At 53.8% G+C, this 106660-nt stretch carries 138 protein-coding genes, 1 tRNA gene, 3 pseudogenes and 1 other annotated feature (2 of these 143 cut by a window edge); of the genes and pseudogenes, 52 read left to right on the top strand and 90 right to left on the bottom strand.

Features of this window, described 5'->3' with window-relative positions; genetic code table 11:
* The 9 genes from ACWKX3_RS11660 to ACWKX3_RS11620 all read right to left on the bottom strand — a co-directional run.
* On the bottom strand, positions 1-185 hold the start of the coding sequence (locus tag ACWKX3_RS11660) for a hypothetical protein (RefSeq protein ID WP_454541820.1). The gene continues 199 nt to the left of window position 1, outside the view; the window shows 185 of its 384 coding nt (coding positions 1-185); it begins with the start codon at positions 183-185; the stop codon falls past the left edge of the window.
* 89 nt (positions 186-274) lie between these two features.
* Positions 275-580 (bottom strand): hypothetical protein, encoded by a 306-nt coding sequence (locus tag ACWKX3_RS11655; RefSeq protein WP_454541819.1) that lies wholly within the window; start codon positions 578-580, stop codon positions 275-277.
* Positions 577-1317, bottom strand: a complete 741-nt coding sequence (locus ACWKX3_RS11650; protein ID WP_454541818.1) for a hypothetical protein — start codon at positions 1315-1317, stop codon at positions 577-579. Before ACWKX3_RS11650 ends, ACWKX3_RS11655 begins: the two co-directional genes overlap by 4 nt.
* A complete protein-coding gene (locus ACWKX3_RS11645) occupies positions 1310-1663 on the bottom strand; it encodes a hypothetical protein (RefSeq protein WP_454541817.1) in 354 nt (117 codons plus the stop codon). The genes ACWKX3_RS11650 and ACWKX3_RS11645 overlap by 8 nt, the downstream gene beginning before the upstream one ends.
* Positions 1656-1883 carry a hypothetical protein gene (locus tag ACWKX3_RS11640; protein WP_454541816.1) on the bottom strand — a complete coding sequence of 76 codons (228 nt, stop codon included), beginning with the start codon at positions 1881-1883 and terminating at the stop codon, positions 1656-1658. Before ACWKX3_RS11640 ends, ACWKX3_RS11645 begins: the two co-directional genes overlap by 8 nt.
* Positions 1876-2046: a hypothetical protein gene (locus tag ACWKX3_RS11635; protein ID WP_454541815.1), complete on the bottom strand. Its 171-nt coding sequence runs from the start codon at positions 2044-2046 to the stop codon at positions 1876-1878. The genes ACWKX3_RS11640 and ACWKX3_RS11635 overlap by 8 nt, the downstream gene beginning before the upstream one ends.
* A gap of 1 nt (position 2047) precedes the next feature.
* Positions 2048-2437 (bottom strand): CHC2 zinc finger domain-containing protein, encoded by a 390-nt coding sequence (locus ACWKX3_RS11630; protein WP_454541814.1) that lies wholly within the window; start codon positions 2435-2437, stop codon positions 2048-2050.
* Positions 2430-2591, bottom strand: coding sequence for a hypothetical protein (locus tag ACWKX3_RS11625; protein ID WP_288887123.1), 162 nt, complete (start codon positions 2589-2591; stop codon positions 2430-2432). Before ACWKX3_RS11625 ends, ACWKX3_RS11630 begins: the two co-directional genes overlap by 8 nt.
* On the bottom strand, positions 2584-2871 hold the full coding sequence (locus tag ACWKX3_RS11620; RefSeq protein ID WP_454541813.1) for a host cell division inhibitor Icd-like protein: 288 nt from the start codon (positions 2869-2871) through the stop codon (positions 2584-2586). Before ACWKX3_RS11620 ends, ACWKX3_RS11625 begins: the two co-directional genes overlap by 8 nt.
* A 187-nt stretch (positions 2872-3058) precedes the next feature.
* Here ACWKX3_RS11620 and ACWKX3_RS11615 point away from each other — a divergent pair, with 187 nt between their 5' ends.
* Entirely contained in the window at positions 3059-3244 is a 186-nt protein-coding gene (locus ACWKX3_RS11615; RefSeq protein WP_454541812.1) for a YlcI/YnfO family protein, read from the top strand.
* Between the two features lie 79 nt (positions 3245-3323).
* Here ACWKX3_RS11615 and ACWKX3_RS11610 read toward each other — a convergent pair whose 3' ends face one another.
* From ACWKX3_RS11610 to ACWKX3_RS11585, 6 genes are all read right to left on the bottom strand, one after another.
* Positions 3324-3941: a BRO-N domain-containing protein gene (locus ACWKX3_RS11610; RefSeq protein WP_454541811.1), complete on the bottom strand. Its 618-nt coding sequence runs from the start codon at positions 3939-3941 to the stop codon at positions 3324-3326.
* Between the two features lie 105 nt (positions 3942-4046).
* Positions 4047-4244 carry a helix-turn-helix transcriptional regulator gene (locus ACWKX3_RS11605; RefSeq protein ID WP_454541810.1) on the bottom strand — a complete coding sequence of 66 codons (198 nt, stop codon included), beginning with the start codon at positions 4242-4244 and terminating at the stop codon, positions 4047-4049.
* Positions 4245-4461: 217 nt separating this feature from the next.
* Positions 4462-4917 carry a hypothetical protein gene (locus ACWKX3_RS11600; protein ID WP_454541809.1) on the bottom strand — a complete coding sequence of 152 codons (456 nt, stop codon included), beginning with the start codon at positions 4915-4917 and terminating at the stop codon, positions 4462-4464.
* Positions 4918-4938: 21 nt separating this feature from the next.
* Positions 4939-5292 carry a hypothetical protein gene (locus ACWKX3_RS11595; RefSeq protein WP_454541808.1) on the bottom strand — a complete coding sequence of 118 codons (354 nt, stop codon included), beginning with the start codon at positions 5290-5292 and terminating at the stop codon, positions 4939-4941.
* A gap of 341 nt (positions 5293-5633) precedes the next feature.
* Positions 5634-6821 (bottom strand): tyrosine-type recombinase/integrase, encoded by a 1188-nt coding sequence (locus ACWKX3_RS11590; protein ID WP_454541807.1) that lies wholly within the window; start codon positions 6819-6821, stop codon positions 5634-5636.
* Positions 6822-7155: 334 nt separating this feature from the next.
* Positions 7156-7545: a HumD family translesion DNA polymerase gene (locus tag ACWKX3_RS11585; RefSeq protein ID WP_454541806.1), complete on the bottom strand. Its 390-nt coding sequence runs from the start codon at positions 7543-7545 to the stop codon at positions 7156-7158.
* A gap of 113 nt (positions 7546-7658) precedes the next feature.
* On the opposite strand from ACWKX3_RS11585, the gene ACWKX3_RS11580 reads away from it, so the two are divergent.
* Genes ACWKX3_RS11580 through ACWKX3_RS11570 form a run of 3 tightly spaced genes read left to right on the top strand, consistent with a single transcriptional unit; the run spans position 7659 to position 10370 of the window.
* The gene (locus ACWKX3_RS11580; protein WP_454541805.1) at positions 7659-8021 is read left to right on the top strand and encodes a GtrA family protein; all 363 of its coding nucleotides are present in this window, start codon (positions 7659-7661) and stop codon (positions 8019-8021) included.
* Positions 8018-8944, top strand: a complete 927-nt coding sequence (locus ACWKX3_RS11575) for a glycosyltransferase family 2 protein (RefSeq protein WP_454541804.1) — start codon at positions 8018-8020, stop codon at positions 8942-8944. Before ACWKX3_RS11580 ends, ACWKX3_RS11575 begins: the two co-directional genes overlap by 4 nt.
* Positions 8937-10370 (top strand): glucosyltransferase domain-containing protein, encoded by a 1434-nt coding sequence (locus tag ACWKX3_RS11570; protein WP_454541803.1) that lies wholly within the window; start codon positions 8937-8939, stop codon positions 10368-10370. The genes ACWKX3_RS11575 and ACWKX3_RS11570 overlap by 8 nt, the downstream gene beginning before the upstream one ends.
* A gap of 10 nt (positions 10371-10380) precedes the next feature.
* On the opposite strand, the gene ACWKX3_RS11565 is transcribed toward ACWKX3_RS11570, so the two are convergent.
* From ACWKX3_RS11565 to ACWKX3_RS11330, 48 genes are all read right to left on the bottom strand, one after another.
* Positions 10381-12372, bottom strand: a complete 1992-nt coding sequence (locus tag ACWKX3_RS11565; protein WP_454541802.1) for a tail fiber/spike domain-containing protein — start codon at positions 12370-12372, stop codon at positions 10381-10383.
* Positions 12373-12430: 58 nt separating this feature from the next.
* The gene (locus ACWKX3_RS11560) at positions 12431-14908 is read right to left on the bottom strand and encodes a host specificity factor TipJ family phage tail protein (RefSeq protein WP_454541801.1); all 2478 of its coding nucleotides are present in this window, start codon (positions 14906-14908) and stop codon (positions 12431-12433) included.
* Positions 14895-15311 (bottom strand): NlpC/P60 family protein, encoded by a 417-nt coding sequence (locus ACWKX3_RS11555; protein WP_454541800.1) that lies wholly within the window; start codon positions 15309-15311, stop codon positions 14895-14897. The genes ACWKX3_RS11560 and ACWKX3_RS11555 overlap by 14 nt, the downstream gene beginning before the upstream one ends.
* Positions 15274-15744 (bottom strand): hypothetical protein, encoded by a 471-nt coding sequence (locus ACWKX3_RS11550; RefSeq protein WP_063924353.1) that lies wholly within the window; start codon positions 15742-15744, stop codon positions 15274-15276. The genes ACWKX3_RS11555 and ACWKX3_RS11550 overlap by 38 nt, the downstream gene beginning before the upstream one ends.
* Positions 15744-16241, bottom strand: coding sequence for a hypothetical protein (locus ACWKX3_RS11545; protein WP_454541799.1), 498 nt, complete (start codon positions 16239-16241; stop codon positions 15744-15746). The genes ACWKX3_RS11550 and ACWKX3_RS11545 overlap by 1 nt, the downstream gene beginning before the upstream one ends.
* A gap of 41 nt (positions 16242-16282) precedes the next feature.
* The gene (locus ACWKX3_RS11540; RefSeq protein WP_454541798.1) at positions 16283-16510 is read right to left on the bottom strand and encodes a hypothetical protein; all 228 of its coding nucleotides are present in this window, start codon (positions 16508-16510) and stop codon (positions 16283-16285) included.
* A 10-nt stretch (positions 16511-16520) separates the two neighbouring features.
* On the bottom strand, positions 16521-18833 hold the full coding sequence (locus tag ACWKX3_RS11535) for a tape measure protein (protein WP_454541865.1): 2313 nt from the start codon (positions 18831-18833) through the stop codon (positions 16521-16523).
* Between the two features lie 789 nt (positions 18834-19622).
* A complete protein-coding gene (locus ACWKX3_RS11530; RefSeq protein WP_454541797.1) occupies positions 19623-20312 on the bottom strand; it encodes a DUF6246 family protein in 690 nt (229 codons plus the stop codon).
* 55 nt (positions 20313-20367) lie between these two features.
* On the bottom strand, positions 20368-21132 hold the full coding sequence (locus ACWKX3_RS11525; RefSeq protein WP_454541796.1) for an immunoglobulin domain-containing protein: 765 nt from the start codon (positions 21130-21132) through the stop codon (positions 20368-20370).
* Positions 21133-21188: 56 nt separating this feature from the next.
* A complete protein-coding gene (locus ACWKX3_RS11520; protein ID WP_454541795.1) occupies positions 21189-21569 on the bottom strand; it encodes a phage tail termination protein in 381 nt (126 codons plus the stop codon).
* Positions 21566-22006 (bottom strand): HK97 gp10 family phage protein, encoded by a 441-nt coding sequence (locus ACWKX3_RS11515; protein ID WP_454541794.1) that lies wholly within the window; start codon positions 22004-22006, stop codon positions 21566-21568. The genes ACWKX3_RS11520 and ACWKX3_RS11515 overlap by 4 nt, the downstream gene beginning before the upstream one ends.
* 2 nt (positions 22007-22008) lie before the next feature.
* Complete coding sequence (locus tag ACWKX3_RS11510; RefSeq protein WP_454541793.1) at positions 22009-22365, bottom strand: hypothetical protein; 357 nt, start codon at positions 22363-22365, stop codon at positions 22009-22011.
* A 3-nt stretch (positions 22366-22368) separates the two neighbouring features.
* A complete protein-coding gene (locus ACWKX3_RS11505) occupies positions 22369-22605 on the bottom strand; it encodes a hypothetical protein (RefSeq protein ID WP_454541792.1) in 237 nt (78 codons plus the stop codon).
* A gap of 3 nt (positions 22606-22608) precedes the next feature.
* Entirely contained in the window at positions 22609-22779 is a 171-nt protein-coding gene (locus tag ACWKX3_RS11500; protein WP_013097716.1) for a hypothetical protein, read from the bottom strand.
* Positions 22779-23159: a DUF7370 family protein gene (locus ACWKX3_RS11495; protein WP_057072451.1), complete on the bottom strand. Its 381-nt coding sequence runs from the start codon at positions 23157-23159 to the stop codon at positions 22779-22781. The genes ACWKX3_RS11500 and ACWKX3_RS11495 overlap by 1 nt, the downstream gene beginning before the upstream one ends.
* Before the next feature lie 2 nt (positions 23160-23161).
* A complete protein-coding gene (locus ACWKX3_RS11490) occupies positions 23162-23527 on the bottom strand; it encodes a hypothetical protein (protein WP_454541791.1) in 366 nt (121 codons plus the stop codon).
* Positions 23528-23538: 11 nt separating this feature from the next.
* Complete coding sequence (locus tag ACWKX3_RS11485) at positions 23539-24621, bottom strand: major capsid protein (protein ID WP_217073526.1); 1083 nt, start codon at positions 24619-24621, stop codon at positions 23539-23541.
* 11 nt (positions 24622-24632) lie between these two features.
* Positions 24633-25064 carry a hypothetical protein gene (locus ACWKX3_RS11480; protein WP_436879547.1) on the bottom strand — a complete coding sequence of 144 codons (432 nt, stop codon included), beginning with the start codon at positions 25062-25064 and terminating at the stop codon, positions 24633-24635.
* Positions 25065-25067: 3 nt separating this feature from the next.
* Positions 25068-26408 (bottom strand): DUF2213 domain-containing protein, encoded by a 1341-nt coding sequence (locus ACWKX3_RS11475; protein ID WP_454541790.1) that lies wholly within the window; start codon positions 26406-26408, stop codon positions 25068-25070.
* 12 nt (positions 26409-26420) lie between these two features.
* Entirely contained in the window at positions 26421-26621 is a 201-nt protein-coding gene (locus ACWKX3_RS11470; protein ID WP_454541789.1) for a hypothetical protein, read from the bottom strand.
* Complete coding sequence (locus ACWKX3_RS11465; RefSeq protein ID WP_454541788.1) at positions 26618-27604, bottom strand: phage minor head protein; 987 nt, start codon at positions 27602-27604, stop codon at positions 26618-26620. The genes ACWKX3_RS11470 and ACWKX3_RS11465 overlap by 4 nt, the downstream gene beginning before the upstream one ends.
* Complete coding sequence (locus tag ACWKX3_RS11460; RefSeq protein ID WP_454541864.1) at positions 27558-28949, bottom strand: DUF1073 domain-containing protein; 1392 nt, start codon at positions 28947-28949, stop codon at positions 27558-27560. Before ACWKX3_RS11460 ends, ACWKX3_RS11465 begins: the two co-directional genes overlap by 47 nt.
* 80 nt (positions 28950-29029) lie before the next feature.
* The gene (locus tag ACWKX3_RS11455; protein WP_454541787.1) at positions 29030-30502 is read right to left on the bottom strand and encodes a terminase; all 1473 of its coding nucleotides are present in this window, start codon (positions 30500-30502) and stop codon (positions 29030-29032) included.
* A complete protein-coding gene (locus ACWKX3_RS11450; protein ID WP_454541786.1) occupies positions 30502-31104 on the bottom strand; it encodes a hypothetical protein in 603 nt (200 codons plus the stop codon). Before ACWKX3_RS11450 ends, ACWKX3_RS11455 begins: the two co-directional genes overlap by 1 nt.
* A gap of 3 nt (positions 31105-31107) precedes the next feature.
* Positions 31108-31326, bottom strand: a complete 219-nt coding sequence (locus tag ACWKX3_RS11445) for a hypothetical protein (protein WP_454541785.1) — start codon at positions 31324-31326, stop codon at positions 31108-31110.
* Positions 31327-31691: 365 nt separating this feature from the next.
* Entirely contained in the window at positions 31692-32216 is a 525-nt protein-coding gene (locus tag ACWKX3_RS11440; RefSeq protein ID WP_454541784.1) for a Rha family transcriptional regulator, read from the bottom strand.
* A gap of 204 nt (positions 32217-32420) precedes the next feature.
* Entirely contained in the window at positions 32421-32600 is a 180-nt protein-coding gene (gene lysC / locus ACWKX3_RS11435; RefSeq protein ID WP_454541783.1) for an Rz1-like lysis system protein LysC, read from the bottom strand.
* A complete protein-coding gene (locus tag ACWKX3_RS11430; protein ID WP_454541782.1) occupies positions 32584-32961 on the bottom strand; it encodes a DUF2570 domain-containing protein in 378 nt (125 codons plus the stop codon). Before ACWKX3_RS11430 ends, lysC begins: the two co-directional genes overlap by 17 nt.
* Complete coding sequence (locus ACWKX3_RS11425; RefSeq protein WP_454541781.1) at positions 32958-33446, bottom strand: lysozyme; 489 nt, start codon at positions 33444-33446, stop codon at positions 32958-32960. The genes ACWKX3_RS11430 and ACWKX3_RS11425 overlap by 4 nt, the downstream gene beginning before the upstream one ends.
* Positions 33446-33661: a class II holin family protein gene (locus tag ACWKX3_RS11420; RefSeq protein ID WP_454541780.1), complete on the bottom strand. Its 216-nt coding sequence runs from the start codon at positions 33659-33661 to the stop codon at positions 33446-33448. The genes ACWKX3_RS11425 and ACWKX3_RS11420 overlap by 1 nt, the downstream gene beginning before the upstream one ends.
* A 233-nt stretch (positions 33662-33894) precedes the next feature.
* Positions 33895-34260: a Gp49 family protein gene (locus tag ACWKX3_RS11415; protein WP_454541779.1), complete on the bottom strand. Its 366-nt coding sequence runs from the start codon at positions 34258-34260 to the stop codon at positions 33895-33897.
* Positions 34261-34518: 258 nt separating this feature from the next.
* Positions 34519-35130: a hypothetical protein gene (locus ACWKX3_RS11410; protein WP_454541778.1), complete on the bottom strand. Its 612-nt coding sequence runs from the start codon at positions 35128-35130 to the stop codon at positions 34519-34521.
* Positions 35127-35309 carry a hypothetical protein gene (locus ACWKX3_RS11405; RefSeq protein WP_454541777.1) on the bottom strand — a complete coding sequence of 61 codons (183 nt, stop codon included), beginning with the start codon at positions 35307-35309 and terminating at the stop codon, positions 35127-35129. The genes ACWKX3_RS11410 and ACWKX3_RS11405 overlap by 4 nt, the downstream gene beginning before the upstream one ends.
* Positions 35293-35493, bottom strand: coding sequence for a protein ninH (locus tag ACWKX3_RS11400; RefSeq protein WP_400406177.1), 201 nt, complete (start codon positions 35491-35493; stop codon positions 35293-35295). Before ACWKX3_RS11400 ends, ACWKX3_RS11405 begins: the two co-directional genes overlap by 17 nt.
* On the bottom strand, positions 35490-36119 hold the full coding sequence (locus ACWKX3_RS11395; protein WP_454541776.1) for a recombination protein NinG: 630 nt from the start codon (positions 36117-36119) through the stop codon (positions 35490-35492). Before ACWKX3_RS11395 ends, ACWKX3_RS11400 begins: the two co-directional genes overlap by 4 nt.
* Positions 36112-36402 (bottom strand): hypothetical protein, encoded by a 291-nt coding sequence (locus tag ACWKX3_RS11390; RefSeq protein WP_454541775.1) that lies wholly within the window; start codon positions 36400-36402, stop codon positions 36112-36114. Before ACWKX3_RS11390 ends, ACWKX3_RS11395 begins: the two co-directional genes overlap by 8 nt.
* Positions 36395-36571 (bottom strand): protein NinF, encoded by a 177-nt coding sequence (locus tag ACWKX3_RS11385; protein ID WP_454541774.1) that lies wholly within the window; start codon positions 36569-36571, stop codon positions 36395-36397. Before ACWKX3_RS11385 ends, ACWKX3_RS11390 begins: the two co-directional genes overlap by 8 nt.
* Complete coding sequence (locus tag ACWKX3_RS11380) at positions 36564-36878, bottom strand: phage protein NinX family protein (protein WP_454541773.1); 315 nt, start codon at positions 36876-36878, stop codon at positions 36564-36566. Before ACWKX3_RS11380 ends, ACWKX3_RS11385 begins: the two co-directional genes overlap by 8 nt.
* A 204-nt stretch (positions 36879-37082) precedes the next feature.
* Positions 37083-37520 carry a recombination protein NinB gene (locus ACWKX3_RS11375; RefSeq protein ID WP_454541772.1) on the bottom strand — a complete coding sequence of 146 codons (438 nt, stop codon included), beginning with the start codon at positions 37518-37520 and terminating at the stop codon, positions 37083-37085.
* The gene (locus tag ACWKX3_RS11370) at positions 37501-37686 is read right to left on the bottom strand and encodes a Lar family restriction alleviation protein (RefSeq protein WP_454541771.1); all 186 of its coding nucleotides are present in this window, start codon (positions 37684-37686) and stop codon (positions 37501-37503) included. The genes ACWKX3_RS11375 and ACWKX3_RS11370 overlap by 20 nt, the downstream gene beginning before the upstream one ends.
* Positions 37687-37688: 2 nt before the next feature.
* On the bottom strand, positions 37689-37955 hold the full coding sequence (locus ACWKX3_RS11365) for a hypothetical protein (RefSeq protein ID WP_454541770.1): 267 nt from the start codon (positions 37953-37955) through the stop codon (positions 37689-37691).
* 11 nt (positions 37956-37966) lie between these two features.
* Positions 37967-38161: a hypothetical protein gene (locus ACWKX3_RS11360; protein WP_454541769.1), complete on the bottom strand. Its 195-nt coding sequence runs from the start codon at positions 38159-38161 to the stop codon at positions 37967-37969.
* Positions 38158-38370 carry a DUF7301 family protein gene (locus ACWKX3_RS11355; protein ID WP_454541768.1) on the bottom strand — a complete coding sequence of 71 codons (213 nt, stop codon included), beginning with the start codon at positions 38368-38370 and terminating at the stop codon, positions 38158-38160. Before ACWKX3_RS11355 ends, ACWKX3_RS11360 begins: the two co-directional genes overlap by 4 nt.
* Positions 38371-39010: 640 nt before the next feature.
* Complete coding sequence (locus tag ACWKX3_RS11350) at positions 39011-39703, bottom strand: replication protein P (RefSeq protein ID WP_454541767.1); 693 nt, start codon at positions 39701-39703, stop codon at positions 39011-39013.
* Complete coding sequence (locus ACWKX3_RS11345; RefSeq protein WP_454541766.1) at positions 39700-40485, bottom strand: helix-turn-helix domain-containing protein; 786 nt, start codon at positions 40483-40485, stop codon at positions 39700-39702. Before ACWKX3_RS11345 ends, ACWKX3_RS11350 begins: the two co-directional genes overlap by 4 nt.
* The gene (locus ACWKX3_RS11340) at positions 40469-41284 is read right to left on the bottom strand and encodes a ParB/RepB/Spo0J family partition protein (RefSeq protein WP_454541765.1); all 816 of its coding nucleotides are present in this window, start codon (positions 41282-41284) and stop codon (positions 40469-40471) included. The genes ACWKX3_RS11345 and ACWKX3_RS11340 overlap by 17 nt, the downstream gene beginning before the upstream one ends.
* A gap of 36 nt (positions 41285-41320) precedes the next feature.
* On the bottom strand, positions 41321-41611 hold the full coding sequence (locus ACWKX3_RS11335; RefSeq protein ID WP_311000979.1) for a CII family transcriptional regulator: 291 nt from the start codon (positions 41609-41611) through the stop codon (positions 41321-41323).
* Between the two features lie 101 nt (positions 41612-41712).
* Complete coding sequence (locus ACWKX3_RS11330; protein ID WP_454541764.1) at positions 41713-41940, bottom strand: YdaS family helix-turn-helix protein; 228 nt, start codon at positions 41938-41940, stop codon at positions 41713-41715.
* A gap of 109 nt (positions 41941-42049) precedes the next feature.
* On the opposite strand from ACWKX3_RS11330, the gene ACWKX3_RS11325 reads away from it, so the two are divergent.
* Together ACWKX3_RS11325 and ACWKX3_RS11320 are read left to right on the top strand one after the other, a co-directional pair.
* Positions 42050-42736, top strand: coding sequence for an XRE family transcriptional regulator (locus tag ACWKX3_RS11325; RefSeq protein WP_454541763.1), 687 nt, complete (start codon positions 42050-42052; stop codon positions 42734-42736).
* 43 nt (positions 42737-42779) lie between these two features.
* Entirely contained in the window at positions 42780-43646 is an 867-nt protein-coding gene (locus ACWKX3_RS11320) for a DUF7946 domain-containing protein (RefSeq protein ID WP_454541762.1), read from the top strand.
* Between the two features lie 41 nt (positions 43647-43687).
* On the opposite strand, the gene fumD is transcribed toward ACWKX3_RS11320, so the two are convergent.
* Both fumD and ACWKX3_RS11310 read right to left on the bottom strand, forming a co-directional pair.
* A complete protein-coding gene (fumD, locus tag ACWKX3_RS11315) occupies positions 43688-43897 on the bottom strand; it encodes a fumarate hydratase FumD (protein ID WP_454541761.1) in 210 nt (69 codons plus the stop codon).
* 549 nt (positions 43898-44446) lie between these two features.
* Positions 44447-44689, bottom strand: a complete 243-nt coding sequence (locus ACWKX3_RS11310) for a hypothetical protein (protein ID WP_454541760.1) — start codon at positions 44687-44689, stop codon at positions 44447-44449.
* A gap of 113 nt (positions 44690-44802) precedes the next feature.
* On the opposite strand from ACWKX3_RS11310, the gene ACWKX3_RS11305 reads away from it, so the two are divergent.
* From ACWKX3_RS11305 to ACWKX3_RS11215, 19 genes and pseudogenes are all read left to right on the top strand, one after another.
* Positions 44803-45060: a transcriptional antitermination N peptide gene (locus ACWKX3_RS11305; RefSeq protein ID WP_454541759.1), complete on the top strand. Its 258-nt coding sequence runs from the start codon at positions 44803-44805 to the stop codon at positions 45058-45060.
* A gap of 3 nt (positions 45061-45063) precedes the next feature.
* The gene (locus ACWKX3_RS11300; RefSeq protein WP_454541758.1) at positions 45064-45291 is read left to right on the top strand and encodes a hypothetical protein; all 228 of its coding nucleotides are present in this window, start codon (positions 45064-45066) and stop codon (positions 45289-45291) included.
* Between the two features lie 46 nt (positions 45292-45337).
* Positions 45338-45586 (top strand): hypothetical protein, encoded by a 249-nt coding sequence (locus ACWKX3_RS11295; protein WP_454541757.1) that lies wholly within the window; start codon positions 45338-45340, stop codon positions 45584-45586.
* A gap of 1 nt (position 45587) precedes the next feature.
* The gene (locus ACWKX3_RS11290) at positions 45588-45836 is read left to right on the top strand and encodes a hypothetical protein (RefSeq protein WP_454541863.1); all 249 of its coding nucleotides are present in this window, start codon (positions 45588-45590) and stop codon (positions 45834-45836) included.
* Positions 45788-46045, top strand: a complete 258-nt coding sequence (locus ACWKX3_RS11285) for a DUF551 domain-containing protein (protein WP_454541756.1) — start codon at positions 45788-45790, stop codon at positions 46043-46045. The genes ACWKX3_RS11290 and ACWKX3_RS11285 overlap by 49 nt, the downstream gene beginning before the upstream one ends.
* 150 nt (positions 46046-46195) lie before the next feature.
* Positions 46196-46444, top strand: coding sequence for a hypothetical protein (locus tag ACWKX3_RS11280; RefSeq protein WP_454541755.1), 249 nt, complete (start codon positions 46196-46198; stop codon positions 46442-46444).
* Between the two features lie 93 nt (positions 46445-46537).
* Complete coding sequence (locus tag ACWKX3_RS11275; protein ID WP_164474124.1) at positions 46538-46708, top strand: hypothetical protein; 171 nt, start codon at positions 46538-46540, stop codon at positions 46706-46708.
* A gap of 84 nt (positions 46709-46792) precedes the next feature.
* Positions 46793-47101, top strand: a complete 309-nt coding sequence (locus ACWKX3_RS11270) for a hypothetical protein (protein WP_454541754.1) — start codon at positions 46793-46795, stop codon at positions 47099-47101.
* On the top strand, positions 47098-48165 hold the full coding sequence (locus ACWKX3_RS11265) for an AAA family ATPase (RefSeq protein WP_454541753.1): 1068 nt from the start codon (positions 47098-47100) through the stop codon (positions 48163-48165). Before ACWKX3_RS11270 ends, ACWKX3_RS11265 begins: the two co-directional genes overlap by 4 nt.
* Positions 48166-48170: 5 nt before the next feature.
* Positions 48171-48479 carry a sigma factor-like helix-turn-helix DNA-binding protein gene (locus tag ACWKX3_RS11260; RefSeq protein WP_454541752.1) on the top strand — a complete coding sequence of 103 codons (309 nt, stop codon included), beginning with the start codon at positions 48171-48173 and terminating at the stop codon, positions 48477-48479.
* Positions 48476-48649, top strand: a complete 174-nt coding sequence (locus tag ACWKX3_RS11255) for a DUF2737 family protein (protein ID WP_454541751.1) — start codon at positions 48476-48478, stop codon at positions 48647-48649. The genes ACWKX3_RS11260 and ACWKX3_RS11255 overlap by 4 nt, the downstream gene beginning before the upstream one ends.
* Complete coding sequence (locus ACWKX3_RS11250; protein WP_454541750.1) at positions 48646-49125, top strand: hypothetical protein; 480 nt, start codon at positions 48646-48648, stop codon at positions 49123-49125. Before ACWKX3_RS11255 ends, ACWKX3_RS11250 begins: the two co-directional genes overlap by 4 nt.
* Positions 49126-49148: 23 nt before the next feature.
* Positions 49149-49380 (top strand): annotated as a pseudogene (locus ACWKX3_RS11245) (ead/Ea22-like family protein); the annotation flags it as partial.
* A gap of 118 nt (positions 49381-49498) precedes the next feature.
* Positions 49499-49879, top strand: coding sequence for an HNH endonuclease (locus ACWKX3_RS11240; RefSeq protein ID WP_454541749.1), 381 nt, complete (start codon positions 49499-49501; stop codon positions 49877-49879).
* Complete coding sequence (locus ACWKX3_RS11235) at positions 49876-50181, top strand: hypothetical protein (RefSeq protein WP_454541748.1); 306 nt, start codon at positions 49876-49878, stop codon at positions 50179-50181. The genes ACWKX3_RS11240 and ACWKX3_RS11235 overlap by 4 nt, the downstream gene beginning before the upstream one ends.
* 3 nt (positions 50182-50184) lie before the next feature.
* Positions 50185-50412, top strand: a complete 228-nt coding sequence (locus ACWKX3_RS11230) for a hypothetical protein (protein ID WP_454541747.1) — start codon at positions 50185-50187, stop codon at positions 50410-50412.
* A 36-nt stretch (positions 50413-50448) separates the two neighbouring features.
* Positions 50449-50694, top strand: coding sequence for a hypothetical protein (locus tag ACWKX3_RS11225; protein WP_454541746.1), 246 nt, complete (start codon positions 50449-50451; stop codon positions 50692-50694).
* Positions 50695-50704: 10 nt separating this feature from the next.
* Positions 50705-50800 (top strand): annotated as a pseudogene (locus ACWKX3_RS11220) (helix-turn-helix domain-containing protein); the annotation flags it as partial.
* A gap of 131 nt (positions 50801-50931) precedes the next feature.
* The gene (locus tag ACWKX3_RS11215; protein WP_454541745.1) at positions 50932-52095 is read left to right on the top strand and encodes a tyrosine-type recombinase/integrase; all 1164 of its coding nucleotides are present in this window, start codon (positions 50932-50934) and stop codon (positions 52093-52095) included.
* 15 nt (positions 52096-52110) lie between these two features.
* Here the strand turns inward: ACWKX3_RS11215 and ACWKX3_RS11210 are convergent.
* A tRNA-Arg gene (locus ACWKX3_RS11210) sits at positions 52111-52187 on the bottom strand.
* A 277-nt stretch (positions 52188-52464) separates the two neighbouring features.
* Here ACWKX3_RS11210 and ACWKX3_RS11205 point away from each other — a divergent pair.
* From ACWKX3_RS11205 to fimZ, 3 genes are all read left to right on the top strand, one after another.
* Positions 52465-53163 (top strand): EAL domain-containing protein, encoded by a 699-nt coding sequence (locus ACWKX3_RS11205; protein ID WP_454541744.1) that lies wholly within the window; start codon positions 52465-52467, stop codon positions 53161-53163.
* Between the two features lie 24 nt (positions 53164-53187).
* On the top strand, positions 53188-53907 hold the full coding sequence (locus tag ACWKX3_RS11200) for a DNA-binding response regulator (protein WP_454541743.1): 720 nt from the start codon (positions 53188-53190) through the stop codon (positions 53905-53907).
* A gap of 807 nt (positions 53908-54714) precedes the next feature.
* Complete coding sequence (gene fimZ / locus ACWKX3_RS11195; RefSeq protein WP_058609967.1) at positions 54715-55347, top strand: fimbria biosynthesis transcriptional regulator FimZ; 633 nt, start codon at positions 54715-54717, stop codon at positions 55345-55347.
* A gap of 51 nt (positions 55348-55398) precedes the next feature.
* Here fimZ and sfmF read toward each other — a convergent pair whose 3' ends face one another.
* The 6 genes from sfmF to fimA form a co-directional block, all read right to left on the bottom strand.
* Positions 55399-55923 (bottom strand): fimbria assembly protein, encoded by a 525-nt coding sequence (gene sfmF, locus ACWKX3_RS11190; protein WP_454541742.1) that lies wholly within the window; start codon positions 55921-55923, stop codon positions 55399-55401.
* A 9-nt stretch (positions 55924-55932) separates the two neighbouring features.
* The gene (gene fimH / locus ACWKX3_RS11185) at positions 55933-56943 is read right to left on the bottom strand and encodes a type 1 fimbria D-mannose specific adhesin FimH (protein ID WP_454541862.1); all 1011 of its coding nucleotides are present in this window, start codon (positions 56941-56943) and stop codon (positions 55933-55935) included.
* A 7-nt stretch (positions 56944-56950) separates the two neighbouring features.
* Positions 56951-59512 carry a fimbrial biogenesis usher protein gene (locus ACWKX3_RS11180; RefSeq protein ID WP_454541741.1) on the bottom strand — a complete coding sequence of 854 codons (2562 nt, stop codon included), beginning with the start codon at positions 59510-59512 and terminating at the stop codon, positions 56951-56953.
* 14 nt (positions 59513-59526) lie between these two features.
* A complete protein-coding gene (gene fimC / locus ACWKX3_RS11175) occupies positions 59527-60219 on the bottom strand; it encodes a type 1 fimbria chaperone FimC (protein WP_006176989.1) in 693 nt (230 codons plus the stop codon).
* Between the two features lie 34 nt (positions 60220-60253).
* Entirely contained in the window at positions 60254-60796 is a 543-nt protein-coding gene (gene fimI, locus ACWKX3_RS11170) for a type 1 fimbrial protein subunit FimI (RefSeq protein WP_006176988.1), read from the bottom strand.
* Between the two features lie 68 nt (positions 60797-60864).
* Complete coding sequence (fimA, locus tag ACWKX3_RS11165; protein WP_006176987.1) at positions 60865-61428, bottom strand: type 1 fimbrial major subunit FimA; 564 nt, start codon at positions 61426-61428, stop codon at positions 60865-60867.
* Positions 61429-61736: 308 nt separating this feature from the next.
* Here fimA and folD point away from each other — a divergent pair, with 308 nt between their 5' ends.
* The 5 genes from folD (at position 61737) to ACWKX3_RS11140 (ending at position 66324) form a co-directional block, all read left to right on the top strand.
* Positions 61737-62603 (top strand): bifunctional methylenetetrahydrofolate dehydrogenase/methenyltetrahydrofolate cyclohydrolase FolD, encoded by an 867-nt coding sequence (gene folD / locus ACWKX3_RS11160; protein ID WP_058609965.1) that lies wholly within the window; start codon positions 61737-61739, stop codon positions 62601-62603.
* A 1-nt stretch (position 62604) separates the two neighbouring features.
* Positions 62605-62817: a ribosome-associated protein YbcJ gene (ybcJ, locus tag ACWKX3_RS11155; RefSeq protein WP_006176985.1), complete on the top strand. Its 213-nt coding sequence runs from the start codon at positions 62605-62607 to the stop codon at positions 62815-62817.
* A gap of 312 nt (positions 62818-63129) precedes the next feature.
* Positions 63130-64629: a PTS transporter subunit EIIC gene (locus tag ACWKX3_RS11150; protein WP_042320878.1), complete on the top strand. Its 1500-nt coding sequence runs from the start codon at positions 63130-63132 to the stop codon at positions 64627-64629.
* 83 nt (positions 64630-64712) lie between these two features.
* Entirely contained in the window at positions 64713-65729 is a 1017-nt protein-coding gene (gene malI / locus ACWKX3_RS11145; protein WP_088207805.1) for a Mal regulon transcriptional regulator MalI, read from the top strand.
* Between the two features lie 73 nt (positions 65730-65802).
* Positions 65803-66324, top strand: a complete 522-nt coding sequence (locus ACWKX3_RS11140) for a metal-dependent hydrolase (RefSeq protein ID WP_006176982.1) — start codon at positions 65803-65805, stop codon at positions 66322-66324.
* Between the two features lie 90 nt (positions 66325-66414).
* Here ACWKX3_RS11140 and cysS read toward each other — a convergent pair whose 3' ends face one another.
* Positions 66415-67800, bottom strand: coding sequence for a cysteine--tRNA ligase (gene cysS, locus ACWKX3_RS11135; RefSeq protein WP_042320872.1), 1386 nt, complete (start codon positions 67798-67800; stop codon positions 66415-66417).
* Positions 67801-67974: 174 nt separating this feature from the next.
* On the opposite strand from cysS, the gene ppiB reads away from it, so the two are divergent.
* The 5 genes from ppiB (at position 67975) to mnmH (ending at position 72043) form a co-directional block, all read left to right on the top strand.
* Entirely contained in the window at positions 67975-68469 is a 495-nt protein-coding gene (ppiB, locus tag ACWKX3_RS11130; protein WP_006176980.1) for a peptidylprolyl isomerase B, read from the top strand.
* Positions 68470-68472: 3 nt separating this feature from the next.
* Positions 68473-69195, top strand: coding sequence for a UDP-2,3-diacylglucosamine diphosphatase (gene lpxH, locus ACWKX3_RS11125; RefSeq protein ID WP_058609960.1), 723 nt, complete (start codon positions 68473-68475; stop codon positions 69193-69195).
* Between the two features lie 119 nt (positions 69196-69314).
* Complete coding sequence (gene purE, locus ACWKX3_RS11120) at positions 69315-69824, top strand: 5-(carboxyamino)imidazole ribonucleotide mutase (protein WP_006176978.1); 510 nt, start codon at positions 69315-69317, stop codon at positions 69822-69824.
* Positions 69821-70888 (top strand): 5-(carboxyamino)imidazole ribonucleotide synthase, encoded by a 1068-nt coding sequence (gene purK / locus ACWKX3_RS11115; RefSeq protein ID WP_006176977.1) that lies wholly within the window; start codon positions 69821-69823, stop codon positions 70886-70888. Before purE ends, purK begins: the two co-directional genes overlap by 4 nt.
* An 84-nt stretch (positions 70889-70972) precedes the next feature.
* Positions 70973-72043 (top strand): tRNA 2-selenouridine(34) synthase MnmH, encoded by a 1071-nt coding sequence (mnmH, locus tag ACWKX3_RS11110; protein ID WP_153688838.1) that lies wholly within the window; start codon positions 70973-70975, stop codon positions 72041-72043.
* Between the two features lie 87 nt (positions 72044-72130).
* Here the strand turns inward: mnmH and ACWKX3_RS11105 are convergent, their stop codons facing one another.
* The 3 genes from ACWKX3_RS11105 to ybbA all read right to left on the bottom strand — a co-directional run bounded on the left by ACWKX3_RS11105 (position 72131) and on the right by ybbA (position 76556).
* Positions 72131-73276, bottom strand: a complete 1146-nt coding sequence (locus tag ACWKX3_RS11105) for a porin (protein ID WP_088207810.1) — start codon at positions 73274-73276, stop codon at positions 72131-72133.
* Positions 73277-73458: 182 nt separating this feature from the next.
* Positions 73459-75873 (bottom strand): putative ABC transporter permease subunit YbbP, encoded by a 2415-nt coding sequence (gene ybbP / locus ACWKX3_RS11100; RefSeq protein ID WP_400402006.1) that lies wholly within the window; start codon positions 75871-75873, stop codon positions 73459-73461.
* Entirely contained in the window at positions 75870-76556 is a 687-nt protein-coding gene (gene ybbA / locus ACWKX3_RS11095) for a putative ABC transporter ATP-binding protein YbbA (RefSeq protein ID WP_101738127.1), read from the bottom strand. Before ybbA ends, ybbP begins: the two co-directional genes overlap by 4 nt.
* Between ybbA and tesA the strand changes: the two genes are divergently transcribed.
* Genes tesA through ACWKX3_RS11080 form a run of 3 tightly spaced genes read left to right on the top strand, consistent with a single transcriptional unit; the run spans position 76527 to position 78862 of the window.
* Positions 76527-77150, top strand: a complete 624-nt coding sequence (gene tesA / locus ACWKX3_RS11090; protein WP_042320869.1) for a multifunctional acyl-CoA thioesterase I/protease I/lysophospholipase L1 — start codon at positions 76527-76529, stop codon at positions 77148-77150. The two genes, ybbA and tesA, sit on opposite strands and share 30 nt — an antisense overlap.
* Positions 77140-77949: an SDR family oxidoreductase gene (locus ACWKX3_RS11085; RefSeq protein ID WP_006176971.1), complete on the top strand. Its 810-nt coding sequence runs from the start codon at positions 77140-77142 to the stop codon at positions 77947-77949. Before tesA ends, ACWKX3_RS11085 begins: the two co-directional genes overlap by 11 nt.
* Positions 77950-78007: 58 nt before the next feature.
* Complete coding sequence (locus ACWKX3_RS11080) at positions 78008-78862, top strand: co-chaperone YbbN (RefSeq protein ID WP_236347325.1); 855 nt, start codon at positions 78008-78010, stop codon at positions 78860-78862.
* Positions 78863-78908: 46 nt separating this feature from the next.
* Here ACWKX3_RS11080 and fetB read toward each other — a convergent pair whose 3' ends face one another.
* Entirely contained in the window at positions 78909-79691 is a 783-nt protein-coding gene (gene fetB, locus ACWKX3_RS11075; protein WP_058609956.1) for an iron efflux ABC transporter permease subunit FetB, read from the bottom strand.
* Positions 79678-80355 carry an iron efflux ABC transporter ATP-binding subunit FetA gene (fetA, locus tag ACWKX3_RS11070; RefSeq protein WP_153689588.1) on the bottom strand — a complete coding sequence of 226 codons (678 nt, stop codon included), beginning with the start codon at positions 80353-80355 and terminating at the stop codon, positions 79678-79680. Before fetA ends, fetB begins: the two co-directional genes overlap by 14 nt.
* A gap of 387 nt (positions 80356-80742) precedes the next feature.
* On the opposite strand from fetA, the gene ACWKX3_RS11065 reads away from it, so the two are divergent.
* The 4 genes from ACWKX3_RS11065 (at position 80743) to ACWKX3_RS11050 (ending at position 85109) form a co-directional block, all read left to right on the top strand.
* Complete coding sequence (locus ACWKX3_RS11065) at positions 80743-82287, top strand: hypothetical protein (protein ID WP_454541740.1); 1545 nt, start codon at positions 80743-80745, stop codon at positions 82285-82287.
* A 450-nt stretch (positions 82288-82737) separates the two neighbouring features.
* On the top strand, positions 82738-83592 hold the full coding sequence (locus ACWKX3_RS11060) for a hypothetical protein (RefSeq protein ID WP_454541739.1): 855 nt from the start codon (positions 82738-82740) through the stop codon (positions 83590-83592).
* A gap of 153 nt (positions 83593-83745) precedes the next feature.
* Positions 83746-84660: an SPFH domain-containing protein gene (locus ACWKX3_RS11055; protein ID WP_006176963.1), complete on the top strand. Its 915-nt coding sequence runs from the start codon at positions 83746-83748 to the stop codon at positions 84658-84660.
* Positions 84657-85109: an NfeD family protein gene (locus ACWKX3_RS11050; RefSeq protein ID WP_101738133.1), complete on the top strand. Its 453-nt coding sequence runs from the start codon at positions 84657-84659 to the stop codon at positions 85107-85109. The genes ACWKX3_RS11055 and ACWKX3_RS11050 overlap by 4 nt, the downstream gene beginning before the upstream one ends.
* Here ACWKX3_RS11050 and cueR read toward each other — a convergent pair.
* The gene (cueR, locus tag ACWKX3_RS11045; RefSeq protein WP_006176961.1) at positions 85106-85516 is read right to left on the bottom strand and encodes a Cu(I)-responsive transcriptional regulator; all 411 of its coding nucleotides are present in this window, start codon (positions 85514-85516) and stop codon (positions 85106-85108) included. The two genes, ACWKX3_RS11050 and cueR, sit on opposite strands and share 4 nt — an antisense overlap.
* 108 nt (positions 85517-85624) lie before the next feature.
* Here cueR and copA point away from each other — a divergent pair, with 108 nt between their 5' ends.
* The 3 genes from copA (at position 85625) to ybaK (ending at position 89648) form a co-directional block, all read left to right on the top strand.
* Positions 85625-88123 (top strand): copper-exporting P-type ATPase CopA, encoded by a 2499-nt coding sequence (copA, locus tag ACWKX3_RS11040; protein WP_137271701.1) that lies wholly within the window; start codon positions 85625-85627, stop codon positions 88121-88123.
* A gap of 50 nt (positions 88124-88173) precedes the next feature.
* The gene (locus tag ACWKX3_RS11035) at positions 88174-88968 is read left to right on the top strand and encodes a TraB/GumN family protein (protein WP_088207821.1); all 795 of its coding nucleotides are present in this window, start codon (positions 88174-88176) and stop codon (positions 88966-88968) included.
* 200 nt (positions 88969-89168) lie between these two features.
* Positions 89169-89648: a Cys-tRNA(Pro)/Cys-tRNA(Cys) deacylase YbaK gene (ybaK, locus tag ACWKX3_RS11030; protein WP_058609274.1), complete on the top strand. Its 480-nt coding sequence runs from the start codon at positions 89169-89171 to the stop codon at positions 89646-89648.
* Between the two features lie 119 nt (positions 89649-89767).
* Here the strand turns inward: ybaK and ushA are convergent, their stop codons facing one another.
* Positions 89768-91420 (bottom strand): bifunctional UDP-sugar hydrolase/5'-nucleotidase UshA, encoded by a 1653-nt coding sequence (gene ushA / locus ACWKX3_RS11025; RefSeq protein ID WP_454541738.1) that lies wholly within the window; start codon positions 91418-91420, stop codon positions 89768-89770.
* Positions 91421-91584: 164 nt separating this feature from the next.
* Between ushA and ACWKX3_RS11020 the strand changes: the two genes are divergently transcribed.
* Together ACWKX3_RS11020 and ybaL are read left to right on the top strand one after the other, a co-directional pair.
* On the top strand, positions 91585-92805 hold the full coding sequence (locus tag ACWKX3_RS11020) for an MFS transporter (RefSeq protein WP_006176956.1): 1221 nt from the start codon (positions 91585-91587) through the stop codon (positions 92803-92805).
* Positions 92806-93036: 231 nt separating this feature from the next.
* The gene (gene ybaL, locus ACWKX3_RS11015) at positions 93037-94713 is read left to right on the top strand and encodes a YbaL family putative K(+) efflux transporter (RefSeq protein WP_006176955.1); all 1677 of its coding nucleotides are present in this window, start codon (positions 93037-93039) and stop codon (positions 94711-94713) included.
* Positions 94714-94794: 81 nt separating this feature from the next.
* On the opposite strand, the gene ACWKX3_RS11010 is transcribed toward ybaL, so the two are convergent.
* The 9 genes from ACWKX3_RS11010 to ACWKX3_RS10970 all read right to left on the bottom strand — a co-directional run bounded on the left by ACWKX3_RS11010 (position 94795) and on the right by ACWKX3_RS10970 (position 104182).
* Positions 94795-96099, bottom strand: a complete 1305-nt coding sequence (locus ACWKX3_RS11010; protein WP_006176954.1) for an inosine/guanosine kinase — start codon at positions 96097-96099, stop codon at positions 94795-94797.
* A gap of 62 nt (positions 96100-96161) precedes the next feature.
* Positions 96162-97124, bottom strand: coding sequence for a ferrochelatase (gene hemH, locus ACWKX3_RS11005; protein WP_006176953.1), 963 nt, complete (start codon positions 97122-97124; stop codon positions 96162-96164).
* A gap of 124 nt (positions 97125-97248) precedes the next feature.
* Complete coding sequence (gene adk, locus ACWKX3_RS11000) at positions 97249-97893, bottom strand: adenylate kinase (RefSeq protein ID WP_006176952.1); 645 nt, start codon at positions 97891-97893, stop codon at positions 97249-97251.
* 217 nt (positions 97894-98110) lie between these two features.
* Entirely contained in the window at positions 98111-99985 is a 1875-nt protein-coding gene (gene htpG / locus ACWKX3_RS10995) for a molecular chaperone HtpG (RefSeq protein WP_137271698.1), read from the bottom strand.
* Positions 99986-100096: 111 nt separating this feature from the next.
* Positions 100097-100702: a recombination mediator RecR gene (gene recR / locus ACWKX3_RS10990; protein ID WP_006176950.1), complete on the bottom strand. Its 606-nt coding sequence runs from the start codon at positions 100700-100702 to the stop codon at positions 100097-100099.
* Positions 100702-101034 carry a YbaB/EbfC family nucleoid-associated protein gene (locus ACWKX3_RS10985; protein WP_003858972.1) on the bottom strand — a complete coding sequence of 111 codons (333 nt, stop codon included), beginning with the start codon at positions 101032-101034 and terminating at the stop codon, positions 100702-100704. Before ACWKX3_RS10985 ends, recR begins: the two co-directional genes overlap by 1 nt.
* Before the next feature lie 53 nt (positions 101035-101087).
* Positions 101088-103013, bottom strand: coding sequence for a DNA polymerase III subunit gamma/tau (gene dnaX, locus ACWKX3_RS10980; protein ID WP_454541737.1), 1926 nt, complete (start codon positions 103011-103013; stop codon positions 101088-101090).
* Positions 101694-101758, bottom strand: a sequence feature (DnaX frameshifting element). It overlaps the preceding gene by 65 nt.
* 88 nt (positions 103014-103101) lie before the next feature.
* Positions 103102-103653 (bottom strand): adenine phosphoribosyltransferase, encoded by a 552-nt coding sequence (gene apt, locus ACWKX3_RS10975; protein ID WP_006176947.1) that lies wholly within the window; start codon positions 103651-103653, stop codon positions 103102-103104.
* Between the two features lie 151 nt (positions 103654-103804).
* Complete coding sequence (locus ACWKX3_RS10970) at positions 103805-104182, bottom strand: DUF454 family protein (RefSeq protein WP_006176946.1); 378 nt, start codon at positions 104180-104182, stop codon at positions 103805-103807.
* A gap of 50 nt (positions 104183-104232) precedes the next feature.
* On the opposite strand from ACWKX3_RS10970, the gene priC reads away from it, so the two are divergent.
* Both priC and rsmS read left to right on the top strand, forming a co-directional pair.
* Positions 104233-104760 (top strand): primosomal replication protein N'', encoded by a 528-nt coding sequence (gene priC / locus ACWKX3_RS10965; RefSeq protein ID WP_006176945.1) that lies wholly within the window; start codon positions 104233-104235, stop codon positions 104758-104760.
* Positions 104761-104772: 12 nt separating this feature from the next.
* A pseudogene (gene rsmS / locus ACWKX3_RS10960) lies at positions 104773-104962 on the top strand (pleiotropic regulatory protein RsmS).
* Here rsmS and mscK read toward each other — a convergent pair.
* On the bottom strand, positions 104959-106660 hold the 3' portion of the coding sequence (gene mscK / locus ACWKX3_RS10955) for a mechanosensitive channel MscK (RefSeq protein WP_454541861.1). It continues 1646 nt past the right edge of the window; the window shows 1702 of its 3348 coding nt (coding positions 1647-3348); the start codon falls outside the window, past its right edge; it ends in the stop codon at positions 104959-104961. The pseudogene rsmS and the gene mscK sit on opposite strands and share 4 nt — an antisense overlap.

Genomic DNA, 106660 nt, shown 5'->3' with positions numbered 1-106660 from the left:
AGCTCCATGCTGTTGATAAGGCATCTGGCAACAGCCTCCTCAGTAAGGTTATCCAGCGCCACTACTTGTTTTTTCACCATGAGATTAAGAACTGCGGAACCGCTGTTACGCAGGCGGCAATAATGGATAAAAGCATCAGCAATATGCTTTCGGTTTAATTCAAGAGTTTTATTTGACTGGCTCATAATTACTGCTTCTCCCGTCATCAGGCCGAGCGTTTCCCCGGCCTGATGACCGTTAATTTCTGTAAGGAATTTATTCTGGTATTACGCGTTTATTTTGAAGACTTCCGCCTGCGTTCACCGATATTAAAATCCGCTTCATCAGCGTTAAATTTCAACGCTGAGGCAATGCCGGGCAAAGACATCAACATTTCACCCAGATTATGCAAATCCTCCCGAGCCATATCATCGGTGTAGTTTTTGTTATCGCAGGCCCAGAACACAATATTACCTACAGACCCCAGACCGGACATGATGCCATCGTACGCCGCCTCGGAATGCATGCGGATCTCTGTAAGAGTGTCATCATCTTCTTTGCTCAAATCGCAGCGTGAAAGTAATTGTTCAATCCTGCTCATACCTGTGCTCCCCAGTAATCAGTAAGATCCACGTCGTACACAGCAAGCCAGGCTTCTCGCGGCCAGGATCTGACGAAGCCAAACTGAGCATCCGCCACCTTACGAGGTTCAAGCCCGTTTGCCTGACACCATTTTTTGAGCGGACGCCAGTCATATTCAATATCGGTGACCTGCTTCACCGCTTTCACCGTGGCATGCTTCTCTGATTCACCCAGCCGCTCGGCCAGTTGTTTCGATTTACGCACGGCAGCGGATGCGGTTGCCATTGCAGTTGCTTCCCGACGGCTGCCAATTTCGGCTTTGGTACGCTCAGCTTCGTCAGCACGGGCTTTCTCTGCCAGGCGGCCCTGCTCTGAGGCCATCGCAATCTGGAGGATTTCCATCGTGGACAGTTCACGTTGAACAGGTGCTGGCTGAAAGCGAGCCTCCAGCTTATCGACCAGGCTGCGGCGTACTGACTTTGACTCGCGGGCAGCAACGCGGAGCGCCTGCTTCATCAGCATGATGATACCTTCAGATGGCCGTCCAGCCCTTGTGCCATGGGATTTTACAAAAGTTTTGTAAAATTCCCCGACCAGTTCATCCTTAATACGATCGATGAAAACATTGTTGCGAATTGGTTTTTCTCCGCACTCTTTGCGGGTCTCGTTCACCATTTCCAGCAGCGTATCGGAGTCAATCTCGCCGGAATTTCCCACGACGTGAAAACCCATCATCAGTTCAGTTGTATCAGCCATTGTTCTTCTCCTGAGCCAAAAAGTTCGCCACACCATCGCTAAAGATACTGTTCATCACATCCAGTCCTTCGCTGCTGATATTGTCGCCGCTAAAGCAGACATTCAGCATGTGCAACGCAAAAGCCTTTCCGGTTTGACCCGGATATTCTTTCTCTGCCGGAATGACCAGTCCCTTACGAATGCATTCCGCCGTGGAGGTTTCTTCGAGCATGATCGTTACGCGCTGGCCATTATCAGCATCAACAAAAGCGACAGGCCTGCCGCTGTCTTTCATCACATGGCTGATGTATGCCTTTGCCAGCTTCAGACACAGACGTCCAGTGTGCTTTTCATATTGTTCAGTCATTGCACACCTCGTGTTCATTTTCTGTTAGCTCACCTAGATCCAGGGCATTTGTGGACTGCTGCGTAAGTTCGGCGGCAATATCGACAAGCGACATCACGTACATCTGTAAATTCTTATCACCAGAACCGAGAATGTGGGTTGCGCAGTTCATCAGATCCAGCGACCGCTGAAGGTTGAGCAACACATCACCTTCTGTGCGGTAAACATATGACTTATTCATTCTCAGCCTCCGCAGCTTTCCGGGCGATCTCTTCAATCAGATCAACCAGCCTGAAGCACATTTCCTCTTCTTCCTCGCTGGAAGTAAGAAATCCAGCTGCTGCAGCGAGCGCCTGAATTTTATTCAGAGCATTGAAAGCATCGAGTACCTTAACGTTGCGCATTTCATACCCCCTGTTCAGGTTTGACAGACCATCCGGCCCTACGCGCCACTTCGAGAAACGCTGGCAGCGTTGCTACATATTCCCCATTGACCAGCGGGTAATCGCAAACATGGCGCCCATTCTTCAGATGTACGATCACGGTTCCGGTAAAGCCCGGTGCCACATGCAGGTTTACGTTAATTAAAGTGTTGAGGCCTTTCTCCAGCATCAGCTTCGCAAAATCAGCAGCATCGCCGTGCACGCCACAGCCAAAACAGCGGAAGGTTTGAGCTTCGGGATCAACAGTGAAGGACGGTGTTTTCTCGCTATGTAATGGACAGAACCCGACGTAGTTCTTTCCCTGGCGATCAAGATGAACACACGATCCGATGATTTTCAGAATGTCACTCATTCCCGGCCTCCTGCGCTTTTTTAGCGACCTCTTCAATCTGCGACATCAGGATCCCCGCCAGTTCAATGCGGGCTGGCGTATCGGTAAGGAACTGAGCTGCGCGCGCCAGTGCCTCAATTTCGATCAGGGCGTCAGTTTTGGTGAGTTCAGCCATGCACCACCTCCTGAACACCGGAGGTGCAGGTATCGAATCGTTGCTCATAAAGCCAGGAGAAGTAATCGCCATCGTCCATCAACTGAAGGCGGCATGGGGCTTTGGTGCGGATCTGCGCGGCGAATACGAGATTCCAGTTCAGAAAATGTGAGCGTGCTTGCTGCTCAGTATTAGCCTCAGCGCGCAAAACAACCGGGGTAGTGTCAGGTTTATCTGACGGAGTGCCCAGGAACAGGTATGTAAATTCCGGGCGAGTTTGGGTATCATGTGAACATGCCATAATGTTACTCCAACTAACGTTGTGGTTAGAGGCCCAACCGGATTGCCGTCCGTGTTGGGCTTCGAATAATTCGAGGTGTATTTCACCTTCGAAATAAAGGCTACTCCATGGTGAAATACACCGCAAGCCTTTTTTTAATCTTTTTTTTGCGTATACTGACATACACCAAGTCAAAGGAGTGTCAGTAATGGCAACAGGTGCAAAGAACGCCAAGTCACAAATGACCACAGTACGAATCCCCCATGAAGTGATGGAGGATATCGAATCCCTCAAGGAGGAAGGCGAAAGTACAGCTGGTTTTTTAGTTACGGCAGCTAAAGGCGAAATCAAGCGTCGGCAGCGCAAGAAGTCAAAAGACGATCCTGACCAGTGATCGGTGTGGTTCTCAAAGGCAACGTTCGCAGCGTTGCCTTTTTCTTTGTGCGCATGGGGTGTGCTGCCAGTAAAGCCGCTCATACTGATACCTCGACTTTCCCGCCACCAATCAACTCAAATGGAATCTGACCAATTTCATCTACCAGCTTTTGCGCCTTAACCAGTTCAGGCAAATCATCCTGGCGCTTACGAAGACGGCGGCCGGCATCGGAAGAATCCTCGTCTGAAGCCTTCCAGGCTGCTGCAACAATCTTCCGCATCTGTTCAATCGTGTGATGAACGCCAAGCTGAGGATCCGAATTCTCTTTCTCAATGAGATCAAGAGCCCACTTTCTGACCTCTTTGGCAACCTGAGTATCAGCAAGGAACCCCAGCAAATGGAGTCCGCGTGGAGAGAAAACTCGCACCTTTTTTCTACGTAAGTTATTGTTTATTCCATTGGTCATCACATTGATGACCTTTGACATTCCTTCGGTAAACTCGTCATTGTTCCTGTTGTACAAGTTGGTGATGGCCTTAACTTGTGCATACCCCAAAAGCCCCGCAGCCTGTTTTGCCGTGAACCAAATATTCCCGTCGCCATTGTCATACGGAATAACCACCTGGTCATGAAACTTCAGTTCGCGGCAATTAACGCTCTGACCGATTTCAGAGTGATCGAGCCCCTGCCCGGAGAGGGCATTTAATTTATTCATGGCTATTTACCTGAGGTTAATTAGCTTGATGACTGTCGCGACAACCAAATCTTAATCAGATGTGAATGCAACGACCCGCAACAAATGAACATAGGGGGTTCTTTATCAGGCTACCTCCTTGCGAGACTCTTCGATGCGCTTGCTAATCCAGCCATCAACTTCACTTTCGACAAAGGCGATCGCACGGGAACCAATTTTGACAGACGAAGGGAATTTCCCCTGACTCATAAGGCGATAAATCCAGGCTTTGCTGTAACCAGTACGGCGCTGGACTTCGGAAAGACGAATAAATGATTGCGACATATTTACCTCGTAACGTCTATTGCGATTTACGAGATAGATGATGACATGAAAAACATGTTTTTTTTCATACCCTCAAGCATGATGGGTATTAATGAATAAATTACCCTGAGGGTTTGGAGTACTTTTTCAGTTTAAAGCTCAGTTACCCTGAGGGCCCCAACAAAAGTACCCTCAGGGTGGGAGCAAATAAGCTCAAATAACCCTGAGGGTAGGGCTCTCACCCTCTTTTTATAGGGCAAGCGACTAGTTCAATAGATTCGGCCTGACGACTGGTGAATCCCATCCCCTCCAGTTCTTGCTTGATGGAAGCTTGATTTGCACGTGTAGCCCTATCGTTTTCATGGTCATATTTTGACCACTCTTTATTTCTTATTTGTATGGCCAGATAAAGCGGATCGTCCTCCCTGTATTTTTTTATGAGAATTGGGCGTTCGCTTTCAAGTTTACGAACCTGCCTTTTAAGCGAATCAATTTCCATACGCAACATTTCAACATCAGCATCGCTCAAAGGTTTGCTATCCATAGTTTCTGGAATGCTTGGCTTTATTTTATCTAATGGAATAGACAAATCCATGCTTAGCTTTTCTGCTAATGCCTCTAAATCTGAGCGCCTAAAACCATAAACATCAAAGTGTGGCGCTGACCAATGATCCGTGCTTCCCCAACCAGCCATCATTCTCTCCTTAATTCTTCATTAAAATGGAATGTCATCGTCAAAATCCATAGAAGGTTGGCTCACAGCAGGCGGAGCCGCCTGGAGCGTAGGTTTCACTTCAGGCATATATCCTTCTTCACGTATGGCTTTGAGAAGGGATATTAAAGAGGGATCGCCATCATAATTGTTGTCAGTATCTGTAGGCTCAATTGTGCCAGCTATGCCTTGTTTAACCCATTCGGGGAGATCACCGTTGGACTCTTGAATATAAAGAAAATCTGCAATTTGGGTCTCACTGACATGTGGTTGATGTAAACGAATACGCGTTACTAACTCTCTCAGACTAACAAATTCACTCTCGCGCGCTTTGAGCACTTCAGCGATGTCTAACATAACGTCACCTCGCGTCCCCTGATTTCGGTGGCTATGCCCGCCCGCAGAGGTGAACGGGTTTTCGCAGATAAGCCTAGACATAGCCCTTTTCGTTGGGGGAATTATCGTCTAGTGAAGTATACATGTCTAGAGTGGGCTGTATGCATACCCAGTAAAGTAACAGCTAAAACAAAAAATAAATCTTAAGCAGTTGTTCCAAAATAGCAAAAAGTTGTTCCGGAGTTGTTCCAGCCTGAAAGCATACATATAAATAAAAACAATAAGTTATCTTTATAGATATACATATGGAACAACTGGAACGACTGGAACAACTATCTTTCATCGCACATGAAGAAAATTGGTTAGCCCACAACTTTTCCAGCCAACTCATCCAGGTAGTCCGCATACCACTGGAGCATTTCGCGCCGCCCATCAAGGTACTGAGCATGGTTGTAAGTCCCGCGAATGGTATTTCGGTCAGCATGCGCCAGTTGAGCCTCAATCCATGCAGAACTGAACCCTTTCTCGTGTAGCACAGTGCTCATTGTGTGCCTGAACCCATGCCCTGTTGCCTTCCCAGCATAACCTATGCGCTTGATCACCTGGTTTATGCTGGCCTCACTCATTGGCTTGTGTGCATCGTTACGCCCAGGGAAAACATATTTCCCCCAACCAGTGATCGATTTCAGTTCCAAAAGAAGCGATTTAACCTGCATAGAAAGCGGTACAAGGTGTGGTCGGCGCATCTTCATGCGTTCTTTGGGGATCTGCCACAAATCCTCCTTTAAATCGAACTCAGCCCATTCTGAGGCGCGTAGTTCAATGGTCCTGACACTGGTGTACATAAGCAGCAATGTCGCAATACGAGTCACTTTACTACCACTATAGGCGTTCACTGCGAGAATAAATGGACCAAGTTCGGAAGGGGATAGGTGCGGGAAGTGATTTTGCTTGGGTGATTTTAATGCGCCGGCCAGATCGGTTACGGGGTTCACCTCTGCCCTGCCAGTAATGATCGCATAAGTGAAAATCTGCCGACATGCCTGACGGGTTTTCTTGAGCTTATCTAGTACACCACGCTCTTCCATTTTGCGTAAGACTGATAGCATGTCCATTGGCTTGATATCAGTAATGGCCCGCTTGCCGACATACGGGAATATATCCTTTCTTAAATATTCAAGTATGTCCTCAGCATACCCGGAAGACCAGTTCGGCCTCTTATGTTCATGCCATTCAAGCGCCATAAGCTCAAAGCTATTGTTAATTGCTAGATTCTTTGCCTCTCTTGCAGACTGTTTAACAGCAGAGGGGTCGTTACCCGCAGCAAGTATACGCTTGGCTTCCGTTCGTTTGTCTCTGGCCTCAGCAAGCGTCACATCAGGATAAACGCCTATGGATAGCAGCTTTTCTTTACCGGCATAGCGGTACTTCATGCGCCAGTATCTGGAACCGCTCGGGTTAACAAGCAGATACAAGCCACCACCATCTGACAGCTTATAGGGTTTATCGGTTGGTTTCGAAGAACTGATCTGGCGGGCTGTTAACTTCATATTGGGGGTATCTCACTTCATTGATCCTGCATATACCCCCGAATGTACCCCCAGATGAGCGTAGATTTCAATAGATGATAGTAGACGTTGAAATAATGATATTACGCCTCGAACCTTGATATATCTGGGTTTTGTAGACTTTAAGAGAGGTTAGTAGAAGTGAAGATGGTACGCCCTGTAGGATTCGAACCTACGACCTACGGCTTAGAAGTTCCTGGAACTACCTGAGCTAACAACAACTTACCCCATCACTACGGCGCTCACACGTCCCATCTTCGAAAAACATGCAAAGCCTTGCAAACCGATGCAAAGCTTTGTGTGTCCCATTTCTGTCTCACATCACCGGGCAATCATCAAACTCACCAGAACGCGCATCGTTGATGATGTAGGTTATCACTCCGAACACTGGGCCGGGTCCGGTTGCGTTCTCATCGTGACCAGGTAACTTTTCCTTTCTTCCGTTCGTCACGTTCTCCAGATGCGGGTGCGGGTAAACTCTATAGCGCCTCACAGCAAACTCTCCTCCGCAGTCACAGACGAGCAATGAGCCGTCACACGGGTTAAGCGATGAGTCTATGACCAGTAGCGCATCCTTCATGATGCCGCATCTGTATATAGTCTCTGACGCTCTCATGAAGTAGGTGGCTGCTGGTTTGTGGATGAAGCGATCATCAAGTGATATGCGCTGCTCAACGTAATCTGCTGCCGGGCTCGGGAATCCCATAACTCACCTCCGATAGATACTGTATATTAATACAGTAGTACCGATCGGCGGTGTCGATCAATAGTGTTTGTAGTGCTACACTTCAGACCTTTCCGAATTCACTGATTTCTATAATGTTAAAGTTATTCGCCAGGTACACATCGATAGGTGTCATTAACACGCTCATACACTGGGTAGTGTTCGCTATATGTATTTACGTATTCCACACAGGCCAGGCCCTGGCTAACTTCGCAGGGTTTGTGGTGGCGGTATCGTTCAGCTTCTTCGCCAATGCCAGATTCACGTTCAAGGCATCCACAACAACGATGCGCTACATGCTTTATGTGGGCTTTATGGGGACCCTAAGTGCGGCTGTAGGTTGGTGTGCTGATAAATCAGGCATGGCTCCTGTCATCACGTTAATCGTGTTCTCCGCCATCAGTCTGGTGTGCGGGTTTATTTATTCAAAGTTCATTGTCTTTAGGGATGCGAAATGAAAATTTCTCTGGTCGTTCCGGTATTTAATGAAGAAGAAGCAATTCCAATCTTCTATAAAACCGTGCGGGAATTTGAGGGTTTGCTGCAGCATGAAGTCGAGATAGTATTCATCAATGACGGCAGCAAAGACGCTACAGAATCAATTATTAATGCGCTAGCTGTTGCCGACCCGCTTGTGGTTCCCCTGTCATTTACGCGTAACTTCGGGAAAGAGCCCGCTCTGTTTGCCGGACTTGACCACGCCACTGGTGATGCGGTTATTCCGATTGACGTTGACCTGCAGGACCCGATTGAAGTCATTCCGCATCTGATTGAGAAGTGGCAGGCCGGTGCGGATATGGTTCTTGCAAAGCGCTCTGACCGTTCAACTGACAGCAGACTTAAACGTAAATCTGCCGAGTGGTTCTACAAACTCCACAATAAAATCAGCAATCCGAAGATTGAGGAAAATGTTGGCGACTTCCGACTAATGTCTCGTGAAGTTGTGGAAAACATCAAGCTCATGCCTGAGCGCAACCTGTTCATGAAAGGCATTCTGAGCTGGGTTGGCGGACGTACTGATGTTGTCGAATATGCCCGCGCAGAACGTGTGGCAGGCAATACAAAGTTCAACGGATGGAAGCTGTGGAACCTTGCTCTTGAAGGTATAACAAGCTTCTCAACCTTCCCGCTTCGAGTGTGGACTTACATCGGACTTATCGTTGCCGGAATAGCATTTATCTACGGCGCATGGATGATCGTCGATACGCTAGCATTCGGTAATGCCGTGCGTGGATATCCTTCTCTGCTTGTTTCTATCCTGTTCCTTGGTGGGGTTCAGCTGATTGGGATTGGCGTTCTTGGTGAGTATATTGGCAGGATTTATGTTGAGTCCAAGCAGCGCCCAAGATTTATTCTGAAGAAAAGGAATAAAGATGTTTAAGTTGAATAGATTTGATAGTGGGTGCTGGGTAATTGTTTGCGTTACCGCTCTCTTTGTATTGCCTATCCTGCTTTCAGGTGTTTTGTATCAGGACGACATACTAAGAGCGGCAAATGGTGAGGCGTATTGGGGCGTACTTGGTCGCCCTCTTTCTGACGTTGCTGTTATGGCGCTTGGGTTTGGTTCAGGATTCGTTGTAGATTCTTTTCCATTATCTCTAATACTGGCTGGCTCATTACTTGGCGCTTCTTCAATGATGCTTTATTGTCGGTTCGCAATCAGTCGCGACATTGCATCAGGCTTGGTTTTTTCTTTATTTTCACTAAGCCCGTTCTTCCTTCAAAACCTTTCTTATCACTTTGACTCCTTCCCCATGATGCTTGGCGTTTTCCTTGCTACACTGCCTTACTCTAAAATGGCAGCATCATATAAGTTGGCAGTTAGGGTGCTATTTGGGGCTGTATGCCTTGTGCTTGCCTTGAGTCTCTATCAGGCAACAATAAATGTATTTCTTTCATTGTGCGCCATAGAAATAGCTTATGCGCTTTACAATAGGGGGTGCGGAACATATGCACTTCGAATGTCTGCCGAAAGAGCGGCAAGCGCAATTGTTGGGATGATAATCTACATGAAGGGTGTGACTCCCTTCTTCTTGTCAAAGAATGTCCACTCGGATCTTGTTGTAAAAGCTGACGACCCACTAAAAAGCCTGTCTTACAATTTTGAAAGATTCTGGAGCATTGCTTCAAGCCTGCTAAATGAATCGCTTTACATGGCATGGTTTCTGGCGCTTGCGCTTTCGATTGTTGGATTGATAATGCTTGCTATCAGGCTGATAAAATCTGATTTTTCTTCATTATCAAAAATAATAGGTTTTACAGTTTTGGTGCTCAGTATTGCTGTGGCAGCATTCTCCATTGTTGGGCCATTTATCTTTGTCGATAAGACAGTGGTTGCCCCTCGGGTAATGATGGGCTTGCCTGGGTTTATGCTGCTGATTGGCTATCTGGCGTCCATGCTTTCTTCAAAGAGAATCACTACAATCGCATGCATTATCCCTGTAATGTTCTCCTTGTCTTACTCTTCTGCATATGGGAATGCGAGCAAGCATCAGCGCTCGCTCGAAGATAAGGTGTTTTATGATATAGCATCTTATTTGCCCTCTAAGCTGGATGGCAAAAATGTGTATATCTCAGGCCAGATATCTACAGCTATAGCTACTGATATGGAATTTAAGAGATTCCCTTCCCTTAAGTGGATGGTTATGCCGCTATACAACTGGTCAGGAATGATAATGCTGAAACATTATGGGATAAATGCGGAGATGGGAAGCACCACCAACACCGAAAACAGTGGCGTCCCTTTACACTCAAGCAGGTATTTCAACATCATATCCGGAAATGAGATATACGTAACTTTAAAATAGCCCGCGAGGGCTATTTGGTAATCTTTAGCCTCAGCTTGTAGTTGATGCTATATGTACTTGCTACGTTTACGGGGGTCTGTAAGGTTACAACTGTATCGCTATAGCTTACGATACCCATTGGTGCTACAGATGTCGCCTGCCCCTGCGTACCAATGATTACCCATGCCTCGACATTAATTATTTTCCATCCCGTAGGTGGAGTTACTTGTACCCTACCATCGCCACCATTTATCAGCTGTGTTGAATACGCAGAGGCGTATGAAACCCCTCTTCCTTCATACTCATATCCGTTCGGGGCTAAATATACAGGCATAAATCTGTCATTGATACAGTCTATATTTACCCAGTTTGATGGGGCTATAAGCCTGCTAGAGCCAAAATAAATGCCTGTGTTTTGCATATAGAACTTAGATGTTGAGTCAGGCGTTACCAGGAAGGTGTTTGTGAATTCTGATGTGGACATATCACCAGTCATGTTCATCAGGGTCACAAGCGATCCGCCAAGGCTATAATAATAACTATTATTAGTAGCTGGCAGAGTGTAAAGCTCAGATCCCCCCATCAGAATAGACATTGCCTGGTATGGTCCATGTTTCCCTGTTGTGTTGAGGAGCTTATAGTCTTGTGTCCAGCTATTGGCAAAAATACCCGTCGATGCATATGAGTAGTCGTGCACACCCTGCCATGCCTCAATGCCGATATTTTCTATATCAACGCTGTCACATTGATATCTACTTACAGCTATCGCCGTTTCATTGGCGAAGTCATAGTTTGCATAGGTTGTTAATGCCCCTTCGATAAACCCATGGAACTTGCAATACTTACATCTGCGAAGAACCAGCCCGAAAGGAGATGCGTCAATTTCAACCCTGAGATCGACACTCGTGATTGTCGATCCTGCTGCCGGGGCATACTCGGGGGTTGCTGTTGCGGAATCAAGATATACAGCCTTATGGCATGAATCAGCCCTGACTACTCCTGTTAACCCCCAGCAACCATATCCAAGAAAACCATACTCAGCACCGCTTACAGAGATGTTAACTTTTGCTTTCATTGCCGTATTCGCATGATAGCAAATATCACCGACATTCTTTGTTATGGTCCTGCGCGGTACACCTCTGGAGCAATGAATTCCATCGAATACGATACCGCGTACGAATTCATCAGAACTGCCAGCTGCTGAGGCATCCATTACCCTTACGACCGCATCCTTTCCAAAACTTGGCTTAACAGACGTTTTTGAGCGAATCATAGTAGTTCCGAACTGATTTGACAGTGGCGTGCTTGCCACCCCGTACCACTTGCTATGATTCCCCTGCTGAAGCATGCCATCTACACCAAAATGGTAAATTGCATATGGGCAGCGCACCGGGACCTTGCCACGCGCATAGTTCTCAGCCGCCTGGCATGCAGCCCAGTCGATGGTTTGTGTCAGTGAGGTCACGAATGGGTATACAGCCTGTGCTGCAGCTAGGGTCGGATATCTCTCGGAAAGAGGGTGTACGGTGCCATCACCAATAGCGCCAAATTGCTCTGGGGTTACCCAGGTGATCGCCTGCTGAAGATTTCCACCTGGCTGCAGGCCGATCGAAGCCGCACCTGCCACAGTTGCCAGATAAGCCCGAAGTGAAGCATCCCCAACCCCAATCCATGCGCCGACCCCAACTCCGCCTGATGACGCGGGCGTGGACCCAGCATCAACATGCTTTGGAAGTGGGCCATCCCAGCGATAATATTCTCCGCTCGCTTCATCACGCAGTGCCTGGTTAGGCAGAGTTATGTCGGCCCCGTCCTGGAATGAGTCGATAAGCACCCATCCCATAGATGAAATAGCCTGCTGAATAAGCCAGCGAAGCCCTTCTATCGTGTAATGCTGACCACCGAAACGATCGATGTATTTTCGCTCAAGCGAGGTAACAAACTCGTCAATTTTTCCTGCGTTGAATTTCAGGTCGCGCGGCGATTCACTTGGTACTGGCAGGTTTGTTGGTTGCGTAGCCATATTGATTCCATAAAAAAACCCGGCACGGTGGCCGGGTCTGGTTGGTCGGGGAAGGTTCTTATTGGTAGATGGCGTCGCTGTACTCCGCGACGGTCAGAGATACCGTGTTATCTGTGTTCGGCTTGATGCTGTTGACCGTCCATAGTTGGCTGTCCAACTCCTGCACCGTTGCTATGAGGTAACGCGACGGTAGCTGGACAGTGTCTCCGTTCCATATGTTGAGCTGAATGTCGGGTATTAGTGCGGTGAAGCCGTACTTCGTATCGGATCGGGCTGTTGCCGGGTATCTCAATGTCGGGTTACCCAGACTGTCGGTCACCAGCACATACATCGAACCGGCAAACGTGATCGGTTCGCTTGTATCAAAGTTATTCCCGGCGCGGCCGGTTATGTAACCCTGTTGTTGGTTGCTATCATAGATATCAGGCATCTGAATGACGCTGCCGACCTGGATGATTCCGTCTTCGAACACTTTGGCGTTCATCTTTACCCGGGAGTAAATCAGACGTTTGGTTTCGCGCAGCGCGCGTTCCCGGGCCTGAAACTCGTTACGGAAGCCGACGATCTCCAGTTTGTTCGGGTTCTCCGCTTCCTGTTCGACAATAGAGCCGTTCAGGACCCGGTAGTTGATATAGGTCTTGTTATTCGTTGTCGGGTGAACGTAGGACACCTGCACGCCGTCATAACCGCCCGGAAGAGTGGCTTCGTACGTCATTTTGTACTCATCAGTCTTCATGTTGGCCCGGTTGAATACTGCAGCCGGATAATCAACCTTCTGATCGCGGGTAAATGTCAGCACGCCGTCATCCCAGTACGCAATAACGCTGGCTGCGTTGCAGATCGCCTGAACCCGATCGCCCAGCGAGTCGTTTTCGTCGTCAAACGTGTAGTCAAAGTAGCCCAGGCGCTCATCAGGCAGACTCTCGGCGATCGAATACAGCCCGTACAGGTCAATGCTGCTGACCGGCTGCTCACCCATAATTAGCCAGGTGTGCGTCACTGCATCGGCAAACGAACGCGACGGCCGAAGCGTGTAATCCACCGTCTGCGTGTCCATGTTGTACGTGATGGTATGGCGTGTCACCAGAGCGTTATATTTGCGCTCGCGGCTGCCCAGCGCGTTTTCTGTCGCCCGGACCTTTACGCGCACAAGCGTGTCTGTCGGGTGAACGACATTGGTCCGGATGTTAATGCTGTGGATTTCTTCGACCTTCAGCAGACTGGCATCGCTGGAGTTATCGGTGCGCTGGAAGCTGACGGCGTATTTCCCGAAACCGCCGGACGGCGTTAATTTGTCTGTGCGGTAGAACACTTCGCTGGTCGACTGGTGCGGCGTCGTCTGCCGGTACGTAAACGTCTGCTGCGTTCCCGGCACCTGGTTGTAGTCATCGTCAATTTTCCAGATGACAACCTTCCAGTTGGTCTCTTTCTTCCCGCCCAGGCTAGATTGGGTGTGCAACCACAGTTGCGTAGACTCGACCGGCGAGAAGAACGGCCCAACCACCAGCGCCTCATTGTCGTTGAGGATGAATTTCGTGGTGTTAATAGTAGCGTTGGCCGGGATGTCCTGCGGACCCTCCAGTTGGTTCATCGTAAACGTGTACCAGCGCACCGGGTTAACAACCGCGCCATCGTTTGTTTCAACGGCGGAGATCAGCGTGCCGGAGAATGTAGCATCGGTAGTAACGGTTCCGGAGGCCGTGCTGTACGTCACGTTGATGGTGAAGGTTACAGCGTGCGGCAGAACCAGCCCCATGAAATAGTCGAACTCAGCCTGCTTAACGATTTTCATCGCTATCTGGCCGCCGGAATACGTTCCGCTGACCACCGTGTTTGCCGTTGCTGTTTCGATCGGGAAGTCGCTGGCTTCGTTCTGCCCGGGAACCTCCTGCCCGTCGACGTCATCGAACCCGTATCCCTCGACGATTTGCGGGATGACTTCTCCCGGCTGGAAGAACTGGAATTCAGCGCCTGCCAGAGAGCCCAGGCTGGATTCTGAGTAGCGCACGGACTCATAATCGTATTTACCGATTCCGATGCACATCCACTCTGTAACGTACTTCAGGCCGCCGTCGGTAGCCGTCTGATGAACGTATTCGAATACTGATTCCTGAATCAGATCGGGAAACGAACGTATCTGGCCGTAGATGTCTGGCTTGGCCTTGTAAACACGCGCGGTGTTTGTCTGACCGGTCAGGCTATTGTTCGGTGAGTCGACAGAATTTCCGCCGTTGTTAGCAATGGCCGGCTTCGGCGCGAGGAACGAAAACACCTGCCCAACGACTTTGAAAATCGGACTCAGGATGTCGCCGACAATGCCTTTCGGCTGGTCGAATATCTGGATATGGTCCAGCTCGCTCAACTCAAAAGCCAACTCGTCATCATCGCCCAGCTTCACGCCGTTTCGGACGATCAGCAGGTCACGGTGAAATGTAGCGTCATTGGCCGCCAGCCAGTCATAAAAAAGGGTGCCGTTTGGCACCCTGCAACGCAGCTTAGGCGTTCCTGGAAAATTCGATATCTCAACCAGCGCCATATTCGAAAAACTCCACTTTGGTGAATGCCCGCTGAATGACCAGCAACGAATCCATGCGCACGCTTCCATTCTCGCCGCGGGAGTGCAGCGCCTGCCTGTTAAGCACCAGTCCAACGTGCGCTGGTTGCGCGCCGCAGTACCCGACGAATATCCCGCCGTCGACCGGCTTATCGACCTGGCGCCAGAAAACGACGTCACCCTGATAGCAGGTAAAGAAGTCGGACCCGGCTTCGTAGTCCGGCGTCTGGTGCAGCTCAATGCCGAGAACGTGCCGGTAATACAGCACGCACAGGCCCCAGCAATCCACCCTCTCGAATGAGCACGCCCGGTTAGCCCAGGGCACGCCGATCACCTTCCGAATAAAATCAGAGGTACTGCAGGCCGGTATATTCCGTTGGGTCATAGAGCCTTCCGATGTTGTTATTCAGAGGGTTGGTAACAGAAAGGGTTACCGACGCTGAGTCGGCATCGATATCCACCGTCTTGACGTAAAGCTGCCACGACTTAATTGGTACCGACACATCGCCGCTGTCGAATATCTGCCGCGTGGCCGTGATGGCTGTCAGCCGGGCAGCGCCCTTCCACTTCTTCATCAGCGATTTGATGTCAGACGACAGCCGCCCTAACTTCACCGTCGCGTCGATCACCGGCGTACCGCTCTGCTGGCTCTCTTCGATTTCAAAGCGCGCTGGCGTGTACGTCTGGCTGGCGAGCGTTTTAGGGAAGAACTGCTTGTCGACCAGGCGGACATAGCCAAAGGATGGATGGTAGAAAGTGATTGTGTCGTACAGGCCGCGCGTCGGGCGCTGCTGCTTATATTCCCTGAAGCTAGGCATTACGGCACCCTCGGCAGTGATTCTGGGTCTCTATTGTCCGGATAACCCGTAACCACGATATCCAGCCACGAATCCCACGGTGGCGGCAGCTCAACAATGATGTCGTCGAACTCGTCGTCGGCGTTGTAGAGGTGGTTCGCAATAACTGTCCCTGTCCAGGTCACCACCCCGCCGTCGATACTGGTTTGCACCGGCATCTGCGTGAAGTGAAGCTCCTGCAGCTGCAGGCCACTGCCGCCCAGGTTGATATTCACCCGGAACCAGTTCAGACCACGGTTGAGATAGTTCGGGCTGCGCAGCCACTGCTTGAATGCGCGCTCCTGGTCCAGAGTGAAGATCCACGTCAGTGACCAGGTCACTTTCAGGTCGTCAGTAAGGTTCTGGAAGATAGCCGGGCCTACCGCTGGCTGATCGGTCTGGAACCCGGTATCGAGCGTCATGTTTTTGCTGGCCTTCTGCGCCAGCGGCAGCCAGTCAGGATAGTCGATGATTGGCATCTAAACTCCAGGCAATAAAAAACCCGCCGGAGCGGGTTTGCTTAATCAACAAGCCGGGGCCCGGTTGGTGCCTCGTAGATATTGATTTTTATGTCAACGATTTCGCCATTATTGGTAAATTCCTGCTCTTCCCCAGCAGGCGTTATGCCCTTGATTGTTGATCCATCACTTAGAGTAAACACAAACTCGACCGCCCTGTTCGGGCGTATCCTATGTGGCTTACCTATCTCAGTTGGTATTGACTGCACTTCGCCCGGCTCAATTACCACGTAAGTCTCCTTATCCCTGACCGTTCGGGGTTCTTTTTACGTTGAAATTACTGGTTATACCCTGACTTATCGGGCCACCATTATTTAAATCAGCGATAATCGTCGTGAGGGTAATACTACCATCTGAGTTCACAGTTCCCTGAGAATCAACAGTAGAAGAGGTGTAATTCTGCACGATATTGTTGATTATTACACCACTCCCGCCTTGCATATCCTTATTGCTGATTACCTTGCCGTTGTCGCCCGGGATCATGTACTGCTTACCGGTGCTGGCCTGGTAAATTTCAGGCATCCCGCCTTCGCCGACCTGATACATTCCGCCAGCACTAACCGGTCCGCCGTTCTTGCGTTTGCCAGCCACTCCCATAGCCAGCGCACCGAGAACAGCGCCAATGCCTATGGCAGCAGCGCCGCCAAGAGTACTGATAGACGCCAGCATTGCCGCAGGTGTCCAGGCCGCCGTTTGTGTCGCCGCTGCCGCGGTACTTGCTGCCGTAGTGGTAGCTATACCTGCGGTTTGAGCGGCTGTCGAAACTGCCACTGCTGACGTAGTTGCGGCCTGGCCCATAATCGCCGACTTAACCCACTCGAGGCCCATCTGCACGAAAGAGTTAACCAAGCTGTTCAGGACCGTCATGCCAATGCTTCTCATCGCATCGCTGGCTGACATGCTGCCGGTGACAATGCCGGTTAGCGCGTTACTGGCGACAGACCCGAGAGAGTCGAAAGCCGCCGCCGCTGCCTGCGTGGCCGCGTTCTGTTGCGCCCATTCCTCCCACATCGCTGCGTTGCGCTGATCCCGGTATTGCTGTTCGATAGCAGCGCGTGCTGCCTCCGCCTCGCCTATCTTCTGCGGATAAAGTTGGGCGTACTGCTGGATGTCAGCGATATCTTTCTGATACTGGTTATCCAGGCCTGCGGTTTTGCTGGTCTTTCCCTGAATCGATGTGAATTTGTTGGCAGCGTCAGTACGTTCTTTTTCTGCCTTAGCTTGGGCGCGTAACGCGTTGGCATTATCCCAAGCCTTACCAGCCAGTTGCCCGGCAAGCAGAATCTGATCTTCTGTAGCGCTATTCCCGAGAGACTGCTGGGCATTGAGCACGGCCTGCGCGCGCGACAATTCGCCTACACTTCCAGCAGACAGCTCTGCCTTTTGCCGCAGTTCATCCAACTTTTCGTTAACCGCCTCCTGAGCCTTGGCGTATTTTTCAGCGTCCTTTTCGGCTTGCGTCTTTTTCTGCTTGCCTGTTCCCGCCACCGCCTTTATCTCGATGGGCTTGGTATTAGCCGCGGTCTGTGATGCTTTGGAAACAGCAGCCAGATCACCAACCAGCATGGCGGCTTTGTTGCTCAATCCGGCTAGCGCTTTGTTTTGTGCCTCCCAGCCGTCCAGACCCAACCATGACCAGGTGCGCGCCCGGCGTGTGAACATTTCTGCTGTGCTGTTCAGATCTGAAATTTGCGAATCCGCTGAGATTGCCTTCCCCACCAGCCTGTCCAGTGCCGCCGTCATCGAGTCGATAACCGCAACCAGGCCATTGCTGGCTCCTGTTGCCTGGTTAACTGAATCGATCATCGACAGGAATGAGTTTGTCAGCGCGGTATTAGCCTGTGAAAGCGTGCGCGGGAGTTTCTCGAACTCTGCATTAACTGAACCGGTTTGCTTCTGAATTGCGTTGAGGGCATCTTCTGCCGTGAGCTTTCCGTCCAGCATGAGTTGCCGCAACTCGCCGATGCTAACGCCCATCCCAGCGGCAATCTGACGCGCCAGTTCAGGCATTTGTTCAAGGATGGAGTTGAATTCCTCAGCCCGGATAGTGCCAGAGGAGATCGACTGGCCGAACTGACGAAGAGCATTAGCCATTTCCTCGGTTGAGGATCCGCCGATGCGCCCTATTTTCTGAAGTGTCTCGGTGAGCTGAATGATCTGGCCGTTCGTCGCGCCGGTATCGCGCAACGCTGTGCTGAGGGTTTCCCACAGCTTCGCGGTGTCCTGCAGTGAGCCGCCCGTTGCCGAGCTTATGCGCATCAAACCCTGCATTGTCTGGGTGGCGGCCGCGGCGCTGCCGGTCAACCTCTCGATCCTGGCCTGCATTTGAGACATGGCGTCAGCCGCTTCAAGGAAGCGCTTACCATAATCAACTACCTGAGATACGGCGATCGCGGAAGCTATTGCAGAAAGCCCTGTTTTTAATCCAACAGAAGATTTTGCTGTCTGATTTTGCGCTTGCTTGAGGTCGTATAATTTCCCTGCAAGCTCGCCAATTTCTTTTCGTTGAGCCGCAGTAGCAGATGATCCAGCCTGGAGCCTGGCCGATAGCATTGCCGCACTTCTCGCGCCATTTTTCTGCTCTTCATTGAGAACAGCGATCTGCTGCGTAAGGCTCAAAGAAATTGAGCGCAATCTTGCCGCGTCATTGGCCTGCTGCGCCGCCTGCTTCGCTGCTTCAGACGATGCTTTTGCTGACGCATTTTGAGCAGATTTGAGGTCATAGAGCTGGCCGGCAAGCTGAGAAATGCGCGCCTTTTGCTCGTCAGTTGCCCCATTCCCCGCTTTCATTTGGGCAGACAGGATAGCAGCGCTGCGAGATCCCTCAATCATCTCAGCATTAAGGACGGACAACTCACCTTCAAGGGATGAGATTGCCGATTCTGATGCTCTGAAAGCAGCGGCACTATCACTATTCGCCTTGGCTGCATCGATCGCAGCCTGCTTCACGTCAAAAAGCTTTACCGCAAGGTTTCCAATCTCCCTACTCTGCGCCTCTGACGCATCACCTGACGCTGCAATTTGAGCTGCGAGGGCGGCAGCGCTGCGGGCACCATTTTTATTTGCCTCTTCAAGAACTGCTATTTCGTTACCAAGCCGCTCCATGATTTTGGCTGCATTGCTCGCGTCATCAGCAGCCCTTGCGATCGACTTTCCAGATTTATTCGCTGCAGCATCGAGGCCGTCTAACCCTTGCCCTGCCTTATTTGATGAGCTATCTATCTGGCTCAGCGCGTTCTGCACATCCTTGGCACCGTCAAGAAGTTGAGCGGTATCCAATGCGATGGTGATATCAATACCACCTAAATTTTCCGACATTGCTGTTCTCCATGGATACGTTAGCTACTGCTTCATTGACCGTTCTTGCTGTTCGCGCATCATTTTTTCCTGCCAACGACGCTCGTCATCATCCATTACTGCGTCGTATTCCTCTCTGGTCAGCCCTTTCTGGTCTGGGTATTTCGCGTTCAGAAGCAGCGCAAACTCTGTCATCGTCAGGTGCGCGGCATCTTCACGTGTCATTTCAAAATGAGTGCGGGCAGCATTGATATACTCAATGGCGTTGAATGCTGTTGTGGTCGAGTTGGTTTCATGCCGCTGCAACTTCCTGACTTTGGCTTTACCTATAACGCCATGGGTCATTAGGTGTTGGGCGATGACAATAATGTCGTTACGGCTTAGCGCGCCGGGCCGATAAACTATGTATCTTGACCACCCTTTCCACTCTCCTATCATAGGGGTCAAATCATCTTCACAGCACGCCTGAACCACCTGCATGGAAACAGAAAGGACCTTTTCAGCCATGCGATAAAGTTGTGGTGAAAGCCATTCAGGAAGTCGTCCAAGATTAGAAGAACATGCTGCAATCAGATTTTGCAGATCACTGCCATGGATGATTGCGTATGCGGAAACGATCTCTTCTGGCGATCCGATTCTGGTCATTGCAGCGAATGATGGCCTTAGAAGGTACTCTTTATCGCCATCCTTTCTACTCGAAAGCACAGCCTCGCCAATGTCTGTTAAAGGGATCATGCTCTTGCCTTAATGATTATTATCAAGGGCAGCAAGCCGCCCTTTGGAATAGCCATTAGCTGACAGTGACAGCGCAGGCGTTTGAAGTGATTTTTACTGGCGTGCCGGCAGAGTCGGTAACTTCACAGGTATATGAACCAGCATCACCCGAGACTGCGCTCGCCTTATTGAACGTCGCTGTAGTCTGACCGCTCACTGTTGAGCCATCTTTTTTCCAGACATACGTATACGGAGCTGTACCGCCTGTAACAGCTACGCTCATGTTGAGCGCTGAGCCAGTCGCAACGGTTTTCGTTGAAGGAAGGTTGGTTGTGAAGGCAAGTGCATCGCCAGCGATCTCAAACACAACCGTGTCGGCATCATAGACTTTCCACTCACCTGAGAAAGTTGAAATATCACTGGTGCCGAAGTCACCTGACCAAGAGGTGGTGTTGAAATACCCCATGATGTAGGTGCCAGCGTCTTCCCCGGCGAAATCAAAACGAACCCAGACGGTTGGCTGACGTCCAGCCTGAACTTCATCGAAAATGTATTTCGACATGTGGATCGCGCCAATCTCTACAGACTTATCGTTCTTGCGGAACTCGCCGTCACCAGAGATTGTGAAATCCATGTTGTTGACCAGGTTTTCAACCAGACCCTTTGAATCATCAGCCTCAGAGCTGACCGTATTCATTGAGTAATCGAAACCTTTCGTGGTCATTGCGCCCAGTCGCTTCCACTCGGAAAGCGCTGGCACTGCGTCGGGGCAGCCAAAGGCCATGCGTAGCACAGCTACTTTCCCGATCAGCTTGCCAAAATCATTAGCACAGCCTTGCATGTGTACCTCTCAAATAAAAAGGCCACCGGATGGCAGCCTGATGGTTGTGGATAGGGTTATTCGCCGTATACGCAGCGGAAGCGGAGCGAAAATACCGCCCGCCCCTCTGCTGTTAGCATTGGTTGAGGCATACCGTAGGACTCGATGTATCCGATGCAGGGGTCCGCAATAGGATTAGCCTGTACGTAATCAATAATGCTCATAGCTGCGGTATTCGCTTTGCGATCTTCATTGATGGCACCGATCACATCCAACTGAACAAAATAGGTTCCACCTTCATCCTGCCGGAGTATTCCCCCTCCGGCAGGCTTAAAGATCATGAATGCCTCAGACTTATTGCCACTGTCATCCCAGAAAAAACTCTGACAGGTAAAGGCCGTCGTAAGTCCGGCAGAAACCAGCATTGAACGCACTCGGTCGGCCATTGGTGGGGTCATTTCTTCATGCCTTTTGCAATAATTTCAGGGATTCGTGGCTTAACCTTTTCAAAAGCTTTTTTCAGGAATTGCGGCTCGCCCCCAGGCCCCCAATAAACGCCTTGCTCTGTCCCACCACCAAACTGCTTGCCTGATCTGGTGGTGCCAAAGTGCGCCCTTGGTTGGCCCTTCAACTTGCCTGGTGCATCATGAACATAGGCTGCATACGAGGCTGAAAACCCAACCTTTGCCGTAATTCGATTGCCGCTTGAATCAAAATCGATAAACCGAGAGTTAACGAGGGTTGATGTGTCTATTGGCGTTATCACAGCAGCTGACTCAATAACCTGTTCTGATGCCAGGTACAAAGCCCGAATGATGCGTACGCTTTTAACGTCACCAATCATACGGTTCAACTTAGCAATGGTCTGATCGATACCTTTAACTTTGATACCCATGGCTAGACACCTGTCAAAATTGCATAGTCATCCGCCAGTCGCTCGAACGTGTCGGCGTAGCGTATAACCTGCCGTACTTCGTCGGCACCGGCCACAACCGGGTCTGGCTCTGTCGACGCGCCAATCAGCAGGTAATCACCTGCGGCCGCCAGCGCAAACTCCGTCCACACGGTATTTTTCACGACGATTTCTGCGCCCAGGCTGCCGATGCGCTTTGACAGCCCGCCTTCGTAATCGCACATGATTACTTCCGGTGCGGCGTACCCATTGATTGGATCGCCGTATTCATCGGTGCCACCGTTCTGTTTTCGCCAGATAGTCGCCGTGGCGGTATATGACCAGTTTGCAACACTCGACACGCGTTACTCCTTCGGCGCCGGAATGCGCTCAATCTCAAACCACTCGATATTCAGCGCATTGACCTGCTGGCCTTTACCAACCGGCACGAAAAGACCTATGACATCACCGCATTCCAGCTGCAAATAACGCTCAATGATGATTGGTGAAACCACTGTCTCGCTGAAGGTTTTAACCTCTCCAGCAACGCGAAAAATGGCCGTCACATTCAACGCGCTAACCATGTTTTTTACAGTCGCCATATTTCACTCCTTCCAGCGCAGCACCTTCGCGCCAGTCGCCCGGATTCGCGGGCAGTTGATGAACCACTCGCCGTCCGATTTCACGTAGCCGGTAGTCTCCCGCCCGGTGTCGGTCATCACCCAGACGCGGGTAAATGAGCGCGGTAGCCCGTGCTTAACTGATTTGTACGTCATCAGCAGCCACCGACCACATCAAAGAACCCGACACTGTTACCAGCGCTGATTGGTAACTCACCCGTGCAACCGCTGGTATCGAGCCTGGCCAGCGAGTCGCGCAACCAGGTAATGCTGTCGTCGCCATATTCAAACGAGCGGGACGCGCCGGACGGCGCACCCTGGGATTTGATGCGGCGCGCGCCGGACGACGTAGCCATAAGCGCTGCGGCGTACATCAGGATCAGCTTCGCGGTGCACTCGTCATAACCTGCCCCGTCGAGGCAGGGGATAATCTTGTTCACCACGCAGAGAATCGGCTCCAGCAGCGCGCCCGGGATGGAGTAACCCAATTCACCGAGGAACGCCTGCACGTCTGCCGCTGTGATTGGGTCAGCCATGGTTACTTATCCTTTTTACTTGCTGCTGCCAGCGCTGCCACTGCGTCGTCGGCGCGTTTGGTTTCTGCTGCCAGCGCGTCGGCATGAGCCTTGTCTTTTTCTTCACCATCGGCGATCAGCTTTTTGTTCTGCTCCAGCGCGTCGGCGAGTTGCTTTTGCAGGCCAGAAAGATCTGCCGTCGGCGCGGAAGGGGTAGCCACTTCGAAGGAAAGTTTTTCGCCCTTCTTCTTGTCAGTCTCCTTCGCCTTGCCTGTTTCCAACCAGCGCTTAGCCGTTGCATCGTCCACTTCTACGATCGCACCAACCTCCAGTTTTCGGAGGTTGGCACCGGAGAAGACGTTACCTGCTGTGATTTCTACCAGTGCCATTCTTTTTCTCCTTAGCTGCTCGCGAAGAGCACGCCGTGTTTCAGGTTGATATCCTGCTTAACCATCAGTCCAGCAGCCCCCCAGGTGCGCCAGATATAGTCGCTGTTGTAGAACTGACGCGGGTCAGCAACAGTTCCCACTGCCTGACCAACCACCGGCGCGATAACACCTGCAGCCAGTGGTACAACCAATACCTGGTTTCCGGTCAGCTCGGCATCTTCTTTCACGGCGGCAATACCAGACAGCTTCAGAATCTCTTCCAGCACCGTGCGGGTTTTGTTCTGGGTATCATAGTACTGCTCCCAGTTGGACATGATTTCACTGGAGACGTACCAGGTCTGTTGGCCGTACTGGTTGTTCTGGAGTTTCAGCGTATCGCGTAGCTTAATCGCTCCGTTACGCATTGCTTCTGGGTCAGTGCTGGTTGCGAAGTTGATATTTAGGCCGGACGCACCGAGATCGACCAGGCCTACACGGTCATCAGCCTTGAGACCCTTCCAGGTCTTGCCATCGAAGGTAACGAAGTTGCCTTCCGAGTCGCGGAAACCGTTGAACATGTAGTCCACGATTTTACGGCGCACATCATCAACAGAGCCGCGCTGCGCATCGGCAAGTGATGCCAATGCTGACCCTTTGTTGAAGATTGGATCACGCCAGTGGAACTTGAAGCCGCTGTCGTGTACCGGAACCATGGTGCCGTCAAAGCTGTACGCGCGAGCATCCAGCGCCGCACCGATCTGTCCGGACATGGAAGTGTGTGCCCAGCCACGACCGCCGGTACGTGCATATTCATACACTGACTCTTCCAGGCGGACAGAGCGTGACAATGGCATCAGGTCGTTGAACAGGGTGAATTCGGTGTTCGGCTCGAACTGTGCCAGCACTGTCTGGTCGTACGCACGGTACATGCGGCGGATGTCATCAACCGCGTTCACCGCGTCCAGGTGTCCGTTTTCACCGAAGCGAGCACGGGCAATGAAGTCAGCGACAGATTGCGCACTCATGTTGCGCGCCATCTCCAGCTCGCGGAACTGCGCCTGGTTGACTTCGAGGTTACCGGTGCGTTCACCGATAGAGCGAGAAAATACAAGCATTCAGGTGCTCCTTACTTGATAACGACGCGCAGCAGATCGCCTGCAGCAACGGTGTACGCCGTGTCTTCTTCGACATATGCGCGGATGGACTCGCCAGAAGCGTGGGCTTTCACCTGGCCGTTTACGATGGATAACGGCTGGCCTTTTTTGTACGTGCCGGCGGCTGCTCGCACGTTCAGAAACATGCCCTGCATCGGGTGGATGGCGACTACCAGCTCGTTGATTGGGATTGAATCATCAACCGTCTGGCAGCGCAGATAATCGAAATCAGCGACATACAGGATCGCTTCTTCGTTACCATCCACGGAGGCAGTGAATTTTCCTGCTGAGAAGAAGCCAACGGTACCCGGCTTGGTGGCTGCCGCAGCTGCGCCTTCACGGTTGAGCAGCGGATTAGGGAATACGCCACCGGCGTGAATTACGTGTTTTCCGTCTTTAGCCATTTTTTACTCCGGCATTTCGCTGACTGATTGGGTGTTGGTTGCCTGGCGGAATGCACCGTTCAGGCCGAAAGAGGTTTGGCACTTGGCGTACATGGCATCGAGCGCCTTGCCGTCCAGATCTGCGACTTCTTCATCGCTCATGTTCATCGCCAACTTCACAGCCGCGCGCTTTTCGCCTTTCTCTTTGTCGGCGTTAGCGTTCAGGCTGTTGAAAACGACGTCCACGCGATCGGCGAGTGTTTTCGCCCACGCTGGCATCTCTTCGTTATTGGTGGCCTGCTCTTTTTTCTTGGCGGTGGCTTCTTCAGCCTTCATCTGGTTGTATGCGTCCATCAGCTCGGCATCGGACTTGCCTTCAGTCGGCTTACCAGCGGCTTGCAGCGCATTGATAATCAGTTCTTTCATCGGATCGTTCTCTCCGTTGGTTTTAATCTCGTACTCAGTGGGTTTGCGCACGACTTCTACAGGTTCGCCGACGAACACGGCCTTGCCGCCCTCATCGATGAGGTACTTCTGTTTCAGGTACTTGTTGTCATCCCGATAGATGAAGCTGTCTGGCCACACCGTTTCCGGCCAGAGCCACTTATCTTCTGACGAACCCTCACGCAGCCTGTCGCTGATGGCGCGCTGGATATCGTCAAAGGAGAAGTTGGAGGCATTGGTGAAGAAGAATTTGGTCTTGTTGAGCATCCCTTCGCGGGTGCAGTCGATACCATCGGCAAGGCGGGCAACTTCGATCTGCTGCTCATCACCTTCTGAGTTAACGAAGATGCCCACGCCCTCCTCAGGCGTTCCGGCACCTGGCTCATCAAGCAGCACCGCCACATGGTCAAACATCATGTTGGTGGCGATCTCGTTGTACTTCTTGCCTTTCGACTCGCCATTGGCAGCGATGCCGGAATACAGCAGGCCGGTGGAGATGTGGATCGGGTCAGAGTTGGTGCCGGCCAGCATTTCATCCAGGCGGTTAATCAGGCGTTTGCCCTTCTCGCTCGACTCGGCGTACTGGCGGTTAACGTACATGTCGCCAGTCACCTTCCCGTCTTTGTGGCTGACGTTCTGCAGCCAGGCCCCGACGTGGTACTCGTTCACCGCCCGGACATCGCGCGCCGAGACATGCTTGCCGTCCACTTTCGGGTGGCCCAGCGGCATCGGGTTACGCTCAAGCGTGTTGTAGGCCTTTTCGATTTCTGCTGCCGGGTACAACTTCCGATTCATCACAATATCGTCCACGACAGGCGTGATGCCGCGAACCACGATATGTGGCTTGCCGTCGATGGTTTCAGTGGTGATGTTTGAAGCGGAGTTGACGACGGTCAGCACGTTAACGCGGTTGCGCTTCATGCTTGTTCCTCGCTAGTAGGGGTTTTCGGTCATCACCTGAATCAGGTAATCAGCACAAGCTGATCCGTCGGTGGAGTCGCCATCCTGATAAGCATCAGGGTTGTGCTTATAATCTTCGCGCCACTTAATGAAAGCGGCTCTGATTTGCGATTCAGTGAACAGGCGGCCATGATTGATATCTCTCGGCGCTTCTCTCGGAATAGGCGTGCTCATGCAGCCTCCTTGGTGGTCCACTGTTGACGCTCTTTCTTCAACTTATCCGCCAGCCCCTCGTTGAAGATGCTGCCGTCATCGTTGAGCAGCACCGGAATCTGGCTGCAGTAGCAGTTGTACCGGTTGCCGTTCTCTGCGTAGAAGTCTCGCACTTCTTCGGTCGTGTAGACCTTGCCGTGACGGCTGGCGTGCCAGGTGCGCGTCGTTGGCTTGAGTGCTGACAGCCACATCAGGCCGGTATTCAGTCCCAGCCTGTCAGCAGCCCAGTCCGTTTCATTCCATTGTGCCTGCCGCAACGCGCCGACCTGCTCAGTCTGAGCGATGGTCTTGGCCTTCGACATCGACACATCGAGACGCTTGCTGATGACGCTGGCCGTCTCACGAGGATTCGCTCCGCGCGCTAACGCATCGGTGATGATGTTGGTCAGGTCGCCGCGGGCTGTGTCGCTGATGACTTTCCAGTCGCTGTACGTTGTCAGCCTGGCCGCGGCTATCTGGTTCAGATAACCAGGGCTGCTTAAAAGCTGCTGCAGCGTGGTCTGGCTGGCGTAAACCTGCGACTGCACCGACAGGTTGGTGAAGGCGTTTAGCGTGCCGCGGTCATACTCCGCAATGACGTAGTCCATCGCCCATAGGTTCTGGCTGCCTCCATCGAGAAGCTCATCATCCAGAATCGACTGCACAACCTGCAGCAGGTCGGCCAGCTCGGCAGATGTCATGTCGTAGATGAACTTACCGACATTTACCTGATACAGTGAAGGCTCAGCGCCCTCGTTGTTGCACATCATCCAGGACCGCTTGGCGTTAACCTCACGCTGCTGCCCTGTCAGCCTTTGGTCAAATAGTGCCTTTAGCCTGCGTTTGATGTTCAGATACCGATCTTCGATATCATTGAACATCCGGCTGACCTGTCGCGATGACTGCGTGGGGTCAGCTTTATTGCGCGGTACGATTGGCGTCCCGATCCTGGTTTGCGCTGTCATCATCATCTGTCAGCGGATCCTTATCGGTTTGCTTTACATCAGGGTTAGGTGGCTGAACGACCTTGCGAGGCTCCAGCTCGCCGACTGCGCGGATTTCGTTTTCATCCACCGCCGGTGTGCCGTATGCCTGCTGGGTATCTTTCGCCACGACAGCCATTGCCTGCATGTTGGCAATTTTCTCCTTTTCGCTCGGCGCGAGCAGATCAGACCATGCCAGCGTTACCTCTCCGGATGATGGCGGGTCAATGACACCAACAGTCCAGAAGCGCTCAAGGACGCTCTCGACCACCATCGACTGGAATCCCCAGCGGCGACCGTTACAGCGCTTCGCCCAGTCTGTCTTGTCCTCATCGGAGGCAAGTCGCCCCGTCTGCTGACCAAACAGAATGGTGAACGGGCATTGAATCGAAGATGCAAACTCGTTGGCGGCCACTGTCCATGTAGGGGATGGATCTGCAGCTGCAACGGAGAGTACCGAAGGCGTACCGGCCTGCATTACCAGGGCGGCATCAGTGCCACGGTTCATCTTGGAGACTTTGTCGTTAAGCGCTTCTCCAAGGTCTTTGTAGCCAGCGTCTGTGGCTGACTTTGTCAGGTTCGCGATATTGGTTTCTTTATCGAACGCAATCCCGAGTTGGCGACTGGCATTCTTCAGGAAACCTTCGGCACTACCACCCGATACCTTTTCAAGGTCGAGAAGTTTGTTGTAGCCCGCGCGCAGGAATGGCACGCCAGATAGCATGTTTTCGTCTTCAGAGCCTTCACAGAGAATGATGATTCGCTCGGGGTGTACGGTAACACCGCGCACCGGGCCATACGTACCATCATCACCAACGGGCTGCTCGTTGAAGTTGTACGAAACTGGCTGGCCGTACGTTTCTGAAAGCGTGTCGGTATCGAAGTTTCCTGGCTTGATCTGCGATTCCCACGCGGGGATCAGCTTAACAATGGGTCCATTACCGATATTCCTTAGGGTTTTAACCTTCGCGCGGTCGACTGGCTCGTGCCATTCCCTTCCGTCCCGGAACTGAATGAGCAATGCCGAGTACCGGCCAACCAGGTTGCGGCGATCCGCATCCTTAATTTTCGGCCAGTGCTTCTTCAGTAGCTTAGTGGCTGACTTCTCCCAGTCCGTTGTCTCGGTTGACTCCTTGCCGTCGTCGCCATCGATGATCGTCGGGTTATCAACCCAGCACGAATCAAGAAGCTTATGTACGGCGGCAAACGCCACCGCGTTGCGCTCGTAGGCTCGATAGTAGCGATCGAATTCGAGACTGTTGGGATATCCGAACTCATCCCACAACTTCGTACGCTTGGTGTTTCCTGGCTGGCCTGCGTAAAGCATGCGCTGCCGCCCTAAAGCATCAGCAAGGGCATTAACGAGGAACTGCTCCCCGGTGCTTAATTCACTCACTGATGAGCTCCTTAGAAGAATACTGCGCCGACCTGCTTGTGGTTGTTCTTCGCTACTGCAAAGTAGCGAAAGCTGTCAGCACCGTGTGATGTGAAGTCATGAAGCGGTTTGTCTTTCCAGCAGCCGCGCTTGTCGTCCCACTCCTTGCGATAACCTTCGAGGTGAGATATGCCCTCGGCACACTTCTCTTCATCGAAAACGCAGGACGGGAGAATTTCACGCACCGACTCAATGCCGGTATCGACACCAGTTTTCGGCACAACGTTGAATGTCATCGAGTACACCTGACCGTCGATTTCATATCCTTCCTGAGCCAGCTCTTTGCGTGACTTTGCATCAGCGCCGAATTCGCGGTTCTCAATGTCGTGCGGACCCCAGTGCTCGCCGTACTCGTAGCCGCGGTCTTTCAGCACCTTCATGTAGTGCCTCAGGCCCTCTCCAGAGTTTTCGTAGTAGTCGATGACATGGAACTCAGTACCAACCTCACGAACGAACCATATCGCCGTGGAGTCACCCACGCCGATATCCCAGAACGTATGAACTGGCAGGTGTGAGTTATCCGGGATTTGGCCGATCCGCTTATTGGTGTAGAGCCAGCGGAACTGTTTGGCGTAGTACGCACCCTCGACCGACTGCTGGAACGCCTCGGCGGGAATGGTCGGGTATTCCCGCTTCATGTCGTCGCCGAGCGTCTTCTCTTTGGCGTAGTACCAGGCTTTCTGGCGGTCGTTAACGACTACACCGTGCTTCGCCTCCATTTCAGCGAAGTACTCAAGCAGGCGCACAGGCAACGATTCGACCGGGTCGATTGCGTACTGCGGGTTCTTCCACCAGGAGAAGAAGAAAAACTTCCAGTCCAGGGCGGATAATGGCTTGCCCTGCAGTAACGCTTTCTCTGCCGTCTGGCAGTAATCGAAGAAGTAACCCGCCCGGCCCTCGGCTGTGCTCTCAATAGTAGCGAAGCATCCGGTCGATACCGCCTCAAACGCACCAGTGACGATCTCACGGGCCTTGTCTGGATACTTGGCGCATATCTTCCCGAACTCAGAAACGTGCAGGTAGCGCAGCGTACCGCCACGAAATGATGTGCTCACGTAGAGCGAGCCGCCCTTCTTGAATACGAGCTCACAGGAAGAGTCATTGCTCGCCGGGTTGGCCGCCTTTATCTCTGCTGGCAGCTTGTCGTATGCGTACTTCACCTTTTCTCGGAACAGGCGCTTTGCGTCATTCAGCGTGTGGGCAATCAGGGCGCACTTCGCCGACTCAAACAGGGCCGCGTCGAGCTGGATGATGCACACCTCTGTGGTGAAACCGAGCTGGCGAGCTTTCAGAATGATGTTGCGGGTGTGGATCCCCTCAAAGTATTCCCGTTGCTCAGGCGTCATCCTGAACCGCGTCGGCTTTCCCTCTTTGTCAGTGATCCAGTAGAGATTGTTCAGCCGCCAGTCTTTGTCGGACAGCAGCTTGAGGTGCTCAGGTTTCATTACGCCCCCTGAGACAGTGAATCCATCAGGTCAGAAAGTTGCTTAACAGAGTTGTCGCCTTCCGGCCCGTCGATATCGTATGCCTGGCGCTCAAGCCCGATCAGATTCTTCAGCGCGTCGCTCAGTGCCTTAACCGACTTAACGCGCTCCGGCATGCTGATGACCTTTTGGTAAATCTCATTGAGCTTGTCCTGGCCCTTATCGTCAGGGTTGAACATCAACTCTCCGAGCTTCTCCAGTGCGGCCACGTCTGCGCACTCCGCGCCCAACTCATCAAACAGGGCGTTGGTTATCTGCCGGGCGCGCTTAATGTCGCCGCGATGCTCCATGCGGACGTTGGCAATTACCTCAGCCGTCGCCTCGATGAGTACGCGTTCGTTAAAAGTGACTTCACTGCGTACCTGTTTGCGTACCTCTGCTTTGCGTACCAGATCGTCAGCGCGTTCTTTCACCTTCGCATTCAGATCACGCGACCAGTCGTCACGCTTTGCACGCTTACGGATAGCACCTTCGCTGATACCGTGTTGTGATGCTATTTCTCGGAGGGACATCACTCCGGCCCGGTACGCCGTCTCGATGGCCTCCCAGTCCGGTTTGCTCATTCGTTACTCCGTTGTTTGTTCTTCTGGCTGTTCGGCCTGCTCTTCCGTCACTGGCGTGAACTGCACGCGCTTCACATCGTCAGGAGCAAAGTACAGCCACTCGCCCGTCTCGGTCGCCAGCGGCACAAAGCCGTTAACCAGTTCAGGCTGACGTCGTGACATCTTGCCCGTGAAGGTTTCGCCTGTTTGGGTTGTCAGGGTGATTTGGTAGATGTCGGACATTGAGAGCCTCTTTATCCGCTTGTGGGGATATTTGGTTGATTATCCGCTGTAGGGGATAATTCAAGACCACTATAGACAGAACGTGGCTGTCCAACATTGTTGGACACAGTTTTTTTCTACATCAATGACCACTAATGAAGGAGCCGCAGAAAAATAATTAGAGACCTCTATAGAAGCAGAACTCGTCTGCCTCGTTTTTCTATAGGAGGTATCATGTCCACAAACTTATTAATTTCATTTGTAATTGCCATCTCGCCATCAATCAACGAGATCGTCAAAACAGTTTGCCTATCGAAAAGGCTTCAACTTTTAGAGCGCTACGGCATTATCAAGCCCACCCGCAGATAGGCTTTGTAATGGCCTGTTTAGTTAATCAGCAACTCAGGCTGAGTTACCTGCATGATGTGTTCATGCTCGACCGCCAGAACGCGCTTCTCTTTCTTCCGTTCGTTCATTAACCGGCTGCCTATCGTGCCTTTTAACTTCGAGCGTGTTTCTTTGATGGCGTAGCGGTGCTGCATTTCTTCGCCCATCGCCATGCGGCGGCTAAGTTGTTCGGCCATCCAGTTAAAGGCAGCAATGTATTGCTCCTTGATCGCGGTCGCCGTCTTTCCGGTGAACCCCATCACAAGCATCATCCAACCATCTTTCGTGATGTTGTACATCAGGCGCATCTCGCCTTTTTTATCAAGGTATTCAACGGGCTCAAAATTGAGCCGGTTAAAGTCAGGCGAGCAATCTGACTCCAGCCGCTTGATAGTGCGAAGAACGTTTTTATGCGCCTTGCCGAAATAGCGGGCGATCTTCATGGACGTTGTGATGACTTTTCCGTTAGATGGCATAACCATTTCGCGGAAGTCGAAGGCCGGAATAACTGACGGATTATTCATAGCGTATTTACCTTTTAGAAAGTGAGCCTGTCTCACAGAAAAGCCGCCCGAGAGAGGTCGCCACCTATAACGGCTTTTCTCAGGCTCGCTTACTGAAAGGCTCTCGTTGAGATGCGCGTGAGATGCACATAAAAAAGCCCCGCGGATGCGAGGCTGTGAGAATTTGCTACGTTTAAAGTCCAGAGGAGAGACTGTGTCAGAGGCTCAGGGATGAGCTTCTAATTTTCTGGATGATTCAATCTTCCGTATTGCCGCTTTATCAAGGTTGCATTGACCAAGCGCCGTATAGAGTTGAGTGTTCAACTCCAGACTTGCCTGCCACGTGAACGGCGCTGCCATTCCGGGGATCGGTGTGTCTGTTGTCAGGTCAGCGCTTATCGGCACCACTGGTGCCGGAACGTAAACTTTCTGCGTATTCCCGCAGGCTGACAGTAGCGGCAGAAGGAACAAGCTGGTTAGCGCAAGGATCGCCTTCAAGCGCCTGCCTGATGTAGACAATGCGTGTCTCGCCCTTTTGAGCCAGTTCGTTCTTTCCATTCTGGGTAGCCTGTGAAATGTCACGGATGAGGTTCATTGTGGTGATTACGTTGTTGGAGATCGCCTCAGATGTCTCTGCTCTGACCGTCGCTTGATCACGCTGGTCTTTGAAGGAAATAGCGTTATTGCGATAATGATTGGCGACCAATGCCAGAGAAACGATGATGCAGGAGACCACTGCGACGATGATTGCCGTTACCCTGCTCATTTCTGACTCCAGGTGCAAACCTCATACTCAACGTCGCGTCGGTTCATCAGCCCTTTCCACTTCTGACCACCGGCATATACCCAGCGTTTAAGCTCTGAACATGCGCCTGTATAATCACGAGCGTTCAGTTTTTTCAGTAGAGTGGAATTGATAGTGGCTGATGCACCAACGTTGTAAGCGAAAGAGTAGATTGCTGCGCGTTGAGTTTCAGTGGTTGGCACTTTGATGTGCGGATCTACCTGTGAAGCTATGCGCTGCATATCTTTACGGGTCAGGGCATCACACTCTTTGTCTGAGTAATATTTACCCCAGACAATGTCTCTGCCTGTGTGCCCGTCGCAAACGGTGATAACACCAACTACATCTTTATAGGGGTAGTGTTCGCGGCCTTCTAACCCGGTCTTGCCAGATACCATTACCGTTGCGATACCAATTGCACCAGTACCAAGTGCAGCGGCAATGATCTTTCTAAGTTCCGGTGACATTATTCACCTCGGTCTTCTTTTCTTCTGTCTTCTCTGAATTTGAAGTAGAGGTTTGTTAGATACGTAAGAAGCATGAACCCAAGGCTTCCTAAGACACCTATCGCCGCCCACTGCTCTGGTGTGTAGCCATCCAATAGCCGTTTAAACCAAAATGCGGCACTTCCTCCTGAAGTACCGTATGCAATGCCGGTAGTTAATTTATCCATACGGTACATGCTCGCCCCTCAATACCAGGGGATTTGTTCAAATTAAGAAAGGGATGATGGTGATCAGAACAAATCCAGGATACATTTTGCGGTAACGTGGTTTGTTCGTGACTAAAGGCATGAGCAAATCAGGCAAGAGGCTGTTAGCGCAGTCTCTTGCCACCCATCTTCACGAAGCCCGCCATTGAGCGGGTTTTCTTTGGTCATTATCAAAGCCACTCAGAGAATGGCTTTTGTGATGACTACAGTTCGCTGAGTTTTTCTTTCAGCAGATAACCTTCGAGCATCCAGATTTTGTTCACAGCATTCTGGCGAGCAATCTTTCGCCCAATTTCTTCATCGAAGTTTTCCGGACTGGCGCAGGCGCTTTCACCGGTAACGGTGAATCCATTTTTAAGCACCAGAACACAGAATGTAAGAAGCTTTAGCTCGCCGTGGTAGCCGGTAAGGCGCGTTAAGTCATCCTGCTTATGGATATTTCCATTAACACCATTTTCAGCAGAGAAGTAATATTCCCCAGTGATGAGTGACTGGATATGATCCGGTGTAACGCGAGGAGCAGTCTTTCCTTTATCTACGATTTCTTTTTCGATTTGCTGGTCGTTCATAATTTTCACCAGTTGATTGTTGGTAGGGGTGAAAGCGCATAGCACCGTAGCCACAGCGGATAAGGTGAGGGTATTGTCTGTCTGGTATTTGGTGGGATGCGCTTTCAGAAAGGTCGTGCTTAAAACGCAAAAAGCCCCAAGGCGTGAACCTCAGGGCTAATTTGTTTGGCTGCTCTGTTCGCTTTTGCTCCGAGCATACACAAAATGTACTACTTCCATTTCGCGATAGCAAGTTATTTAGGACAATTTACCTAAATATTATGCTGCCTGTGGAAATTCCTTCTCAATTTCGCGCCTCATTGCATAAAAGATTTCTGAATCGAGCACATTCTCGCACCAGACAACCCTGCGTCTGCATGACTGGATATCCACTCCGGTTACTGCATTCATCAGCCTGGCGATATCTTGCGTGCAATTGCGATTGCAATATCGCTTAATAGCTACATCGCGGACGGGGCTTTCACGGTGAAACGTCTTGATCATCACACGTTCAACAAAAGCAGCATCATCGGATTCTTTGGCGAGAGCGATGATGTTGCTGAACGATGATTGAGGTATGACCAGTTCGCGAGCTTTCTGATATAGCGCATCTCCACGTAACCCATCTTCTTCGTAGAGGCGCATGACGACAGACTCAATCTGTTTGGCCTTGTCATCACTCCACTGGCTACGAATCATCAGGCGACCGATAACGTTGATTGCACCACCAGGTGAATCATCACCGGCGTTAACCCTTCCCCATACCTGAAGCATGTAATGAACCCATGCTTTCTGGCGTGGATTGATGGTTTTCTTTGGGTGCTTCCATACGCGGCGGAAATGAGCATCGTCGATGAAGTTGACCATGCCGAACACAGGTGTGTGTCTCATGCGGCCTCCGGACCATCTGGCTTATTTGTGCCAAGCCGATTACGCACTTCCCGCAATTGCTCTCGCACATACTCAAGACTGCGCTCAAGCTCATGCTTTTTGCCAATCAGCACCTGCTCGGTATGCATATCGCGCTGACGCTGCCACTTCACTTCCTGGATGTTAGTTACGACGCTCATAGATACCTCTTCCGCCTTGATGAATCATCAAAACGCCGTTAACAATGGCGTGGTGTTTGGCTTCTTTGTCGTACGCGTATCGATTAACCGTGTTTCGATGGCACGATAAACGCCTGGCTACTTCTGTCTGGTTCCCGTATGTCTCAATCAGCATTTCCGGGATGGTTTTGATAGAGGGTGTCATGCTGCCTCGCTATATCTCTTACGGAGTTTTTCGTAATGACGGGCCCGGCGCGTGAAAATTGATTTCACTCGCTTCAGGTAGTCGATGTCGAATTTTCGTGGCTCGTTGTCAGCTTCAAGACGCTCAACCCTTTCAAGACCTATGCGCTCTATAAGCCGGATGCGATACTCGACAGCATTACCGCTAAGCTGCCTGTTGCATCGAGTGCATGCCGCATGGACGTTGAATACGTTGAATCTGAGGTGTGATGCAGCACCACGCGAACGATAGTGGCTGGCATCAACTGCGCTACCGGTGAGGTAGTTAGAATTGCTGATAAGTTTTCCAGGGTGGCTAATGCACTCCTGGTACATATCACGCATCCTGATGTATCTGTTGAATGCTGCCTGAGCCTCTCTTTCCCATTCTGCTCGTGTTTTTAAAGCCTCTCTCCTCTGCTTCAAGTCAGCGCTTTGCTCACGTTCACGCTTACGCTGTTCACGCGCAGCAATTTCAGCATCGCGTTGCTTATTGAACGCAATTGCGCATTTGTAGTTGTGGCAGACTTTCTGGAGAGAACTTCGGGGTATGTATTCGGTAGAGCAGATTGGGCAGGTACGAGGCTTCGGCGTTTTGCCTTTAGCCATTGGTCAACTCCTTATGTCGCTCATCTTCGTGAGAGAAGTCTTCTCCATCGATTGGCATGAGCCACTCTCCCGGACATCGAGCGATTCTGTCAGTCTTAATTATTCCGTTATGGCCAACAAGAGACGAGGTATATGGCTGAATTCTCCAGATATCTTTTCTATTTCGATGAGGCCCTTTATCTATGCATCCAATGAATTCTACTAGTTCGACAACCTTGCCGATATTTTCTGGGCTAAGGCTCATGATAATCATCGCCAAACCACCCGCTCGCAATTCACTCATCATCATCCTCCGTCATAAATCCGTTAGGGTCGCGATACGCTATTGCCATGGCAGCGCACTCCTCGCAAACGTGAGTCTCATCGTCGGTCAACTCCTTCGTGCAGCCTGCGCACAACGTTCGACGTATGCTCTGCTGCTCGTATGATTGGGCTTCGTGGGGGCTAAGCATGTTTGTCGTCCGTCATGAGAAAGACAATCATTGCGGCCCGGAGTGGGTTGGACTGATACTGAATACGGCAATCATCGAACTGGTCAAATGCATTCCACCAATCAGAACTTCCATCCTCTGCACAATCCCAAACTAAACTGATGCAGTTTTTCAAAATAATCGGCCATGCGTCTGCCGGGTTGGTCGTGTATTTAAAACCACCACGCAGCCAAGCTCGCATGATGTCCTTGTCTTTGGCCTGATTGCCGTAAATATCCTGCAATACCAGGGCATCAATATCCCTGTCGCTTAACTGTGAATAGTCCATATTTAGCTCCACATTCTGGATTGATACTGACTCCTACCCTTTGGCTCGCTGGCGTACTCTGGCAACAAGGCAGAAACCACCCATAATCGAGGGTCTGCGCTTAGCGTTCGTTGAGTTTTTACGTTGCGGGATTGGTAGGCGGTGATTAACTGAGTTGCTTCTTCGTTTGTAAGGTCGTGATGGTGAAACCATGTCTTCTTCATATCATGCCGCATCTCCGAATCTGGCTTTCCACTCCAGTGCTAACCTGGCTTCGTCAGACCACTTCACATCCTTCTCTGCACCGAATGCCTGGATAAGCTCAAGAAGCTCAGCGAATTCTCCAACCCTCATCTTGCTGGTTGACTGGCCTATCACAACGAATCCGTTGCCGGAAAGATTAGGCACAACGTCCTGCTGCTTTAACGCTGCTGTGAATATGCACTTCCAGCTTTCGGCATCCAGCCATCTACCATGCCATTCGACCTGACGAGAGACATCACCAAGGCAAGCCCAGAGTTTGCGATTCTGGTCTATGCTGCGGTTACGCTCTTGTATTGTGACGATGATTGGTTTAGTTGGGTCTGGGAAGATTTGCTGTATGGCTTGAATGGCGTTCTGCTGATGGATGGGGCTTCTTAGTTCAAACGTTAGTTTCTTCATCTCCTGCTCTCCGGTTCCAGGCTAATGCAGCTTCAGTTTGTGTTTTTTCCTCAGGCCCATTCGCTCCGCAGTTGTAGCAGTAAGCATGGAACCACTCCTGATCGCAGTAACTCAACACAGCATTGTCTTTACTGCAGCAAAACGGGCACGGCTTTAACTCGCTCATACTCACTCCTTCACTTTGATTCCAGCGGCGCGGATGGCTTCGATTACCTCTTTCTTATCGAGTAATTCACAAAGGTTAAATGCGCATACTTTAGGCAACTTCACCTCCAATGCTTCTCGACTGGCCTGCCATGCCCCGAGAGCTAATTGTCTTCTTAGAAGATAAGCATTCCATTCTGGTGATTTGTAGGCAGGTAATTCCCATTTATCATCATCACCGGTCTCAATGGATCTAAACCATTGTTCAAATTTCTTTTCTGATACGTCCATATGTCTCTCCATCAATGAACCTGCTCGCCGTCGCTAACCTTCAACCGCATAGTGCCGTCTTCCCACTCATGCAGATATTCGGTCTTTTTCTCTGCTGCCATGCATCCACGAGCAAACGAAAGGCAGTAGTTCAGCGGACTCTCTCCAACTTCAGCCAGAGCATCCATCGCGTCACAAAATAATTTTTCAGCTTGTTTCTTTCTCATGCTTTTTCTCCATTGCAAAACTTCCAAGGTATGACGCCAAGATTCATTCTTAAAATCTTGAGTAAAACACGGTCGCGAGGTGATTTTTTAGGAAGTGGTCTTGCTGCAACCTTTTCGAGAAGCGGAAGGTTGCTGGAACTCATATATCTTTTCTTGCGGTGCGCGGCCTCTTTGATATCCGCATTCAATAATTGCTCTGCTGTACTCATCATTCCTCTCCATCAGCGTGCTGGGGTGTTAGGTTTGGGCTGGTAATTGTTGCCGATTAGTCTGAAGCGGTCATATTCGATAAACATGGTCTCTGAGAACCAGCGCTTAGGGGTTAATGGCGTCGCCTTCGCATATTCCGGCCCAGCCTTCACAACTACGTAATGATCGCCGTACTTAATCGACTGCACTAGCTGGCCTTTCTTAAACACTTCGCACCTCTCTCAATCTCTGGTTGATAAATGCAGTCAGTGGGTTGGGCATGTCGTGGTCAACGATTGGCTCACCGTGGCTGTTAAATTTCTGATTGCGATCATACTTGTAATACCGGTAGCTACCCCTCTGGCCTTCTCGTCTCAGTATCTTCTCGCCTACCATGTGACGAAGGACAGAAGCTACTGAGCTGGGGTGAATGCCTGTGTTTTTGATAATTTCTGGGGATTTAGCGCCGGGGTGTTCTGATACGTATCTTTCTAGGGTGTCGCTCTGAACCTTTTGTCTCATGGTTTTCCCTCCTGCCAGAAGAAAAAGCAGCTGTTAACGAATGGGTGTTGATAGCCAAGCTCAGTCCTCTTGAGGCAAAACTTATCGCGGAATACGCTGATAAACAGGCCTTCAAACGTTACGCGTTCCATGTCCATGTCAGTGCCTCCCCAGGCGATGCTTTGCACGAAGCTCTGCGATTTTAGCCAGGCCTTTATCGTTGCTAAGTGGGATGTGAAGCTTAGGAATTTGAACAACCGGCGCGGGAATTTCTTCTCCAGACTCGATACGATGAGCCATTTTTCGCAACTCTTCAGTGCATCGCTTTCGCAGTTCTGAGTCAGTAAGATTGAGCGATCGCATCAGGTCGTATAGCTTCGTCACCATCCAGTAGCACGCATTGCTCTTCCATGGGTAGCGTTCCGGTGTTTCGTACTCAATTTTGTGGGCGCAGTATTCCATGACCATGTCGTAAAGTTCGTTTGTATCAGGGAGGCCGCTAGCTTTGAACTCTGCGTCTTTGCACCAGGCGATGAATTGCCCAGGGGAAGGCCAGAATGGTGATGCGCTTGCACGGGCGTGCTGCATTCCGGATTTAAGCTGCTCTCTGCTGCGGATGTTGTTCTCTGCAAATGCCGCAATCCACTGGCGCTTTGCAGCTGCTTCGTCACGCGGGTCTTTCAGGGCGGTACTGACTGATGCCGGGAAAAGCTGCTTGAGGTTGTCGAACAGGATGTCTACCAGCCTCTCTGCCTCGTTGTTGACTCCGCGATCTGGCTCTTTGTTTTCTCCAGCAAGGCGAGCCAGTGCGTTGCTGTCGCGATTGTGAATCGCCTGGACAAGGTTTTTCATAGGAAGTTTTTCTCCCACTCGTCTTTGTCGTTCCAGTGTGATTGGTTAACAGCCGTTTTCTGAATTGGCCGGCCGGCAGATTGTTTGTTCTGATAGCTAAGCTTCTGGCTTGCAGTGATGAACCAGTTTTTTGGCTTTTCAGCGGTGAACTCGATATCAAGGCGATTCAGTTCATAAACCAGGTCGATGTTTCGATAGAGGGCTTTCCATTTCTGGAAGTGCTCGTGGTTAAGTCGAATGACATTTCCTGCAAAGGCATACTTCGAAGAAACGTCATGCACTTCACATGGAGCGTTAGCGACCTGCTGTATAGGTTCATTGATAGGTTCAAAAGAGTTACTGGTTCTGGGTGCAGCTCCTGCACTACCCCCTAGTGAATCTCCTGCACCACCTGGTGAATTTGCTGCACTACCCCCTAGTGAATCTCCTGCACCACCTGGTGAATTTGCTGCACTACCCCCTAGTGAATCTCCTGCACCACCTGGTGAATTTGCTGCACTACCCCCTAGTGAATCTCCTGCACCATGTAGGTTGAGGTGATATACATTGCTGGAGTTGCCTTTTGGTCCAGGCCGATACTCTTTTCTGACCAGGCCGGCATCGCATAGTGCGTCGATGTGGTTCATCACTGAGCGCTTACTTATCTCGCACTGGTCAGCGATATGTTGATAACTAGGCCAGCACTCGCCCAAATCGCTGGCATTGTCTGCCAGCTTCAGGAGTACCAGCTTTCTCAGGGGATTTCCTACTTTCATCGTCATGGCTTTAGCCATTAGAAGCATGCTCACTCTTTTCCTCCCAGCCAGCATCTTTCAGGAACTGGCGATACTCATTCAGGATGGTTAATGCTTTTTCTGGAATGGGGATTGACTGGTGATCGGCAATCAACTGGATGAACTCTCGCGCCTTCGCTGCGCTGAATTGCGGCAGGGCGGCGCTACGAGTTAGTTTTGACTTGCCTGCGGCTTTGGCCTTGCCCATCTGTTCGACGGCTACAGATGACGCCTGAGGGCCATGCTCGCGAGATAATGCAACTGCTGTGGTGGCAGCAACTTCTCCGGAACGAACCATGCCAATCAGCTCATCACCGCAGGACAGCAACTGAAGGTGGTGATCAACGTCAGCAACTGAGCGTTTAACCTTCTTGGCAATCTCTGAAGGCTCCCAGCCCTGGTTAACCAAGCGCTGGTAGGCAGCTGCACGTTCAAGCGGTGTCAGGGGTTTTCCCTGAGAGCTGGTGACCATGAAGGCGATGCGATCGGCATCAGAACCAACAAAGTCTTTGCATTCCAGGCGTGGGATTTCGGTACCGGATTCCTGCGCGGCTATTGCTCCATAATACCGGTGATGACCATCAATAATTTTCACACCCTGCTCTGTAACCTGAACCGCCAAAGGCGGTACGTACTCACCGGCAATAAACGCATCACGAAACTCTTCAACGTGAATCTGGTCGATTTCACGAACGTTAAAGCCAGGCTCCACATAGATTTCTGACAGCGGAACCAGGAAGGTTTTCTTCACTGTGGTTTCGGTGCCGTTTTTATCCTTGGACTTGTAAAGCTGAGATAGAGAACTCATAATTACTCCTGTTGTTATTGACGTAACACAGTGTGTTTAGAAGTCGATAGTTAGTTGCTCAGAGCGTCCGGCCACCACCGGTCGCTTTTTGCTTTCTGGCATCACAGCTGCAATAGCCTGTCTTGCCACTTCACGAATCAGGCTTGTCTCCCAGACTTTCTCCAGAAGAACGAACGTCACCGCCATATCGTGGATGTTTAATCGACTCACCTTTGAATCAGCCCATCCCGCCATCTTTGCGAAATTTGTCTGACCCATTGAAACGAGTCGGGCACGAAGCTCTGTTTCCACTTCGCGTACCTTTTTGCTGTCTTTTGCTAGTTCCATTTCTTAATATATTCCTTAGTTAATAAGTAAATACGCATAGGTTGATGCGTTGGTATTCCTCAGGTTCTGAGGGGCAGATTATTAAAGAGCGGTACTGCTAGTTAGGCTGCTTGGTTAGGCTTAGGGAAAAGCCCTGGAAGGTCTGGGCGAATTTGATATCCCTGTACCTTCCCACCGGTAGCTTTCACCACAGAGAAAACGTTTTGTGGCGAAACTTTCGCCTTGCCGTATAACCATTTCTGAACCGCCGCTTGACTAACGCCGCATGCCTTAGCTAGCTCTTTCTGCGTTCCAACAATGGCAATAGCGGTTTTAATAACTTGGTTCATAAAACCACCTCCACTTGTTATAAAACCAATATACAACCAAGGTTGTTATTTTGCAAGTGCTGGGTTGTTTGCCATATAACAACTGGGGTTGTATTTTTGTAGGATGAACATGACTCTTTCACAGCGATTAAAGCTTTCCATGGAGAAGGCGAAGATTAATCAGGTGACTCTGGCCGAAAAGGTTGGGGTTTCGCAGGCTGCCATACAAAAATTGACATCGGGTAAAGCCAAAAGCTCAAAAAGGATTGTTGAGATAGCTAGTGTGCTTGGCGTAAGGCCTGAGTGGCTATCTGATGGTCGTGAGCCGATGTTCGTTGAAGGGAGTGATATGGCAAAAGATGAGTCGGATAAGTTAGCAGAAGACGTGTTTAGAGTTGACGTACTCGACCTGACATTTAGCGCGGGACCAGGGTCATTTATGATTTCTGAATTTGTTGAAGTCCTACATGCCATCGAATTCACCACCGAGCATGCGCGATCACTATTCGGTAACCGCTCTCAGTCAGACGTAAAGGTAATGACAGTCGATGGTGATAGCATGTGCCCAACCATACAGTCTGGAGATCGTTTATTCTTTGATGTTTCTGTTAGGCACTTCAAGGTGGATGGGGTATATGCCTTTGTCTTCGGACAACATTTTCACGTCAAGCGATTGCAAATGCAGGGGCTTCAGTTGGCTGTATTGTCAGACAATCCAGCATACAAGGATTGGTATGTAACGGAAGATAATCAGGACCAGCTCTACATCATGGGCAAAGCGCTTATTCACGAATCGATAGCTTACAACAAACTGTAGCAGTGGCTGACGAGACGTTTGGGTGAATGTTTAAGGAAAGGTGATGGATAACACTAGCATACAAGATGTTAATTTTTCACTAAGATATGATGGATTAGATGCTGAAAATCACGAAATTGAACTCACCTCTTTAGGTGAGTCTCTGAAGGGATTTTCTAAAATTCTCGCAACTGCTGGGACGTTTGCTTTAACGCAGAAATATTCACGAACGACATCAAGCCAAGAGGTTAAGGTTTACGCTAAAGAAGCCAGAGCAAACTGCTTTACCCTCGATACTGTTATGAATTTTATCAGCCAGTCTCAATTGTTCTCGGGATCTGCGGGGGCTATACTTGGAGCATTGATACCTTACATCTTCGCAAAAAATGCCCAGAAGAAAGAGGAAATGAAATACCTTAAAGACGCTCTTGAGAAGGCCATTGAAGCCCTCGGAAACAAAGATAAAGATACCATCGGCGGATTGATCTCTGTGATTGATAAGATGGCTGGAGAGTTGCGTCCTTCTGTTAGGCAGGCAGTTTCACCAATTGGTAATACTTGCAATAAGATTAGTGTCGCGTCTGGCTCTGGATTCAAGCCTGCGATTATCACCGAAGAAGACAAGGCAATCATCGATCAACTTGACGATGATGAAGTTCTCGGCTTAAGGGAATATAGAATTTTTCTTACAGAGTTCGATGCACACAGAATGACGGCAAAGGTAATTATTGAGGGTGACGATTCAGATAAACGTATTGCAGCCCAGATAAGCGATCCATCAGCATCTAAATCTGAAAATCCTTACCTGATTTCACTCAGTCGCTTCCTTTCCTCGGGGTTAAGTAGTGAGGCAGCAGTGAAAGTCACTGCAAAAGCGTCAGTAAGAAAAGGGGCAATAATCAAGCTTTTCATAGTAGATATAGAAATCTAATAACCCGGCCACCGAGCCGGGTTTTCTTTGCCTTCCAATCCCTACTCTTCCAGAAGCTTCACAGCAAGCTCCATGCACTGTAGCTGGTCCTCATCCCACTTATCCAGCCCCTTTGCTAACTCAGTTCGTATCACGTCAGCTATAGCCACTCGTTTAGTCTCATGCCCCTCAGCCACCATAGCAAAAACGACATCGCCCACAATCCTGCACATTTCCTGATAGCGCATCTGCGCCATTTCTTCGTAATCCATACCAATCCCTCGCTCATTTTTCACTCGTAGCAGTATCGCACGAAGCTTTTACAAAAATAAATCCCCTTAAAATACAACCACAAACAACCAAAATAGATAAATATACAACCAAGGTTGTTGACACAAATACAACTCAGGTTTTATATTTACTTCCATCAGCAGGACGCTGAATACGAACAAGGAATCGAGTTCGGGGCTCTTTAAAAATTTAATCCTCAGAATCTGAGGCCGAAGTGAATGCTTCGGGGTGTGGTGAAGCTTAACGGCGAGCTAGGGAATAGTTTTGCGGTGAAGGTTCTAGATAACTAACCACAAGGCGCGCGTAACCCAATCGGCAGCGCACCGATGGAAGCTGGTTCGACTCCAGCCACCACACCACCAAAGCATTCACAGAAGCAATTCAAAATCGAGAGGTTAATGGATATGGAATGCAGCGATTCTGTAAACCTTGTTCTTTCAGTGATTGCGATTTCAGTCGCATTAACAAATGCAATATGGCTGGTGATGATGTTCTTCATCACCAGAAAAATGAGGAGTTAATTATGAGGTTTATTGCAAGGAACTTAGCCTGGCTTTTTCTTCGATTATATGAGCCCCGTCTCTTTGAATTACAGGGAGCACGGACAGAAGCGTTAGTGCTGCCTTCGGCTCCATTAGAAAGCGAACCTTCTGGCTCACATTCCCGATTAGTTGGTGGCATTCAAAAACCAGCTCACCTGTATTGGGGTCGAGAAAGACTTCCATCGGATAAGTAATTCCGATTGGGAAGGTCATGGCTGGAATATCAGACATATAAATCACTCTCGTGCTGTAAGGGTGATTCGATTTTACACCCTTTCTCGCTGTAGGGGTACACGAGAACCACCGAGCCTGACGTGGTTAAAAGACAGGCACGAGGAGCAAATATGAACAGAAATCAAGCTCGTCGCCTTGCAGCTTTCAACGCAAAAAAGGCAGCAGAGAAGTTAGAAGCTAAAGCCTACTGTAAAAAGATTGACCGTGCATTTTCACGGCTGTCGGAAGGCTGTAGTGAGCGTGTTTCAAGAGCCATTTCGCTTGCCGGAACGCGTCAGAAGGAAGTTGAAGGTGGAGCAGTTTGTCTGCCAGAGGTGGCGCTTTTCGCAGCTGGTCATCGTAAGAGTAAACAGGTTACAGCGAGGTGATGAATGAGCAGCAGTGAATATGTAGTTATTCGCAACAAATATACTGGTGCCGAATATGCCTACCCGCAAAGCGCTCATACCGATTTGCCAGTACTTGCTGTAGAGGCAGGTTTTCCTGAGAGAGTCGGGTTTTCAAGGTGGGATTTACTTCATATGCAAGAGTATGGGCACGCAGTCAGGGTTGGTACGGCGGTTTTATCGCTAAGTATTACATACGACGAAAATGACTGAGGCCGCATAGTCGGCCTTCTTTTGGCAGCAAGCTACAGAGGTGAATATGAAAATGATACGCCTCACACCAGAAGAGGCATCGCTGAGAATGGATGCTCAGGGGCTTTCTGACGACATTAACACACTCATAGATAAGTACGGGATAGATAAAGCAGCAAGGCGATTGAATGGAGATAAAACGTGGCTTGTAGCATCGGAAAATGTTTATGGAGAGTTCTGCGGTGACACGTTAACCCATGCCGTGCATATCTTCGTTCTGAGTTATGAGGCTAACAAGGATTCATTATTTGAGTGAGGTGAATATGAAACATACTCCAGGTCCATGGTATTGGGACTCTGAAGGATTGGGTAGCAAGGATGTATTGGTGTTCGGTAAAGGCTACCCGTTTGAAATGACCAGTAAAGCAAATAAGCAGCTGATCGCAGCAGCTCCTGATTTGCTCGAAGCTCTACAGGATGCGCTTCACGCTTATGATAAACACGGTGAGCATCCTGAATGGGATTTTGCTCGCGCAGCCATCAGCAAGGCTCTGGGGGAGGAGTGATGGAGTGGATTAAGTGTAGTGAGAGGGTGCCTGAAATTGGGAATCGAGTCCTTGTGACCATTGAGGGCAAATACGTCCGCTGTGCTTCGTATACGCAATGGGATGGAGCGAAAACGGAAAGAGGTAGAGCTCCAAGATTTGAAGACTTAAGAGGCATTGTGCATGGTGTAACTCACTGGATGCCATTACCTGAACCACCAAGCGAATAACAACTGATAGCTAATTCTCTGAGTTAGCTATTGGGTGTAATACCGCACCGTACTATCGGAGACGATTCGATAGTGTCTGATTATTGGAAATCCCCCGTTATGTCTTTGCCGCCAGCAGTCAGGGCGGCGTTCTTTTTGCATGGAGGAAATATGAGCTTTGATTTTGGTGATTACGCGCTGATTGAGCAAAAACGCTTTGGCGCTCCAAACGAAATGTTTGTCTACAAAGTTGTTAGCCAGATTAGCTCAAATGCATGGGTTGAAGTGCCTGTTACCGTTGGCAAGAAAGAAGAAATTCACTACGACTGTGAGCCTGTTTGTCTCTGCATTTGCTGTGGTGTAGATGAAACAGAGGTCAGGAAATTCCGGGTTAAAGACATGCAAAAGGTTTCAAAATAGCCGCCACTGAGCGGCTTTTTCATACCCGCATATCAACAGAGATTCACGAGTCTCTATCGCTATGCAATCACACACAACATAAGGAATCCCACGATGACATTTGCTATCGCGGGCGGTGCCGTCGTGGCCCGCTCATTCGACCCTATCTTATCCGTCCAGCATTCACGTCAGAACATCATTACCGGCGCAGACTTTAAGCAGCCTCGCGTTAAGAGCTTGCTGGAGCGTCTGGTTGAGTTCCTGAATCAAAAGGTGCAGCCGTGACAGGCGCTGAGAAGAGATGGAGTGACGAGGAGTTATATCGCCTCCTTAAAGACGTATTTCCAGTTCCGCGTGAGGAGAATAAACATGCGCCTGACGATGACAGACAAAACAGAGATTAAGCAAATCATCGCGAATCTAAGCGATAAGGACCACGCGAAAATTGATAAACAGGTTGATATGCTGTGCGAGAACATGCGGCCAGTGCTCAATATGCTGGAATCACATAAGCCTGACGATTACACGAAAGAGGCTGTGGAGTGGCTTGGCGAAGAGGACTGCAATTATCAGGAATTCGCCGGAGAAGTTATGTGGGACATATTCAGGCCGCGCGTCGAGGTGGAGTATGCAATGTCCATCTTTATGCGCCGTCATACTTTCGAGGATGCAGCATGAGTTACTTAAAACGAGCAGAACGAAAACAGGCATATGCAAAAATCGGTATTTATGGCGATGCAGGCTCAGGAAAGACGCGTACCGCTACTGAGATTGCAATTGGCCTATGGAAGACATACAACCTTAAAAAGCCCGTCGCCATGTTTGATACAGAACCGGCTGCCACATACATAATCCCCTTCTTTGAAAAGGCCGGTATTGATTTCCTTGTTTACGATGAGAGCCGTGCTATCAAGGACCTCATGGGATTTTGGCGTGAAGCCGAAAATGATTGCTCTATTATCATTGCCGACTCCATTACCCACGTCTGGAAAGACTGTCAGGATAGCTTCCTAAAACAACTGAACGAACAGCGAAAACGAAACAACCCACGTGCAAAACCCGTATATCAACTTGAGTTCCACCACTGGAAGCCAATCAAGGCTAAGTGGGCTGAGTTCACTGACCTGTTCCTGTCCTCTAAAGTTCATGCGATTGTTTGCGGTCGTGCAGGTTCTATCTACGAGTATCAGAAGAACGAAGAAAACGGGAAGATGGAGCTCATCACTAGCGGAACGAAAATGGCAACCGAGAAGGAAATGGGTTACGAGCCATCGCTGCTTATTGAGATGATCAAGCATCGTGAACAGGGGCGCATCATTAACCGAGCGCTTGTAGAAAAAGACCGCACTGACAGACTCAATGGACTTGAGTTCGACTTCCCTAATTTCCAGACATTTGCGCCTCACTTCGAGTTCCTCAACATCGGAGGCCAGCACTTCGACTCCATGGAGCAAAGGGATAGCTCTGCACTTTTCGTTAATGACATCACGGAAGATGGCTTTCAGTACGAAAAGAGACAGCGTGAAATAATGTGTGAAGAGATAAAAGGTTTATTCGTCAAACTTGAGCTTGATGGAAATAGCAAGGAAGCCAAGGAAGCCAGGCTAAACCTCATGGAAAACGTATTCGCCACTCGTAGCTGGACTCTAATCGAAGGTATGCCAAGCGATAAGCTTCGCAATGGATTCGCCACCATTAAGAAAATGGCAGAAGACAAACAGGCTCCATCTCAACCTCATTAATCCACATGAGAAAACTAAACATCACTCCGGAAGAAATGACGGCGGTGTGCGGGCGCATGGTCGCGTCCCGCGCGGCTGACCATCTAGGTATTACGTTAGCCCAATTCTATTACCTCGCTCAGAAATATTCGTTATCTACAGCCCACACACAGCATAGATGGAGTCAGCAGGAAGTAGAAACCCTGTCTCGACTCTATAGAGAAGGCTACCAGCAAAAGGATATCGCAGAAATGATGGGGCTGCGTTGCACGGCTGTAAGGTCGAGAGTGTCGAGACTTCTGAAGCAAGACATGAACATGAGGAAAGCATCATGATTGGAAATTATTACGACCCCTTCATCACGCCCAACGAGTTAATCGCCGGACACCGCTTCAAACCCATCAACGATATCCCACGCGAAGAAATGCTGAAGCGTAATAGCTTCCAGAGCGTGAACGAGAACAGATTCCTGACAGCGTGGTTAAAGCAGAGGGCGAAGAAATGAAATTATTTGAGATGGAAGGTTTTCTACGTGGTAAGTGCTTGCCAGGTGACATGAAGGTCAACGAAACGAACGCCGAATACCTGATGCGTAAATTTGCTGAAGCGGAGGCCAGGTGCGTGGCGCTGGCTGCGGAGAATGCGGGGCTGAAGTCGTTTGGCGACAAGCTTGATGAGATGCATAACGACTTAAACGGTGAAGGAACAGGTATTCAGGGACGTGCAGAGGTGGCGTGCCAGCAGGCAACTATTGAAGCGGCAATGGAAGAATTTGATGCTATCAAAACCCCAGCAACGGACGCTTTCCTGGCTGAAGTGCGGGCGCAGGGTGTGGAGCGGTTGGCGAATGCCTGGTACGCCATTGCAAACGAAACAGACTCAGGAATTAGCATCAGCGATTCATCTCGCCTTAAGTATCGTCAAAGAGCAGATGACGCAGCTGATTTTGCGAATGAAATCCGCCAGGAGGCCGCCCAATGAGCAACACCGACAAACGCGCGACAGAGCTGTTGATTGAAAACGGTGTGCTGGTTGCCGACACGCTAAGGCATTTGGCCGATAACGAAATCGACTCAGACTACTTTGCTATTTGCCACACCAACGAAAACGGCACTGAAATTGAATGCGAGCTGGCAATCACAGATTACGCGCGCCAAGCGGCTGGAACCGTCGAGGAGCTGGTAAATGCGCTGGAAGCCGCAGAGAAGCGGATTGCTGAGCTGGAGGCGCGAAAAGTTAGAGTGAATCTTCCTCGTCCTGGATTTATGACAACCGGTAATCACGGATTCGCAAAAAACGATGTTCTTGCCGCGCTCAGAGAGGCTGGAATCAAACTGGAATTGGGGAAATAGGTATGGCTCTCACTAAGAAGCAACGCGCAGAGTTGCGCATGAAGTTCGGCGGCCGCTGCGCTTATTGCGGCTGCGAACTGCCTGAGAAGGGCTGGCATGCTGACCACGTTGAGGCAGTACGTAGAAATATCAGCAACGGCTACGCAATGGACAGGCCAGAAAACGACACGATCAGCAACATGGTTCCAGCATGCATCCCCTGCAACCTGTTCAAAATGTGCAGCACCGTTGAAGACTTTCGTAGTCGCATCGCAACTCAGGTTGATGTTACGCGCAGAGCATCAAGAAGTTACCGCACAGCTGAATCATTCGGGCTGATTCAACCAACTAACGCGCCGGTAGTGTTCTGGTTCGAAAAATACCAAGAAGGAGCGACATCATGAGCACTATTACCAGAGAACGCGTAACTCAATTCATCAATAATCCGCTGGATAACGGATTAACCCGTGGCGAGCAAATGGAGCTGGCGCGTATCGCGCTGGCATCGCTCGAAGCGGAGCCTGTGGCGTATATGTCCAGGCAGAAAGCAGAATTGCGTGAGAAATTCGGAACGTGTGACGAATGGGATTTGCATCATCAATCTGTTGAGGCTGATTTTCCATCAGTTAACATTCCGGAATCTGACAACTACGAATTCATGCCGCTTTACACCGCCCCGCCAGCTCCGCAACAAACAAAGGAGTAGCAAATGTCAGATGCTGTCTCTCTTGAGGAGCTTAAGCGCAATTTCTTTTATGACCCTGGAACTGGAAATTTTTATCGACTAAAAAGCATTCGGAATCCAAGGAAGGGAGATAAGAAGCGTGGTGAAGCAGTGTTTGCCATTGCTGAATTGTGCCGAGAATCAGCAAGTAACGGACACTCAGCAGAACTTATCTACGACGCTATCAAGTCAGGAAAAATCGTAATCGACTAGACCGCCGCAATGGCGGTTTTTTATTGGAGATAGATGATGAAGAAATTAGTGCTTCTGTTGATTCTGCTTGCAACAGGATGTACCGACCCTGACGGCGCAGTGAAGGTTTTATCTGATAACGGATTCACGAACATCAAGACTGGCGGTTACGGCTGGCTTTCATGCAGCAGCAAAGATGATGTTTACTCAACAGAATTCACTGCTACCTCTCCTAATGGCAATTCAGTAAAGGGTGCTGTTTGCAAGGGATTCTTTAAGGGTTCAACAATACGCTTTGAATGACGGAGTAATCATGGAATCACACAGCCTCACACTCGATGAGGCCTGTGCATTTCTCAAGATATCCAGACCTACCGCTACCAACTGGATTCGCACAGGCCGCCTTCAGGCAACACGAAAAGACCCTTCCAAACCTAAATCCCCATACCTCACTACACGACAAGCCTGCATTGCGGCACTTCAGTCTCCGCTGCATACTGTCGGCGTGAGCGCGGGTGATGGCATTAAAGAGGAAACGAAATGTCACTCTTCCGCAGAGGTGAAATATGGTACGCATCGTACTCGCTCCCGGGCGGGAAGCGAATTAAGGAAAGTCTTGGGACTTCCGACAAACGGCTCGCTACTGAGCTACATGACAAGCGCAAAGCTGAATTGTGGCGAGTAGACCGGCTTGGTGATTTTCCTGATGTAACGTTTGATGATGCATGCATGCGGTGGCTGGAGGAAAAGGCCGAGAAGAAGTCACTGAAAGACGACCGCAGCCGCATGGCGTTCTGGCTGGCACATTTCGAAGGGGTTCGTTTAAAGGATGTCACTGAGCAAAGGATTTACTCAGCAGTAAACAAGATGAGCAACCGCAAGCTGCTTGAGATATGGAAAATTCAGGCAGCCGCGGCGCAGAAGAATGGACAACCAGCACCGGTATATTCAGCCTCCCCCGTCACAACTTCCACCAAGGCCAAACATCTGGCACTGATGAAAGCCATTCTGCGTGCGGCAGAACGTGACTGGAAATGGCTGGAAAAGGCACCTGTGATTAAGGTTCCCGCGGTTAGGAATAAGCGGGTGCGCTGGCTGGAGCATGATGAGGCGAAGAGGCTTATTGAAGAATGTCCTGAGCCGCTGAAGTCGGTTGTTAAGTTTGCGCTGGCAACCGGGCTTCGTCGTTCGAACATCATCAATATGGAGTGGCAACAAATCGACATGCAGCGTCGGGTTGCCTGGGTGAATCCTGAAGACAGTAAATCAAACAGAGCTATTGGCGTAGCGCTGAATGATACGGCCTGTAAGGTACTGCGCGATCAGATTGGCAATCATCATAAATGGGTGTTCGTCCACATGAAAGCCGGTGTTCGTCCTGACGGTTCAAAGACTCCATCAGTGAGGAAGATGCGCGTCGATGACCAGAACGCATGGAATGCTGCTTGTCGTAGAGCAGGTATTGAGGATTTCCGATTCCACGACCTGAGACATACCTGGGCGAGCTGGTTAATTCAGTCCGGAGTTCCTTTATCTGTACTACAGGAAATGGGCGGCTGGGAAAGCATCGAAATGGTACGTCGATATGCCCACTTAGCACCTAACCATTTAACTGAGCATGCTAAGCAAATTGACTCGATATTTGGGCTTGATGTCCCAAATATGTCCCACAACGAAATTCTGGAGAAAACAAAGGAGGCGTAAGTTACTGATATTGAATGGTACGCCCTGTAGGATTCGAACCTACGACCTACGGCTTAGAAGGCCGTTGCTCTATCCAACTGAGCTAAGGGCGCACGGAGACGCGTGCACGTCGTGGTGGTGAAACGCGTGGAATTATACGGTCAATGGCAGGTGAGTCAATGCCTTTTCCCTCATATCCGCCGATAACCCGTAGTGGTTTGTAAATAAGGCTGTTTTTTCAACATTTCCCTCCCCGCATCGCCCCTTTTATCACTGCGAAAAGTCCTGGCCGCAATTAAGTAACGCCCGCTGTTTTCCGCTGCCTCACCTCGTCACACTGTTCATTGGTATCACGGCCACAGGGTGGCAGGCAGAGAACAGGACTATGGAGTGACAACGCAAAACCCGGTACGTAACCCTTCCTGCTTTCAGCCTCTTTCCCACTGCATCATCGGCATCAAGCTTGAACCTGTTGTTGCCCTCTCTTCTTCGCGTCAGGTCGGCGCTGAGGTGCTAAGCATACTGGCGGGAGACCGGCAAAATGAGTCCTTTTTTCGCGATCAAACCGCAGAGCAGTCGCTTATGCTGCTGGAAGCGCAGCTGACGGCGCTAAAAAACGCGGTCGGCTGTCACAATCTTTTCGTCAATTTGCCGATAAGTGTCATAACCGTGGCAGAAACATATCAGCGTTTACTCGCGCTGGGATGTCCGCCCCTGAATATCGAGATCGTCGACCCGGCAACCGTCCTCACGCTGTCGGATCCGCAACGTGAGAATGTCCGCCGACGCCTGCAGCGGCTGAGGCGTCAAGGCCACCGCATTTGGCTGGATGATGTTGATGAAGCGTTAGTCCGGTCATTTTTATCCTGTCGGCTACCGTTGCAGGGCGTCAAAATCGATAAATTCGCCTTCTGGCGGCTTCGGGAAAAGCCCGCGCTGGCAGCGCTGGTGACGCAGTGTTCGCAGCTTGCCGCCAACGTGCTTATCGAAGGGATTGAGACAGACAGGGATCAAGCATGTGCATTACAGGCAGGCGCAAGATTCGGTCAGGGGTATCGCTGGCCGTCCTGGAAATGGCCGGAGGACTAAGCGGTCATCGCCGAGAGGGATGCTATGCGAATGACAGTACGCCGCTACAGGCGTCGTCGGACAGGAAGTGATTCACTGGGATTTACGCTCTCACCTTTTGCTCCCCCCTTTTTCGATCGCCTCGAATTTTTGAGTCAGTCTATTCATCAGGCTCGCAAAACTGACGCCCCTTTTATGCTTCTGGTCACCGAGGATAACTTTCTGCGCGCGGGGTTTCTGCACGGCCAGTCTCCTGTGAGCAAGTGCTGTGAGTACACCACGCTGGACGCTGCGCTGAACGCGCTTCATCTTTGGCCCTCCGCACGCCTGGTGGTGGATATTTACAGCCAAACCTCGACGCTTATCGACAGCCTGGACCCGTTGCGCAGGCTGAGCCTCTACCCGCCTTATATTAAGCCGTACCTGCTGATCCGCGCTGATGATTACGATGCGCGTCTGTTTTGCCAGGCCGCCGGCCCTTTTCACATTCTGGAACGTCAGCTCTCGCTTACCGCCCTGCACAAACAATTACTGGAGCCTTCCCCGCTCTCCGGCAGCAAGAAAGAGTGGTTTTCCCGCAGTGAATGGCCCCTGCTGCAGGATCTCGCGCGCGGGCTTTCGCTGCGCCAGATTGCACTCCTGCACAATCGCCCTTACAGCCGCATTGTTTATCGTCTCAGTTGCATCCTGACAAAACTGGGGCTCAATCACCGTCAGCAGCTTCTCCATCTTCTTAACAACCTCACCAACGTTACGATTTACTGACGCACTAAGCTCTTCATTCCTAAAGACCTTTAAGAAAGTACTTAACACCAATGTTAATAAAATGTTTAATTTTAACCAATGAGCAATAATTACAACTATTCCTAATCTACCCCTTTAAACACTGTTAAATACTGCAAAAATGATAAACAGGAGCATTTTAATCCATGCGTTAAGCTATTCGATATAACGTTAAAAAGTTGATAATGATGTAAAAACAAGCAGCTTAGCGTAATACCGGGAGAGCCAAAGATTAACAAATCAGCAGATCCTGCTGCGCACTGCGCCGGGATTTCAGGCGTGGCGTTCGCCATTTCAAACGAAGGTAAATGGTGCTAAAAGTGAAGAAATCCGAGTCTGGCGGACTGACGGGAGAGTGTGTTTTTTGACCTTTAAATTTAACAAACGATCAACATATAGTGGTATCTTTTATTTTTTGTTATTACATACAGATGAAAAATTGCAGTAAAGGGAATAACAGGACATTTCCGCTAAAATTAAAATCTCTGGCCTTACTCTCCAGAATATAATATCCATCAATATCCCAGAATTAATTTACAGGCTTTTCGGAGAAAACTTACACGGTATAATAGGACGCGTTTCAAATATGAATAAGAAAAACCTCTTTGCCATTATCCATTAAATGAGATACCGACACGGAGGAACTGTTCTTTTACTACGTTAACAAGGATGCTTTCGCTCTTTCCAGGGAAATACTACCGTATAAGGATCTGCACACTTATCCTTCCGGCTTTTCGAGAGTTTTCGCAAAACTCAGCATAACGCTTTTAACAATCTGAGGCATAAAAAATGAAACCGGCATCCGTTATCATTATGGACGAACACCCTATCGTCAGAATGTCGATAGAAGTCCTGCTACAGAAGAATAGTAATATCATCGTCAAACTCAAATCTGGAGACAGCCATGAAGTGCTGGACTGCGTGCGTAACCATGATATCGATCTGGTGATCCTCGACATTGAGCTTACAGGGACAGATGGTTTCGCATTACTTAAGAGAATCAGGAACTTAAACAAAAACATCAAAGTGCTTTTTCTCTCGTCCAAATCCGAGGCCTTTTATGCCGGTCGCGCCATTCGCGCCGGGGCAAACGGTTTTGTCAGTAAACGAAAAGATTTAGGTGAGATTTACAACGCGGTAGAAATGATCCTCAACGGCTATTCGTTTTTCCCTTCAGAGACGTTGAGTTTTATAAATCATTTGGGCTCGCGCACCGGCGCTGCCGTGGATATGCCATTATCAAATCGTGAGGTGACGGTACTTCGTTATCTGGCGAATGGATTATCGAATAAGGAGATTGCCGAGCAGTTATTATTAAGCAACAAAACAATAAGCGCCCACAAATCCAATATCTATTCCAAGCTGGGCGTGCAAAGTATAGTTGAGTTAATTGATTACGCGAAAGCGCACGAATTGCTGTAACCTGAATTCACTCCCTGCAACTTACGTGAGTTGCAGGGAGTGCGGTCAGCGCTAATTATAATTAATCATAAAGGTCGCATCGGCATCCGCCCGACCGGGCTGGGGATTATCGGCCGTGGCAATATAATTGGCATAGAACGCCAGCTCAGCATTTCCCAGCGCATCCACGGTTACAGGCTGGCTGGCCTGCTCCAGCGCCAGGCGCGTTTTATCCCGATCGCGGATCTCCACCGCGATATGCGTGGCATCACTCGCCTCGTTTAATCCCAGCAGGCTGTTGTCACTCCCGTCCGCTTTGCCCGAAAAGGTAATGGACGCCGCCCCCGGCGGGCAACCGGTCAACTTCAGCGTAAACGGCATTGGCTGCGTGCGGCTGCCGGTGGTTCTGAGCTGTTTGGTCGGCCAGGTGCCAAGCGGCACGGTTTTGTCGCTATCGCTTCCCTCCGCCACGCAGGTGAAATCGACGATATTGCCGTAAAGCTGGATGTTAATTTCCCCCAGCGCCGTGTTTGCCCCCGCACTGGCGTGGAACATCAGCAGCGCAGCCGCTGCCGCATATCGGGTGACACTCCGCATCACGCCTCCTTAATCGTAATCCACGCGCAGATAACCGCGCGAGGTGAAGCGGCCTTCCGCCGGTTTATTGCCCGTCACGCTTACCGGCCAGGCCCGGATCCCCACCTGCGCCTGCGCGTTGTCGTCCAGACGGAACGGTATTTTGCTGCTCAGGCTGTTAGGCGTTAACGGCGTACCGCTGTCGTTGGCAATGATAAACCCCACGTCCTTGTTGTCGGACACCAGCATATTACCGTTCACGCTGCCGCTATCCGCTTCGATACGCATCGTCAGGTAGGCGTTCGCCTCAACGTTGGTGCATTTAATGGCAACGGTTTTGCTCTGGGGCGAAACCTTTTGCGGCCGGTTGCCTGCCCCCGCCTGGCTGAACAGCGACGCGCCAATATCGCCGAAGTCGAATTCCACAATTTGCCCTGCGTTAATGGCGCAGCTCTGCGGCACCTGAATGGTACCGCTGTAGCTGATGGTGTAGACCGGCGTACCGTTGATGGGGTCCGACGACGATGTCGTGACGTAAACGCTGAACATCGTCTCACGCGGGATCTCCACCATATTGATGAAGCGGCGCGTCACCTTGAGCCGGAACACCAGGTTGGAGTCCTTTACCGCGAAGGGCTTATTTTTAGAAACGTTAGGGTGGCTGCCCATCTGAATATAGTTTTGCGGAGGATAAAAGACCCCGGCATAGCTGTCGGTTATCTTCATCGCGCCGTCGAGGTAGTCATTCAGCTTAAGATACTTGTAGCCATCGATGGTGGCGGTCGGGGTAAATCGGGTCACATAGCTGCGCTTGGTCGTGTTGCCCGTTGTGCCTTTAGGACACACCGCGTTTACCCCTACCCACTGCGATTTCTGACCCAGCGTGACGATCTGACCCACCTGGTTATTTGAGCTGTTAAAGGTATCGGTCAGGTCGTAAAAAATATCCGTCGGCACCCCGTTTTCATTTACACACACCGTCGCCAGCGCGTGTGTAGCCGGAAGGCTTACCAGCACGAGCACCAGCAGGCCGCGGCGAATAGTTCGTTTATCGATCACAAGAGATCTCCTGTTGTGCAATCGCCTGTTGCAGGCTCTCTTCCGGCAGGCTGTAAGACGCCCGGCACTGCATGCTTGCGCCGTTGCCCCACTGAATCAGCAGTTGTCCCTGGAGCGGCAGGCCGCTTAAGTAAATTTGCCCGTCATCGCCGACCATGCTGGTCACACCGCTTTGCGTTTCGCGCACCACGGCACCAAACGGCACCGGCTGGCCGTTGCGCTTCGCGGTCAGCAAGGCGCGCACGCCGATGCGGGTATCGAAGCTGGCGCGGACCAGCGCGCCTTTGGTCGGCACCACGCTCGACACATTGTTTTCGATGTCGGTATTGTTGCTCATGGAGTTGACGTCCAGCGCCACGCGGTTATAGCGGTAGACGGTGGCGTACGGCATGACCGCGTAGCCGCGCCAGTCGGTTTTGACCCCGGTCTGGTTCTCCACGCTGACGCCCGTCGCGCCCGGCGCTTTGATCAGCACGTTGGTGTCGCCCAGCGGCTGGCTGAAGGTCACCCCATCGGCATGCCCGACCACGCCGCCCGACAGCTGCCAGTTCAGATCGTGCTGGTCGCGGGCGTAGTTGTAGCCAACGCCCAGCGTGCCGTAGGTCGCCTGCCAGTTCGCGCTGGCGCTGCCGCTTGAGCCGTTATGGCTGGTGTGGCCCTGGCTCACGCTGTAGTTGAGGTTGCGATCCTTGAGTAAGGTTCCGCTGATCCCGGTTTGCCAGCTGGTATCGCCATCGCTATTGCGGCTGGCAGACGCCGTGGCGTAAGCGCGGTCAATTGCACTATCGCGGCGATAGCCGTGGCGGGTAAAGAGGCTGAACGGCACAGAAACGTTAAACGAGGCGATGCGGTCCGTCCCGTCGATACCGACGGCCTTATTCCACGACCAGGAGACGGAGTAGCTCACGCCCTTCATCCCGCCCGAGTAGCCGAGCTGATACCAGAGGTTCGACTGATCGGTGCCCCAGTAGGTTTGCTCGCTGCCAGAGATATAAAGCGAGCCATAGTCCCCCAGCGACTGAGAGATATTGAGCTGGAAGCGCCCTTTTTTATTCCACGTCAGGTTGTGATAGCTCTGCACGTCCGGCACGCCGTCGTTGTCTTTGCTGTCGCCGTACTGATAGCCCTCCATGGAGCGCCAGGCCACGTCGTCCAGGGTGTAGAAGCCTTTGGTGGAGTAGCGATAGCCCAGCAGCTGGAAGTTGGTGCCGAAGCCGTTTAAGGATTTCGCATACAGGAAACGCAGGGACTGCCCTTCGTGGCGACTGTCGTCCGCCAGCTGGCTACGGGCGTGGGTAAGATCGAGCGAGACCGCCCCCCAGTCGCCCAGGTTTTTCCCCGCGCCGATAGCCAGCGCGGTGTAACGCGATGCCAGCTGCGTGCCGCCGTACAGCGTATAGCCCTCGTTCAGCCCCGCAATCAGCGTACCCTGGGTGAAGAACGGCGTATCCTGCTGGCTGTTGCCGCTGCGGTAATCCCCCGCCACCAGATCGTATTTCCAGCGTCCTTCGCGCTGCAGCAGCGGTACGGTGGAGTACGGCACGGTATAGCGCTGGTTGCTGCCGTCTTTCTCCTCAACCGTGACCTCAAGGTCACCGCTGGATGATGTCGGGTTCAGGTCGGTAATGGCAAACGCGCCCGGCTGCACGTAGCTTTGGTAGATGACATAGCCGTTCTGGCGGATCACCACTTTGGCAGGAGTACGGGCGATACCGCGCACGGTAGGCGCGTAGCCCTGCAGGCTGTCCGGATACATGCTGTCGGAGGAGTACAGCCGCCCGCCGCGAAAACCGAGGCTGTCGAACACATCGTTGCCGGTATTGCTGTCGCCCAGCACCAGCTCGCTTTTGAGAGGAATGACCGTGCGCTGCGCCCAGGTGCCGATATTTTGCCAGTCGCTGCGGCGCTGGCCGTTGCTTTGGGTGTAGCGCCACGCGCCGTTGTTACGCAAGCGCCAGGCACCGTAATTCAGCCCGCTTTGCAGGTTCAGGTAGTAGCTGTCATCGTCGCTTCCCCGGTTGCCGGTAAAGCTGTAGTTCACCAGCGCGGCGGGGATCCCCTCGTCCCACTGATCTGGCGGAATGTACCCGCGCGCGCTGTTCTGCATCGCCACCTGGGGCAGGCTGACGTCGAGGCGCTGTGAGGCAAAGTTGAACGCCGCTTCGCTGCCCGGAATCGCCGTCGTTAGCGGGACACAGGTGTCTCCCTGCACGTTAGCCAGCTCAGGGAAAGCGGCAACGTTAACCCCAAAGCGATCGAGCATTGCGCGGGTAATGCACGCCGACAGTCCGCCCGCCACGGGCGGCGTGTTCTCGGCCTGCTCAAAACGAACATCCTGCGTGCCGATGAACTCATCGTTACGCCAGATATCCACGCGGTAGACGCCCGGTGCCTGCTGGTGACCCTGCTCAAAGCGCGACAAATCCGCCACGTTAGCGGTGTCGTCGGACAAAAATGCCGGGTTGAAATAACTTTCGCTCCAGCCGGTGTGCGGCCAGAGCGTTGTCATCAGTGCCAGTGCAACCGGGCAGTAACGCCATTGAGTGTTCATCGCCCTGACTCTGCTCACAGACTGACGCTACGCGCGGGGGTAATCGCACCGTAATCATTCACGCTCTGCCAGGAGAGCGTCCCGCCTGCGGCTGCGGGCAACACCTGCTGCGCGGAATTTTTAGGGGCAATCATCAGGTTATCCAGCGTCTTTCCCCCCAGCTTGAGGTTAACCAGCGTGACGTAGTACGGCGAGGCGTTGCTGACCTTCAGGTGGTTTCCGACGCGTTCAAAACGCAGCTGGGAGAGCGCCTCTTCCGGCGGCATCGCCAGGTTAGCCGGACGAACGAAGAGTTTGATGCGCGACAAAATAGCCAGCTGCAGCACGTTGCTGCCATCCTGATGAGATTTACTGACCGAAGGAATGGCTTTGACGTTCATGTAAAAGAGCGACTCGCGGTCTGCGGGCAGCGCCGGGCCGGCATAAATAATACGCAGCGTGTTTTCACTGTTCGGCTCGCTGACAAACAGCGGCGGGGTGACGGCAAAGGTCTTCTCTTTCTGCCCGCTGGCGTTTTCAATCCATGCGTTAATTAAATAACGCTCTTGTTTATTACTGTTGGTGATAGCCAGCGACGTCTGTTTAGCATCCGCCGGATAAATAACGCGCGTAGCCCCGAGCGCAATACCGCCGGAAGCCTGAGCGAAGGGGGAAACCATCATTAAAATAAAAGATAAAATCAGTCCTGGTTTAATTAGGATGTTCATCACAACCGTACCTTTAATTATGCGTTCGCAGGCGTTAGGGATAAATCAACGTAAACCAGACATCCGACTGAATATTGCCTGGCACGAGGTGTTCGGAAATAGCCCGGTAGCGGGCGCTGAAATGAAACGCCAGCTCACTGGTGTTAATGGGCAGCCAGCTTACCGCCGCTGCATTGGGGATAATCTGACGCTGTTGCTCGTCGAAAAGGGCCAGCCCTAAACCGCTGCTGATCGGGGCTTCGCCTGGCCGCGATGTCGCCAGGAAAACCTGCGGATCTTCAGCAGGGGTAGCGCCCTGAAACTGGATCCCCACGATGCGGGAGACATCCACGCTGCAGTCCAGCAGCCGCACGGTGAAAGGCACATTCACCGTTGAGTAACTGCCGACACCGGAAAAGGCGTTGGTGCGATACTGCCCCATGTCTACGCGCATATTCTGGCTGTCGGGTGCCACGGCACAACCGCCGTTGACCAACTCCCCTCTGAGGTGCACTTTGCCACCGTCGATGATGACGGTATGGGCGAATGCCGGCAGCGCCATCGCAAGGGTTAACAGCAGTGTCCCTGTCCTTCTCATCCTTCATTCCCGCCGTTAGCGTTAGAGGGCCTCCTCCCTGAGGCCAGTAACATCCCTGTGCAGAAGACTTATTCGTATTTCATCACGAAGGTGGCGTCAGCGTTCGCCTGGCCTGGCGTGGTCGCCGCGGCGGTCGCTTTATAGCGCGCGGTGAAGTTCAGGATGTTGGTTCCTTCAATCAGGTTCTGCGCCGCAGAGAAGGTGGCACCGTCCGGGGTCAGCGTAGTGGACTTGCTGTCGAGGATTTCGATACCTACCCCTTTCGCGGAGTTGTCGTTGTTACCGGACGTCACCGCCAGCAGGGTTTTGTCGGTAGCATCGATTTGGCCGGTGAACGCAACAGCAGCGGTTTTCGCTACCTGCGGATCGCAATCGTTCAGCTCAATGGTGAAAGGAATATTAGAGGTGGTGTCACCCACTTTGGTGAATTTCGCGGTACGGTACTGGCCGAGTTTAACCGTCTGCTCGGAAGAATCGGTATTTACGGAACACGCCGCATTCACTAATTCACCTTTAAAATGCACGGTACCGCCATTAACGGAAACCGGCGTGGTGGTATCTTCTGCATGCGCGGCACCCGCGACCAGGGCCAGTGCAGCAATAACGGTCGTAGCAATGTTGCTAAGTTTCATGTCTATTCCTTTAAAATGTAAATAACCCTTCCCGCAAAAACGGGAATAAGAAATATGCTCAATCAATCAAATGAAAGATTATTTCGGAGGAAACAAAGTAGCCGAGGAACGAATATTAAAACATGTCAAAACACTGCCATTTCGCCAGGTCACATCCTAATCGCGCCTAAGAAATTGACCCTGTCGTCGCCAGGGCTTTTGTTCGCGGATCGGGAATTCTCGCAAAGGGTGACTGACAGCGGCGCTCGCTTCTGACAAAATACAGGCAATCCCCCCTTTTGAACGTTACAGACGGAATCCTCTCTCTGATGGCAGCAAAAATTATTGACGGTAAAACGATTGCGCAGCAGGTGCGCTCTGAGGTCGCGGAAAAAGTAATGGCGCGTAAAGCGGCAGGTCTTCGCGCGCCAGGGCTGGCCGTTGTGCTGGTTGGCAGCAACCCGGCCTCGCAGATTTATGTCGGCAGCAAACGCAAAGCGTGTGAAGAAGTTGGCTTCGTCTCGCGCTCTTACGATCTGCCGGAGACCACCAGCGAAGCGGAACTGCTGGAACTTATCGACACCCTGAATGCCGATAAAGCGATCGACGGCATCCTGGTGCAGCTGCCGCTGCCTGCGGGCATCGACAACGTGAAAGTGCTTGAGCGTATCGCGCCGGACAAAGATGTTGACGGCTTCCACCCGTACAACGTGGGTCGCCTGTGCCAGCGCGCCCCGCGCCTGCGCCCGTGCACCCCGCGCGGTATCGTGACGCTTCTCGAGCGTTATAACATCGATACCTACGGCCTGAACGCCGTGGTGATTGGCGCGTCGAATATTGTGGGCCGCCCGATGAGCATGGAGCTGCTGCTGGCAGGCTGCACCACCACCGTGACCCACCGCTTCACCAAAAATCTGCGCCATCACGTCGAAAATGCCGACCTGCTGATCGTGGCCGTCGGTAAGCCGGGCTTTATTCCGGGTGAGTGGATCAAAGAGGGCGCCATTGTCGTGGATGTCGGGATTAACCGACTTGAAAGCGGCAAAGTAGTGGGCGACGTGGTGTTTGAAGATGCCGCAGCCCGTGCGTCATACATTACCCCGGTTCCGGGCGGCGTAGGCCCGATGACCGTAGCAACATTAATTCAGAATACCTTGCAGGCCTGCGAGGAGTATCACGACGTAGAGGACGCGTAAGATGGCGACATTTTCATTAGGTAAACACCCGCACGTTGAGCTGTGCGATCTGCTGAAGCTGGAAGGCTGGAGCGAAAGCGGCGCACAGGCCAAAATTGTGATCGCCGACGGACTTGTAACGGTCGATGGCGTGGTGGAAACCCGCAAGCGCTGCAAAATTGTCGCGGGCCAGACCGTGAGCTTTGAAGGCCAGAGCGTGACTGTTATCGCCTGAGCCGTGTGATGCCCGGTGGCGCGACGCTTACCGGGCCTACATACTGAGTTTATATGGCCCCTCACCCTAACCCTCTCCCCTGTGGGGAGAGGGTTAGGGTGAGGGGAACAAACCGCTCTTCTCTCACTTTATCCCCCACATCCATCACGGTTAATTATCGATCGACTTCAAAGAATCACTATTTCGTTTACCGAATTGTGAAATTTAAGTTGCGCGCTTTTCGGGCTTTCCTCACGATAAGTAGAACGTTCTACTAAAACGTTCTACTAACAATAACAGCGCTAAAAAAAGCGCTACTCGGGGGAAGTCAGCATGAGTCTGATATCAGGGTTTGTTAAATCGTTGTCTAAGTTATCGATGATTGGCCGCGCCTTAATGCTGCCAATTTCACTGCTTCCCGCTGCGGGCCTGCTGCTGGCTTTCGGCGATAAGTTTCATCTGCCGCTGATGATGAACGCGGGCGGGGTTATCTTTGATAACCTGCCGATGCTGTTTGCCATCGGCTCTGCCGTGGGTCTGGCGTCCGAATCCGGTATCGCCGCGCTGTCTGCGGCGGTCTCGGTTTTTGTCACCAACATTACCATCAGCACCGTGCTGAGCATCACGCCGGAAATGGCCTCTCAGGGCGGGAAATACGCCATGGTGGTCGGCATTCCGACGCTGCAGATGGGCGTCTTCGGCGGGCTTATCTGCGGTATTCTCGCGGCCTGGTGTTACAACCGTTTCCACACCATGCAGCTGCCGGAGTTCCTCGGCTTCTTCTCGGGTAAGCGTTTTGTGGCGATCGCGACGGCGTTCCTGTCGTTTCTGCTCGGCCTGCTGCTGCCGTACGTCTGGCAGCATATTCAGTCCGGCATCGACGCGCTTTCGGTGGTGGTAAACGGCGATAATCAGGCGGCCTCGACCTTTATCTTCGGTCTGGTGGAGCGTGCGCTGATCCCGCTCGGCCTGCACCACATCTGGTACCCGTCGTTCTGGTACTCGTTCGGGGATTACACCACCCAGGCAGGCCAGGTGATCCACGGCGACCAGACCATCTGGTTCAAGATGCTGGAAGAAGGGGTGAAATCCTTTAGCAGCGACACCTACCAGAACGCCGGTAAGTTCATGCAGGGGGAATTCCCGCTGATGCTGTTCGCGCTGCCTGCGGCGTGTCTGGCGATGTACCACGAAGCGCACACCAAAAATAAGAAAATCGCGGCCGGTATTCTCTTCTCCGCCGCTCTCACCTGCTTCCTGACGGGGATCACCGAGCCGGTCGAATTCACCTTTATCTTTGTGGCACCGATTCTGTACGTCTTTAACGCCATCATGGCGGGCCTGGCCTACATGACCATGTACCTGATGCATGCCCATATTGCCAAGTCGTTTTCCGCGGGCTTTATCGACTATCTGTCGTTCGGGATCTTGCCGTCGTTTAACGGCTACCAGACCAATTTCCTGAGCGCCATTATCATCGGCATCCCGATGGGCCTGATTTACTACTTCACGTTCCGCTTCGTGATCCGTCGCTTCGACGTGAAAACGCCGGGCCGTACCGAAGTGACCGCCAATGCGGATGACAAATCCGATTCCGAGCTGGCAACCGATATCATCGGCCTGCTGGGCGGCGCGCAGAATATCAACTCCGTGGGATCCTGTATCACCCGCCTGCGTCTGGAAGTGGCGAAAAGCGAGGCGGTGGATAAAGACGGCCTGAACGGACTCGGCGCACGCGGCGTTGTCTTCGTGGGCGATAACGGGATTCAGGTGATTTTCGGTGCCAGAGCACAGTTTATCGCCCAGACCATGTCCACGATGATCGGCAAATAATAAGATGCCTGAACGATACGTCTCCTGTACGCTGGGAGACGTGTCATATCTGGCTGATAATCGGTAAATTTCAGGGAGCGGTTTTGAAGAAAGTCAGCATTATTGATGTCGCAAAGCATGCGGGGGTCTCGGTTTCTACCGTGTCGCTGGTGCTACGCCAGAAAGGGAAAATCTCAGAGGCCACGATCGGGAAGGTCAATGCTGCCATCACTGCGCTCGGCTATGTTCATAACGTCGCTGCCGCCAATCTTCGCGCCAACACCTCCAATCTTATCGGCCTGATCCTGCGGGACTTCAGCGACAGCTTTTCCATCAAGGTGATGGCAAGCATTGTTCAGGAGCTGGAGAAACAGGGCTACATGGTTTTTCTCGGCCAGCCGCTGAACGATGGCGATCGGCTGGCGCGCTGCCTGCTGTCGTTTAAGCAGCAGGGCGTGGCGGGGGTGATCTATCTTGCCTCCGATACCCGTACCGCCGCTCTGCCGGAGCACATTCGTCAGTGTCCGCTGCCGCTGGTGGTGGTGTCTCAGTCTCTGCTGGATGAAAAATGCAACCTGGTGATGCGCGACAACCGCCAGGCGGCGAACCTTGCCGCGCGCTATCTTATCGAGCGTGGTCATCGCGCTATCGCCTATATTGGCGGGCGTGAAGGCTGTCATATCCGCGAACAGCGTCTGCTCGGGTTTCGCAGCGCGCTGACGCAGAACGGGCTGGTCTGGCGGGAGGAGTTCTCCCCGGCCTGCAGCGATGATACGCTGGCGGCCGGTTACGCCACCCGTCATCTGCTGGAAAAAAACAACAGCATCACCGCCCTGCTCTGCCACTCGCCGGATGCGATGATCGGCTCTGTTTCCGGCATCCACCAGGTGGGGCGCACCGTCGGTAAAGACGTGTTTCTGACGCAGCAGGTCGCGCTGGTGGGTTTTGAAGATATGCTGCACGTGAACCTTACCTCGCCGTCTTTCACCTATGTTTCCTCGGCCAGCGAAGAGACCGGACGGCAGGCCGCCGGGCTGATGATCCGCAAGCTCAAAGAGCCGGAACTGCAAACCCAGCGTATCACCCTTTCCGGCCAGCTTATCGCCCGCGAATCGGCGTAAAATCAGAATTTAACCCCGCTCTTTTTGCCGGCATTCGCTGCTATATTTCCCTGCTTTAGCCTGGAATATACCGATGCCGACCGTTATCACTCACGCTGCCGTTCCGCTGTGCCTGGGCTTAGGACTGGGAACAAAGGTTATCCCTCCGCGCCTGCTGTTTGCGGGTGTTGTCCTCGCCATGCTGCCGGACGCCGACGTGCTGGCGTTTAAGTTCGGCGTGGCCTATGGCAACGTCTTCGGCCACCGCGGCTTTACCCATTCACTGCTGTTTGCCTTTGTGGTGCCTCTTCTCTGCGTGTTCATTGGCCGACGCTGGTTCAGGGCAAGCCTGACCCGCTGCTGGCTGTTTCTCACCGTATCGTTACTGTCGCACAGCCTGCTGGATTCAATAACCACAGGCGGAAAAGGTGTCGGCTGGCTGTGGCCGTGGTCGGATGAACGGTTCTTCGCACCGTGGCAGGTGATTAAGGTCGCGCCGTTTGCGCTGTCGCGCTATGCCACGCCGTACGGGCATCAGGTGATACTTTCAGAACTGCTGTGGGTGTGGCTGCCGGGGGCGGTGGTGCTGGGGGTTCTGTGGTGGAGGCGGAGGTAAAAGAAAAGCCGGGTGGCGGCTACGCCTTACCCGGCCTACGGTCTGGATTTGTAGGCCCGGTAAGCGTAAGCGCCACCGGGCATGACGCACTTACTTACGGCGCCAGGTCGTGCCCTGCGGGCCATCTTCCAGAATAATGCCCATCTCGGTCAGACGGTTACGCGCTGCATCTGCGGCCGCCCAGTCTTTCGCCTGACGTGCTTCCAGACGCGCCTTGATAAGCTGCTCAATCTCAGCCACTTCACCCTCGTCTGCCTGGGCACCGCTCTGCAGGAACGCGTCTGGCTCCTGCTCCAGCAGGCCGAGCACGGAGGAGAGCTTACGCAGGTGCGATGCCAGCGCGTTCGCCGCGGCCATGTCCTCAGACTTCAGGCGGTTCACTTCGCGCGCCATGTCGAACAGCACGGAGTAGGCTTCCGGCGTGTTGAAGTCGTCGTTCATCACCTCAACAAAGCGGGCTTCAAACGCCTCGCCGCCCGCAGCCGGTACTGACTTATCGGTGCCGCGCAGCGCGGTGTACAGACGCTCCAGCGCCGAGCGCGCCTGCTTCAGGTTCTCTTCGCTGTAGTTCAGCTGGCTGCGGTAGTGACCGGACATCAGGAAGTAGCGCACGGTTTCCGCGTCGTAATACTTCAGCACGTCACGCACGGTAAAGAAGTTGCCCAGCGATTTCGACATCTTCTCGCGGTCAACCATCACCATGCCGGAGTGCATCCAGTAGTTGACGTATTCGCCGCCGTGGGCGCAGGTAGACTGTGCAATTTCGTTCTCATGGTGTGGGAACATCAGGTCCGATCCGCCGCCGTGAATATCGAAGTGTTTGCCCAGCTGTTTGCAGTTCATCGCGGAACATTCAATGTGCCAGCCCGGACGGCCTTCGCCCCACGGAGACGGCCAGCTTGGCTCGCCCGCTTTGGACATCTTCCACAGCACGAAGTCCATCGGGTTACGCTTCACGTCAACCACGTCAACGCGCGCACCGGCCTGAAGCTGCTCCAGATCCTGACGGGAGAGTTGGCCGTACGTGGGGTCGGTCGGCACGGAGAACATCACGTCGCCGTTGTCGGCAACATAGGCGTGGCCACGTTCGATCAGCTTTTCGGTGATATCGATAATTTCATGAATATGGTGCGTTGCGCGCGGCTCGCTGTCCGGGCGCTGGATGTTCAGCGCATCAAAATCGTTGTGCATTTCGGCGATCATGCGATCGACCAGCGCCACAAAGCTTTCGCCATTTTCATTAGCGCGCTTAATGATTTTGTCGTCGATATCGGTGATGTTGCGCACGTACTTCAGGTTGTAGCCCAAAAAACGCAGGTAACGCGAAACCACGTCGAAAGCAACAAAGGTACGGCCATGGCCGATATGACAGAGGTCGTAAACCGTAATACCACACACGTACATGCCGACTTCCCCGGCATGGATAGGTTTAAATTCCTCTTTTTGGCGCGTCATTGTATTAAAGATTTTTAACATCGAAGATTCCATGTAAACACGTGTGTGGACGAAAACCGACTATTCTACCCGTAATTCAAACCCGAAGCAGCACACAATGCAAGGTGATCGCGCCTTATGGTTATGCTATAACAAGCCCCTATATGTGACCCGAGCACGGGTCGACGTACCACAATAACGGAACAGGATGCAAAAATGGTTACTTTCCACACTAATCATGGCGATATCGTAATCAAGACCTTTGATGACAAAGCGCCTGAAACAGTTAAAAACTTCCTGGACTACTGCCGCGAAGGTTTCTACAACAACACTATTTTCCACCGTGTGATCAACGGCTTTATGATCCAGGGCGGCGGTTTCGAACCTGGCATGAACCAGAAAGAGACGAAAGAAGCGATCAAAAACGAAGCGAACAACGGGCTGAAAAACACCCGTGGTACGCTGGCGATGGCGCGTACTCAGGCTCCTCACTCTGCAACCGCGCAGTTCTTCATCAACGTGGCTGACAACGACTTTCTGAACTTCTCTGGCGAAAGCCTGCAGGGTTGGGGCTACTGCGTATTCGCAGAAGTGGTTGAAGGGATGGACGTGGTTGATAAGATCAAAGGCGTTGCCACTGGCCGCAGCGGTATGCACCAGGACGTTCCTAAAGAAGACGTTATCATCACAAGCGTGACCGTCAGCGAGTAATTCGTGGCGACACTCTTTATTGCAGATCTGCATCTGCAAACAGAAGAACCGGCGATCACCGCCGGTTTTCTGCGTTTTTTACGCGGTGAAGCGAAAAGCGCCGATGCGCTGTATATTCTGGGCGATCTGTTTGAAGCCTGGATTGGCGACGACGACCCCACCCCGCTGCACCGTGAAGTGGCTGAGGCCATTAAGACGCTGGTGGATTCCGGCGTGCCCTGCGCCTTTATCCACGGCAACCGTGATTTCCTGCTGGGCAAACGCTACGCGCGCGAATCCGGCATGACGCTGCTGCCGGAAGAGCAGGTGCTCGATCTCTATGGCCGCAAGGTGCTGATCATGCACGGCGATACGCTCTGCACCGACGATACCGGCTACCTGGCGTTTCGCGCCAAAGTGCATACGCCCTGGATCCAGACGCTGTTCCTCGCCCTGCCGCTGTTTATCCGCAGCCGTATCGCGGCCAAAATGCGCGCGAGCAGTAAAGCCGCCAACAGCAGCAAATCGATGACCATCATGGACGTTAACCCGCAGGCAGTGGTTAACGTGATGGAAAAACACCGCGTCCAGTGGTTGATCCACGGTCATACCCATCGTCCTGACGTGCACAACCTTATCGCCAACGGCGAACCCGCGCATCGCGTGGTATTAGGCGCATGGCACAGCGAAGGATCGATGGTCAAGGTCACCCCCGACGGCGTTGAACTGATCGCCTTTCCGTTCTGATTTTCCCGCGTAATTTTGCGGCAAGTTTACCCGCGCAACCGTTTTCCTTGCCGATATTACATGCTATTCTCTGTGCCCTCGAAAGCAGTGTGTTCCGCACCACAGGAGTTTTAAGACGCATGTCTTCCCGCAATAATCCGGCGCGTGTCGCCATCGTGATGGGGTCCAAAAGCGACTGGGCTACCATGCAGTTCGCCGCCGAAATCTTCGAAATCCTGGACGTTCCGCACCACGTTGAAGTGGTCTCCGCACACCGTACTCCCGATAAGCTGTTCAGCTTCGCCGAAGGCGCAGAAGAGAACGGCTACGCGGTGATTATTGCCGGTGCGGGCGGCGCAGCACACCTGCCGGGCATGATTGCCGCCAAAACGCTGGTGCCGGTACTGGGCGTTCCGGTCCAGAGCGCGGCGTTGAGCGGTGTCGATAGCCTCTATTCCATCGTCCAGATGCCGCGCGGTATTCCTGTGGGTACGCTGGCGATTGGCAAAGCGGGTGCGGCCAACGCCGCCCTGCTCGCTGCACAGATCCTGGCGACCCAGGATAAAGCGCTGCATCAGCGTCTGGTTGCGTGGCGTAAAGCCCAGACCGACGAGGTGCTGGATAACCCGGACCCACGAGGTGCGGCATGAAGCAGGTTTGCGTTCTCGGCAACGGTCAGCTGGGCCGTATGCTGCGTCAGGCCGGTGAGCCGCTGGGTATTTCCGTCTGGCCCGTCGGGCTGGACGCCGAACCGGAAGCCGTGCCGTTCCACCAGAGCGTCATTACCGCCGAGATTGAACGCTGGCCGGAAACCGCCCTGACCCGCGAACTGGCGCGGCATAACGCCTTCGTTAACCGCGATGTGTTTCCGATCATCGCCGACCGTCTGACGCAAAAACAGCTGTTCGATAAGCTCGGTCTGGCGACCGCGCCGTGGCAGCTGCTGTCTGACAAACGTGAGTGGAATGACATCTTCGCGATGCTGGGCGAGCTGGCTATCGTTAAGCGCCGCGTGGGCGGTTACGACGGGCGCGGCCAGTGGCGACTGCGCGCCCATGAAACCGCTGAACTGCCGGAAGAGTGCTACGGCGAGTGCATCGTTGAGCAGGGCATCAACTTTAGCGGTGAAGTATCGCTGGTTGGGGCTCGCGCCCATGACGGCAGCACGGTGTTCTATCCCCTGACGCATAACCTGCATCAGGACGGCATTCTGCGCACCAGCGTGGCCTTCCCGCTGGCTAACGCCGCGCAGCAGGCGCAGGCGGAAGAGATGCTCTCTGCCATCATGCACGAGCTGGGCTACGTGGGCGTGATGGCGATGGAGTGCTTTATCACGCCGTCCGGTCTGCTGATCAACGAGCTGGCACCGCGCGTGCACAACAGCGGCCACTGGACGCAAAACGGCGCGTCGATTAGCCAGTTTGAACTGCACCTGCGCGCCATTACCGACCTGCCGCTGCCGCAGCCGGTGGTGAACAGCCCATCGGTGATGATCAACCTGATCGGGACCGATCTGAACTACGACTGGCTGAAGCTGCCGCTGGTGCATCTGCACTGGTACGATAAAGAGGTTCGCCCGGGCCGTAAGGTCGGTCACCTGAACCTTAATGATTCCGATACAGACCGCCTGCGCGCGACGCTGGAAGCCATTACCCCGCTGTTGCCGCCGGACTATGCGAGCGGCATTGTCTGGGCGCAATCAAAGCTTAAGTAAGACATCTGCGCCGGGGAGTTGATCTTCCCCTTCCCCGGCGTACAATCCCCGCCCATTGCTGCTTAGTTTTCTTCTGGAATAACCATGAACGATGGAACGGACTATCGCGCGATCCTCGCGTCCGATACCCCTTTAATCGACGTTCGCGCGCCGATCGAATTTGCCCAGGGTGCGATGCCCGCCGCCATCAACCTGCCCTTGATGGACGACGACGAGCGTGCCGCCGTCGGCACCTGCTATAAACGTCAGGGGCCGGAAGCGGCGCTTGCACTCGGTCACAGTCTGGTTGCGGGCGCAACGCGCGACGAGCGGATTAACGCCTGGCGCGAGGCCAGCCTTGCCCACCCTGACGGCTATTTTTGCTGCGCGCGCGGTGGCCAGCGTTCGCATATTTCACAGGCCTGGCTGAAAGAGGCGGGTATCGACTACCCGCTGATCCGCGGCGGCTATAAGGCCCTGCGTCAGGCCGCGATTCAGGCGACGGTCGAGCAGTCACAAAAACCGATGGTGCTTATCGGCGGCTGTACCGGAAACGGTAAAACCCTGCTGGTAAAACAGCATGCGCAGGGCATCGATCTGGAAGGGCTGGCGCATCATCGCGGCTCGTCATTTGGCCGCACCCTTACGCCGCAGCTTTCCCAGGCGAGCTTTGAAAATCACCTTGCAGTTGAGCTATTGAAAAAAGATGCCACGCGCTGGGTGCTGGAAGATGAAGGCCGGATGATTGGCTCCAACCATCTGCCGGAGTGCCTGCGCGACCGCATGGTTGAGGCCCCGATCGCCGTCGTGGACGATCCGTTTGATGTTCGCCTTGAGCGGCTGCGCGAAGAGTATTTCGACCATATGTGGGCGGACTTCTCTGCCGCCTATGGCGAAGAAGCTGGCTGGAAAGAATACAGCGAATACCTGCATCACGGGCTTTACGCTATTCGCCGCCGTCTGGGGCTGCAGCGCTATGCCGAATTGACTGCCCTGCTTGATTCCGCGTTGCTTGAACAGCATCGGACGGGCTGCACTGAGGTTCACTTTAGCTGGCTTGCGCCCCTGCTTAACGACTATTACGACCCGATGTACAGCTATCAGCTTGAGAAGAAAGCGGACAAGATTGTTTATCGCGGCACGTTCGCAGAGGTTGCGGACTGGTTGAACCGCTGAAAAAAGCCGGGTGGCGGCTGTGCCTTACCCGGCCTACGATTGCTTTTGTCGCCCCGGTAAGCGCAGCGCCACCGGGGAACAGACGGCTTAGAAGTCGTAACGCAGACGCACCAGGTTCATATCGCCCAGGTCGTCGGTGCTGGAGGTGAACACGTGCTCGTAATCCACGCGGAAACCGTAATCCAGCTGGAAGCTGATACCCACGCCGTTGTCGATGCGCTGGTAGTTGCGGCCATTCACATACTGGATGCGATCGCCCATGAAGTAAGGCTGGATGGATTTCACCGCATACTGGCCGACCGGGAATTTATAGCCTGCGAAGTATTCAATACCCCACGCGTCACCCGCGAAATAGTTATCGGTAGAGACTTTTTTGGTGGTCAGGAAGTTCTGATACCAGCCGCCGCCTGCGGAGAAGGTCCAGTTATCCGGCGTCCAGCTCAGCGCGGTGCCGAGGATGTTCTGGTCGTAGGATTTGCTGTCGCCGTTGTCCGGGTTACGCATATCTGCGCGGGTATAGTTCCACGCCGCGCCCCAGGTCAGGTCGGTGGTCAGGTGGTAGTCCAGACCCAGTGAACCGCCGCCTTTACGTTTGTAACGCAGGCCGTTGCCTGGCAGGTATTCGCTGTCTTCAAACAGGTAGGATGCATAGATATCCGCATCGCCAACGGTTTTCTTATATTTCAGCATTTTGCGTGAACGATAAGAGCCGTCGTAATCGCCGTTGATACCGTTACCCGGTGCCTGGCCGATCATGTCGTAGTCCCAGATATCGGTTTTCGCGCCAACCACGTCGTAGTAAACGCTGTTCTGCTGGCCGAAGGTCAGCGTACCCCAGGTATCGCTCTTCAGGCCGGTGTAAAGCATGCGGCGGGAGGTGTCGTTCGCGCCTTCCGCGTAGTGGTTATCCCAGTTGAACAGCGCAGGAATGTTCACGCCCAGCTCGTAATAGCTTACCCAGCTGATGTCATCAAACAGGTAGTAATCTGCTGCGAAGCGGAAACGGGTGCCGCCGTCGAAGCCGTTACGCTTGTAGGAACCTTTGTCACCGTCACCGGTCATCATGTTGAACTGCGGACGGATGCTGCCGCCCACGGTGAAGTTCAGACGGCTCAGCGGATCGCCCGCCTGAGGATCTTGTTTAAGGACGGTGATTTCCGCCTGGGATGCGAAGGTGGTTAATGCCACTGCCGCGCCGATCGTTGCCGCCAGCGCTGATTTTTTTATAGTCATTATTTTTCCTTGATAGACACGCTGCTAAATATTTAGCTGGTGAATATTAACCGGAAATAATCGAGCTGTGTGGGCAGGTTTTTAATGATTTGTGCTACTAAATGCGTGGGTATTATCGTTTCGTGCTACCAAATGATTACGCACCAGCATATAAACCGGTGCGTAATCATCACAACGCTAAACTAACTGACAAACTGGCGGAACAGCGCCTTGCCTTTCAGAAGCCGCGTCCCGAGCCAGCCGCCGCACAGTGAAAGCAGGATCGCGCCGCTCAGGGGCAGGATGACCCACAAACGCCAGTCCGGCTCCCAGGGGAAATCAAAGACCCTGGTCTGGAGTACCGCCAGCGCCGTCTCCGCGCCGATGGCCGCTACCAGCCCGGCCACCAGTCCGAGCAAGGCGAACTCGCTCCACAGCGTGGCGCGCAGCAGCCGCTTACCGGCTCCCAGCGTGCGGTAGACCACCAGCTCCTGATGCCGCTGGCGCATGCCGACCTGCACCTGGGCCAGCAGCAACAGCACGCCGCAAATCGTCACCAGCACCACCATCACTTCCAGCGCACGGCTTACCTGCTCCAGCACCTGCCCCACCTGCTTAAGGATCGCACCGATATCCAGCAGGCTCACCGTCGGGAACTCCCGGTTAAGCTGGGTCAGCATGCCATTGCCATTCTCCCAGCGGAAGCTGGTCAGCCAGCTCTGCGGCTGACCGTCGAGGGCACCCGTCGGGAAGATAAAGAAGAAATTGGGCCGCAGGCTTTCCCAGTCGACCTTGCGCAGGCTGGTCACGCTGGCGCTGAAGTCCTGCGTGTCGCCGGTGAAGGTCACGCGATCCCCCAGCTTCACGTTCAGGCGCTTCGCCAGCCCCTCTTCCATCGACACCTCGCCCGCTTTCGGCGGCCAGGTGCCGGCGGTAATCGGGTTATGGTCCGGGCGTTTATCCTGCCAGGTCAGGTTCAGCTCGCGGTTAAGCGATTCATCCTTATTGCCGTCGGTCGACTGACCATTAATTTGCGTCAGACGCGCGCGAACGATCGGGTAGAACGCCTCCGGCACGATCTGATGCTCAGCGAGGAAGCCTTTCAGCGGCGTCACCTGCTCGGGGGCAATGTTGATCAGGAAATAGTTCGGGCTTTCCGGCGGAAGCTGCTGCTGCCAGCGATCCAGCAGATCGCCACGCAGTACCAAAAGCAGCGCCAGCAACATAAACGACAGCGAAAATGCCGACAGCTGGCTGAGCGTGGACCACGGCTGATGCAGCAGACGGTTAACCGCCAGCCGCACCGGCAGGGATTTTACCGTGAGTTTTTTCATTACCTTCAGCAGCAGCCAGCCCACCACGCCGCACAGCAGCGCCAGCACCACCGCGCCCGCCAGAACAGCCCACAGCAGCGTGCTGCCGCCCATCAGCCAGGCCAGCAGGCCAACCGCCACGGCGATGATCACCGGCAGGTAAAACCTCAGCGGCCAGACGTTCGCCACCGCATCGCGGCGCAGCACGCGCAGCGGTTGGGTGGCAAGCAGCAGCCGGTACGGACGCAGCCCCACCAGCAGGGAAATCACGGTCATCGCGCCAATGGCCCACAGCCACGGCCAGAGGCTGGCGGGGGGCAGCGCGGCTGGCAGCACCGGTTTGAGCAGCACCATCAGCAGCTTTTCAAACAGCAGGCCTATTGCCCCGCCGGTAACAGCAGACAGCGCCAGCACCATCAGCCACTGGCCGACGATCAGCCTGCGCAGTTGCGCCCTGCCCGCCCCCAATGTTTTGAGGATCGCCACTAAATCGTAACGGCTGCGGCAGTAGTGCCCCATCGCCACGGCAACCGCCGCGACGGCCAGCAGCAGGGTTAACAGCGCCGAAAGCAGCAGGAACTGCTGGGAACGTTCGAGGGATTTACCCAGCGCCCCGTCGTCCTGTTCCAGCCCGTACCAGCGGTGTTCTGGCTTGAGTTGCGGCAACAGCCATTTTTCATAGGCCTCAAGCTGGGCAGGCGTGCCGCCGAACTTGTAGCGCCAGGTGACGCGGCTCCCCGGCTGAACGGCGTGGGTTTTCGCCACATCTGCGGTGCTCATCAGCAGGCGCGGCGCAAGCTGGAACGGGTTAAAGCCGGAGTCAGGCTCCTGGACCACCTCCCCGGCAATGGTCAGCGTGGCATCGCCCACGTCAATGCTGTCGCCGGTTTTCAGATTCAGTAAGGCCATCAGGCGCGGGGCGAGCAGCACCGTGCCGGGCGTCGGCTTGAGCCCGGGCGGATTGGTCTGCAACTCGCCGTACATCGGATAGATATCATCCACCGCTTTGACGCTGGCGAGCTGCGGGGTATCGCCCGCGAAGGTCATGGTCTGGAAAGTGAGCTGCTCGCCAACCTTCAGCCCTGTCCTGCGCGCTTCGTCAATCCATGCGGAGGAGACCGGGCGCGAGCTTTGCAGCGCCCTGTCGCCCGCCATAAATTCGCGGCTTTGCTGGCTTAACCCTTTTTCCATGCGGTCGCTGACGCTGCCGAGCGCCAGCACGCACGCCACCGCCAGGCTTAACGCCAGCCAGACAATCAGCAGCGACGGCGAGCGCCATTCGCGCCAGAACCAGCGGGCAATCATGCTTCCTCCTGAAGAATACCGTTCACCAGACGCAGGCGTCGGTCGCAGCGCGCGGCCAGCTGCGGATCGTGCGTCACCAGAATCAGGGTCGTGCCGTGTTCACGGTTGAGCGAAAACAGCAGATCGGCAATTTTGTCCCCGGTTTTGCGGTCCAGGTTGCCGGTCGGTTCATCGGCGAAAAGCACCTCCGGGCGACCGTTGAAGGCGCGCGCCAGGGCGACACGCTGCTGTTCACCGCCGGAAAGCTGGGCCGGAAGATGATCGAGACGTTTTCCCAGCCCCAACTGCTCAAGCAGCGCTTTGGCGTGATCGCGACTCTCGCGGGTGTTTTCGCCGCGCAGCAACCCCGGCAGTTCGACGTTTTCCAGGGCGTTCAGCGTCGGGATAAGCATGAAGGACTGAAAGACAAACCCGATATGCCGGGCACGCAGCGCGGCGCGCGCCTCTTCATCAAGCTGGTGCAACGGCTGCCCGACCAGATTGACCTCGCCGCTACTGCCGTCGTCCAGCCCGGCTAAAATCGCCAGCAGCGTGGACTTACCGGAACCGGATTCGCCAATCAGCGCGATGGTTTCAGCGCGTTTGACAACGAGTTCAACTCCGGTAAGGATGGAAAGCTCGTGTTCCCCCTGACCGACGGACTTCTCAAGACGATGAACTTCAACAATGTTTTCCGCTGGCATTTGCCCTTCCTGTTTTTGATTCTGTTGACCTTCCGCGCGGCGGCAGCGGACACATTACTTATTCTGGGTGATAGCCTGAGCGCAGGCTATCGTATGGCGGCCAGTGCGGCCTGGCCTGCGCTGCTCAATGACAAATGGCAGAGTCAGACCACCGTCGTGAACGGCAGTATCAGTGGCGATACCTCACAGCAGGGGCTGTCGCGCCTGCCCGCGCTGCTCAAACAGCATCAGCCGCGCTGGGTGCTGGTGGAGCTGGGCGGCAACGATGGTCTGCGCGGTTTCCAGCCTCAGCAGACGGAACACACCCTGCGCACCATTCTGCAGGAGATCAAAGCGGCTAACGCCCAACCCCTGCTGATGCAAATTCGCCTGCCCGCAAACTACGGTCGTCGGTATAATGAAGCCTTTAGCGCGATTTACCCTAAGCTTGCCAAAGAGTTTGATATTCCGCTGCTGCCATTTTTCATGGAAGAGGTCTATCTCAAACCCCAATGGATGCAGGACGACGGTATTCACCCCAATCGCGATGCTCAGCCGTTTATTGCCGACTGGATGGCAACGCGACTGGCTCCTTTAGTTAAACATGACTCCTAATTCAGCGGAGATCCTGACAGGTAAAGTTATGCAAAAATCGGTCTTAATTACAGGATGTTCCAGCGGAATCGGCCTTGAAAGCGCGCTCGAACTGAAGCGCCAGGGATTTTGGGTGCTGGCCGCCTGCCGCAAACCTGAGGACGTAGCACGGATGACAGGCATGGGACTGACCGGCATTCTGCTGGACCTGGACTCCCCCGAGAGCATTGAACGTGCCGCAGATGACGTGATCGCCCTGACCGACAACCGTCTGTTCGGCCTGTTCAATAATGCCGGTTACGGCGTTTACGGCCCGCTGCAGACCATTTCCCGCGAACAGCTCGAGCAGCAATTTTCCGCCAACTTCTTCGGCATCCACCAGCTGACAATGCGCCTGCTTCCGGCAATGCTGCCGCACGGGGAGGGTCGCATCGTGATGACCTCCTCGGTGATGGGGCTGATATCTACCCCCGGACGTGGCGCCTACGCCGCCAGCAAATATGCGCTGGAAGCCTGGTCCGATGCGCTGCGCATGGAGCTGCGCCACAGCGGGATCAAGGTCAGCCTGATCGAGCCAGGCCCCATCCGCACCCGGTTTACCGATAACGTTAACCAGACGCAGTCGGATAAACCGGTCGAAAACCCCGGGATCGCCGCACGTTTTACGCTCGGGCCGGAAGCGGTCGTCGCGAAAGTGCGCCATGCTTTTGAGAGTGACAGACCGAAAATGCGCTATCCGGTAACGCTGGTGACACACGCCGTTGGCTGGTTAAAACGCCTGCTGCCGGGCCGAATGATGGACAAAATTTTACACGGCTGAGTTGAAGCGTCGCCGCTGACCCCCATGTAAAGTACAAACCGATAAAAGAGAATGCCGCATGTCCGTACAGAATATCGTCAATATTACTGAAGCAAACCTGCACCAGACGCTCGAACAGTCGATGACTAAACCGGTGCTGTTCTACTTCTGGTCTGAACGCAGCCAGCACTGCCTTGAGCTGACGCCTGTCCTTGAGCGTCTCGCCGCGCAGTACAATGGTCAGTTCATTCTGGCAAAACTGGATTGCGACGCAGAGCAGATGGTGGCCTCACAGTTTGGCCTGCGCGCGATCCCAACGGTGTATCTGTTCCAGAACGGCCAGCCTGTTGACGGGTTCCAGGGGCCGCAGCCAGAAGAGGCGATCCGCGCCCTGCTGGATAAAGTGCTGCCGCGTGAAGAAGAGCTGAAAGCGCAGGATGCCATGGCGCTGATGCAGGACGGCAAATACGACGAGGCGCTGCCGCTGCTGAAAGAGGCATGGCAGTTGTCGAACCAGGAGAGCCAGATTGGCCTACTGCTGGCGGAAACGCAGATTGCCCTGCACCGTTCAGAAGACGCCGAAGCGGTGCTGAAAACCATTCCACTGCAGGACCAGGATACCCGCTATCAGGGACTGGTGGCGCAGATCGAGCTGCTGAAACAGGCGGCAGATACCCCTGAGATCCAGCAGCTTCAACAGCAGGTTGCCGACAACCCGGCCGATGCTGCCCTTGCCAGCCAGCTTGCGCTGCAGTTACATCAGGTGGGCCGTAACGAAGAGGCGCTGGCGCTGCTGTTCGGCCATCTTAAACAAGATCTGGGTGCCGCAGACGGCCAGGCGCGTAAGATGTTCCAGGAGATCCTCGCCGCGCTGGGTACCGGCGACGCACTGGCATCAACCTATCGCCGCCAGCTGTATGCCCTGCTCTACTGATAAAAAAAGCCCGGTGGCGCTGTGCTTACCGGGCCTACCTTTTCTCTCAGCGCGTCTCTTTCAACTGCGTCACCACCAGCTGATGGCGCGCGTTGTAAAACTTCCGATAGGTTAAGTAGCAAGCGATGATGGTCGACAGGCTCGCCGTCGAGAGCAGCATGAAGGTCACCATAATCTGATACTTGATCGCCTTGACCGGGTCGATCCCCGCGAAGATCAGCCCCGACATCATGCCGGGCAAACTGACCAGCCCGACCGTTTTGGCCGAATCCACCGTCGGGATAAGCGATGATCGAATGCTATCCCGAATCAGCCGCGCCGACGCCATTTTGGGCGTTGCCCCAAGGCTTAGCTTCTCCTGAATCTGCTGCTGCTCGCTGCTAAAGCGCTGGCCCAGATTGTTATAGCACAGCCCAACCGCCACCATCGCGTTGCCGGCGATCATTCCGGAAATGGGTATGACCTGCATCGGGGTGAACTCAATCGAGCCGGACAGCACCAGTACCGCCAGCGTCAGGGCGGTGCCGGTGGCGATCGCGATAAACGACGAGAGAAATGCCTTATCAATATACTTGCTGCGCTTTTGCGCGTTCCATGCCGCGTTGAAGCAGATAAACAGCACCATCAGCAGCGTGAGTACCGCGTGGTTAACGTTGAAAATGTACTTCAGCACATAGCCGACAATGATGAGCTGGATAATCGCGCGGCAAATACTCCACAGAATATCTTTCTCCAGCCCCAGTTTTTCCCGGTAGCTGACCACGATCGCCACCAGTACCAGCAGCATCGAAAACGCCAGCGATTCGTTGGTAATGTTATGCTCGCCCACGGTTTGCCTCCTGCATTTTCCCGCCCTGCGGTTTAAGGGTGATGACGTCATCCGCATGGGTAATTTCGTTTGCGTCGTGCGTCACCCACAGCACGCCAATGTTCTGCTCACGCGCGTAATCGTGCACGATCTCATTGACGTTGCGTTTGTTGACGTCGTCCAGCGCGCTGGTGATTTCATCCAGCAGCAGCACCTTCGGTAAGAACTGCAGGTTGCGGATCAGCGAGACGCGCTGCTTCTCCCCGCCCGACAGTTCATTAATCGATTTGGTCAGCGTCTCCGGTGACAGGCCGAACCGCGCCAGATCGTCGGTAAAGCGCTGCGGATCGGGCGTTTTGTTACGCAGCTGCCAGGGGAAGATCAGGTTGTCGTAAACCGTTTCGCCAAACAGCGACGGCGTTTGCACACAGTAAGACACCTGCTGCCGATAGCTTTCCGGCGTAAGGGTGGCAATATCCTTTCCCTCAAACATCACGGTGCCCTCTGTCGGGCTGAGCAACGACGCCACAATTTTCAGCAGCGTGCTTTTGCCGCAACCGGACGGCCCGGTGATCAGCTTGAACTCCCCGGCTGTAAGCGTGAAATTAACCTGCTGCAGGATGGCGGCATCCCCCACGCGATAGCCTACCCCATTGATCTGCAATAGAACGTTATGGTTTCCCATCATTCTCCCTTTTATTTAAAAGACTATAAAAAGTCTAATTCGAACCCAGAAACCACACTTTAATTAAGACTTTTATACACCTGTATCTGCGCATACCTGCAGTTATGACAGCCCACTTCCGATCACAAAAATGGCAAATTTCGTTCGAAAGCGCGCGCTGCATCGCAAAAACCAGCAGTGTAAATGGTCACTTAACAAACACTTTTTAATGATTTAAGTCAAAAAATAACACATAGACACAATCTAGAATCAGTCACACAAAAGTCAAAGCAAAGACTAACCAAACCTTAATCAACCCCTATATAAACTGTTATTACTCACACAATGAAGTCATCGATAACTTTACGTGTGAAATGACGCCTAATGATGATAGTCAGGAAGTGAAAAATGAAAACCACCGTGAAGATGCTTGTCTCTGGCATGGCGATGTGCCTTGTTGCGCCGGCGGCATTCGCCATCAGTACTGAGCAAGCCGCGACCAATCTGCAGGGCGCTGCACAATTCTCCCATCTCGCAAGAAAATCGTATAGCACGGCGTTGCAGAACGAGAGAGTCACCGGCCAGGCCATGTATGCCGCATTTTCTCAATACGGCGTTTATTCCCCTGAAGCCACAGCAGCCGTTCAGGCACACAGCGATGCCATTGATCGAATCAAGGCTACTCGCCGTGAGGACAAATTCGGCAGAACACAGCTGGATGCCGCGCGTCTGGCATTAAAAACGGCAACCCCTGATGCCGTTCCGACATCCCACGCTGTGCCGCAGCCTATTCCTCAGGCAACGCCGCAGGCGATCCCGCAGCCGATGAAAGCCCCTGCCCTGAAAATTCAGGCCGTGCCGCAGATTGCGCCTCAGGCCATTCCGCAGGCGATCCCGCAACCGATGAAAGCCCCTGCCCTGAAAATTCAGGCCGTGCCGCAGATTGCGCCTCAGGCTATTCCGCAGGCGATCCCGCAGCCGATGAAAGCCCCTGTCCTGAAAATTCAGGCCGTGCCGCAGATTGCACCTCAGGCCATTCCGCAGGCGATCCCGCAGCCGATCAAAGCCCCCGTGCTGAAAGTCCAGGCCGTGCCGCAGATTGCGCCTCAGGCCATTCCGCAGGCGATCCCGCAGCCGATCAAAGCCCCCGTGCTAAAAGTTCAGGCCGTGCCGCAGGCTGTTCCTCAGGCAACGCCGCAGGCGATCCCGCAGCCGATGAAAGCCCCTGTGCTGCTCGTCCAGGCTGTACCGCAGAAACAGCCTCAGGCTATTCCACAGGCGATCCCGCAACCGAAGAATGCCCCGGTGCTAACGGTCGAGCCCGTGTCGCAGAAAACCCCTCAGCCTGTGCTGCCTGCTCAAAAGACGCCACCGCTTCCTCACACCGGAACGTCTACCTCTACAACGCTGATCGCTAAAACCCCGGTATTGACTACAACGGCAGGCCTGCCAAAAGGCACCCTGATCAATCCGCAAACGCCTCGCACCAGTAGCGTCACTTACATTGATAACACGACGAAAACGACAACCACCACAGAACCTTCAGCGAAGGCAAACGGTTCTGCCGGTACCGTCACCGAGATCAATCAGGTGAACAATTACTATGTTGCCCAGAGCAATAACCGTCAGGTTGCGGATAACTCGCAGCGCATCGAGAACAACAGCCAGCGCATCGAGAGCAACAGCAAGGCTATCGATCGCAACGCGAGAGAGATTGATGACACCCGGGACGAACTGAAACGTGGCCTGAATAACGCCGCGGCGATGTCCAGCCTCCACTATCACTCAGATAACGCATGGGCGCTCTCAACCGGCACCGCTAACGGTGACGGTGCGGCGCTGGCTGCAGGGATCCAGAAAGGGATTACCCGCCACGTTGCGGTAAACATGCAGGCATCAAGCTCCTTCGACAGCGGCTGGATGGCAGGCGCGGGTATTTCTGGCGATTTCTAATCTCATTTTATCCAGCAGGCCGTCTTAAAAGCGGCCTGTTAACGTTTTCTTATTAATTAACGTCTCACCATAAAAGGAACGCCGCCCGCGGTTCTGGTCTTAATCACCCGCAGCCAGGTGGGTTGCGCTAAGCACACTACGTCCTCCCTTGCCTCACCCTTACACATTCGGGCCGCCACTCAGGCGGCTTTTTTGTATTCTGAAAACAGACTCACTTAAGCAAGTATTAAGTGTTGTAACATGCAGATGCGAAGAGAACGCATTCAACCCTTTATTAGTCAGTTAAATGTCAATCAAATTTGACATGTTGACATTAAAAAGTAACGTATATCTTCCATTTGTGATCGCTAAAGTGTTCCCGCATGCGCTGCTAATAGCCTATGCCATTGCGGGGTGTTAAACTTTTTAGCATACAAATTGACACTCTTATAACTATAGGAAGTATGCGGCATGACACATATCTTTTATGAGTTCTCTTCCCTGAAGCCAGGCGTTCCTGATGTTGAAACATTAATGGAAGTCATCAATTCTTCAGAACTCACGAGTTTTGTCATCGGTGCAGAGGTCGTCGATTTTGTTAAGAAGGCGCTGATCGTGAACACCACGATTGGCAGCTTTAAAAATTGTTATTTTGCCTTCGACGATGGCGCGCACTTTATCGAATTTGACAGCAAGGGAAAATCCAAACGCTTTAGCGAAATACCGGACTGGTTCGTCTCTCCGGCTGAGTATTCCCGCACGCAGTGGCTGATTAACCATAATCTCGCGAAGGTAAAAGCCACCCAGTTTATTGATGTTTTGTTGTCCTACCCGCTTAAAGAGCGTCGCGCGCACTGTAATCAGCTGTTTGGCCTTGATCTCGAAAAAGCGAATGCGAACCCGGCGTCGGTGAAATCGCCGCGTAAACCGGGCAATAAAAACGGCAAAACCACCAAGCCGCGCGTGACCGATCTCAATTCATTCGAACTTTTTAGCCAGTTTTTTGAACGCATGAAGCGCGCGGTCTATGCCAATGAATTTCCGACCCTGCAGGTGCTGACCGACAGCGAAAATCTCGCCAAAGCCCCGCAGAACTTAAAGCAAGGGATCAGAACGTGGTTTAAAGCCATAACAGGCGACCTCCCGCCAAACAACAAGCGTGTTGAAGCGGGGAACGCGGTCCTGTTCTGCGCCCCTATCCGCGAGCAGATCCAGCAAATCGAAGCCCTGGGGCTGGAAAATTACTATCAGGGGCTATCAAAAGCCATCGCCGACGAGGGCGACGGTTTCATCGCCGATTTTACCTATACCCATCCCGCAAACTGACTCTCGCGCCCTGCCATCCGGCGGGGCATTTTCCTTTTTCAAGTCTGGAACCCCCCTCTTTAAAGAGGCGAATTTATATCCGATAGCCGATATACTTACCGATACTACACACGCGTTTTTTTCTATTTTCGGCATGCAAAACAGGAGGTTTTAATGCTCATTGTTATTCCAGTCCTTATCTTCGTTGCGCTGGTCATCGTCGGCGCTGGCGTCAAAATTGTCCCGCAGGGCTATCAGTGGACGGTCGAGCGCTTTGGCCGCTACACCAATACGCTAACGCCAGGCTTGAGCCTTATTGTGCCTTTCATGGACAGAATTGGTCGTAAGATCAACATGATGGAACAGGTGCTGGATATTCCGTCCCAGGAGGTCATCTCCAAGGACAACGCCAACGTGACCATCGATGCGGTCTGCTTTATTCAGGTGATCGATGCGCCAAAAGCGGCGTACGAAGTCAGCAACCTGGAACTGGCTATCGTCAACCTGACGATGACCAACATCCGTACCGTGCTGGGCTCGATGGAGCTGGATGAGATGCTCTCCCAGCGTGACAGCATCAACACCCGCCTTCTGCACATTGTCGATGAAGCGACCAATCCGTGGGGGATCAAAGTCACCCGTATTGAGATCCGCGACGTTCGCCCTCCGGCAGAACTGATTTCCTCCATGAACGCCCAGATGAAAGCGGAACGTACCAAGCGCGCCTATATCCTGGAAGCTGAAGGCGTACGTCAGGCAGAAATCCTAAAAGCGGAAGGGGAAAAGCAGTCGCAGATCCTGAAAGCCGAGGGCGAGCGTCAGTCGGCATTTTTGCAGGCCGAGGCGCGTGAGCGTTCGGCAGAAGCAGAAGCCCGTGCGACGCAGATGGTATCCGAGGCGATTGCCGCCGGGGATATTCAGGCGGTGAACTACTTCGTTGCGCAGAAATACACGGACGCGCTGAAAGAGATTGGCTCGGCGAACAACAGCAAAGTGGTGATGATGCCGCTGGATGCCACCAGCCTGATGGGCTCTATCGCCGGTATCACCGAACTGATCAAAGACAGCGGAAACGAGCGTAAAAGATGATTGAGCTTATCGTCGCCCATCCTCATGCCTTCTGGCTTAGCCTCGGGGGCTTATTGCTCGCCGCCGAGATGCTGGGGGGCAACGGTTATCTGCTCTGGAGCGGCGTCGCTGCCGTGATCACCGGGCTTGTCGTCTGGCTGCTGCCGGTCGGTTGGGAAGGACAAGGCGTCTTGTTCGCGGTTCTGACTCTCGTTGCCGCGTGGCTGTGGTGGCGCTGGCTTAACAAGCGGGTGAGCGAGCAAAAACCCGCGGATGCCCACCTTAACCAGCGCGGGCAGCAGATCGTCGGCAGGCGTTTTACGCTCGATACCACCCTGGTGAATGGCCGCGGCCACATGCGCGTGGGTGACAGCTCGTGGCCGGTCGTGGCCGATGCAGACCTCGCTGCCGGAACGCAGGTAGAGGTCATGGCAGTAGAAGGGATAACGCTGCGGGTCAGGGCCTGCTAGCTATGCACCTTGCGATGACAGCAGCCGGAAAGATTGTCGATAATCGGGCAGTCGGCGCTGTCATCTCCCGGGCAGGCATTCGCCAACTGCAGCAGCTGTTCGCGCATCGTCTGCAGCTCAACAATATGCCGTTCGATCTCCGCCACTTTTTCCAGCGTGCGTTTTTTGACGTCGGCGCTGTGGCGTTTCGGATCGTTAAACAGGTTCACCAGCTCGCCGCACTCTTCAAGGTTAAATCCTACCTGCCTTGCCTGTCGCAGTAGCGTCAGCTCATCGAGGTGCCGCTGGGTGTAGCTGCGATAGCCATTCTCGCTGCGCAGCGGCGGCGTCACCAGCCCTTTCTCTTCATAGAAGCGGATCGCTTTGCTGGTTAATCCGGTTTTTTTCGCCACATCACTGATATTCACATTTCCCCCTTGACCTTCCCCTTGATGGAAGGTTTAACCTTTATAACAGCTAACGAAAAGCGTTACTCCGGTCAACAACTGACCAAAACATTATACGGGAGTTTTGTTATGTCTCACACTATTGACCTGACGCTGGATGGCCTCTCCTGCGGCCACTGCGTCAAACGCGTTAAAGAAAGCCTGGAGCAGCGCCCTGATGTGGAAAGTGCTGACGTGACCATCGACCATGCAGCCGTGATCGGCAGCGCCAGCGCCGAGGCGCTCATCGACACCATTAAACAGGCCGGTTACGGGGCGGAGCTGAGCCACCCAAAGGCTAAACCGCTGACAGAGTCATCAACCCCGTCGGAAGCACTGACAGCGGTCTCTCCTGAGCTTCCGGTAGCGGATGACGTTGATGACAGCCAGCAGTTGCTGATCAACGGCATGAGCTGCGCCAGCTGCGTCTCCCGGGTACAAAATGCCTTACAGGCCGTACCGGGCGTTGCGCAGGCACGGGTAAACCTTGCGGAGCGGACTGCGCTGGTTATGGGCAGTGCCTCCGCCGCAGAATTAGTGCAGGCGGTTGAAAAAGCGGGCTACGGCGCAGAGGCGATCGAAGACGATGCCGAACGCCGCGAACGCCAGCAGGAAACCGCCATCGCCACCATGAAACGCTTCCGCTGGCAGGCGATTGTCGCTCTGCTGGTTGGTATTCCGGTGATGGTGTGGGGCATGCTCGGCGACAACATGATGGTCACCGACGATAACCGTACGCTGTGGCTGGTGATTGGTCTGGTCACGCTGGCGGTGATGGTTTTTGCGGGCGGTCACTTCTATTCCAGCGCCTGGAAAAGCCTGAAAAACCGCACGGCAACAATGGATACGCTGGTCGCGCTCGGCACCGGTGCGGCGTGGCTCTACTCGATGAGCGTTAACCTCTGGCCGCAGTGGTTCCCGATGGAGGCCCGGCACCTTTACTACGAAGCGAGCGCGATGATCATCGGCCTGATCAACTTAGGCCATATGCTCGAAGCCCGCGCGCGTCAGCGCTCCTCGAAAGCGCTGGAGCGACTCCTTGATTTAACCCCGCCGACGGCACGCGTGGTAACCGACGACGGCGAACGGAGCGTACCGCTGGCGGAGGTGCAGCCCGGCATGACGCTGCGCCTGACTACGGGCGATCGCGTTCCCGTCGACGGTGAGATCGTACAGGGAGAAGCCTGGCTGGATGAAGCCATGCTGACCGGCGAACCCATCCCGCAGCAAAAATCACAGGGCGATGTCGTGCACGCCGGGACGGTTGTCCAGGACGGTAGCGTATTGTTCAGCGCTCGTGCGGTCGGCAACCACACTACGCTGTCGCGCATTATTCGGCTGGTACGGCAGGCGCAGAGCAGCAAGCCTGAAATAGGGCAGCTTGCCGATAAAATCTCCGCCATTTTTGTCCCGGTGGTGGTCTGTATCGCCCTGCTGAGCGGGGCCATCTGGTACCTCTTTGGCCCGGCTCCGCAGATTGTTTATACCCTGACCATCGCCACCACGGTGCTGATCATCGCCTGCCCTTGCGCGCTGGGCCTGGCAACGCCGATGTCGATTATCTCCGGCGTGGGCCGCGCCGCCGAATTTGGCGTGCTGGTGCGTGACGCCGATGCGCTGCAGCGCGCCAGCACCCTCGACACCCTGGTGTTCGATAAGACCGGGACGCTGACCGAGGGCAAACCGCAGGTGGTGGCGGTCCATACCCCTGGACTCGCCCAGGAAGACGCGCTGCGCCTGGCCGCTGCGCTGGAGCAAGGCTCCAGCCACCCGCTGGCCCGCGCCATTCTGGATAAGGCGGAAAGCGCCGCGCTGCCTGACGTCAGTCAATTCCGCACCCTGCGCGGGCTGGGCGTGAGCGGTGAAGCCGAGGGGCACGCGCTGCTGCTGGGCAATCAGGCCCTGCTGAATGAAAACGGCGTGGATACCTCCGCGCTTGAGAGTGAACTGAACGCGCAGGCGTCTCAGGGGGCCACTCCGGTACTGCTGGCGGTGGATGGCAAAGCGGCGGCGCTGTTTGCCGTTCGCGATCCGCTGCGTCCGGACAGCGTAGAAGCACTCCAGCGCCTGCATCGCGCGGGCTATCGCCTGGTGATGCTGACCGGCGATAACCCCACAACCGCCAATGCAATCGCCAAAGAGGCGGGTATTGATGAGGTAATTGCGGGCGTGCTGCCGGACGGCAAAGCCGACGCTATCAAGGCGCTGCAAGCGCAGGGTCGTCAGGTGGCGATGGTCGGCGACGGCATTAACGACGCCCCGGCGCTGGCGCAGGCGGAAGTGGGCATTGCGATGGGCGGCGGCAGCGATGTCGCCATTGAGACGGCGGCAATTACGCTGATGCGTCACAGCCTGACCGGCGTTGCGGACGCGCTGGCGATATCAAAAGCCACGTTGCGCAACATGAAGCAGAACCTGCTCGGGGCGTTTATCTACAACGCGTTCGGCATTCCGATTGCCGCCGGGATTTTGTGGCCGCTGACCGGCACGCTGCTGAACCCGGTCGTGGCGGGGGCCGCCATGGCGCTCTCCTCCATCACAGTGGTGAGCAACGCCAACCGGCTGCTGCGGTTTACACCGAAGGATTGAACCTTGTACTCGTACGCGCTAGCATGAACCTTTCCGTTCATGGAGCGCGTATGAGTCTGATTCATCGTATAAAAGCATCGTTTCGCGCCCTGTTTCCCCGCCGTTATGCCTGGCCCGGTATGGATATTGCCCTCCCGGGCGGCCAACAGTTGCACCTGGTTGGCAGTATTCATATGGGCACGCAGGATATGTCTCCCCTGCCCTCCGGCCTGCTTAAACTGCTGAAAAATGCCGACGCGCTGGTCGTTGAGGCGGATATCTCAGGTCAGGAGTCGCCGTTTGCCGGGCTGGAAAGCGATACCCCTCTGGCTGCGCGACTGAATGCGACGCAGCTGGCGGAACTGGAGCGTATCGCAAATGAAACCGGCGTGTCGCTGACGATGCTGGATACGCTGCCGCTGTGGCAAATTGCCATGGTGCTTCAGGCTACCCAGGCGCAGCGTCTCGGTTTGCGCGGGGATTACGGCATCGATTATCAGCTGTTGAACGCGGCCCGCGCGCGCCGTCTCGCCATTATCGAGCTGGAAGGTACGGACAGCCAGATCGCCCTGCTTCGCCAGCTTCCCGATGATGGCCTGATGCTGCTGGATGATACCCTGACCCACTGGCACACTAACGCCCGTCTGCTGCAAACGATGATAGGCTGGTGGCTTAATGCCCCGCCTGCGGACAGCACGCTGGCGCTGCCTTCGACCTTCAGTGAGTCGTTGTACGATGTGCTGATGAACGCGCGTAACCAGGCATGGCGCGAAAGGCTGCATGCGCTGCCCGCCGGGCGATACGTCGTCGCGGTCGGCGCGCTGCATTTATACGGTGAGGGAAACTTGCCGTCGCTGCTGAAATAAAAAAAATGGCCAATATCTCTATTGGCCCGTCAAAGAGGAATTTCATCGTTTTTATTATGCCGAAGGAGACCTTCGGTTGAGCCGATTGTCGCTCAAAGTGACCATCACTGCCAACACTATTGCGCAAGATGGTGCTATTTTTTAGACAACCGTCAGGCGTATGCTGCCAGCATGAAATGTCTGATGTGAGAAGGATAGCTATGACTCCCGCCGTTAAATTACTCGAAAAAAACAAGATTACTTTCCGGATCCATACTTACGATCACGATCCGAACGAAACCAATTTTGGTGATGAAGTGGTGCGTAAACTGGGGCTGAACGCGGACCAGGTTTACAAAACGCTGCTGGTCGCGATGAATGGTGACATGAAGCACCTCGCCGTGGCGGTAACGCCGGTGGCCGGTCAGCTGGATCTCAAAAAAGTCGCCAAAGCGCTGGGGGCCAAAAAGGTCGATATGGCGGACCCGATGGTTGCGCAACGCACCACCGGCTATCTGGTCGGCGGGATCAGCCCGCTCGGGCAGAAAAAACGCCTGCCCACGCTGATCGATGCCCCTTCGCAGGAATTTGACACCATCTACATTTCAGGCGGCAAGCGCGGGCTGGATATTGAACTGGCGGCGAGCGATCTGGCAAAAATGCTCGACGCGAAGTTTGCGGATATTGCGCGCAGGGAGTAAAAAAAGCCGGGTGGCGGCTACGAGGTAAAAGCAAAACGGTAACAGGCGTTACCGTTTTTTGTGTTCGCGCCCTCTCCCGGTGGGAGAGGGTTGGGGTGAGGGCATCAGGCCGCACAACGCTACTGCCAGCTTACCTCGCCTTTCGGCTCGTACGCGTTCACGTCAATCGGTGAATTTTGCTCGATAAACTGTTTCAACACTTCCGCATCGATAAAGCCAGTGTTCACATAGCCTGGTTTGTTATCGATATGCGGATAGCCGTCGCCGCCGGTGGCGTTAAAGCTTAACGTCGCCATACGGTAGGTTTTAGCAGGGTCGACCAGCTCGCCTTTGATTTTGAGATCGTTAAGCTTGCCGTCTTTCGCCACAAAGCTAACGTTGGCAAACTGCGGATAGGCGCCAGAGTCCGGTTTCATTTGCGCCACGGCGGTCAGGTAGTCTGTCACCTCTTTGCCGCTCATATCGACATAAACCACGATGTTGCCAAACGGCTGAACCTTCAGCACGTCTTTATAAGTGATATTGCCGCCCTCGATAGAGTCACGAATGCCCCCGCCGCTCATGACGCAAAAGTCTGCCCCGGTCCGCGCCATTTGCGCCGCCAGCACCAGATGGCCCATGTTGGTCTGCACGAAGCGGACCTTACTGCGATCCCCTTCCAGGCGACCGTTGAGGGTGCCGATCTTAACGTCCAGCTGCGCTTTGCCCTTGCTCTGGAACGGCGTCAGCAGGGAGAGCATCTGCTGATTTTCCGGGATTTCCGGGGTGTAGAGCACGCGCTCGCTTTTCCCGTCCGGGTAGGTCACTTTCTTCTTCAGGTTGACCGGGATCAGCTGGTAGTGCACCAGCTTCATCTCGCCGTTGCGGAATTCAAAGTCCGCGCGGCCCACGTATTTGCCCCACTCATGCGCCTGGACAATCCAGATGCCGTTCTGACGGTCTGGCGCGCACGGCGTGCCGGGCACGTAATCCACCTGTTTTTTATTCTCTGATGCCATGCACACCGGGTCCTGTGAGTGACCGCCCACAATCATTGCCAGCGAGCCGGCGGGCAGACTGCGCGCCATCTCGACGTCGCCCGGCGCATTGGAACCGTGCTCACCGTTGTCGTAGTGGCCCATATGGGTCGTGGCGATGATCACATCCGGCTTCTCGTTCTGCTGCAGCTCCTGGATAACCAGCTTCGCTTCGTCTGCCGGTTTGCGGAATTCAATATCGGTAAAGAATTCAGGATTGCCGATTTTCGCCGTATCGTCGGTCGTTAAGCCAATCACCGCGATGTTAAGACCCTGACGCTTGAACAGCGCCCAGGGTTTAAACAGACGTTCGCCGGTGCTTTTCTGGTAAATATTGGCGGAGAGGAACGGGAATTTCGCCCATTTTTCCTGCTGGCGCAGCACGGTCAGCGGATTATCAAACTCATGGTTACCGACGGCCATCGCGTCGTAACCGATTAAATTCATGCCGCGGAAATCGGGTTCGGCATCCTGCAAATCCGACTCCGGCACGCCGGTATTAATATCCCCGCCCGACAGCAGAAGCACGCTTCCGCCTTCAGCCGCCACCTCTTTACGAATGCCATCCACCAGCGTTTTTTGCGCAGACAGGCCATATTCACCGTATTCACTGCGCCAGAAATGGCCGTGATGATCGTTAGTATGCAGGATGGTAATTTTATAGGTTTTGTCTTGTTCGTACGCCTGCGCGGGCAGGCTTGCCATGCCCCACGCGGCAAGCAGCGCCAGCGCGACGCCACGTTTAATAAACTTCATCTTCTCTCTCCCTGACCCATAGACAAACGCAAAAATTACAATGAGTAATCAGAATAGACAAATATGTTTTCAGAATTGCGACTTTCTTCAAATGTCGGGGACGGGTATGTTAGTCGGATAATAATTACACCCTGCATTTCTAATAACAAAACGACGTGGTATTTATGGCAATCAGTGAATCAACCCAGCCCGCGACGGGCGCTCCGGCGTCGCCGCCAGCCTCGCGCACCTCTTTTAAAGTATTAGGCGCAATCAGTCTTTCTCATCTGCTCAACGACATGATCCAGTCGTTGATTCTGGCGATATATCCGCTGTTGCAGTCTGAGTTCTCATTAACCTTCGTGCAGATCGGGATGATCACCCTCACCTTCCAGCTGGCCTCGTCGCTGCTGCAACCGGTGGTGGGCTACTGGACGGATAAGTACCCGATGCCGTGGTCACTGCCGATTGGCATGTGCTTTACGTTAAGCGGGCTGGTATTGCTGGCGATGGCGGGCAGCTTCGAGGCGGTGCTGATAGCCGCCGCGCTGGTAGGTACCGGCTCGTCGGTCTTCCACCCGGAATCGTCCCGCGTGGCGCGTATGGCCTCTGGCGGCCGTCACGGGCTGGCGCAGTCGCTGTTCCAGGTCGGCGGAAACTTTGGCAGCTCTCTAGGCCCGCTGCTGGCCGCGGTGATCATCGCCCCTTACGGTAAAGGTAACGTGGCGTGGTTTGTGCTCGCCGCGCTGCTGGCGATCGTTGTGCTGGCGCAGATCAGCCGCTGGTATGCCGCTCAGCATCGCGTGAACAAGGGCAAGCCCGTCGCGAAAGTGGTTAACCCTCTGCCGCGCAATAAGGTCATCCTGGCCGTATCGGTACTTCTGGTGCTGATATTCTCCAAATATTTCTATATGGCGAGCATCAGCAGCTATTACACCTTTTATCTGATGCAAAAATTCGGATTATCGGTACAAAACGCCCAGTTCCACCTCTTTGCCTTCCTGTTTGCGGTGGCTGCCGGCACGGTAATTGGCGGGCCTGTTGGCGATAAAATCGGGCGTAAATATGTGATTTGGGGCTCTATCCTCGGCGTTGCGCCCTTTACGCTTGTTTTACCGTACGCAAGCCTGGAATGGACCGGGATTTTAACCGTTATCATTGGTTTTATCCTCGCATCGGCTTTCTCGGCGATTCTGGTCTACGCGCAAGAGCTGTTACCGGGGCGTATCGGTATGGTTTCCGGGCTGTTTTTCGGTTTCGCTTTCGGTATGGGCGGCCTGGGTGCTGCGGTACTGGGGATGGTTGCGGACCATACCAGCATCTTCCTGGTCTATAAAATCTGTGCTTTCCTCCCACTTCTGGGGATGTTGACCATATTCCTGCCTGACAACCGCCACAAAGCGTAGTTTATCGGCCGCCAAAGTTAAACTTTGGCGGCCACACTTCCTGATGCTGTAAGGCTTCCCTCCTGTTCCCCCGGCGAATTTATCAAAATCTGCTTTTTTTCACGCTTATTGCTGTTTTATTCAAATTTCAACAATTATTCATAAACATAAGCGCGAAAATTGTCATAAACTATTACTCGGCTTTTTGGTATTTACGCCAGAAATGGAACACCCACGACGAAAGGAGACGGAATGCACCACGCCACACCGCTTATCACCACCATTGTAGGTGGACTTGTGCTCGCTTTTATTCTTGGCATGATTGCCAACAAACTTCGTATTTCTCCTCTTGTAGGCTATTTATTGGCGGGTGTGCTGGCGGGACCCTTTACGCCAGGTTTTGTGGCGGATACCAAACTGGCACCTGAACTGGCGGAATTGGGCGTGATTTTGCTGATGTTCGGCGTGGGATTGCACTTCTCACTGAAAGATCTCATGGCGGTAAAGTCTATCGCCATACCGGGAGCGATCGCCCAGATAGGGGTGGCAACGCTGCTGGGGATGGCGCTTTCGGCAGTGCTTGGCTGGTCGTTGATGACCGGCATTGTATTCGGACTGTGTCTCTCAACCGCCAGTACCGTGGTGCTGCTGCGCGCGCTTGAAGAGAGGCAGTTGATAGACAGCCAGCGCGGGCAGATCGCCATTGGCTGGCTGATTGTGGAAGATCTGGTGATGGTCTTGACGCTGGTTCTGCTGCCTGCCGTCGCCGGAATGATGGAAAAAGATAACGTCGGCTTCGCCTCGCTGGCGCTGGATATGAGTATAACCATCGGTAAGGTTGTGGCGTTTATCGCCATCATGATGGTCGTGGGCCGCCGCCTGGTGCCGTGGATCATGTCCCGCAGCGCCGCAACCGGGTCTCGCGAGCTGTTTACCCTTTCCGTGCTCGCGCTGGCGCTGGGGATTGCCTTTGGCGCCGTCGAATTGTTCGACGTCTCCTTTGCGCTGGGCGCGTTCTTCGCCGGGATGGTGCTGAACGAATCCGAGCTGAGCCACCGCGCGGCGCATGACACTCTGCCGCTGCGCGACGCGTTTGCGGTGCTGTTCTTTGTCTCCGTCGGGATGCTGTTTGACCCGCTGATCCTCATTGACCAGCCGCTGGCCGTCCTCGGCACCCTGGCGATTATCATCTTCGGCAAGTCGGTTGCTGCCTTCTTCCTGGTACGGATGTTTGGCCACTCGCCGCGTACGGCGCTGACCATCGCCGCCAGCCTGGCGCAGATCGGTGAGTTCGCCTTTATTCTTGCCGGCCTTGGCATGGCGCTGAATCTGCTGCCGCAGGCCGGACAAAATCTGGTGCTGGCCGGGGCCATCCTCTCGATAATGCTCAACCCGGTGCTGTTCGCGCTGCTCGAAAAATACCTCGAGAAAACCGAAACGCTGGAAGAACAGACGTTCGAAGAGGCCACGGAAGAAGAGAAGCAGATCCCGGTGGATATTTGTAACCATGCCCTGCTGGTCGGCTTTGGCCGCGTCGGCAGCCTGCTCGGCGAGAAGCTGATGGCTCAGGGCATTCCGCTGGTGGTGATTGAAACCTCGCGCACGCGGGTTGATGAGCTGCGCGAGCGCGGCATCCGCGCCGTGCTGGGCAATGCAGCCAATGAAGAGATCATGAACCTGGCGCATCTGGACTGCGCCCGCTGGCTGCTGCTGACCATTCCTAACGGCTACGAAGCGGGTGAGATTGTCGCCACCGCCCGTGAAAAATGCCCGAACATCGAGATAATCGCGCGCGCCCACTATGACGACGAAGTGGATTATATTACCGAGCGCGGGGCTAATCAGGTGGTGATGGGCGAGCGTGAGATTGCCAATACGATGTTCACGCTGCTGGAGAAACCGCCGATTGAAGAGGCGGTGACGGGTTAAAAAAAGCCTGCTGGCGCTACGCTAAGCAGGCCTACAGGTAGCCCCGGTAAGCGTAGCGCCACCGGGGTTTTCTTTTAGCAATTAACGATCCCAGTACGCCTCTTCGAGGCTATCTTCCCGTTCCGGCAGGCCACGCGTTAAGCGCGGGGAGTGCTGGTTGAGCACCTGATAACTCACGCGGTTCGCGTACTTACACACCTGCGCCAGCGACGAATAGGTCAGCCAGCTGAACTTGTGCTTGCTGGAGTTCGGCACGTTGGTTTTATGGTAGGCATTGGCGGTAATGTCGTGGAGCAGCGCCGCCAGCGCACCGTCGCCCGCGCCGTTGGTGTTCATGATTTTCTCCGGTCCGCCCATATACGGCGCGATGTGGGAGAAAATACGCAGCGGGTTAACGCAGTCTTTGTGACGCATCGCGCGGCTAAACTCGTACTGGTTGAACTCGGCAATCGCGCCCGGCAGCAGCGGATGCTGGGTTTTACGCTTGCTCTCTTCTTCCGTAAAGCCCGCCATATACAGCCCAACCGGCCCGGCGGTACAGAGCACCAGATCCACCCAGTCCAGCGCTTTATCCGACGCCAGCAGCGGATCGCTTTCGCCGGTCAGCGCTTCGGCCTCTTCTTCGTTCATCGCCAGAATCGAGACGTGCTCTTTCAGGAACGTCTGCCACCACTGCGGATTATCGGCAATCACAAACTTCGTGCCCAGCGTCAGGACAACCGGCACGTTGTATTTTTTGGCATACTCGATCGCCTTCATGGTCGCTTCCGGCATAGGCTCACCGGGCTTGCAGCGCACCAGATAGGAGGTAAGCACCAGCGCGGACGCGCCCGCAATCACCGCTTCTGGGATGCTTTCTGCGCGCAGCTTGTTCATGTGCCCCGGGCTGATGGCGAACGTACGCTCGCCGGAGTCGCTAATCAGCGTGAAGCAGCGGCCAATTGGCCCGTCGACGCCCTGCAGATAGTTCAGATCGGTGCGGCTGGAGGTGTTGCACAGGTAGCGGTAGGCGTAGCCGCCAATTTCGATGTTGCTGCACATCACGCCCAGCAGCACCGAGCGGTCGTCGGCCAGCACGGAGTAGTTGTGCATGGTATTGCCGATGGTGCCCCCGGCAAACTGGTGGGTGATGAGATTTTCACGCACCAGCTCCTGGTACAGCGCCTCGGCGACGTCATCTTCGATGACCAGCGAGTGTCCGGCGCTCAGACCGTAACGCGCGACAAACGCATCATCCACTTTGGCTTCAATGTCCACCAGCGTCTGATCGATACCGACCACCCAGGCTGCGCTGGTCTCGGTTTCCGGCTGAATTTGCTGCAAAAGCGGATCGCGGGCGTTGACGGGAAAGTAGTGTTTGGATTTACGTTTACCGGGAAATTTCATGGTCTGAACTGTGCAAGGATTATGGGCCGGGAATGGTAGCACAAACCCGGCCTTCAGCGCGATCAGCGGCTTTGAGTCACCAGCGAGGCCATCATCTCGATGTGTTCCGGCGAGTCGTTAAGTGCCGGAATGTACTCGTACTTTGTCCCCCCGGCTTCAAGGAAGAATTCGCGGTTTTGTACCGCAATTTCCTCGAGCGTTTCCAGGCAGTCCGCCGCAAAGCCCGGCGACATCACCTGAATATGCTTCACGCCTTTCTCGCCAAGCATTTTGAGGGTTTCGTCGGTGTACGGCGTCAGCCACGGCTCGCGGCCAAAGCGCGACTGGAAGGTCATCATCACCTTCTCGGGCGGCAGGCCAAGCGCAGAGACCAGCTCGCGCGTGGTATCGCGGCAACGCTGCGGGTAGTCGTCCCCTTCGTTGGCAAACCGCTGGGGAATGCCGTGATAGGAGAGCAACAGCAGGTCCGGCTCGCCATGTTTTTCAAACGACGCGCGCGCGCTGCTGGCAAGCGCCTTAATGTACAGTTCGTTATCAGCGTAGTCGCGAATAAAGGTCACGCCCGGAATGCGACGGCGGGTTGCCAGGATGCGCGCCAGCTCATCCCAGACGGCAGCCACCGTGGAACAGGAGTATTGCGGATAGAGGGCCAGCACCACAATGTGCTCAACGCCCTGGGCCAGCAGCGCATCGACGGCGCTTTTCAGGGAGGGTTTGCCGTAGCTCATCCCCAGCTCAACGGGCATATCCGGCAGACGGGCGGCCAGGGCCTTCTCCTGACGACGGCTGTAGACCATCAGCGGCGAGCCTTCTTCCATCCAGACGGACTGGTACAGCTTTGCCACGCGCGGGGAACGAATCGGCAGAATGACACCACGCAGCAGCGGCCACCACAGCAGTCTTGGGGTATCCACGACGCGCGTGTCGCTTAAAAATTGGCGCAGGTAACGCTTTACCGCGTCCGGAGTGGGTGCTTCTGGAGTGCCAAGATTGGCAAGCAGGATGCCGGTTTTCGCCTGACTCATTCACGCCTCTTAACCATTTGAATAGGGGTCAATTGTAGCGGAAATGTGGGTAAACGAAACCCATTGCTGTAATAGGTGGGATGAGAATTTTTCTCACCCGGAGAGCCGGGTGAGAAAAGTGCACTTAGCCGAGGATTTTTTCCAGCTCTGCACGCACGTCAGCGACAGGTTGAGTCCCGTCAACTTTCGCGTATTTGGTGTTACCCGCTTCCGCTTCTTTAGAGTAGTAGCCGATCAGCGGCGCGGTCATCTGATGGTATTCCACCAGGCGCTTACGCACGGTCTCTTCCTGGTCATCTTTACGGGTGGTCAGCTCTTCGCCAGTCACGTCGTCTTTGCCTTCAACCTTAGGTGGGTTGAATTTGATGTGATAAACGCGGCCAGAGGCAGCGTGCACGCGACGGCCAACGATACGGTCAACGATCAGCTCGTCCGGTACGTCGAACTCCAGAACGTAGTCCACGGTGATGCCAGCGTCTTTCATGGCGTCAGCCTGTGGAATGGTGCGCGGGAAACCGTCCAGCAGGAAACCGTTGCGGCAGTCTTCCTGCGCAATGCGCTCTTTCACCAGGGCGATAACCAGCTCGTCGGTGACCAGCTTGCCCGCGTCCATGATGTCTTTCGCCTGTTTACCCAGCTCGGAGCCAGATTTAACAGCGGCACGCAGCATGTCACCGGTAGAGATTTGCGGAATACCGTATTTCTCCATGATGAACTGAGCCTGAGTTCCTTTACCCGCGCCCGGAGCGCCAAGCAGAATAATACGCATTGCGAAAATCCCCTCAAAAGTTGGTTCAATTTTTCAAAAGCGCTAAACAATACCATCAGAACGGATGTGGCTCAAGGAAGGCGGGACGGCTGAAACGGTTAACGGGGGAGATTATTTGGCGGAGTGTGGTCTGTTGCCCTCACCCTACCCCTCTCCCACAGGGAGAGGGAACTTTTACACCCTCTCCCTGTGGGAGAGGGGGGGGTGAGGGAAATTGTTACGCCAGCAGCAGCGCATTCACACGTTTAATGAACAGGTTAGGATCTTCCAGCGTACCGCGTTCAGCCAGCAGGGATTGATCCAGCAGAAGCTCAACCCACTCGGCAAAGCGTGCTTCGTCCTGGGTATCCGCCGCGCGTTTCACCAACGGGTGATCCGGGTTCAGCTCGAAGATATATTTCACTTCCGGCATCGCCTGGCCCGCTGCCGCGAACAGTTTTGCCATCTGGGTACCCATTTCGTCGGCGTCGGTGGTAACAATCGCCGGGGTGTCGGTCAGGCGGTGGGTAAAGCGCACCTCTTTGACGCGATCGCCCAGGAAAGTTTTCACGCGCTCAATGAACGGCTCCAGCGCTTTCTCCGCTTCTTTCGCGCTTTCGTCCACTTCGTCTGCCAGTTTGTCGATAGACTCGTCAGCTTTCGCAACGGACTGGAAGGATTTACCGTCGAACTCGGTCAGGTAGTTCATCATCCATTCGTCGATGCGGTCAGACAGCAGCAGAACTTCAATGCCTTTCTTACGCAGCAGTTCCAGGTGCGGGCTGCTCTTCGCTGCGGCGTAGCTGTCGGCGGTGATGTAGTAGATCTTCTCCTGCCCTTCCTTCATGCGGGAGACGTACTCTTCCAGCGACACGGTCTGCGCGGAGGAGTCGTTATGCGTGGAGGCAAAGCGCAGCAGTTTAGCGATTGTTTCAACGTTGGCGGTGTCTTCCGCCGGGCCTTCTTTCAGCACCAGACCGAACTGTTTCCAGAAGGTCTGGTATTTTTCCGCGTCGTCTTTCGCCAGTTTTTCCAGCATCTGCAGCGTACGTTTGGTCAGCGCGTTACGCAGGTTGCGGGTCACAGTGCTGTCCTGGAGGATCTCACGGGAGACGTTCAGCGGCAAGTCGTTGGAGTCAATCAGACCACGGGTGAAGCGCAGGTAGTTCGGCATGAACTGCTCGGCGTCGTCCATGATGAATACGCGCTGCACGTACAGCTTCAGGCCGTGCTTGTGATCGCGGTTCCACATATCCCACGGTGCCTGCGCCGGGATATACAGCAGGCTGGTGTACTCCTGCTTCCCTTCTACGCGGTTATGGCTCCAGGTCAGCGGATCGGTAAAGTCGTGGGCGATGTGCTTGTAAAACTCGTTGTACTCGTCGTCTTTAATTTCAGACTTGTTGCGCGTCCACAGCGCCTGCGCCTTGTTGATTTTTTCCCAGGAGACAACGGTTTCACCGTCTTTCTCTTCCTGCTTTTCAATCTCAACTGGCAGCGCGATGTGATCAGAATATTTGCTGATGATCGAGCGCACGCGCCAGTCGTTCAGGAAATCATCTTCGCCTTCGCGCAGGTGCAGGGTGATCTCGGTGCCGCGATCCGCTTTGGTAATGTCGTCAACGGTGTACTCGCCTTCGCCTTTAGATTCCCAGAGCACGCCGTTTTCAGCGCTTTCGCCTGCCGCGCGGGTGCGCACGGTGACTTTATCCGCCACGATGAACGCTGAGTAGAAGCCCACGCCGAACTGGCCGATCAGCTGGCTGTCTTTCGCCTGATCGGAGCCCATGGACTCCAGGAACGCTTTGGTACCGGATTTGGCGATGGTCCCGAGATGGTCGATCACCTCGTCACGGTTCATCCCGATGCCGTTATCGGCGATGGTCAGGGTACGGTTCTCTTTGTTGAACGAGACGCGCACGCGCAGTTCACCGTCGCCCTCGTACAGGTCCGGGTTGGACAGCGCGCGGAAGCGCAGCTTGTCCGCCGCATCCGAGGCGTTGGAAATCAGCTCACGCAGGAAGATTTCTTTATTGGAATACAGGGAATGGATCATCAGGTGCAGAAGCTGTTTTACTTCTGACTGGAAACCGCGGGTTTCTTGTCCTTTCATCTAAGTCGACCTCAACAATGCCATTTAATGGGGTTGTAAAAACGTTGAGTCAGAGATGGGGATAAGGGGGGGAATTTTCAAGCGAAGGCGGCGAACGCCGCCTTCGTTTGGTCAGAAATTAATCTTGTGACGACCGGCCAGAGAGTGCGACAGCGTGGTGCCATCGACCATCTCCAGCTCACCGCCCACCGGCACGCCGTGGGCGATACGGCTGGCGTCAACGCCATACTGCCCGCACAGCTCGGCAATATAGTTAGCGGTTGCCTCGCCTTCCACCGTTGGGTTGGTGGCGAGGATCACCTCTTTGATCGTTTCCGATTCAAGACGCTGTTCGAGCCTGTCCAGACCGATATCGTCCGGGCCAATGCCGTCCAGCGGGGAAAGATGGCCCATCAGCACGAAATAGCGGCCAGAGAACTGCCCGGTTTGCTCAATGGCGTAGATGTCCGCCGGACTCTCCACCACGCAAATCTGACCATTTTCCTGACGACGTGGGTTCGTACAGATGTTACACACGTCCTGCTCGGTAAAAGTACGGCAGTCCGCACAGTGACCAATTTCCGACATGGCGCGGGTCAGAGCCTGCGCCAGGCGCATCCCGCCGCTGCGGTCGCGCTGCAGGAGCGTGAACGCCATGCGCTGGGCCGACTTCGGGCCAACGCCCGGCAGGCAGCGCAGCGCTTCCATTAACTGCGTGAGCAGCGGACTGGTTTGCATCAGAATGGCATCTTGAAGCCCGGCGGCAATTGCATGCCGCTGGAAACAGAGGCCATTTTCTCTTTCTGGGTCTCGTCGATACGGCGCGCAGCATCGTTAAACGCAGCTGCCACCAGATCTTCCAGCATCTCTTTGTCGTCTTCGAGCAGGCTTGGGTCGATTTCAACGCGGCGGCAGTTGTGCGCACCGTTGATGGTCACTTTGACCAGACCTGCGCCAGATTCACCCGTGACTTCCAGCTGAGCGATCTCTTCCTGCATCTTCTGCATTTTTTCCTGCATCTGCTGAGCCTGCTTCATCAGGCCACCCAGACCGCCTTTTCCACCAAACATAGGCTTCTCTCTCTTTCACGATTAATGATTAAAACCGTAAGTCAGACTCACGATCAAATGGGGCGAATACTCTCTTCATCCAGGTCCGCGTCGAAGAACCGGCGCAGGGTCTGGATGTTGTTATCCGCAACAATCGACTCGCGCGCCTGCGCGAGCTTCTCTTCATAAATTGCCTGTCGCCACTCCAGCGGCGTTTTTACTGCCGGATTATCATCTTCAATGATAGTCAATTCAACCGGCGAACCCTGTAATGCGCTGAGCGCTTCCGCAAGCGCTTTTTGCGCGCCAGGGGAATTGAGGTGGCGTTGACTAGGGCGCAGATGCAGACGCACCTGATTGCCGTCCTGCTCTTTCCACGCATTCAACGCGACCTGCTCTACCAGCTTCGGCAGCTGCAGTTTGCTGACCTCGGCGGCCCAGGCGTCACGCTCAATCGATTCTTCGGCGAGCTTCGCGGAAAGCTCCGGCGTTTTTTCGTGCTCTAGCGCCTTTTTCAGCGCTTTCGGCGTGGCAACCTCAACCTTGACCTCTTGCACGATCGTGGTTGCTTTCCAGCGGTAAGCCTCTTCTTTCACCGGGGCTTTCTGCTCGAGCGCGGACGGCACAGGGCGCGACTGAACGCGCTCCGTTACCGAGGCCAGTCGTTCAAGCGCGGCGTTGTTCACCGGCCGCGCTCTTGAAGGCGCTGCCGGTTCACTCTTTTTTGGTTTGGTTACTCCCTGCGCGCGCTGCAACTGGCTGCGGGCGGCAAGTACCGAACTGGTGGCATCCGACAGCGGCACGTTTTGCGGCGGCGGTGTCGGCTGCGGGGGCACCTGCTGCGGCGACATCACCGCGGTAGGGGCAACGGGCGCAAAGGACTGCCGCGGAACATCCGGCTCCGGTAGCGGCATGCGCGGGTGAAACGCCAGCGCGCGGAGCAGCGTCATTTCAACGCCCATGCGGCGGTCCGGCGCGAACGGCAGCTCTTTACGGCCAATCAGCAGCGTCTGATAGTACAACTGGACATCGGCAGGCGGCACGGTGCGAGCCAGCTCGCGCATCCGCTGTTCGATGGTCGCCATGTCCGCCCCGATGGCCGACGGAGAAAGTTGCAGCATGGCCACACGGTGCAGCAGGCCGAGCATCTCCACCAGCAGCGATTCCCACTCCACGCCACGCGCGGCGGCTTCGTTCACCAGCGACATAACGCGTTCGCCGTTGGCGGCAATCATCGCCTCGATGAGAGACAGCGCCTGATCGTCGTCAAGCGTGCCGAGCATGGTGCTGACCGCGTCGGTCGAAAGTTTGCCATCACCGCTGGCGATCGCCTGGTCGGTAAGGCTTAATGCATCGCGCAGGCTGCCGTCCGCCGCACGCGCCAGCAGCTGCAGGGCGCGAGGCTCGTGGACGATCTTCTCTTCGTCGAGAATGTGTTCGAGCTGGGCGCGGATCTGTTCAACGTCCAGCGCCTTGAGGTGGAACTGCAGGCAGCGGGACAGGATCGTCACCGGCAGCTTTTGCGGATCGGTGGTCGCCAGCAGGAATTTCACATGCGCAGGCGGCTCTTCCAGCGTTTTCAGCAGGGCGTTAAAGCTGTGGCGCGACAGCATGTGCACTTCATCGATCAGGTAGACCTTGAAGCGACCGCGCGCCGGTGCGTACTGGACGTTGTCCAGCAGATCGCGCGTATCTTCGACTTTCGTGCGCGAGGCAGCGTCGATTTCGATCAGATCGACAAAACGTCCCTGCTCGATTTCACGGCAGTTATCGCACACGCCGCACGGCGTGGCGGTGATCCCGGTTTCGCAGTTCAGTCCTTTTGCCAGCAGACGGGCAATAGAGGTTTTACCGACGCCGCGGGTGCCGGAAAAAAGATAGGCGTGATGGATACGACCTAGCGACAAGCCGTTCGCCAGGGCCGTCAGCACATGTTCCTGACCGACAACGTCAGCAAAGGTTTGTGGTCGCCATTTACGGGCTAACACCTGATAACTCATGGGCAGGCTCTGCAACGCTGGAAGGTGGATTTATGGAGGGGAATGCTATCACAACCTCACCCATTGAGCGAGGCTGTGAGAACCGGGATTAATGACCCGGGAAAGGCACCAGGCAATAGCTGGTAATGCCCTGTTTTTCCAGGCGCTGTTCGCCACCCAGATCGAACAGGTTGATGATGAAGGCCGCGTCGGTCACTTCCCCACCCAGACGACGGATCAGCTTCACGGTTGCTTCGATGGTGCCACCGGTTGCCAGCAGATCGTCCACCACCAGCACTTTATCGCCGGGCTTGATAGCATCCACGTGGATTTCCAGCTGATCGGTGCCGTATTCCAGCTCGTAGCTTTCTGCGATAGTTTCACGCGGCAGTTTGCGCGGCTTACGTACCGGCACAAAGCCTACGCCCATCGCCAGCGCAACCGGTGCGCCAAACAGGAAGCCACGGGCTTCAGTCCCTACGACTTTGGTGATCCCGGCGTTTTTATAACGTTCGACCAGCAGTTCAATGCTGAGCGCATACGCTTTCGGGTCTTCCAGCAAGCTGGTGACATCGCGGAAAAGAATGCCAGGCTTTGGATAATCCTGGATACTTTTGATGCTGTTTTTCAGATATTCAAGCTGCTGTGCAGTTGCGGTCATCGGTTTGTGCCTAAATGAAACAGTGTTACTCACGGCGCGCAGAGAGTCGGTCAAGGTAACAATTGTTTAACCTTTAACCAGGCGTACCTGTGCTCGAAAACGGTCGAATTTACTGGCTGCGGACAATAATTGCAACAGCCAGGATAAGGGTTCAGTGCTTTTGTTGCTTTTCATCAACCACGGGGATCCGCCACATAAAGATCAGCAGGCAGGTGAGGATCGCCAGCAGCAGGATGCGCACCCACAGCATGTTGACCAGCCACAGTGAAATGGCGAAGGTGACAAGAATGACCGCAATCGCGCGCGGCTTGGCCCCGGGCGGCATTGCGCGGTGCTGTTGCCAGTGACGCAGATAGCCGCCAAACCACGAGCGATACAGCAGCCAGTGGTGAAAACGCGGCGACGAGCGGGCGAAGCACCAGGCCGCCAGCAGGATAAACGGCGTCGTCGGGAGCAAGGGCAAGACCACGCCCAGCGTGCCGAGGACTACCGCGAGCCAGCCAATGATGATTAAAATAGTACGCTGCATAATGCGAATCGTTATCAAACTGAACGGCTACTTTACCACTGGAGAGCGTATTGAAAACAGCCTTGCTTCTGGAGACGCTGCAAAATCAGCTGACGGCCCTGCGGGCTCAGGCCACGCCGCTGATGGGCCATGCCACGCTGAAGCCGCGCTTTGACAGGCAGCTCTTTCGTACCCGCAGCACCTTAATTCAGGATTATCTCGCGGAATCCCAGACCCATCTCGACGAGCTGCGCCATGCTGTAGAGAGCGGGCAGCAGGAACAGGTGGCCTGGCTTGCGGCGCATCTTACCGAGCAGATCACCGCCCTGCACCGCGAAATTGCCGCCTGGCCGCTGCGCGTCTGGGACACCGCCTCCCCGGGCCTGGGAAAATGGCAGCGCAAGCGGCTGGAGAACCAGGAGTTCGAGCGCCGTCTGTTTGAGATGAAACGCGAGCGCGAGACGCGGCTTAACGCCGCCGAAACGCTTGAAGAACAGCAGTTATTGATGCGCGAAATTACCGCGCTGGAAGGGCGTATCGTCCGCTGTCGTCAGGCGCTGGACGAGATTGAACGCGTCATTGAACGGTTGACCCGCTAACAGGAGCAGGACATGTCACTCGAAAATGCACCCGATGAGGTCAAGCTGGCCGTGGATTTGATTATGCTGCTGGAGGATCACGCTATTCCGGCAGAGACGGTGCTGAAGGCGCTGGAGATTGTTAAGCGGGATTTTGAGGGAAAATTACCCTCACCCCGGCCCTCTCCCTGAGGGAGAGGGGGAAAACATCAGCAGATGTTAAGCGGGAGTGGGGTCGTCACCCTTCATCTCGCGCTTCACTTCCGTATATTCCTCACCTTTTTCATTGCGCAGGTGAACCTCAAGCTGGTTGAAGGCGATATTAATGTCGTTTTCACGGCACAGGCGATCGATGGCGCGGTTCAGTTCGTCCACGGTGTAGCTGCGATCGCGCAGTTCGCGCACGTACAGACGCAGCTCGTGGTCCAGCGTACTCGGCCCGAAGGTGGTGAAGAATACCGCCGGCGCAGGATCGTGCATCACTTTCGGATGATCGGCCGCCGCTTTCAGCAGCACCTCTTTCACTTTATCCAGATCGGATCCGTAGGCCACACCGAGGCGGATCACCACGCGGGTGGTGGTATCGGAGAGTGACCAGTTGATCAGGCGCTCGGTGACGAACGCTTTGTTCGGGATAATCACCTCTTTGCGATCGAAGTCGGTGATGGTGGTCGCACGGATACGGATCTTACTGACGGTACCGGAGAAGGTGCCGATGGTGACGGTATCGCCAATGCGCACCGGACGCTCAAACAGGATAATCAGGCCGGAGACGAAGTTACCGAAGATCTCTTGCAAACCAAAGCCCAGACCGACCGAGAGCGCCGCTGCCAGCCACTGGAGTTTATCCCACGCCACCCCCAAGGAGCCGAAGACGGTCATGGCACCCACGATGATAATCACGTAGTTGAGGATGGTAGTGATGGCATACGATGCCCCCTGGCGCAGGTTGAGCCGCGACAGGACCAGCACCTCCAGCAACCCCGGCAAGTTGCGAATCAAGGCCCAGGCGATAACCAGCGAGACCAGCGCAAAGAGCAGGCTGCCCATGGTCACACTCTTCATCACCGTGGCGCCGGCCTCGGTCGCGTTGTACTGCCAGAGCGTGATGCTGTCGAGATAGGCAAACACGGTGATCAAATCAGACCAGATGGCCCAGAACATCACTGCAAACAGCGCCACCATCACTAGCATGGTAATACGCATGGTCTGCTGGTTAACCTGCTCCAGCGCGATGGTCGGTTCTTCCTGCGGTTCAGCGCCTTCCGCCCCCTCCTTCACCTGATGCTGGCGACGGGCGATAGCACGACGGTAGGCGATACGCCGCGCCGCCACGCTCAGGCCACGCAGCACGGTCTGGAACAGCAGGTTCCAGAGAATCACCAGATAGACTGTTTCAATCCAGCGGCCCGACAGGCGCAGCGTGGTGTAGAAGTAGCCCGTCGCCGTCAGCACCATCAGCGCCAGCGGAATAATCGCCAGCACCGTGACGGTGACCAGACGCAGATTGTGCGACTCTTTATCGCGCCAGCTGTCGCGGCACATCGGCCACATCAGAACGGCAATCAGCAGCAGGTTAAGCATGATGACCAGCTGCCCCAGCACATCATCCATCAGATGAAGCGGGGAAAGCTCGGCCAGGACCGACCAGAAGTGCAGCGGCAGCAGCGCAAGGCTGATGCGCACAATCTGGCGACGCCAGTGGCTGGTGAGCGCTTCCGGCATGTTGAAGTGACGCACCGCCACGCCGTCTTTTTCCAGCACCTTCCAGCACAGGCCAAACACCAGCCAGAACAGCGCCAGCTTTTTGCTGAATGCCCACAGCAGGTCGCTGATATTGAGCTGCATGGTGAGCAGGATCAGCCCGGCAGCCAGAATCAACAGGCAGACCGGCAGCGCGCGGATAAGGTCAATCAGGATC

Source organism: Enterobacter sp. UPMP2052, assembly GCF_053709675.1.
This window is presented reverse-complemented; position numbering and strand designations above follow the sequence as displayed.

Coding starts and splice junctions, on each gene's coding strand:
- ACWKX3_RS11655 (WP_454541819.1), bottom strand. CDS start 580: ATGAGCAGGATTGAACAATTACTTTCACGCTGCGATTTGAGCAAAGAA.
- ACWKX3_RS11650 (WP_454541818.1), bottom strand. CDS start 1,317: ATGGCTGATACAACTGAACTGATGATGGGTTTTCACGTCGTGGGAAAT.
- ACWKX3_RS11645 (WP_454541817.1), bottom strand. CDS start 1,663: ATGACTGAACAATATGAAAAGCACACTGGACGTCTGTGTCTGAAGCTG.
- ACWKX3_RS11640 (WP_454541816.1), bottom strand. CDS start 1,883: ATGAATAAGTCATATGTTTACCGCACAGAAGGTGATGTGTTGCTCAAC.
- ACWKX3_RS11635 (WP_454541815.1), bottom strand. CDS start 2,046: ATGCGCAACGTTAAGGTACTCGATGCTTTCAATGCTCTGAATAAAATT.
- ACWKX3_RS11630 (WP_454541814.1), bottom strand. CDS start 2,437: ATGAGTGACATTCTGAAAATCATCGGATCGTGTGTTCATCTTGATCGC.
- ACWKX3_RS11625 (WP_288887123.1), bottom strand. CDS start 2,591: ATGGCTGAACTCACCAAAACTGACGCCCTGATCGAAATTGAGGCACTG.
- ACWKX3_RS11620 (WP_454541813.1), bottom strand. CDS start 2,871: ATGGCATGTTCACATGATACCCAAACTCGCCCGGAATTTACATACCTG.
- ACWKX3_RS11615 (WP_454541812.1), top strand. CDS start 3,059: ATGGCAACAGGTGCAAAGAACGCCAAGTCACAAATGACCACAGTACGA.
- ACWKX3_RS11610 (WP_454541811.1), bottom strand. CDS start 3,941: ATGAATAAATTAAATGCCCTCTCCGGGCAGGGGCTCGATCACTCTGAA.
- ACWKX3_RS11605 (WP_454541810.1), bottom strand. CDS start 4,244: ATGTCGCAATCATTTATTCGTCTTTCCGAAGTCCAGCGCCGTACTGGT.
- ACWKX3_RS11600 (WP_454541809.1), bottom strand. CDS start 4,917: ATGGCTGGTTGGGGAAGCACGGATCATTGGTCAGCGCCACACTTTGAT.
- ACWKX3_RS11595 (WP_454541808.1), bottom strand. CDS start 5,292: ATGTTAGACATCGCTGAAGTGCTCAAAGCGCGCGAGAGTGAATTTGTT.
- ACWKX3_RS11590 (WP_454541807.1), bottom strand. CDS start 6,821: ATGAAGTTAACAGCCCGCCAGATCAGTTCTTCGAAACCAACCGATAAA.
- ACWKX3_RS11585 (WP_454541806.1), bottom strand. CDS start 7,545: ATGGGATTCCCGAGCCCGGCAGCAGATTACGTTGAGCAGCGCATATCA.
- ACWKX3_RS11580 (WP_454541805.1), top strand. CDS start 7,659: ATGTTAAAGTTATTCGCCAGGTACACATCGATAGGTGTCATTAACACG.
- ACWKX3_RS11575 (WP_454541804.1), top strand. CDS start 8,018: ATGAAAATTTCTCTGGTCGTTCCGGTATTTAATGAAGAAGAAGCAATT.
- ACWKX3_RS11570 (WP_454541803.1), top strand. CDS start 8,937: ATGTTTAAGTTGAATAGATTTGATAGTGGGTGCTGGGTAATTGTTTGC.
- ACWKX3_RS11565 (WP_454541802.1), bottom strand. CDS start 12,372: ATGGCTACGCAACCAACAAACCTGCCAGTACCAAGTGAATCGCCGCGC.
- ACWKX3_RS11560 (WP_454541801.1), bottom strand. CDS start 14,908: ATGGCGCTGGTTGAGATATCGAATTTTCCAGGAACGCCTAAGCTGCGT.
- ACWKX3_RS11555 (WP_454541800.1), bottom strand. CDS start 15,311: ATGACCCAACGGAATATACCGGCCTGCAGTACCTCTGATTTTATTCGG.
- ACWKX3_RS11550 (WP_063924353.1), bottom strand. CDS start 15,744: ATGCCTAGCTTCAGGGAATATAAGCAGCAGCGCCCGACGCGCGGCCTG.
- ACWKX3_RS11545 (WP_454541799.1), bottom strand. CDS start 16,241: ATGCCAATCATCGACTATCCTGACTGGCTGCCGCTGGCGCAGAAGGCC.
- ACWKX3_RS11535 (WP_454541865.1), bottom strand. CDS start 18,833: ATGCTATCGGCCAGGCTCCAGGCTGGATCATCTGCTACTGCGGCTCAA.
- ACWKX3_RS11530 (WP_454541797.1), bottom strand. CDS start 20,312: ATGATCCCTTTAACAGACATTGGCGAGGCTGTGCTTTCGAGTAGAAAG.
- ACWKX3_RS11525 (WP_454541796.1), bottom strand. CDS start 21,132: ATGCAAGGCTGTGCTAATGATTTTGGCAAGCTGATCGGGAAAGTAGCT.
- ACWKX3_RS11520 (WP_454541795.1), bottom strand. CDS start 21,569: ATGACCCCACCAATGGCCGACCGAGTGCGTTCAATGCTGGTTTCTGCC.
- ACWKX3_RS11515 (WP_454541794.1), bottom strand. CDS start 22,006: ATGGGTATCAAAGTTAAAGGTATCGATCAGACCATTGCTAAGTTGAAC.
- ACWKX3_RS11505 (WP_454541792.1), bottom strand. CDS start 22,605: ATGGCGACTGTAAAAAACATGGTTAGCGCGTTGAATGTGACGGCCATT.
- ACWKX3_RS11500 (WP_013097716.1), bottom strand. CDS start 22,779: ATGACGTACAAATCAGTTAAGCACGGGCTACCGCGCTCATTTACCCGC.
- ACWKX3_RS11495 (WP_057072451.1), bottom strand. CDS start 23,159: ATGGCTGACCCAATCACAGCGGCAGACGTGCAGGCGTTCCTCGGTGAA.
- ACWKX3_RS11490 (WP_454541791.1), bottom strand. CDS start 23,527: ATGGCACTGGTAGAAATCACAGCAGGTAACGTCTTCTCCGGTGCCAAC.
- ACWKX3_RS11485 (WP_217073526.1), bottom strand. CDS start 24,621: ATGCTTGTATTTTCTCGCTCTATCGGTGAACGCACCGGTAACCTCGAA.
- ACWKX3_RS11480 (WP_436879547.1), bottom strand. CDS start 25,064: ATGGCTAAAGACGGAAAACACGTAATTCACGCCGGTGGCGTATTCCCT.
- ACWKX3_RS11475 (WP_454541790.1), bottom strand. CDS start 26,408: ATGAAGCGCAACCGCGTTAACGTGCTGACCGTCGTCAACTCCGCTTCA.
- ACWKX3_RS11470 (WP_454541789.1), bottom strand. CDS start 26,621: ATGAGCACGCCTATTCCGAGAGAAGCGCCGAGAGATATCAATCATGGC.
- ACWKX3_RS11465 (WP_454541788.1), bottom strand. CDS start 27,604: ATGACAGCGCAAACCAGGATCGGGACGCCAATCGTACCGCGCAATAAA.
- ACWKX3_RS11460 (WP_454541864.1), bottom strand. CDS start 28,949: ATGCTTTACGCAGGCCAGCCAGGAAACACCAAGCGTACGAAGTTGTGG.
- ACWKX3_RS11455 (WP_454541787.1), bottom strand. CDS start 30,502: ATGAAACCTGAGCACCTCAAGCTGCTGTCCGACAAAGACTGGCGGCTG.
- ACWKX3_RS11450 (WP_454541786.1), bottom strand. CDS start 31,104: ATGAGCAAACCGGACTGGGAGGCCATCGAGACGGCGTACCGGGCCGGA.
- ACWKX3_RS11445 (WP_454541785.1), bottom strand. CDS start 31,326: ATGTCCGACATCTACCAAATCACCCTGACAACCCAAACAGGCGAAACC.
- ACWKX3_RS11440 (WP_454541784.1), bottom strand. CDS start 32,216: ATGAATAATCCGTCAGTTATTCCGGCCTTCGACTTCCGCGAAATGGTT.
- ACWKX3_RS11430 (WP_454541782.1), bottom strand. CDS start 32,961: ATGAGCAGGGTAACGGCAATCATCGTCGCAGTGGTCTCCTGCATCATC.
- ACWKX3_RS11425 (WP_454541781.1), bottom strand. CDS start 33,446: ATGTCACCGGAACTTAGAAAGATCATTGCCGCTGCACTTGGTACTGGT.
- ACWKX3_RS11420 (WP_454541780.1), bottom strand. CDS start 33,661: ATGTACCGTATGGATAAATTAACTACCGGCATTGCATACGGTACTTCA.
- ACWKX3_RS11415 (WP_454541779.1), bottom strand. CDS start 34,260: ATGAACGACCAGCAAATCGAAAAAGAAATCGTAGATAAAGGAAAGACT.
- ACWKX3_RS11410 (WP_454541778.1), bottom strand. CDS start 35,130: ATGAGACACACACCTGTGTTCGGCATGGTCAACTTCATCGACGATGCT.
- ACWKX3_RS11405 (WP_454541777.1), bottom strand. CDS start 35,309: ATGAGCGTCGTAACTAACATCCAGGAAGTGAAGTGGCAGCGTCAGCGC.
- ACWKX3_RS11400 (WP_400406177.1), bottom strand. CDS start 35,493: ATGACACCCTCTATCAAAACCATCCCGGAAATGCTGATTGAGACATAC.
- ACWKX3_RS11395 (WP_454541776.1), bottom strand. CDS start 36,119: ATGGCTAAAGGCAAAACGCCGAAGCCTCGTACCTGCCCAATCTGCTCT.
- ACWKX3_RS11390 (WP_454541775.1), bottom strand. CDS start 36,402: ATGAGTGAATTGCGAGCGGGTGGTTTGGCGATGATTATCATGAGCCTT.
- ACWKX3_RS11385 (WP_454541774.1), bottom strand. CDS start 36,571: ATGCTTAGCCCCCACGAAGCCCAATCATACGAGCAGCAGAGCATACGT.
- ACWKX3_RS11380 (WP_454541773.1), bottom strand. CDS start 36,878: ATGGACTATTCACAGTTAAGCGACAGGGATATTGATGCCCTGGTATTG.
- ACWKX3_RS11375 (WP_454541772.1), bottom strand. CDS start 37,520: ATGAAGAAACTAACGTTTGAACTAAGAAGCCCCATCCATCAGCAGAAC.
- ACWKX3_RS11370 (WP_454541771.1), bottom strand. CDS start 37,686: ATGAGCGAGTTAAAGCCGTGCCCGTTTTGCTGCAGTAAAGACAATGCT.
- ACWKX3_RS11365 (WP_454541770.1), bottom strand. CDS start 37,955: ATGGACGTATCAGAAAAGAAATTTGAACAATGGTTTAGATCCATTGAG.
- ACWKX3_RS11360 (WP_454541769.1), bottom strand. CDS start 38,161: ATGAGAAAGAAACAAGCTGAAAAATTATTTTGTGACGCGATGGATGCT.
- ACWKX3_RS11355 (WP_454541768.1), bottom strand. CDS start 38,370: ATGAGTACAGCAGAGCAATTATTGAATGCGGATATCAAAGAGGCCGCG.
- ACWKX3_RS11350 (WP_454541767.1), bottom strand. CDS start 39,703: ATGAAAAACCTTGTCCAGGCGATTCACAATCGCGACAGCAACGCACTG.
- ACWKX3_RS11345 (WP_454541766.1), bottom strand. CDS start 40,485: ATGCTTCTAATGGCTAAAGCCATGACGATGAAAGTAGGAAATCCCCTG.
- ACWKX3_RS11340 (WP_454541765.1), bottom strand. CDS start 41,284: ATGAGTTCTCTATCTCAGCTTTACAAGTCCAAGGATAAAAACGGCACC.
- ACWKX3_RS11335 (WP_311000979.1), bottom strand. CDS start 41,611: ATGGAACTAGCAAAAGACAGCAAAAAGGTACGCGAAGTGGAAACAGAG.
- ACWKX3_RS11330 (WP_454541764.1), bottom strand. CDS start 41,940: ATGAACCAAGTTATTAAAACCGCTATTGCCATTGTTGGAACGCAGAAA.
- ACWKX3_RS11325 (WP_454541763.1), top strand. CDS start 42,050: ATGACTCTTTCACAGCGATTAAAGCTTTCCATGGAGAAGGCGAAGATT.
- ACWKX3_RS11320 (WP_454541762.1), top strand. CDS start 42,780: ATGGATAACACTAGCATACAAGATGTTAATTTTTCACTAAGATATGAT.
- fumD (WP_454541761.1), bottom strand. CDS start 43,897: ATGGATTACGAAGAAATGGCGCAGATGCGCTATCAGGAAATGTGCAGG.
- ACWKX3_RS11310 (WP_454541760.1), bottom strand. CDS start 44,689: ATGTCTGATATTCCAGCCATGACCTTCCCAATCGGAATTACTTATCCG.
- ACWKX3_RS11305 (WP_454541759.1), top strand. CDS start 44,803: ATGAACAGAAATCAAGCTCGTCGCCTTGCAGCTTTCAACGCAAAAAAG.
- ACWKX3_RS11300 (WP_454541758.1), top strand. CDS start 45,064: ATGAGCAGCAGTGAATATGTAGTTATTCGCAACAAATATACTGGTGCC.
- ACWKX3_RS11295 (WP_454541757.1), top strand. CDS start 45,338: ATGAAAATGATACGCCTCACACCAGAAGAGGCATCGCTGAGAATGGAT.
- ACWKX3_RS11285 (WP_454541756.1), top strand. CDS start 45,788: ATGGGATTTTGCTCGCGCAGCCATCAGCAAGGCTCTGGGGGAGGAGTG.
- ACWKX3_RS11280 (WP_454541755.1), top strand. CDS start 46,196: ATGAGCTTTGATTTTGGTGATTACGCGCTGATTGAGCAAAAACGCTTT.
- ACWKX3_RS11275 (WP_164474124.1), top strand. CDS start 46,538: ATGACATTTGCTATCGCGGGCGGTGCCGTCGTGGCCCGCTCATTCGAC.
- ACWKX3_RS11270 (WP_454541754.1), top strand. CDS start 46,793: ATGCGCCTGACGATGACAGACAAAACAGAGATTAAGCAAATCATCGCG.
- ACWKX3_RS11265 (WP_454541753.1), top strand. CDS start 47,098: ATGAGTTACTTAAAACGAGCAGAACGAAAACAGGCATATGCAAAAATC.
- ACWKX3_RS11260 (WP_454541752.1), top strand. CDS start 48,171: ATGAGAAAACTAAACATCACTCCGGAAGAAATGACGGCGGTGTGCGGG.
- ACWKX3_RS11255 (WP_454541751.1), top strand. CDS start 48,476: ATGATTGGAAATTATTACGACCCCTTCATCACGCCCAACGAGTTAATC.
- ACWKX3_RS11250 (WP_454541750.1), top strand. CDS start 48,646: ATGAAATTATTTGAGATGGAAGGTTTTCTACGTGGTAAGTGCTTGCCA.
- ACWKX3_RS11240 (WP_454541749.1), top strand. CDS start 49,499: ATGGCTCTCACTAAGAAGCAACGCGCAGAGTTGCGCATGAAGTTCGGC.
- ACWKX3_RS11235 (WP_454541748.1), top strand. CDS start 49,876: ATGAGCACTATTACCAGAGAACGCGTAACTCAATTCATCAATAATCCG.
- ACWKX3_RS11230 (WP_454541747.1), top strand. CDS start 50,185: ATGTCAGATGCTGTCTCTCTTGAGGAGCTTAAGCGCAATTTCTTTTAT.
- ACWKX3_RS11225 (WP_454541746.1), top strand. CDS start 50,449: ATGAAGAAATTAGTGCTTCTGTTGATTCTGCTTGCAACAGGATGTACC.
- ACWKX3_RS11215 (WP_454541745.1), top strand. CDS start 50,932: ATGTCACTCTTCCGCAGAGGTGAAATATGGTACGCATCGTACTCGCTC.
- ACWKX3_RS11200 (WP_454541743.1), top strand. CDS start 53,188: ATGCGAATGACAGTACGCCGCTACAGGCGTCGTCGGACAGGAAGTGAT.
- fimZ (WP_058609967.1), top strand. CDS start 54,715: ATGAAACCGGCATCCGTTATCATTATGGACGAACACCCTATCGTCAGA.
- sfmF (WP_454541742.1), bottom strand. CDS start 55,923: ATGCGGAGTGTCACCCGATATGCGGCAGCGGCTGCGCTGCTGATGTTC.
- ACWKX3_RS11180 (WP_454541741.1), bottom strand. CDS start 59,512: ATGAACACTCAATGGCGTTACTGCCCGGTTGCACTGGCACTGATGACA.
- fimC (WP_006176989.1), bottom strand. CDS start 60,219: ATGAACATCCTAATTAAACCAGGACTGATTTTATCTTTTATTTTAATG.
- fimI (WP_006176988.1), bottom strand. CDS start 60,796: ATGAGAAGGACAGGGACACTGCTGTTAACCCTTGCGATGGCGCTGCCG.
- fimA (WP_006176987.1), bottom strand. CDS start 61,428: ATGAAACTTAGCAACATTGCTACGACCGTTATTGCTGCACTGGCCCTG.
- folD (WP_058609965.1), top strand. CDS start 61,737: ATGGCAGCAAAAATTATTGACGGTAAAACGATTGCGCAGCAGGTGCGC.
- ybcJ (WP_006176985.1), top strand. CDS start 62,605: ATGGCGACATTTTCATTAGGTAAACACCCGCACGTTGAGCTGTGCGAT.
- ACWKX3_RS11150 (WP_042320878.1), top strand. CDS start 63,130: ATGAGTCTGATATCAGGGTTTGTTAAATCGTTGTCTAAGTTATCGATG.
- ACWKX3_RS11140 (WP_006176982.1), top strand. CDS start 65,803: ATGCCGACCGTTATCACTCACGCTGCCGTTCCGCTGTGCCTGGGCTTA.
- cysS (WP_042320872.1), bottom strand. CDS start 67,800: ATGTTAAAAATCTTTAATACAATGACGCGCCAAAAAGAGGAATTTAAA.
- ppiB (WP_006176980.1), top strand. CDS start 67,975: ATGGTTACTTTCCACACTAATCATGGCGATATCGTAATCAAGACCTTT.
- purE (WP_006176978.1), top strand. CDS start 69,315: ATGTCTTCCCGCAATAATCCGGCGCGTGTCGCCATCGTGATGGGGTCC.
- purK (WP_006176977.1), top strand. CDS start 69,821: ATGAAGCAGGTTTGCGTTCTCGGCAACGGTCAGCTGGGCCGTATGCTG.
- mnmH (WP_153688838.1), top strand. CDS start 70,973: ATGAACGATGGAACGGACTATCGCGCGATCCTCGCGTCCGATACCCCT.
- ACWKX3_RS11105 (WP_088207810.1), bottom strand. CDS start 73,276: ATGACTATAAAAAAATCAGCGCTGGCGGCAACGATCGGCGCGGCAGTG.
- ybbP (WP_400402006.1), bottom strand. CDS start 75,873: ATGATTGCCCGCTGGTTCTGGCGCGAATGGCGCTCGCCGTCGCTGCTG.
- tesA (WP_042320869.1), top strand. CDS start 76,527: ATGAACTTCAACAATGTTTTCCGCTGGCATTTGCCCTTCCTGTTTTTG.
- ybbA (WP_101738127.1), bottom strand. CDS start 76,556: ATGCCAGCGGAAAACATTGTTGAAGTTCATCGTCTTGAGAAGTCCGTC.
- ACWKX3_RS11085 (WP_006176971.1), top strand. CDS start 77,140: ATGACTCCTAATTCAGCGGAGATCCTGACAGGTAAAGTTATGCAAAAA.
- ACWKX3_RS11080 (WP_236347325.1), top strand. CDS start 78,008: ATGTCCGTACAGAATATCGTCAATATTACTGAAGCAAACCTGCACCAG.
- fetA (WP_153689588.1), bottom strand. CDS start 80,355: ATGGGAAACCATAACGTTCTATTGCAGATCAATGGGGTAGGCTATCGC.
- ACWKX3_RS11065 (WP_454541740.1), top strand. CDS start 80,743: ATGAAAACCACCGTGAAGATGCTTGTCTCTGGCATGGCGATGTGCCTT.
- ACWKX3_RS11060 (WP_454541739.1), top strand. CDS start 82,738: ATGACACATATCTTTTATGAGTTCTCTTCCCTGAAGCCAGGCGTTCCT.
- ACWKX3_RS11055 (WP_006176963.1), top strand. CDS start 83,746: ATGCTCATTGTTATTCCAGTCCTTATCTTCGTTGCGCTGGTCATCGTC.
- ACWKX3_RS11050 (WP_101738133.1), top strand. CDS start 84,657: ATGATTGAGCTTATCGTCGCCCATCCTCATGCCTTCTGGCTTAGCCTC.
- copA (WP_137271701.1), top strand. CDS start 85,625: ATGTCTCACACTATTGACCTGACGCTGGATGGCCTCTCCTGCGGCCAC.
- ACWKX3_RS11035 (WP_088207821.1), top strand. CDS start 88,174: ATGAGTCTGATTCATCGTATAAAAGCATCGTTTCGCGCCCTGTTTCCC.
- ybaK (WP_058609274.1), top strand. CDS start 89,169: ATGACTCCCGCCGTTAAATTACTCGAAAAAAACAAGATTACTTTCCGG.
- ushA (WP_454541738.1), bottom strand. CDS start 91,420: ATGAAGTTTATTAAACGTGGCGTCGCGCTGGCGCTGCTTGCCGCGTGG.
- ACWKX3_RS11020 (WP_006176956.1), top strand. CDS start 91,585: ATGGCAATCAGTGAATCAACCCAGCCCGCGACGGGCGCTCCGGCGTCG.
- ybaL (WP_006176955.1), top strand. CDS start 93,037: ATGCACCACGCCACACCGCTTATCACCACCATTGTAGGTGGACTTGTG.
- ACWKX3_RS11010 (WP_006176954.1), bottom strand. CDS start 96,099: ATGAAATTTCCCGGTAAACGTAAATCCAAACACTACTTTCCCGTCAAC.
- hemH (WP_006176953.1), bottom strand. CDS start 97,124: ATGAGTCAGGCGAAAACCGGCATCCTGCTTGCCAATCTTGGCACTCCA.
- adk (WP_006176952.1), bottom strand. CDS start 97,893: ATGCGTATTATTCTGCTTGGCGCTCCGGGCGCGGGTAAAGGAACTCAG.
- htpG (WP_137271698.1), bottom strand. CDS start 99,985: ATGAAAGGACAAGAAACCCGCGGTTTCCAGTCAGAAGTAAAACAGCTT.
- recR (WP_006176950.1), bottom strand. CDS start 100,702: ATGCAAACCAGTCCGCTGCTCACGCAGTTAATGGAAGCGCTGCGCTGC.
- ACWKX3_RS10985 (WP_003858972.1), bottom strand. CDS start 101,034: ATGTTTGGTGGAAAAGGCGGTCTGGGTGGCCTGATGAAGCAGGCTCAG.
- dnaX (WP_454541737.1), bottom strand. CDS start 103,013: ATGAGTTATCAGGTGTTAGCCCGTAAATGGCGACCACAAACCTTTGCT.
- apt (WP_006176947.1), bottom strand. CDS start 103,653: ATGACCGCAACTGCACAGCAGCTTGAATATCTGAAAAACAGCATCAAA.
- ACWKX3_RS10970 (WP_006176946.1), bottom strand. CDS start 104,182: ATGCAGCGTACTATTTTAATCATCATTGGCTGGCTCGCGGTAGTCCTC.